The sequence below is a fragment of the Pseudoflavonifractor gallinarum genome (assembly GCF_014982855.1).
In the GTDB taxonomy this organism is placed as follows: domain Bacteria; phylum Bacillota; class Clostridia; order Oscillospirales; family Oscillospiraceae; genus Pseudoflavonifractor_A; species Pseudoflavonifractor_A gallinarum.
Map to the genome: position 1 here is coordinate 109,655 of NZ_JADCKF010000004.1, position 114,411 is coordinate 224,065.

Sequence of the window (114,411 nt, forward strand, 5' to 3'; positions counted from 1 at the left end):
TCACCCTCACCGGCGTGACCGGCCACTGCGGCTCTCCCCACAAGTGTGTGGACGTCATCGTGGCCGGGGCCGCCATCGTCAACGGCATCCAGACTATCGTCAGCCGCAACACCGACCCCCAGGAGCCCCTGGTGTGCGCGGTCTTCTCCATCAACGCGGGCACGCCGGAGAACTTCGTGCCTGAGACTCTGACCATGACCGGCGACGTGCGCGCCCACTCCGACGCCGTGATCGAGCAGACCCAGAACCGCCTCAAGGCCCTGGCCGAGGGGATCGCGGCCTCCTATCAGTGCAAGTGTGAGGTGCGCTTCATCCCCGAGGTCCCGGTGACCGACAACAAACCCGAGATGACCGCCCTGGCCCGCCGGGCCGCCTGCGCCATCCTGGGTGCGGAGAACATCGTCCAGCCCCGGGGCGATATGGGCTCGGAGGACTTCGCCGTCTTCGGACAGGATGTCCCCGCCTTCTTCTACTGGCTGGGCACCGGCTTCCCCGGACAGCACAATCCCTGCTGGCACAACGAGCATTTCCGGACGGATGACGATGCCCTCCCCCTGGGCGCGGCTCTGCTGGCCCAGTCCGCCCTGGAGGGGCTAAAGGGCTGACCGCACCGCCCCACTTCCCTGGGATTCTTACAAAAGAGTGACAAATTCTCTCAAAGTGCCGACACTTCTTGCTTTTTTCGTTCCGTTTCGCTATGATGGTATCCGTTATCATGACAGAGGAAAGGAGAAATGCATATGCCGGTACAGGATTCGACCGAGCGTCCCGTCCGCCGGAAGCTCCGGCTCAAGACCAAACTGGCCCTGATCGCGGCTCTGCTGGCCGCGCTGGCAGTGTCCTTCGTGCTGGGCGCCGTACTGACTCACCGGGATGCCGCCCCCGTCATCACCAGCGAGCTGCTGGGCCAGCAGCTCTCCAGCATCCGGGAGCTGTCCACGGTGGAGTACCACTATACCAATATGGGCAAGTTCGAAAACCAAGTGGATTTCTACGGCTGGAAGGTCCCCTTTACCACCAAGAGCTTTATCGTGGCCTATGACGGCCTCATCAAGGCGGGCGTGGACCTCTCCGACGTGGAGATCCAGGTCCAGGGAGAGAAGATCTCCATCTCCCTCCCCGCTCCGGCCATCCTCTCCCACGAGATCGACGAGGAGAGCATCGAGGTCTTTGACCAGACCCACAACATCTTCAACCCCATCGAGATCACCGATTACACCGGCTTCACCGCCGACCAGAAGTCGGCTCTCGAAAACAAGGCCATCGAAAACGGCCTGCTCACCGCCGCTGCCCAGCGGGCGGAGGAGGCTGTGGAGGGACTTCTCTCCGCGCTGCCCGGACTGGACGGATACACCGTCTCCGTGGAGGTCGCCCCCCAGGCCTAACCAAACGAAAAAAGCGTCCGCCATTCCCAGTGATCGGAACGGCGGACGCTTTGTTTGTCCGGCCCTTACAGCAGTTGAGAGAGCAGGAGGAAGAGCAGCCAGACGAGGAAAATACCCGTGGCGCTCCCCGCCGTCAGCAGCCAGAAGAGCTCGCCCCGGCTCAGCGTCCCCACGGCGGTCCGTTTCACCGCCGCCTGGCCGGTCCCGCCCGGCACAAGACGCAGGTGCAGCGCGGGCAGCTTGCGCCGGAGCTCCTCAAACTCCGCATGGCTGCACTCGGTGGCCAGCAGGGCGGGGAGGGTCTTCAGCTCCCGGCGGATCCCCTCCTCCTTCATTTGACTCTGTACCTTCCGGAGTTGGCTCACCGCCGCCGTCTCCTCCAGGACCCGTACCACCAGCACGTCGTAATCCACCGCCGCCGGCAGCCCGCATCCGGGACAGGCCGACGCCTGATCGGAAATTTCCCGCCCGCACTCCGGGCAATGCATCAACGCCATATCCTTCTCCTCCTATCCGAAAAAGAGCCCGCCGAGCAGCATCAGGATCAGCCAGAGCAGGAAGCCTCCCAGCATGACCGCCTTGACCGTCTCCCAGAAGGTGAGCGGGTGGGGCTTTTCCTCCTGCTTCCGGGTCCGGCGCAGCAGCGCGGTCTGGCAGAGCTGATCGGCCTCCTCCTCGGGGAGGATCTGCACCGTGCAGCCCGACAGGTCCAGCGCCGCCTCCTGGGCCTCCGCCCAGGTCATGCCCCGCCGGAGCACACAGGGTGCGCAGATCCACTGCTCCGCCTCCTCCCGGGTGCAGCCCTTCCACTCGGACACATAGGTCAGCAGCACGAACCAGTCCTCCCGGTCATCCAGCACCAGAAGGGCATAGTGGGGGATGGGCTCTCCGCAGCCCGGGCAGCTGACGGCGTACTCCGAAATCTCCTTCCCGCACAGGGGACACGGGACCAGCGCCATAGCGACTCCTCCTCCATTCTCGGTTTTTCCCAGTATAGCACAACTTGCCTTCCCTGTCTCCCCCTTGACACCCCGCCGGGGGCATGATAATATAATGAACCAAGAAGAGCGTGAAGAACGGGAAGAGTAGCATCCTGACCGGACGGACAGAGAGGACGCGTCATCGGCTGAAAGCGTGTCCACGGCGGAGGATGTGAAGTGCGCCCGGGAGCGCGGGGCGTAATGGCCCCCGGCAGGCCGCCGTTACCGGCCGGGCCGGTTGCTGGACCGGCTGTGAGCAAATGCAAGAGTGGAACCGCGACGGAGACGCCGCCTCTTGTGCCCATGTGGGCATAAGGGGCGTTTTTTCATTCTTACGGTCCTCTCATCATCTGACAGGAGGGATAACATGACACGTCTCGGCGAGACTTTGGCGGCCTATCAGGCCCGGGACCCGGCGGCCCGGAGCAAACTGGAGATCTTTTTGCTCTATCCCGGCGTCCACGCCATCCTATACCACCGGCTGGCCCACTTTCTGTACTGTCATGGTCTGAAATTTCTGGCCCGGCTGGTCTCCCAGTGGAGCCGCTTCTGGACCGGCATCGAGATCCACCCCGGCGCCAAGATCGGCCGCCGCTTCGTCATCGACCACGGCATGGGTATCGTCATCGGTGAGACCGCCGAGGTGGGCGACGACTGCCTGATCTACCACGGCGTCACTCTGGGCGGCACCGGAAAGGACCACGGCAAGCGCCACCCCACCCTGGGCAACAACGTGATGGTCTCCAGCGGGGCCAAGGTACTGGGCCCCTTTACCGTGGGCGACAATGCCCGCATCGCCTCCAACGCGGTGGTGCTCAAAGAGATCCCCCCCAACGCCACAGCCGTGGGCGTGCCCGCCCGGGTGGTGCGCATTGCCGGGGAAAAGGTGGACTACACCACCAGCGTGGACCAGATCCACATCACCGACCCGGTCCAGAAGGAGCTGCAGGCCCTCAGCTCCCGGCTGGAATTCATCGAAATGCTGCTGGATGAGCAGTCCCGGCAGGGCAATCTGTAAGATCTATTTACCGGAGAAAGGAATGTCAATATGAAGCTCTACAACTCTCTCACCCGTACCAAGGACGACTTCAAGACCCATACCCCCGGCAAGGTGGAGATGTACACCTGCGGCCCCACCGTATACCACTTCGCCCACATCGGCAACCTGCGCAGCTATATCATGGAGGACGTGCTGGAAAAGTACCTCCGCTATGCCGGCTATGACGTCAACCGGGTCATGAACATCACCGACGTGGGCCATCTGGCCTCCGACGCCGACACCGGCGAGGATAAGATGCTCAAGGGCGCCAAGCGGGAGCACAAGACCGTCATGGAGATCGCCCAGTTCTACACCGACGCCTTCTTCTCCGACTGTGAGAAGCTCCACATCAAGCGCCCCGACGTGGTCCAGCCCGCCACCGGCTGCATCGAGGAGTATATCCAGATCGTCTCCGGCCTCATCGAGAAGGGCTATGCCTACCTGGCCGGGGGCAACGTCTACTTCGACACCTCCAAGCTCCAGCAGTACTACGTCTTCAACGACCACGACGAGGAGGACCTGGCCGTGGGCGTCCGGGACAGCGTGGAGGAGGACCAGAACAAGCGCAACAAGGCCGACTTCGTCCTCTGGTTCACCAAGTCCAAGTTCGAGGACCAGGCCCTCAAGTGGGATTCTCCCTGGGGCGTGGGCTATCCCGGCTGGCACATTGAGTGCTCCGGCATCTCCATGAAGTATAACGGCGAGTATCTGGACCTCCACTGCGGCGGCATCGACAACGCCTTCCCCCACCACACCAATGAGATCGCCCAGTCCGAGGCCTATCTGGGCCATCCCTGGTGCCCCCAGTGGTTCCATGTCCACCACCTCAACACCACCAGCGGAAAGATGAGCAAGTCCAAGGGCGAGTTCCTCACGGTCTCCCTGCTGGAGGAGAAGGGGTACGACCCCATGGTCTACCGCTTCTTCTGCCTCCAGTCCCACTATCGGAAGGGCCTGGTCTTTTCCTGGGAAAACCTGGACAATGCCCGCACTGCCTATGACAAGCTCATCGCCCGTGTCGCCGCCCTGAAGGACGAGGGTGAACTGGACCAGGCCGCCATGGACGAGCTGCGCGCCTCCTTCCGCTCCGCCATGGACAACGACCTGAACACCTCCATGGGTGTGACCGTCCTCTACGACGTGCTGAAGGCCAAGATCAGCGACCGCGCCAAGCGGGTCCTGCTGGACGAGTTTGACCAGGTGCTGAGCCTGGGCCTCCTGGACCGGGCCGCCAAGGCCGCCGCCCCCCAGGCGGAGGAGAGCGCGGAGTCCGACCCCGAGATCGACGCTCTGGTGGCCGCCCGCACCCAGGCCAAGAAGGACAAGAACTGGGCCGAGGCCGACCGCATCCGGGATGAACTCAAGGCCCGGGGCATCGAGCTCATCGACACCAAGGAAGGCACCAAGTGGAAGCGGGTCTAAGCCCCTTCTCCCGACTTCGTTTGATAAAACACCCCGGAGTTCGATTGGAGCTCTGGGGTGTTTCATGTGTTTATCCAGTATTCTTTTGCAATCCTTGCCGCAAATGCCTCGAAGAGTTCCGCCGTCCGCAGACGGCGGAATAAAGTCCAATCGTGTTTTCCGGCGGCGTGTACGTCGGAAAACACTCCGCTCAGGCCGCAAGTGTGTGGCCCTTCGGGCCATGCGCGCAGAGGCCTGCATCCCCTCGAAAAAATGCTTGCATTTTTGAGAAGCGTGTCGAACTTTTCGACACGCAAAAATCCCGGAGTTCGATTTGAACTCCGGGATTTTTCGTTACATATGGCTCCAGTCGATGACGTCCTTGTTCTTCACAAAGTACTCCACGCCGGAGTAGACGGTGGTGATGACAATGACCGCCGTCACGATCACATCCACCATGTGAGGCACCGGCAGCAGCATCAGGCAGATACCCACCATGGTGGAGGCCGTCTTGACCTTGCCCGACCAGGCCGCCGCAATGACCCGGCCGTTGTCCACCGCGATGAGGCGCAGGCCGCTCACGGCAAACTCCCGCACCACTACGATGAGGAGGGCCCAGGCCGGCATCCGGCCCACCTCCACAAACCACAGCATGGCCGCCATGACCAGCATCTTGTCGGCCAGCGGGTCCATGAACTTGCCGAAATCGGTGATCAGCCCCCGGCTGCGGGCGATATGCCCGTCCACAAAGTCGGTGGCGCTGGCCACGATAAACACGGCAAGGGCCACATAGCGATTATAGGGGAAATCCAGGTACAGCACCACCAGAAAGACCGGGATCATCAGGATCCGCAGCATGGTCAGCTTGTTTGCGGTATTCATGGCCATCACTCCTCGATCTCGCCGGTGAGGTCTCCGTCCGAGACCCCGGTCAGGCGTACGTAGACAAATTCACCCGCGGGGATCACGCCGCCCGCGGTAAAGAGCACCCGGCCGTCGATCTCCGGAGAGTCGGCCCAGGTCCGGCCCACATAGCAGCCCTCCTGGGTGTCAAAGCCCTCGCAGAGGACCTCCACCGTCTCGCCCAGGCGGCTCTCGTTCCACTCGTCCATCACCCGGGACTGGAGGTCCACCACCAGTTCCACCCGGCGGCGGGCCACGTCATCGTCCACCTGGTCCTCCATCTTGGCGGCCAGGGTTCCCTCCTCCCGGGAGTACTGGAACACGCCCGCCCGCTGGAGCTTCTGCTCCCGCAGGAAGTCGCACAGCTCCTCAAAGGCCTCGTCGGTCTCCCCAGGCAGGCCGCAGATGAGGGAGGTGCGGATGACCACGTCGGGCATAGCCGCGCGGAGCTTGTCAAAGAGGGCGATGAGCTCGGCCTTGGTGGTGCGCCGCCGCATAGCCGAGAGAATGGCGTCGTTGCAGTGCTGGATGGGGATATCCAGATAGTGCAGGATCTTCCGCTCGCTGGCGATGGTCTCGATGAGCTCGTCGGTCACCGCCTCGGGGTAGAGGTAGTGGAGCCGGATCCAGCGGAAGGGCAGCTTGCACAGCTCCTTGAGCAGCTTGGAGAGGCTGTTCCCATCCCCCAGGTCCAGACCATAGCGGGTGATGTCCTGGGCAATGACGATGAGCTCCTTCACACCCCGCTCGGCCAGCTCCTCCGCCTCATGGAGCAGAGATTCCATGGTACGGCTGCGGTAGCGGCCCCGGAGCTTGGGGATGATGCAGAAGGCACAGCCGTTGCTGCACCCCTCGGCGATCTTCAAAAAGGCGGTATAGGGGGCGGTGGTGACGATGCGCTCCCCGTCCTCATAGGTACGGTGGATGTCGCCGAAGTGCTCGGGGTGCTCCCCTGCCATCAGCTCCTCCACAGCGGAGACCACGTCGGTGTAGCTGCCAGTGCCCAGCATACCGTCCACCTCGGGCAGCTCCTCCTTGATCTCCTCCCGGTAGCGCTGGGTGAGACACCCGGCCACCAGGAGTTTTTTCAGCTTCCCCTCGTCCTTGAGCCGGGCCAGCTCCAGGATGTTGTCGATGGCCTCGCTCTTGGCCGACTCGATAAAGCCGCAGGTGTTGAGCACCGCCACATCGGCCCCGGCGGGCTCGCCGGTGATCTCATACCCAGCCTCCCGGCACAGGGCCATCATCTGCTCGGTGTTCACCAGGTTCTTGGCACAGCCCAGGGACACAAAGGCCACTTTATATTGCTTCAATGAGATTCCTCCCCAATTCCATAACGTCATGGTTCTGGACCGGAGGAAAACAGGGATTCTCCAGCCGGTCCATACTAGGAAAGTTTACACGATATGCCGCAAAAGTCAACCACAAAATGGCCCCGGCGGATTTATTCGTCATCCTGTGCCGCACCGTAGCGCTCCAGTCCCTCCTTGATCTCCTCCCACCGGTAGCCCCGGCGGGCCAGGGCGTCGGAGGTGCGCTTGAGGGCTCTGGGGTCCCGGGGGTCCTCCCCCCGCATCTTCCGGCGGATGAACTGGTCGATCTCGTCTTCCGGGTCCTGGGCCTCGGCCAGGGCCTCCTCCCAACAGTCCCGGGGCACCCCCCGGCGGTAGAGCTCGTCCCGGAGCTTTCGCTCCCCATAACCCTTGGCGGAGTAGTGCCGCACCACGCTCTTGGCGTACTCGGCGTCGTTGAGATAGCCCAGCTCCTCCAGCCAGTCGGCCACCGCTTCGGCCGCCGCCGGGTCGGCCGCCGCTTTTTCCTTCCGCTCCTTCCCGTCCCGGGTGGGCCGGGGGCGGGCGGTGAGCTTCTGCACCAGCTCTCTCCGGGAGAGGGGACGCAGGGAGAGTGCGCGGATGGCCCGCTCCTTCAGCTCCCCCAGGGCGGCGGCGGCGCACAGCTCCTCCAGCCGCTCCCCGGAAAGCTCCATGCCCGCATAGAGGCCGAAGGAGACCACCTCATTCTCCCCCACGCGCAGCAGGGAGCCGTCCTCCAGATGGAGGAGCCACCGCCCCTGCACCCGCTGGGAGGGGGCCAGCTTCAGCAGTTTCATTCTGCGTCGGCCCCGTCCTCGCCGTCATCAAAGTCGTCGGCGCTCACGTCCACGGCCCGGCCCGCCGCCTTGGCCGCGGCGCGGCCCTGGCTGGGCATGAGCTTGTAGGCGTTCTTACGGATCTCGGCCTCGATGCGCTCGGCCTCCTCCGGATTGTCCTTCAGGTACTGCTTGACGGAATCCTTGCCCTGGCCCAGGCGCATCTCGCCCATGGAGAACCAGGAGCCGGACTTCTGGATGATGTCCAGCTTGACGCCCAGGTCCACCAGCTCGCCCACCTTGGAGATGCCCTCACCGTACATGATGTCGAACTCGGCCTCCCGGAAGGGCGGGGCCACCTTGTTCTTTACGATCTTGACCCGGGTGCGGTTGCCGATGATCTCGGAGCCGTTCTTGAGGGACTCCACCCGGCGCACGTCCATGCGCACCGAGGCGTAGAACTTCAGGGCACGGCCGCCGGTGGTGACCTCGGGGTTGCCGTAGACCACGCCCACCTTTTCCCGGAGCTGGTTGATGAAGATGACGATGCAGTTGGTCTTGGCGATGGAGCCGGCCAGCTTGCGTAGGGCCTGGCTCATGAGCCGGGCCAGCAGGCCCACGTGGGAGTCGCCCATGTCGCCCTCGATCTCGGCCCGGGGGGTCAGCGCGGCCACCGAGTCCACCACCACCACGTCGATGGCGCCGGAGCGGACCAGGGCCTCACAGATCTCCAGGCCCTGCTCACCGGTGTCGGGCTGGGAGATGAGCATGGAGTCGATGTCCACGCCCAGAGCCCGGGCATAGGTGGGGTCCAGGGCATGCTCGGCGTCGATGAAGGCCACCTCGCCGCCCCGCTTCTGGGCCTCGGCCACGATGTGCAGGGCCAGGGTGGTCTTACCGGAGGACTCGGGGCCGTACACCTCGATGATGCGCCCCTTGGGCACGCCGCCGATGCCCAGGGCCAGGTCCAGCGCCAGGGAGCCGGTGGGAATGGCCTCCACCACCACGTGGGAGTTCTCCCCCAGACGCATGACGGTGCCCTTTCCGTAGGTCTTCTCAATATTGGCCAGACAGGTCTCCAGGGCCTTCTTCTTATCGGAAGCCGGCGCGGCCGACTCGATGGGTTTCTTCTTATCTGCCATGGTTTTGTATCATCCTTTCCAGCCGGCGGGACACGCCGGCCTCCTTCACCAGATTTGCGGGGTTTCTCTCCCCCTGTTCTGGTTCCATTATCCCACAGTTTCAGTCCAATAAACCGGACTCATCCAACAGTGGGACCACGCCGCCCACCACACGCTGGATCCCCTGGGTATCCGGATAGGTGCAGATATCCTGATAGCCCTCCTGGGCCAGGATGGCGGCCACCTGGGTGTCCTGACCCATCCCCACCTCAAAGAGCAGGGTGCCGCCCAGGCGCAGGGCGCTCTTCCAGTTGCGGGCGATGAGGCGGTAGAAATCCAATCCATCCGCGCCTCCGTCCAGGGCCAGCCGGGGCTCGTAGTCCCGCACAGACGGGTCCAGGCCCTCGATCTCCCAGCTGGGGATGTAGGGCGGATTGCTGGCGATCACGTCAAAGTCCCAGAGGGCAGGGGGCGGAACCTCCCGGGCATCGGCCTGGATGCAGGTCACCCGGGCGTTGAGGTCGTTGCGGCGCACGTTCTGCTTGCAGATGCGCAGTGCCCCCTCGGACACATCCGCCAAAACCGCCCGGCATCCGGGCACGTTGGCGGCTACCGCCAGCCCCACACAGCCGCTTCCGGCGCACAGGTCCAGGACCCGCGCCCCCTCTCCGGCGGCCCGGGCACGCAGAATGGCCTGCTCGGCCAGCACCTCGGTGTCCATCCGGGGGATGAGCACCTCCTGAGAGACCTCCATAGGCAGGCCGTAGAACTCCCACTCCCCCACCAGATAGGCCACCGGCTCTCCCGCCAGGCGGCGGCGCAGCAGCTCGGCCGTTTTCTCCTCCACCTGGTCGGAGGCGTAGAGCATCAGGTCCCGGTAGAACTGGTCCCGGCTCTTTCCCGCCGCGGCACAGACGATCTCCCGGGCCTCCAGCTGGGCCGATTCCACGCCCGCGCTCTTCAACTGATGTCTGGCGTCCAGGTATAGATTATTATAGGTGGTCGCCATCAAATCACCCTCACACGATCAAATTTTACAACACACATTTTCTCGGGCACCCAGTGCCCGGACTTTGGCAGGACGCCTTACCAGGCGTTCCAGGCCATCGATAAGACATACTTCTGCGATGTTTGATGCAGCCTCGCAGAGTTCCGCCGTCCGCAGACGGCGGAAGAGAGTTAAATCGTGTTTTCCGGCGGCGTGTACGTCGGAAAACACTCTTCTCAGGCCGCAAGTGTGCGAGCGCCAGCGAGTGCGCGCAGCGGCCTGCATTCCCTCGAAAAAATGCTTGCATTTTTGAGAAGCATGTCGAAGTATTTCGACATGCTGAGACACCTTACCAGGCGTCCTTTCCCTTTTCGCTGGGCAGCACCAGCTCCAGCGAGCGGATGCCCACCTCGATCATACTGTCATCCGGCTCAAAGGTGGTGTAGTTCTGGAGCCACAGCCCGGGGGCGGTCATGACCCGGGTCAGGGCGTTGTCATACCGGCCCACCAGGCGGTTGATCTCATAGGTCAGACTCACCACCACCGGCAGCAGGAGCAGATGAATCCCCATCCGCGCAAAGACATTGGTCACCTCCACAAAGGAGAACACAAAGCTGGAGAGCAGAATGGCCACCACGATGACCACAAAGAGGAAGCTGGTCCCGCACCGGGGATGGTGGCGGGGCTGCTTGCGCACGTTCTCCACCGTCAGGGGGAGGCCGGCCTCATAGCAGAAGATGGTCTTGTGCTCGGCGCCGTGGTACTGGAACACCCGGTGGATGTCCTTGGTCTTGGAGCACAGCACCAGATAGCCCACAAAGATGATGACGCGCACCACGCCCTCCAGCACGTTGCGCACCCACATGGGCATGTCCTGGACCAGAAGGCCCAGCCCGCCCACCACCGCGGTGGGCAGCAGGATGAAGAGGCCCACTGAGAAGGCCATGCCCAGGATCACGGCCAACGTCACGATCATGGAGTACATGGCCTCACTGCCCAGCCGGCGCTCCAGCCACTGTTCGAATTTGGAGGGCTCTTCCTCCTCTTCCTCGTCCCCGTAGAATTCCGCTGAAAACATCAGGGCCTTGACCCCGTTGGCCATAGAGGAGCCAAAGTTAAAGACCCCCCGCAGCAGAGGAAGGCCCAGAATGGGATACTTATCCTTGATGAGCACCCGGTCGCTGACCTGTTCCTCCAGCGTTCCATCCGGCTTGCGCACCACGACGGCCTTTTTCTCCGGCCCCATCATCATGATCCCCTCGATCAGAGCCTGACCGCCGATCATGGTCTTGAACGTGCTCCCGCAGGAGCTGTGCTGTTTCTCTTCTGCCATGTGGTTCTCCTTTATTCTTCCCCCGGAGGAGGGTCGCCCCTCCCCCAGGGATTCCTCTGTTATCCTACCAAATCAGCCCGGCTTTTGCAAGACTCAATTCGAACTTACGTTCCAATTGGCAGTCGGACGGTCACCAGGCAGCCGCCGCCCTCCGCATTTCCGATCTCCAGGGTGCCCTGATGGCGCACCACGATCTCCTCACACACGGCCAGACCGATGCCGCTGCCCCGGGCCTTGGAGCTTCCCTTGTAGAACTTGGTCTTCACATGGGGCAGCTCCTCCTCCGGGATGCCCGGGCCGTAGTCCCGGATGGTGATGACGGCCTCGTCCTCCTCCCGCCGGATGGCGGTGTCGATGCGCTTCCCGCTCCCGCCGTGCTTGGCAGCGTTGTCCAGCAGGTTGCAAAGCACCTGCCGCAGCCGCTCCGAGTCCACGTTCATGAGAGGGAACTCCTCCTCACAGTCGGTATGGTGCAGCTCGATCCCGTCCCGGCGGAAAAACTCCTTGTAGGTGTAGACCGCGTCCTCCAGCTCCGCCTTGATGTCCACCGGTTCGATGGAGAGCGTAAAGCGTCCGTCCTGGATGCGGGAGAACTCCAGCAGCTCCTCCACCATGTTGGTCAGACGCCGGGCCTCACTGACGATGATGCCCATGCCCTTCTTCACGTCCTGGGCGTCCCGCACCTCGCCGTTCATGATGGTCTCAGCCCAGCCGTTGATGGCGGTGAGGGGGGTACGCAGCTCGTGGGAGACCGAGGAGATGAACTCGTTTTTCATCTTCTCCGACTGCTTGATTTTCAGGGACATGTCGTTGATGGCGTCGATGAGATCGCCCACCTCGTCATCAAACTGTTTTTCCATCTGCACGCCGTAGCTCCCGGCGGCAATGTGCTCCGCCGTCCGGGTGACCTGCACCACCGGCTCCACGATGGAGCGCACGAAAAACAGTCCCGAGAAATAGAGCAGCGCCAGCACCAGCAGGCCCACCGTGAGGGCCACGCCCACCACGATGAAGATCTGCCGGTCCACCAGGGCCAGGGACGTGACGATCCGGATGACCGAGACCACCTCTCCGTTGACCTTCAGGGGGCAGGAGACCGCCATGATGTGCTCCTCCGTGTTGGGGTCGGCCCCGGTCCAGACCCCCATGGGCTGGCCACTCAGGGCGTCATGGATGTCCGGCGTATCCGGCTTGTAGCCGGAGATCTGGATCAGGCTGGAGAAATGCACCACGCCCTCGCTGTCCAGGATCTGAAAGTTGAGCCGGTCGCTGTCCTCAAACTGCCCCGTCACGAAGGCGGAGGCGTTCTGGTAATAGTCGGCCTCGGTCTTATAGCCGCTGAACATATTGGCCGCCACGGTGATCTTGCTCTGAAGTCCCGTGCGCAGATTGGAATAATAGTAGCTGACCATGGCCACGGAAAAGGACGTGACCGCCAGCAATACCACCAGCAGGGCCGCGCTGATGCTGTTCATCATCCAGCGCTTTCGAATGCCCTTCATTCTCTTCATGGATGCACCACCCGGATAAAAGATAGCAGCCTCAGGCGCCCCACTTGTAGCCGTACCCCCACACCGTATTGATGTAGGTCGGATTCGTGGGATCGTCCTCGATCTTGATGCGCAGACGGCGGATATTCACGTCCACGATCTTCAGCTCACCGAAATAGTCCCGGCCCCACACCGTATCCAGGATCTCCTCCCGGGAGAGGGCCTTGCCGGGGTTGTCCATAAAGAGCTTGACAATGGAGTACTCCACCTGGGTCAGCTTGACCCGCTGGCCATTTTTCTCCAGGGTGCGGTTGCGGGTATTGAGCAGGAAGGGCGGCTGGTTGATCTCATCGGTGTTCTCCAGCACCACGCCGCCAGCCCGGCGGTAGAGGGCGTCCACCCGGGCGGTGAGCTCCGCCGGGGAGAAGGGTTTGGTCACATAGTCGTCCGCCCCGGTCATCAGCCCCGTCACCTTGTCCATCTCCTGGGTCCGGGCGGTCAGCATGATGATGCCGATCTGGCTGTTGCTGGCCCGGATGCGGCGGCAGACCTCAAAGCCGTCGATACCGGGGAGCATGATGTCCAGCAGGGCCACCTTGATGTCCGGATTCTGCTGGAGCAGCTCCAGGGCCTCTTCGCCGGTCCCCGCCTCGATGGTCTCATATCCAGCCCGTTTCAGGTTGATGACCACAAAGCTGCGGATATTGGCCTCATCCTCCAGGACCAGTACTTTTTTCATGTCTTGTTCCTCCTTACTTCCTTCCGCGCTTCCTCAGTCAAAGGAGTCCCAGTCGGTCTGGATGATCCGGAAGTGCTCCCGCACGCCGGCCTCGTCCAGGCCGCAATCCCAGCCGTCCATCAGCTCGGCGGCATAGATCACGGTGGGATTGTCCTCGCCGCTGTCTCCCAGCCGGAACCGGCCGGGCAGGCTGGCCCGGCTCACCCGGTTGCTGCCCGAAAGGCGGTAGATGGTCAGAAACGGGATGGGCTCCGCGCCGCTCTCCTTATCCCAGTAGGAGAAGATGACGGCCCGCTCTCCCCCGCCCGCCGCATCGCTGCGGGAGAGGGTGATCTTCCCCTCCCACTCGTCCGGCAGGATCAGGTACCATCCGTCCTGCTTGTTGTAATAAGTCGTGCACACATAATATGGAGTGCCGCTGATGTCATACTGGCTCCACCGGTTGAGCCAGAAATTCGGGGCGCTGCCGCTGGGGCGGTACTCCTCCACCGCGGCGGAGGTGGCCAGCTCCAGAATGCCGTCCTGATTGATGTCGGTGGGTTTGAGGGCCGCGTAGATATTGAGGGTCCCCTCGCTGGTATTGCTCTCCGGCTGGAGCGTGATATTGCGCAGCTGCTTGCGCGTATTCGGGTCCTTCTGTTCCCAGACCAGAATATCGGTGACCTGTCCGCTGCTGGTCTCGTTGATCCCGTTGGACAGCTCGCTGGTCACAAAAAGGGCTGGGACGGCATCCCGCAGATAGCCCTTGCGCATACCCTCATCCTGTACTGCACCGATATTTTTGGACAGCGGCGCGGCGGAATCCGGCTCCATCAGGCCATCCCGGAAATCATACAGCTCTACCTCGCTGCCTCCCTCCGGCTTGGTGTTGAGGATGAGGACCTCCTCATTGTCATCCCGGTCCATGTCGTAGAGCTTGAAAGCGGTGTAGTCGGTCCGCAGCAGCTCCACCACCTGTTCGCTGGACACCGAGTAGGCCGAGAGGAAATGGAGCTGATCGCTCAGCTGCCAGCTCACCACTACCTCTTTATCCGGCGAGTCATCCAGATTGACATAGTCGATGTAATTGATCCCGGTCCCCGGGCCCTCGATGACGGCCTCCAGCTCATAGGTCTCCCCCATCTGGCGGTAGATATAGATCTTGGGCTGGCTCTCCTCGCCCGTCATACGAAAAAAGGCAATGGCGGAATCCACCACGCCGTCTCCATCCATATCCTGAAGCTGGATATTCTGAATATTTTCCCCGCCCAGCGGTGCGCAGTACTCCGCCCCCTGACTGAGCACCTCGTTGATCTCGCTGGTCAGGTTCTTGAACTCCCGGGGAAGCTCCGGCAGACGGTACAGGTTATCGTCTGACTGCTGGGCGCACCCTGCCAGCAGCAGACACAGCGCCGCAGGCAGGAGGCACCGCCTCCTGATCTTGTGTTCTTTCATAGTGCGTGACCTCTCACGTAAAAATCCAAGCCACGGCCGGAGAAATCTGCATTTCCTCCTTTTTATATGCCGGACCAGTCATTCAGTACAGAATATTGTAGCATAGTTTCCGGTCGAATGGTATGCCTAATTGTAATTTTACTCCTCTTCCAACCGCCCTTCTTCTGCTCTGACGCAAATTTTCTCTTGTCAAACGATATGGTTTCCTGTATAATATAAAATCGATCCGCCGGTATGATGGAATTGGTAGACGTGACGGACTCAAAATCCGTTGGTGGCGACATCGTGTCGGTTCGAGTCCGACTACCGGCACCAGCTCGTCGCAAGCGACATATCGCTTGCGACGAGCTTTTTCATTTCATTGCAAAGCTCATCGCGCGCTCATTCTGCTGCTCTTCGCTTCCAAATCGAACCCGCTGCGCTGGGCTGCGATTTGGTTTCGGGTGCAAACCTGAACGCTGCGGCATCTATACTGTTGCAATATTTCAAAAATCGACAAGCCCCTAAAGGGGCTTGTCGATTTTCATTTATACACTCTTCTGTTTATCCGAAAAGCCATTGAATCTCTCGTGTAACCATTCCGCCACAAGGTATCGTCTTTTGAAGCGAATGATAACCGTTTTCCATTCTCCGCACTCCTCACAAAGATCAGGTTCTTCGGAGAAAAGGAAGCACTTGGGACTGTATTCAGAGTCTGTAAGCTTATTCCAACAATCCAGACAAAGTTCTGCCATTGACATCACCTCTGTTCCATCATATCAGAGTTGCATTGCAAATGCAATGCATACTTTCGAGAAATAGTGATATAGACTAATCGTAATACAAATGTATTGCGAGGAAACATCCATGGGCAGATTTCAGATACCATCCACGCCGCCTACGATCAACAAAACAATCCGCTTCCCAAGCGATGTGGTGGAAGGAGTGGAAAAGGCAATTCAGAATAAAAATTGCACGTTTTCTGCCTTTGTGATCGCTGCGGTCCGCGCGGCTTTGGAGGAGGTCCGCGAAATAGATACATCCAGTCCGGACCAGCATCCATAGTATTTTGATGGTTCAGCTCATCGTGCGCTCATTCTGCTGCGCTGAGCTTCGATTTGCTATTGGGCACGGTTGAATCCCTGCATCGATATTGTTGTGATGTTCCAGTCGGAGCAAGCTTTGTATCGCTTGCTCCGACTTTTTTATAACAAACACAGTCCGCTCCCAACACTGCTCCTCCTTTCCAAATGAATTTGGTCATGGTAAAATGAAAGAAAGAGTCGTGAAGTGTGCGTCCCAGGTGCGGGGAGGTATCTGAGATGAAAAATCCAGGTAAAAAGAAGCTTTCATTCGCACTCACCGGGATACTCGTCTTATTCCTGCTGGGCGCTTACGCCTGGTACACAAGACCCGTGACGCTCCCGGCACTTTATCCCATGTTAAAACCTGAGCAGTGCACACAGATCCAGGGGTATTATGAAATCGGAATGCAGCCGGAGCAATCCAATTTCACGATCACGAAGGACAGTGCAGAATTTGAACGGCTTTGGGATCTGTTCTATGACCAGAGCTATCGCCGCAGTCTCAAGGATCTTCTGCCCAGGGGTACGAGGATCCATCGGACCGAAGAGGATGATTTTCAATGGACGGTCGATGTTCTCTTTGAGGACATTGCATTTCCCGACGGAAGCACCGGCTCCGGCACAATACTGTCTTTTACCTATTGGTACGGTACTTTTGAACTATTTTTCGACGGAGAAACCCACATTTATCGGGTTCCTGAACCGGAGCGCTGGGCCGCTCAGGTCCTTGCGATCATACAGTGAACACCAAACTGCGGAGCGAAAAATAGGAGGGGTACCATGAAGGAGCCGAAGGAATTCTCCTATTGGAAACATCCATATCAAAAATGGCTGCTTTTCTTGGCCGGAGTAATCCAACTCCTGTGTCTGTTCCTGAATGTGCGGGAATTTCCGGAGTACAGGCACCTTTTGGAGATTGGATTCCTCAACGCTTCCCAATGGGAAAGCTATTTTGTCGGGCAGTGCATGCAGTGCGCGCTGAATATTCTGTTGATCGTGCTCTTTTTCGGGTGCCTGCTGATCGGCCGCTTTGCGCGGAGCGCCCCATCGGCCCGGCGGGCGGAGGGGATCCTCCTGCTGTGTAAGGCCGCGCTCTGGGGCGTAGCCGGTCTTCTGCTACGCTTTCCGGCCTTTGGAACCACCTGTTTTATCTGGGGGCTGATCCTGATCGCACTCCTCTGCTGCGGAGCTTTTTCTCTCTGGAAGAGCCGCAAAAAGCCCGCCAACCTCGATTGACGTCGCGCCGTTTTCCCCTCTGCCAGGGCTCGTTTTCAAAACAGAAAGAAAAAAATAAAAAAAGGTTGACAGACGGAATATCTCGTGGTAATATATTACCTGCGCTGAGCGGTGCACGGCGCAGATATGCACGAGTGGTGGAATTGGCAGACTCGCTAGATTCAGGTTCTAGTGTGCATTACGCACGTGCGGGTTCAAGTCCCGCCTCGTGCACCAAAATAAAAGGACATCCTTTCGGATGTCCTTTTATTTTTTCGATCCACACGCAAAGGAGCGGTTCCGCACAAAACGGAACCGCTCTTTTATCATCTGTATTTTCGTTCTTTACGGTATGCTCATACCTGGTAGCATCCCCCGCCGATGAACTCCCGCAGCAGCGAGGTCTTGGGCACATCGTCCGCGGGCAGGGGGAGGAAATAGCTCAAAAACTTCAGCAGCCGCTTGGCCTCCAGGTATTCCGGGCAGTCCTTGGGGACGCCGAACAGCAGAGGCTCAATATAGGGCTTGAGCAGGGCGATCTCATAGATCAGGGCCGAATTGAACACCACGTCCGCGCTGTCCTGGAAGGGGAAGATGTTGGCCTCCTCTCCCCGCCGGACCGAGGGCCACATCTGAATGGTCGCCCGTGCCCCATAGCCGCGGGTCCTGGCATCCCGCTCGATCCGCCGGAGCAGGCGGGCATCCGTGGTGGGGATGCGGTTGTGGTCATCGACATTCAGTGTGGTGAGACAGCTGATATAGATCTTGAATTTGCTCTCCTTGGGCAGGGAGTGAGAAAATACGTCATTCAGGCAGTGGATCCCCTCGATGACCAGAATGTCCTTTTCGCCCAGGGTCAGGGTATTTCCGTTGTACTCCCGGATACCTTTTTTGAAATTGAACTGGGGCATCTCCACCGTCTCGCCCTGCAAAAGCCGGGACATATCCGTGTTGAACTGCTCCACATCCATGGCGCCCAGGCTCTCAAAGTCATACTGGCCGTGCTCGTCCCGGGGGGTCTCCTCCCGGTTTTTGAAGTAGTTGTCCGTGGCAATGGCATGGGGCCGCAGTCCGCAGGCCATCAGCTGGGTGCACAGGCGGTGGGAGAAGGTGGTCTTTCCAGAGGAAGAGGGCCCCGCGATCATGACGAAGCGGACATCCTTGCGCCGTGCAATGGTCTCGGCGATGTCGCCGATCTTCTTCTCCATCATGGCCTCGCTGGTCAGGATGATCTGGGCCGCATCCCCCTGGCAGATGGCCTCGTTGAGATCGGCCACATTGGAGATGTGCAGGGCCTCGGCCTTGCGCTCACCGTCGTACATGGTCTGGAACACCTTGACCGAGGGCTCAAAGGGGGCCAGCTGATCCGGCTTCTGGACGTCCGGCAGGCGCAGGACAAAGCCGCAGTCAAACAGCTCCAGCCCAAAGCACCGCACATATCCGGTGTCCGGGACCATATAGCCATAGAAATAATCCGCAAACTCCCCTAGAGAATAGTAGTTGACCCGGGAACTGATCCGGCAGCTGAGCAGCTTGGCCTTGTCCTGGAGCTTCCGCGCCTCAAAGAGCGCGATAGCGTCGTCGGTGGGAATGGAGTGCTTTTGGATGGGGATGGCCTGCTCCGCCAGCTCGCGCATACGCTCCTCCACTCGATTCAGCAGAGCCTGGTCCAGCTGGAAGGCCCCTTTGGCCCGGATGAAGAGCGCATGGCTCAGGGAGTACTCCACGCAGATGCGCTCGATCTGATCCCGTCCCACAATATCATAGAAGGCCTTGAGCATCAGGAAAATGACGCTACGCTCATAGGTCTGCATCCCCGGCTTGTCCTGGATGGTCAGCATGCGCAGCGTGCAGTCCCGGTCCAGCTTCTTTTGCAGCTCACACAGCTTTCCATCCCGCTGCACCAGCAGAATGTCGCTGTGGTATCCCCCCTGTACCTCCCGGGCAATGGTCTGGTAGGAAGTCCCGGCGGGATACTGGCGTTGGACGCCGTCCACCGTTACCGAATACATATGGTCCATATGCGCTTCTCCTTTTCCAATTTGGTCTCCCGTAGTTTATGTTCGGAGTATAGCAAAAAACTCGTTTCTTTTCAGAAACGAGTTTTTTGTTCTTTCAAATTGGTGGAGATAAGCGGGATCGAACCGCTGACCTCTTGAATGCCATTCAAGCGCTCTCCCAGCTGAGCTATACCCCCATATTCACTTGCCGTGCCGCCGGACCGGCGACTCAACGTAGGATATTATACCCGCCTCTTCCACATTTGTCAAGCATTTTCTTTCTCTTTTTTTGGCCCCTGCTCCAGCACAGCAGGGGCCGTTCTCTTTTTCTCACGGTTCGGGCCTGGCGGGCGCTCTCCAGCCCTTCCCCCAGATCTCCTGAATACGGATCCGGAACAGGGCGGTCTGTAAAAAACAGCCCCGGTTCTGTGCCCGGAACTCCTCCTCCGGCTCGGGACGGAACTTCTGGCTGAACACCCGCAGTCCCTCCCAGCGCGCCGCTTCCTCCAGCACCTCTTCCGCCGTTCCAAAGACCACTGCGCTCTCATATTCGGTGGTGTACTGCTCGGGGATCACCCGGGCATGGCCCACCGCCGTGACGCAGACCTGGGGACAGGCGCGCAGACAGTCGATCTTCTTGCCCTCTCTCGCACAGTGAAAATAGAGCCACTCCCCTGCCCGGGTCATGTTGACCGGTACGGCATATGGCGTTCCATCCGGTTGTGTCATGGATAGGGTCATCCACTCCGTCTGATCCAAAATCCGGAGCGCCGCTTCCCGCTCCAATGCACGGTCTTTTCGCCGCATATCGTTTCCTCCCATCTTTTTCTTGTGTCTACTATATCTCATCCCGCTCACCCGCGCAAGATTTCCCCTTGACATTTCCCCAACACCGTATATAATTACATATGAACAATAGCTCATATATTTTGAGAAAGAAAGGAGTATGCACCATGTCCCTCCCCGATTCCCCGTCCCAAGCCCAGGATCTGGACCACTGCGACTATATGCATGTACACGAGGACATTGTCGCACAGGTCAACGAGACCATGCCCGATGAGGAGATCCTCTACGATCTGGCTGAGCTCTTTAAGATCTTTGGAGACTCCACCCGCATCAAGATCCTCTATGTCCTCTTTGAGGCCGAGATGTGCGTGTGCGACATCGCCACGCTGCTGGGCATGTCCCAATCCGCCATCTCCCACCAGCTCCGCTCCCTCAAGCAGAGCAAGCTGGTCAAGTATCGCCGGGAGGGGAAGACCGTCTTTTACTCCCTGGCCGATTCCCATGTGCGCACCATCCTGGACCAGGGCATGGAGCACGTAGCCGAGTAAGCCCCCATTCAGAAAGGAGATCTCACCATGAAAAAACGTTTTTCCTTTACCAATCTGGACTGTGCCAACTGCGCCGCCAAAATGGAGGCGGCCATCGCCAAGCTCGACGGCGTCCACAGCGTGTCGGTCAGCTTCTTCTCCCAGAAAATGACCCTGGATGCCGACGACGAGCGGTTCGACGCCATCCTTCAGGAGGCGGCCAAGATCTGCAAAAAGATTGAGCCCGACTGTGTGCTCCACATCTGAGCCGCGTTCTCGATCCAGTTTGCAAAGACGGGAATGATTTCCCGACAGGAGGTCAACCATGGATTCCAGACAAAAAAAGATGCTCTGGCGGATCCTCGCCGCCGGAGTGCTGTTTCTCATCGCCCTTTTGATCCCGGCCCAGGGATTGCCCCGCCTTCTGCTCTTTCTGATCCCCTACGGGGTCATCGGCTGGGACGTCCTCTGGCGGGCGGTGCGCAACCTGACCCGGGGTCAGATCTTTGACGAGCATTTTCTCATGTCCCTGGCCACAGTGGGCGCCCTGGCCATCGGAGAATACCCCGAGGCCGTGTTCGTCCTGCTCTTCTACCAGGTGGGAGAGCTCTTCCAGTCCTGCGCGGTGGGGCGGTCCCGCCGGTCCATCGCCGCGCTGATGGACATTCGCCCGGACGTGGCCCGGGTGGAGCGGAACGGCGCACTGGAGGAGGTGGACCCGGAAGAGGTCTCCTCCGGTGACATTCTTGTCATCAAGCCCGGGGAGCGCGTCCCCCTGGACGGGGTCATTCTGGAGGGCTCCTCCGCCCTGGATACCGCCGCCCTCACCGGCGAATCCCTCCCCCGGAGCGTCTCCCCGGGCGCCGACGTGATCAGCGGGTGCATCAACCTGACCGGACTGCTCCGGGTCCAGGTGACCAAGCCCTTTGAGGAGTCCACCGTGGCCCGCATCCTGGAGCTGGTGGAGAACGCCTCGGGACGCAAAGCCCGGGCTGAGGCCTTCATCACCAAGTTCGCCCGGTACTACACCCCTGCCGTGGTGGTGGCCGCCGTCCTGCTGGCCCTGATCCCTCCTCTCTTCTTCCAGGGCGGGTGGGGTGACTGGCTGGGCCGGGCCTGCTCCTTCCTGGTCATCTCCTGCCCCTGCGCCCTGGTCATCTCGGTCCCCCTGGCCTTTTTCGGCGGCATCGGCGGGGCCTCCCGGGCCGGTATCCTGATCAAGGGCGGCAACTATCTGGAGGCCCTGGCCAACACCGAGACCGTGGTCTTTGACAAGACCGGTACCCTCACCCGAGGCGTGTTCAACGTCACCGCCATCCACCCGGAGCAGGAGCGCGAGGCCGATCTGCTGGAGCTGGCCGCCCTGGCGGAATCCTGGTCCGACCACCCCATCGCCCACTCCATCCGGGAGGCCTACGGGGCCGAACTGGACACCAGCCGGGTCACCGGCGTGGAGGAGCGCTCCGGCCGGGGCGTCCAGGTCCAGGTGGACGGCCGGACCGTCTGCGTGGGCAATGACACCCTGATGGAGGAGATCGGCATCGCCTGGCATCCCTGCCACCAGGTGGGCACCACCGTCCACGTGGCGGTGGACGGCGTCTATATGGGCCATCTGGTCATCTCGGATCAGGTCAAGGAGGACGCCGCCGATGCTATCCAGGCCCTCCGCGCCTGCGGCGTGCGCAAGACCGTCATGCTCACGGGAGATGCCCAGGCCGTGGGGGAGGACGTGGCCCGCCGGCTGGGACTGGACGAGGTCCACGCCCAGCTTCTCCCGGCCGACAAGGTGGACCGGGTGGAGGACCTGCTCCGCCAGACCTCCCCCAGAGGGGCCCTGGCCTTCGTGGGGGACGGCATCAATGACGCCCCCGTCCTCTCCCGGGCCGACATCGGCATCGCCATGGGCGCACTGGGCTCAGACGCCGCCATCGAGGCCGCCGACGTGGTCCTCATGGACGACAAGCCCTCCAAGATCGCCCTGGCCATCCGGATCGCCCGCAAGACCCGCTCCATCGTCCGGCAGAATATCGTCTTTGCCCTTGGGGTAAAATTCCTGGTACTGGGCCTGGGGGCCTTTGGCCTTGCCAACATGTGGGAGGCCGTCTTTGCCGACGTGGGAGTCTCGGTCATCGCCATTCTCAACTCCATGCGTGCCCTTCACTCCCCCTCCGAGCCCTCCTGAGCGCAAAATCGCCCCTTTCTCCTTGCATCTGGCCTCAGCGGCTGGTATGATGAAAGTAGAAAGAGGAATGCCCGGTCCCGACCAGCTCAACCCAGGAACTTATGGTAAGGAGGGTGTCAAGATGAAACGATCTGCCGTTCCCATCGCGCTGTCCCTGCTCTTCTCCCTGGCCGCCTGTACTTCCCCCGGCGTGGAAGAGCCTACCCCCACCCCCTCTCTCCTCCCCAGTCCGTCCGCGTCCGCCCCGCTCATCCTCGACGACGGGAAGGGGGACCGCCCCACCATGCCGGAGGACCTGCCTCAGGACATGGCCTACCTCTATGACTTCTTCTTCTCCGAGCGGTATGACCGGCAGGTATCGGATGAATTCTCCCTCACCGGCCGGGAATTGCCCGGGCGGGGCATGTTCCTCCTCTATGAACCCTATGTGAACCAGCTGGAGGGCGCGGTGGAGACCACCGCCGACGGGGACGGCATGACCCCCTACCGCCTCCGGCAGTACCGCGCCACGCTGGAGAGCGGCACCCTTCTGGTGGGCACCCACTACTATGAGCCCGACCAGTTGGAGTATCTCTCCTACCTCTGGACCGACATCCCCGGGATGAAAACCGTCCGGGAGGTGGCGGTGGGCAGCAGCGAGGCCGACCTGCTCCGGGCCTATCCCGAGCAGCTCTACTATCTCACCGCCCAGGAGGCCAGCCCCGGCATCTGGTCTCTGGAGCCCGAATCCGACCTCTCCCCCTCCTTTGACTGCGCCTACACCTGGCAGCCCTATACCCAGGAGAACAACGACTGCCGGGACATCACCTTCTACCTCAAGGACGGCACGGTGACTGCCATCGAGATTTCCTCTCCCTATGAGCTGCGCTATGTCTACGGGTACGACCGGGACGCCGGTCTGGAAACGGCAAATGCAAACCGCGCCGCCCTGGACGGCTGAGCGCAGAACCCTCCCAAAAGCCCTTCGAGCGGGGCGCTTCCCCTTTTCGGAAGCGCCCCGCTCGTTCTCTTTTTTGGACCGGTATCCATTTTTTCTCCCAGGCCTCCCCCCAGTATGCTATAATAGGGTCTGTTGAACATTAACGGACAGAAGGTGACAAATTTGACGCAAGAAACCATGCTCTACGTGGTGCGCCACGGACAGACCATGTTCAATCTCCTGGACCGGGCCCAGGGATGGGCCGACTCCCCCCTCACCCCCGCCGGGGAGGAGGCTGCCGCCCAGCTGGGCCTTGGGCTCTCCCGCTCCGGCGTGGTCTTTTCCGCGGCCTGGTCCAGCGACAGCGGACGGGCCCGGGACACCGGACGCATCCTCCTGGACCATATGGGCCAGCAGGCCCTTCCCCTGCACACCGACCGCCGCCTGCGGGAGTGGTGCCTGGGCGATATGGAGGGCCTGCCCAACCGGCAGTTTCTCTCCTCCCTCCTGGGGCGGGACGGCCGCCCCATCTCCATTCGGGAGCTCAATGCCCGGCTCCCCGAGGCGGTGGAGAGCATCCACACCCACCTGGACTCCACCGGTATGAGCGAGTCCTATGATACCCTGCGCGCCCGCCTGTTGGAGGGCCTTTCCTCCATCGCCCGGGAGACCGCCGGGCAGGGGGGCGGGAATGTGCTGGTGGTCTCCCACGCCCTGTCCATCAAGCTCCTCATCCACCTGCTCTGCCCCGATCGTATGGAGGAGGCCGCCATGCTCCACAACGCAAGCGTGTGCCGCTTCCGCTTTGCGGATGACGGCTTTCAGGCCCTGGAGCTCAACGACACCCGCTATCTGGACGGCTCCGCCGTCCCCGCCCGGTGAGCGCCGTGGTGGCCCTCGTGACCGGCGGGAGCGGGAGCGGAAAATCCGCCTGGGCGGAGGGGCTCTCCTGCACCCTGTGTCCGGGTCCCAAGCGCTACCTCGCCACCATGCGCCCCTTCGGGGAGGAGGCCCAGCGCCGCATCGCCCGGCACCGCGCCATGCGCGCCCACAAGGGCTTTGACACGCTGGAGTGCCCCGACGGGCTGGGCGGCCTGCCCATCTCCCCCTCGGATACGGTCCTGCTGGAGGACCTGTCCAATCTGGTGGCCAACCGGCTCTTTTCTCCCCAGTGTCCGGAGCACTGCGGGGACGTGCTGTGGTCGGAGCTCTCCGCCCTGGCCGACCGCTGTACCCACCTGGTGGTGGTCAGCAATGAAATCACCTCCGACGGCATCGAATACGATCCCTCCACCCAGGCCTTTCTCGCCCTTCTGGGCGAGCTGGACCGGAAGCTGGCCCGGCGGGCCGACCTGGTGGTAGAGGTGGTCTGCGGACTGCCGCTGGTCCTGAAAGGAGAGATCCCATGTTCCACTCCCTCGTGATCGCCTTCTCCACCTACTCCCGCCTCCCCATGCCCCAGGTGGAGTGGAGCGAGAAGAATATGAAATACGCCATCTGCTTCTTCCCCCTCATCGGGGCCGTCATCGGCGCGCTCTTCCTGCTCTGGGTCTGGCTGTGCGCCCAGCTGGGGCTCAATTCCTTCCTGCGGGCGGCCGGCTGCGTGGTCCTCCCCCTGCTGGCCTCGGGGGGCATCCACATGGACGGCTTCTGCGACACGGTGGACGCCCTCTCCTCCCACCAGACCCGGGAGCGCAAGCTGGAGATCCTCAAGGACTCCCACACCGGGGCCTTTGCCGTCATCTTCTGCGGCGTGTGGCTGGTGCTGGATCTGGGCGCCCTGACCCAGCCGGAGGCACTGCGGAGCTTTGGCGTGCTGGCCCTGGGCTTTGTGCTCTCCCGGGCCATGAGCGGTCTGGCCCTGGCCAATCTGAAGGGGGCACGGCCCTCCGGGATGCTCCAGGCCTTTGCCGACGCCTCCCACAAGAGCGCGGTGACCGCGGTCATGCTGGTCTTTCTCGTCCTGTCCGTGGCCGGGATGGTCTGGCTCTCCCCGGTGTCCGGGGGCACCGCGGCCCTGGCGGCGGCCCTGTGCCTGCTCCACTACCGCCGCATGTCCTACCGCCAGTTCGGCGGCATTACGGGAGACCTGGCCGGGTATTTCGTGCAGCTGGCCGAGCTGTCCATGGCCCTGGCCGTCGCCCTCACCTGGAGGTTTGTATGAAGCTGTATGTCGGCGGCGCCCATCAGGGCAAGGCCGCCTATGTGAAGGAACAGACCGGCCTCTCTCCCCGGCTCTGTACCCCGGAAGAGGCCCTCTCCGCCCCGGCGGTGGACCAGTTCCACCGCATCTGCCGCACCCTGCTGGAGCGTGAGGAGGATCTGGGGCAATATGTGGACCGTCTGCTGGCCGAGAATCCGGACGCCGTCATCCTGTGCGACGAGATCGGCCTGGGCGTGGTCCCGCTGGACCCCTTTGAGCGCCGCTGGCGGGAGGAGACCGGCCGGGCCCTGTGCCGCCTGGCGGCCAGCGCCGAGCGGGTGGAGCGGGTGGTCTGCGGACTGGGATGGAGGCTGAAGTGATATGACGGAATTTCTCTTCCTGCGCCACGGCCGGACGGCCGGCAATCTGAGAAGCAATTATGTGGGCGGGCGGACCGACGAGCCCCTCTGTCCCGCCGGGATCGAGGCCCTGCGCGCTGCCCGGGAGGCTTGTCCGGAGCGCTTTACTGCCCAGCGCCTCTTCGTCAGCCCCATGCTCCGCTGCCGGGAGACCGCCGCTCTCTGCTTCCCCCACCTCACCCCCACCCCCGTGGAGGAATTCCGGGAGTGCGACTTCGGCGTCTTTGAGGGGAAGAACTTTCAGGACCTGGAACAGGATCCCCGCTACCGTGCCTGGGTGGAGGGGAACTGCGCCGGGCCCATCCCGGAGGGGGAACACCCGGACGCCTTTATGGCCCGGTGCCGCGCCGCCTTCGCCCCCCTGCTGCAACATCCCGCCCCGGGACGCACCGCTCTGGTGGTCCACGGCGGCACCATCATGGCCATCCTCTCCGCCTTCGCCCGACCGGAGCGGCCCTATTTCGACTACCATGTCTCCAACGGCGGAGGCTACCTCTGTACCGAGGAGAACGGCCTTCTCCGTATCGTCGAGCAGTTCTGAATTTCCACAGAGAAAAAGCGCCCCCCGGCGCAGCATGTGCTGCGCCGGGGGGCGCTCTATTTTTGCTTCTATGGAAACACCGGGATCAGGCCTTCTCCTCGCAGAGATGGGCGGCGATGCGGGTCAGGAGCTCCACCGAGCCCACATGGTACCCGCTCACACCGTAGACCGCCTGGCCCTTTCCGTTGCAGGCCACCGCCAGGGGCGGACGGTCCGGATCGCAGGTCAGGTGCCGGGCCACGGTCTCCAGATCGAAGGCCCAGTCATCTTCCAGCACCCGCAGGCCCGGCCACTTGGCCAGCACACCGGCCAGGGTGCGCTGCTTCAGGCTCTCCTCGCCCCGCAGAAGGAACACCACGTTCACCGGCAGGGCCTCCAGGGCCTCCTGTCCGGCGGAGAGCTCGTTAAGCACGTGCTCGGTGGGCTCGTTGCCCTCCTCCAGCCAGAAGAGGAGGGTGGGCCGTCCGTCCGCCGGGATGACCTCAGTGGTCACGGACTCCTCGGTGTACAGGGTGCGCCCGGTCATGAGGGGCAGGTCCTGGCAGCCCAGCAGATCCTCCAGCGCGAAGGGCCGCAGGCGCAGGTCGGAGCAGGTCTCCTCCCCCGCCCGGACCACCAGCTCCCGCCGGGCGGCAAACTGGTTGCCGTTGGGCAGGCGCACCGAAGTCATCAGCCGGTACTGTCCCGCGGGGAGCTTTAAGGCATATTCCCCATCGCTCCATCCCTCGTCGGAGAGGGTGAGGAGCTTCCACCCGCCCGATACCCGGCGGGAGAGGCTCCAGTTCTGACGGTAGAGGGGAGCAGGACCCTCGCTCTGGGTCAGCCGCAGGGTACCCAGGGCCTCCGCACGGACGGTGTGGAAGGCCCCGTCCTGCCAGAATTCCGGCATGCCATCTAGGGCACGCAGACGGGCGGGGACACCCAGGGCGCGCAGGATGGCCACATAGAGGATGCGCAGGCTCCGCCCGTCGCAGCGCATGGCCTGCCACGCCTCCATGGGCGTCCAGACCAGGCCGGTGATCTCTCCGGCGTAGACCTTCTCTACTGCCGGGTCCATCCGCTCCTCCAGCGCCGTCCAGAGGGCGGCCGGGCAGGCACGGAAGGCCGCCTTCTCCCCCTCGCTCAGGGCCTGGAGCAGCGCGCCCCGCCAGGGGGTGAGGCACTCGATCTGGATGCGGGGCGAGAGTACATAGGGCCCGTAGAGCTCCCCTGGCATCTCTCCCTGGGGCGGAGCGTTGCGGAGGTGGTCCTCCAGGATCTCATCGGTGACATCCCGCAGGTCCTTGGCGGTGATGCTGCGGAGCATGGTCTCCCGGCGGGGATCGCCGTCCCGCTCCAGGAAGGCCAGCAGCACCGGGGCGTTCCCCCGGGCGGCCTTGAGCAGGTCCTCCCACTCGGGTTTTCCCTGGCCGGGATGGTAGTGGGAGGCGATGCGCGCCTCCCGCAGCTCCGCGCCCCGGACCAGCTCGGCGGCCCGCGCGGCCTTCTGCTCGGCGGTCAGGAGGGCGGGATGGATGGGCTCGTCCTTGGGGGCGTGGACGTCAAACTCGGCCCAGTCGGTCTCCTCCATGGCGGGGTGGACCAGCTCCAGGACCACGGCACCGTCCACGCAGTCCCCCTCGGCACGCAGGCCGTCCAGGGTGCACAGCACATGGAGATCGCCAAGGCCCAGCTGGGCCCGGGCCTCTCCCCGCTCGTCCGCGGTCAGGGTGGCGATGGTGTGGAAGCTGGCCTCGTTGAGGACCTGGAGCTGGAATCGGGCCCCGGCGGCGGGCAGCCCGTCCCGCTCCGCCCGGAAGGTATAGGTCCGGGTGCGGGCATAGCGCTCGGTCTGGTTGTACCAGGTCACCGCCCCGTCGGTGCCTAGGGGCGCGCCGTGGAGGTGGGAGCTCCCCGCGCCGAAGAGCCGGGAGTGGACCAGAATGGCCCGGGAGGCGGCGGTGTTGAACCAGCCCCGGTCCAGAATGGGCTCGGGCTCGCAGGCGCCCAGGAAGCGCCACTCGCCGTCACACAGGGCTTCCACCCAGGCGTGGTTGTCGTCACAGTGGGCCCAGCGGGGGGAGTACACCTGCCGGGCGGGGATGCCCACGCTGCGCAGGGTGGAGACCAGGAAGGCAGACTCCTCTCCGCAGCGGCCGCTCCCGCTGCGGAACACGGTGAGGGGGGAGGCGGTGCGGTCATCCTGGAACTGGTAGGAGGCGTTCTCATGGCACCAGCGGTTGACCTCCAGCACCTTCTCCGCCACGGTGGGCAGGGGCTCGATCCGGGCGCGGAGGGCGTCGTGGAAGAGGGCGCGGTGGAAGGACAGGTCCTCGTCGTTCACCCGGGGGAAGAGGACATAGTGGTAGAAGATCTCCTCCTCCAGCGCCCCGCACCAGGCGGTATGGGCACGCAGGTGGAGGGCGTGGTCTACAAATTGCAGGAAGAGGTCAAAGGGATACTGGTCCAGATCGCTCTCGGGCAGGTGGGTCATCAAAAACTCCATGGCCCGGCGCTGCTCGTCCGTCAGGGCGCACAGCCGTTCATTCCATCGCTCCATCTCAGTCCTCCCGGGCATAGCCCTTGCACAGCTCATACAGGGTGGTCACGCCCGCGCCGGTGGCGCCGTTGGTCTGATAGGCCCAGCGGGGGGAATCCACCCAGGCGGTACCCGCGATGTCAATGTGGATCCAGGGGCGCTCCTCCACAAAGGCGCCGATGAAGAGACCGGCGGTGATGGTGCCGCAGCCGTCGGTGGAGACGTTGGACACATCGGCCACGGGGCTCTCGATCATCTTCCGGTACTCGGGGAAAGCGGGCAGGCGCCAGTACTGCTCGCCGCTGCGGCCATAGGCGCTCTGGAAGGCGGCGCAGAAGTCCTCGTCGTTGGAGAGGAAGCCGGCGGTGGTGAAGCCGAACATGCCCACCACGGCCCCGGTGAGGGTGGCGATGTCCACCACCTTGGCGGCCCCCTCCTTCTCCACGGCGTAGGTCACGGCGTCGGCCAGGATGAGGCGGCCCTCGGCGTCGGTGTTGCCCACCTCAATGGTCTTGCCCGACATGGAGCCGATCACATCGCCGGGGATAAAGCTCTCGGGGGAGATACGGTTCTCCACGGAGGGGATGACCACGGTGACGTTGACGGGCACCTGATTCGCCGCCAGCGCCAGCAGCGCGCCACACACAGCCGCGCCGCCCGCCATGTCGCCCTTGATGCCCTTCATGGAGCTGGAGGCCTTGAGGCAGTATCCGCCGGTGTCGCAGGTCACGCCCTTGCCCACCAGGGCGATGGGGGCCTCCCCCTCCTTGCCGCCCTTGTAGCGCAGGACGATGAGCCGGGGAGCGTGGGCGGCGCTGGTCCCCACGGTGAGGAAGGCCTCCATGCCCAGAGCACGGGCCTGGGCCTCATCCAGCACCTCGGTCTCGATGCCCAGGGCCTGGGCCTCCTTCACCATCCGGCGGGCCATGTCGTCGGGGGTGAGCTTGTTGGCCGGGCAGTTGACCAGATCCCGGGCAAAGCAGATGGCCCGGGTGAGGATGTCGGTCTCCCGGAGGGCCGCTTCACATCCGTCGGGGGCGTCCAGATAGAGGGCTACGGCGGGACCCTCTTCCTTCCAGGACTCGGTGCGGTAGAGGGCCAGCTCAGCACCCTGAACCATGGCGGCCACACCCGCCGCGCCCAGCACGGCGTGGACTCCGGCCCCGTCCAGCACGATGCCGGAGCCGCCCAGATCCCGGATGGCCTTGACCCCCTTGGCGGCGGCCACGCGGATCTGCTCGGCGGTCACCTTGCCGCTCTCGCCCAGCTCCGCGGTGAGCACGCAGCAGCCCTCGCCGGGCTGGACCTGCTGGCCCGCCTTTCCGCCGCAGGCCTGAAGGCGCAGCTTCCACGGTATGTTCTGTCCCTGATAGCGTTCGATCATGTTCAATTCCTCCTGATCTTAACATGGAAAACAAAACCGCCCCGCCCGCCGCAGGCGGACAGGGCGGTGCTGATTCTATTACTTCTGCACCTCGTGGCAGGCCACAAAGTGACCGGGGGCCACTTCCTGGAAGGCCGGGCTCTCCTGACGGCACCGGTCGGTGGCGTAGGGGCAGCGGCCGGCAAAGCGGCAGCCGGGGCCCAGGTTCACGGGGCTGGGGATGCTGCCGTGGAGCATGATGCGCTTGCGGCTGGTCTCCAGCTTGGGGTCGGCCAGAGGGATGGCCGAGAACATGGCCTGGGTATAGGGGTGGAGGGGATGCTCAAAGATCTCGTCGCTGGTGGTCAGCTCCACCATGCTGCCCAGATACATGACGCCCACACGGTCGGAGATGTGCTTGATCATGGAGAGGTCATGGGCGATGAAGAGATAGGTGAGTCCCCGTTCCTTCTGGAGGTCCTGGAACAGGTTGATGACCTGGGCCTGGATGGACACGTCCAGAGCGGAGATGGGCTCGTCGGCGATGATGAAGTCGGGATTCACAGCCAGGGCGCGGGCGATGCCCACACGCTGACGCTGGCCGCCGGAGAACTCGTGGGGGAAGCGGTTGGCGTGCTCCCGCTGGAGGCCGACGGTCTCCAGCAGGCGGATGACCATCTCCTCCCGCTCCTTGCGGTCCTTGGCCAGGCCGTGGTTGTCGATGCCCTCGGCCACGATGTCCATGACCTTCATGCGCTGATTCAGAGAGGCATAGGGGTCCTGGAAGACCATCTGCACCCGGCGGGTGAACTCCTTGTGTTCGGCAGCGCTCTGCTTGCCCACCACTTCCTTGCCGTCAAAGATGACCTTGCCGTCGGTGGGCTTGTAGAGCTGGATGACGGTGCGGCCCAGGGTGGACTTGCCGCAGCCCGACTCGCCCACGAGGCCCAGGGTCTCGCCCTTGTAGATGTCAAAGGTCACGTCGTCCACGGCCTTGAGGGTCTGCTTCTTCCCCACGGGGAAGTACTTCTTCAGGTGCTGGACGGAAACCAATACGTTCTTGTCATTCATCACTGATTCTCCCCCTCCGGTTGACATCTGGCGTCGTGGAGCCAGCAGGCGGAGGTGTGGCCCGCTTCAAACTCCGTAAAGACGGGACGGTACTCCTGGCACACCTTCATGGTGTGGGCGCACCGGGCCGCAAAGGGGCAGCCCTTGGGCGGATTCATCAGATCCGGGGGCGTGCCCAGGATGGTGTGGAGCTTGTCCGTCTTTTCATGGAGCTTGGGCACCGCGGCCAGCAGGCCCTTGGTGTAGGGATGCTGGGGACGGTAGAAGATGTCCTCCACGCTGCCCGTCTCCACCACGGTGCCGCCGTACATGACGCACACCCGCTGGGCGATGTTGGCCACCACACCCAGGTTGTGGGTGATGATGATGATGGAGGTGTCGATCTTGCTCTGAAGCTCCTTCATCAGGTCCAGGATCTGGGCCTGGATGGTCACGTCCAGGGCGGTGGTGGGCTCGTCGGCGATGAGGACCTTGGGGTCACAGGCCAGGGCGATGGCGATGACGATGCGCTGGCGCATACCGCCGGAGAGCTCATGGGGATACTGCTTGTAGCGCATCTCCGGGTTGGAGATGCCCACCAGCTCGATGAGCTCCAGGGCCCGGGCCTTCATCTGCTCCTTGCTCATGTCCTTGCGGTGAGCCTTGAGCATCTCCACGATCTGCTTGCCCACGGTCATGGTGGGGTTCAGGCTGGTCATGGGGTCCTGGAAGATCATGGCGATGTCGCTGCCCCGGATCTTGAGCATCTCCCGCTCGGTGAGCTGGGTGAGCTCCCGGCCCTCCAGCTTCACGCTGCCGCCGGAGATCCGGCCGTTGGAGGGGAGCAGGCGCATGGTGGCCTTCACGCTGATGGACTTGCCGCAGCCCGACTCGCCCACGATGGCCAGGGTCTCGCCCTTCTTCAGATAAAAGTCCACACCGCGCACGGCCTTGACCAGTCCGTGGTGGGTCTTGATCTCCACATGGAGATCTTCTACTCTCAAAATATCATCCATGTGTCTCACCTACTTACTCATTCTGGGATCCAGGGCGTCACGCAGGCCGTCGCCCAGGATGCTGAAACAGACCATGATCAGAATGATCACGATGGCGGGGCAGATCAGCAGATAGGGATAGCTCTGAAGCACGGAATAACCGTTGTTGATCAGAACGCCCAGGGAGGCCTGGGGCTCGGACAGGCCGATACCGATGAAGCTGAGGAAGGCCTCGGTGAAGATGGCGCTGGGGATGGTAAACATGGCGTTAATCACGATGATGCCCACGGTGTTGGGGATCAGGTGGCGCAGGATGATGTTCTTCTGGGAGGTACCCAGCACCTCGGCCGCCATGACGAACTCCTGGTTCTTGAGCTGGAGGATGCGGGCGCGCACCAGACGGGCCATGTTGACCCAGCCGGTGATGGCCAGCGCCACGATGATGGTGCCCACACCGGCGGGCAGCACCATCATCAGCAAGATCACGATGATGAGGTGGGGGATGCCGACCAGGATCTCAATGATGCGCTGCATGATGGCGTCCACCTTGCCGCCCAGCAGGGCGGAGACCGCACCGTAGGTCACGCCCACGAAGAGGTCCAGGCAGGCGGCCACAAAACCGATGAGCAGGGAGATGCGGGTGCCGTACCAGATACGGGTGAACTGGTCGCGGCCGTACATGTCCGTGCCGAAGAGATGGGCCAGGCTGGGGCCCTGGTAGGTGGCGCTGTAATCGGTCTGTGCAAAGTTATAGGGGCTGAACACAGGGCCCAGGATGGCCAGAGCCACGATGGCGATGATGACAAAGAGGCTCACCACGGCGGCCTTGTTCTGCTTCAGACGGATCCAGCCGTCCTGCCAGGCGGTGAGGCTGGGGCGGCCGATCCGCTCGCGCTCGCCCTGATCCACCTGCACCTTGGTAAAGAGCTCCCGGGGGATGTTCTGATAGTCCATGTTCTTTTCCTGGTTCATGCTCATCCCTCCTTACTGCCCTGGATGCGGATCCGGGGATCGATCACGGAATAGAGGATATCCACGACCATGATGACAAAGATGTAGAAGGCGCTGTAAAACACCGTAATGCCCATGATGGTGGAGTAGTCGTTGTTCTTGATGCAGTCCACGAACAGAGAGCCGATGCCGGGGACCGAGTAGATGCTCTCCACGGCCAGAGAGCCGGTGAGCAGGTTGACCACCACGGGGCCCAGGATGGTGACCACCGGGATGATGGAGTTGCGCACGGCATGGACCATGAGGACCTTGAACTGGCTCAGGCCCTTGGCCCGGGCAGTGGTGATGTAGTCCTGCTCCAGCACGTCCAGCATCTCGGTGCGGATGAACCGGGCAAACATGGCCGTGGCGCTGAAGGAGAGGGCGATGGAGGGCAGCACCGAACAGGCCCAGTTGGTCCAGAAGGCCACCGGCAGGATTCCCCACTGAAGGCCCACATAGTACTGCAGCAGGGCGGCCACAACGAAGTTGGGCACACTCACGCCCAGCACGGCGATGACCATGGTAAAGTAGTCGATGCCGCTGTTATGCTTCCAGGCGGCGATGATACCCAGGGTGAGTCCCACCGCCAGGCCCAGCAGCACCGCCTGGATGCCGATGAGCATGGACGGACCAAGACGGCTGAAGATGACGTCGGCCACCGGACGGCCGGTGTACAGGAAAGACGTGCCCAGGTCGCCCCGGATGAGGTTGCCCAGGTACTTGATGTACTGCACCGGCACCGGATCATTCAGACCGTATTTTTCCAGCATGATCTCCTGCTGCTCAGGCGCCAGCATGGAGAAGCGCTCGGTATCAAACGGCGTGCCGGGGAGCTTCTTCATCAGGAAGAAGGTGACTGTGATGATAATAAGGAGCGTAAGCACAAGATACACCAGGCGCTTGCCAATGTATTTTAACATTCTGCTTCCCCCGTTCCTTTCTGGAGTTTAAAGAATTGAGGCCCGCGCTGCGGACCGGGTATGGATCTGGAACCGTGGCAGAAGGTCGAACCCCTGCTCGGCCTCCCGCCACGGCTCAGATACGAGTCTGTGCCGTGGGTCTCCCCGGAGCCGGGATGATTCCCGGCCCCGGAGAGTGGAAGCGGAAGAGGCAGATTAGCCCTCCGCGCTGTCAGCAAAGTGCGCGAACTTGAACTCGACGGGGCTGCCCAGGGGGTGCATGATCAGGTCCTGGACCTCCGCGCTCTGCAGGTAGGCAAAGCCCTTGTAGTACAGGGGGGACACCACGGCGTCCTCCTCCACCAGCAGCTTCTCGGCGTCCAGCATGCTCTGCAGGCGGGTCTCGGCGTTGGCGTCAGCCTTGGCGGAGAGGATCAGCTCGCTGTAAGCGGGGTTGGCATAGTTGCCGCGGTAGGGAGTGCTCTTGCCGGTCTTGGCGTCGGCGATCCACAGATCCAGGAAGGTCATGGCGTCGTCGTAGTCAGCGCCCCAGGCGGTGATGGCGAACTGATAGTTGTTGTTGTCCATCAGCTCGTTGCGGGCCTTGCTGGTCTTGGAGTCGATGGCGACCTCAATGCCCAGGTTGTCGCGGAACTGGCTCTGAACGAAGGTAGCGATGTTCTTGGTCACGGAGTCGTCGGCGATGAGCAGGGAGAGCTTGGGCTCGGAACCCAGCTCGGCCACGCCCTTCTCCCAGTACTCCTTGGCCAGGTCGGGATCGAAGGAAGAGATGTTGCCGTTGAGCTCACGGAAGGTGCCCTCATCGCTGCCGGACACGCCGAAGGAGACCAGGCCCTCAGAGGCAGCGGAGCCGTCGGCCAGGATGGTGTCAGCCAGGATGGAGCGGTCAATGGCGTAGCCCAGAGCCTTACGGATGTTGGCGTTGCTCAGAGCGGGGTCCTCCATGTTGTACTGGAGGTAGGTGACGCGGAACTCGGTCACGGTGTGGAACTCGGGATCGTCCTTGTACTTGGCCACGTCGGAGGAGGACAGGTTGACCTTGTCCAGAGTACCGGCCTGATAGGCGTTCAGGGCAGCGGAGGCGTCCTTGATGATCTTGACTTCCACGTTGGGGATGGCCACGTTCTCAGCGTCCCAGTACTTGTCGTTCTTCTTCAGCGTGGTGCCCACGGCGGGGTCATAGCTGGTGATGACATAGGGACCGCAGTAGATCATGTTCTCGGCCTTGATGCCGTAGTTGTCGCCCTGCTCGGTGACAAAGGCCTCGTTCAGGGGGAAGTACATGCTCAGGGTGGTCAGGTACAGGAAGTAGGGGGTGGGATTCTTCAGGTGGACTTCCAGGGTGCGGTCGTCCACCGCCTTGACGCCCACTTCCTCGGCGGAGACCTTGTTCTCGCCGTACTCAGCGCCGTTGACGATGTAGTCGGTCATGATGAAGTTGTAGCCGTTGGTGGCATCCGCGCTCATCTGCTTGAGCCAGGCAAACACAAAGTCGTTGGCGGTCAGGGGAGTGCCGTTGGACCACTCCAGGCCCTCGCGCAGGGTAAAGGTATAGGTGAGGCCGTCCTCGGAGACGGTGTAATCCTCACACAGGGCCTTCTCGGGCTCGTGGTTGGCGTCCAGACGGAACAGGCCCTCAAAGGTGTTGTTCAGGATGGTGAAGGACTGAGTATCCGAAGCGGCCCACTGGACCAGGGTACGGATCTCATTGCTGTCATAGTAGACCAGAGTATCGCGGGTGGTGGTGGCGGTTCCGGGGTCACCGCTGGTGGTGGGAGTACCGCTTCCGGTATCGCCGCCGGTGAACCCGCAGCCCGCCAGCGTCGACACCAGAAGTGCCGAAGCTAGGACGGTAGAAACGAGCTTTTTCTTCATGTTTCATTCTCCTCTTGTCTTGGATTTGTTAAAATGCATGTGCATACTTAACCTGAAATCAGTTGCTCCGCCTGCTGGCAGACAGCCAGCGCCGGCAAAACCGTGCGGATATCCAGCCTTCCCGGACTGCGTCCCCCGCGGAGCTCCTCCAGCAAGGTGTCGATCTGCCGCCCATAGGGGTCCCAGGTGGGGAAGCACTCCTCCTCCATTCCCTGGGGCGTATACCGCCGCCAGCGGTCGGAGGCCAGGCGGCTGTCAAACCGGATGAGTTCATCGGTAAAGGCGGCCTCCACCCCCGCCTCCAGTCCGGAGGCAAAGCCGGATGGAAGACACCAGGAGGCGTAGAGCACCGCGCAGAAGGTGGGATAGCGGAGAAACAGGGTCACGCTCTCCCCTCCCGGTCCTTCGGAGGCCTCCACCCGCTCGGGCGGTCCAAACAGGGAGACCACATAGTCCACATCGTGGATGGCCAGATCAAAGAGGACCCCGCCCGAGCGCTTTGGATCGGCCAGCCAGCCCCCGTCGCTCCAGTCCGGCCGGGGCTGCCGCCGCCAGAGGGTCAAGGTGTGCAGCCGCTCCCGCCCCGCCGTGAGCCGGTGGGAGAGGGCCTCATAGGCATCCCACGAGCGCAGCACCTGGGCCACCGCGAGAGTGGTGCCGGTCTGTTCTGCCCGGTCCGCCATGGCGATGGCGTCCTCCAGAGAGAGGGCCGCCGGTTTTTCACACAGGATATGGGGCACGCGCCCCATCAGCGCCTCTGTCGCAGAGCGGTGCAGATCGCTGGGCAGACAGATCACCGCCAGATCCGGACGGCGGGGGAGGGTTTCCAGCTCCTCCGGGCCGGCCAGGATGCGGGTGCCTGATGCCCCGGGCAGGGGTTCTCCCCCGCCCCGCCGGCTGATCACCGCCGTGATGGTCACATCCGTCCGCCGGGCCAGCCGCGCGCTGTGGAGGCGGGCCATATTTCCGGTGCCCCAGATCAGGACTTCCATCCCGTGCCCTCCTCCTTATCTTATTGGCACATCTCGTCCAGCACATGGCGCAGGGCCAGGGCCCCGCCGCCGATGAGATGGCCGCTGACGCCGAAGCTCTCAAACCGGAGCTGAAAGGTATTCTGCATGTATTCATTGAGCTTGCTGCGGTAATTCCGCTCCACCAGCGTGGAGAAGATCGGGTTCTGACGCAGCATGCTGCCGCACAGGAGCACCACTTCCGGCGCGTAGGTATTGGCCAGCAGATTGATGGCAATGGAGGTATACTCTACGACCTGGGTGATGAGGGCCACCGCAAAGGGATCTCCCCGCTGAAAATAATCAAAGAGGCCCTTCATGTCGATGTTGGGATAGACGGTGCGGGCCTCGGCCAGAATGGTCCGCTGGGACAGATGGGTCTGGAGGCAGCCTACTTTGCCGCACTCACAGATCTTGCCCGCCGGATTGAGGATGATGTGGCCGATCTCCCCGGCCATATTCTCTCTTCCCCGATAGATCTCTCCATTGAGGATCACCGCCGCGCCGATACCATCTCCGATGCTCAGCACCACCATACTCCGGCTGCCGGCGCAGGCGCCGAAGTGGTGTTCCGCCAGAGCGATGGCCTTGGTGTCGTTCTCCAGGACAAATTCATATCCAGGCAGACGGCTGTGGAGATATTGGGTGACCGCCACATTCCGCCAGCGGAAGTTGGCCGAAAACTCCAGCTCTCCCCGGTCGATATCCACAATTCCGGGGACTACCACACCGATGGTGGAGCGCATCTCCCGGTTTCGGTGCTTCTCCAGGAAAACCTCCAGGCGTGCCGCCATCCAGGGCAGGATCTCCTCCGGAGTGAATTCCCCCTCGGGCACCGGCTCCATCTCGTGGGCCCAAAGGCTTCCCCCGGGGTCCACCAGGCCCAGGTGCAGATATTCCCGCTCCAGGCAGACGCTGGTGCAGAAGAGCCGCTCCCGCTCCAGAGAGAGCACCCGGGGAGGACGTCCCACCTGGTTGCCGTTCTCCTTTTCCTGCTCCCGCAGCACGCCGCGGGCCATCAGCTCGTCCACGATGCGTCCCACCGTCACGATGCTCATACCGGTGGCTTCCGCCGCCTGTGCCCGGGACATCTCCCCTGCGTTGCGGATGGCTGCGAGCACCAGTTTGGTGTTATTTCGGTGCATCAGTGTGCGATCCACCTTTTTTCCCGCAACCATATTCCGCCTTCCCTTCCATTTATAACATGATTTAATTAACTCGCTGTACAATTTCTCTCTTTCTGTTCTGTATTATACTCAATATCTCCGCAAATTGCAAGCTCTTATTGACAGATAACACAAATTTCATTATAATTAATGCACCAGGCAAAATTAAATTATTAAGGTGATGTTAAAAATGAGTAGCGTGATTTTGGAGGTCTGCTGCGGCAGCGCAGACGATGTCATCCAGGCCCACAAGGCGGGCGCCCACCGGGTTGAGCTCAACAGCAATCTCTTCCACGGCGGCCTCACTCCCACCATTGGCGAGCTGGTCGTCGCCAAGCGGGAGACCGGCATGAAGATCATGACCATGGTCCGTCCCCGTGAGGGCGGCTTCTGCTACACCGATGCGGAGTTTGCCACCGCCATCGAGGACGCCAAGCAGCTCCTGGCCAACGGCACCGACGGTCTGGTCTTCGGTTTCCTCCATCAGGACGGTACGCTGGACAAGGAGCGCACCCGCATCCTGGCCGAGCTGGCTCAGGAGGCCGGTAAGGAGACCGTGTTCCACCGGGCCATCGACGTGGTCCCCGACTGGAAGGAAGTGCTGGACGTGCTCATCGAGCTGGGCATCACCCGCGTCCTCACCAGCGGACAGGAGCCCGACGTGTCCCTGGGCACCGACACCGTGCGTGAGATGATCCAGTACGCCGCCGGCCGCATTCAGATCCTGCCCGGCGCCGGTATCACCGCCCGCAACATGGACCGCATCATCTCTGAGACCGGCTGTGACCAGATCCATCTGGCCGCCCACAAGACCCTCTCCGACACCTCCGTCAACAACAACCGCGCCATCTATTACGGCGGCGCCCTCTATCCCCCCGAGGATCGCTTCAGCGTCATCGACAGCGATTACATCGGCGGCATGGTGGGCCGTCTGCCCGGCTGATCCTGCGTATCCCTTCCCCCGCCCATCTGGGCGGGGGAATTTTTTTGTTCTGTACGGCATGTTTTCCGCCGTCTCATTTGATTTCAAAAATAAGGAAGGCATGGAGCACACGCCGTTCCGGCATACTACCCTTAGTGAATTTGGAAAGGCGGCGTGATGGTATGCGGCGTTGGCTTCTGTTTGTCCTGCCGGTCCTGGCATGGAGTCTGTGCGCGGCAGCTCTTCTGACCGCGCCGTCCGCCGTTCCGGCGGATGTCCCTCTGCCGGTGGAGGAGACACCTGCACCCTCCTCCACCCCATCGGGCGGACTCATTGCCCTCACCTTTGACGACGGCCCCCGTCGCTCCACCACCACCGCCCTGCTGGACGGCCTGGCCGCGCGCGGGGTGCAGGCGACCTTCTTTCTCATCGGAAAGCAGGTGGCCGAGTATAACCAGGATCTGCTCCAGCGGATGGACGCGGAGGGCCATCAGATCGGCATCCATACCTACGACCACGTGATGCTCTCCGGGCTCAATGCCGCTGATTTCTCCGCACAGGTGGACAAGACCCGGTCGCTCTTTCAATCGATTTTGGGCCACAACGGATTTCTGCTCCGTCCGCCCTACGGGAGCACCGATCCCGCGGTGCGCTCCATGGCGGGCTGTCCCATCATCCTGTGGTCCATCGATCCGGAAGACTGGGACGATCAGAACGCGGATCGGGTGGTGGAGCATGTGGTCTCCCGGGCCAAAGACGGGGACATCATCCTCCTCCACGACATCTTCCCCACTTCCGTGGAGGCCGCACTGCGTATCGTGGATCAGCTCCACGCCCGCGGCTTTTATTTTGTCACCGTGGAGGAACTCTTTGCGGCCCGGCATATCACGCTGGAGCCCGGCAAGGTCTACCGCTGCGCCTATCCATAAGAACGTACAAAAATGCGGCACGCTCTCTGGGAGCGTGCCGCATTTCTGATTGGATGAAGTTATACCTCCATGATAACGGGCAGGATCATGGGGTTGCGCTTGGTCTTTTTGTAGAGGAAATTGGAGAGATCGGTCTTGATCTCCGCCTTGATGGCGGACCAGTCGGTGCACCGCTCCCGCTCACACTGCTCCAGCGCGCCCACCGCCACCCGGCGCAGCTCTTCCATCAGTCCCTCGGACTCCTTGACGTAGACAAAGCCGCGGGTAATGATGTCGGGTCCGGAGACCACCGAGCCGTCTTCACTGGACATGGAGACCACCACGACGATCATGCCGTCCTCGGCCAGGTGCTTGCGGTCCCGCAGGACTACGCTGCCCACGTCGCCCACGCCATAGCCGTCCACAAAGACCTTGCCCGCAGGCACGGTCCCGTTGATCTTGGCGGAGTTGGGGGTGAGCTCGATGACCTTGCCGATGTCGCTGATGATGATGCGCCGGGGGTCCATACCCATGTCCTGGGCCAGCTTGGAGTGGGTCTTGAGCATCCGCTGCTCTCCATGGACGGGGATAAAGAACTTGGGCTTGACCAGGGCGTGGATGATCTTGAGCTCCTCCTGGCAGGCGTGGCCCGACACATGGAGGGGCCCGCTGCGCTCGTTGATGACCTCGGCGTCCTTGCGGTAGAGCTCGTTGATGACGCTGCCGATGGCGTTCTCATTGCCCGGGATGGCGGAGGCCGAGAGGATCACCCGGTCCCCGGCGCGGATCTCCACCTGCTTGTGGGTGTTGAAGGCCATGCGGGTGAGGGCGGACATGGTCTCGCCCTGGCTTCCGGTGGTGATGATGCACACCTTATTGTCGGGCAGGCTCTTGATGTGGTTGACGTCCACCAGGACGCCGTCCGGGATCTTCATATATCCCAGCTCCACCGACACCTTCATGGCGTTCTCCATGCTCCGTCCGGTCACGGCCACCTTGCGCCCATACTTGGCCGCCACTGAGATCACCTGCTGGAGCCGGTCCACATTGGAGGCAAAGGTGGTGACGATGATGCGGTTATCGCATCCCCGGAACAGCGCGTCAAAGGACTCGCCCACGCTCCGCTCACTCTTGGTAAAGCCGGGGCGCTCCACATTGGTGGAGTCGGCCAGCAGGGCCAGAACGCCCTTCTTCCCCAGCTCGCCCAGGCGGGCCAGATCGGTCATGCCGCCCTGGATGGGGGTGGTATCGATCTTGAAGTCGCCCGTGTGGACCACCGTGCCCACCGGCGTCTTGATGGCAAAGGCCACCGCGTCGGCAATGGAGTGGTTCACGTGGATGAACTCCACCGAGAACTTCCCGGCCTTGACCACCTCGCCCGCCTCGCAGGTGATGAGCTTGGTCTTGTCCACCAGGCGGTGCTCCTCCAGCTTGAGCCGCACCAGCCCCGCCGTCATGCGGGTAGCATAGATGGGCGCGTTGATGCTGCGCAGGAGATAGGGGATGGAACCGATGTGGTCCTCGTGCCCGTGGGTGAGGAAAATACCCCGGATCTTGTCCTGGTTCTTGATGAGATAGGTGAAGTCCGGGATGACCACGTCAATGCCGTACATATCGTCATCCGGGAAACCCATGCCCACATCTACTACAATAATATCCCCGCCGTATTCATATACGGTCAGATTCTTGCCGATCTCATTGAGACCGCCCAGGGAAATAATTTTCAGTTTTTCTGCCATATTGAGATTCAAACACTCCTTTTCGAAATAACACATAATCGAATATCATCTCGTCCGCCGCAGCTCGAAGACACGCGCCGGACGCAAGGACACTTTATTTTGGGCGCACGAAACCAAGGGCGGCCCGCCCCGCTCTTTCCGGCCCTGCCTCGCCGAAAAAAGGGGATCGTTTTCTCCGTCCCGGAATCGGATGTAAGCTGTGTCCTGCCTTATTTTCAGTGCGCTCGACGCACATAAAGCCATAAAAAAGGTACCCACATGGGATACGATGGTAGTTATAGTATACCATGCTTTCCCACAAAAGTATACTTCTATTTTCCGCACGTCCCGTCGGCACGGTCCCCTTCCCCGTTTTCCGCGGTCTTTCTCCTTTGCAATTGGGGGAAAATATGGTACAATCGACTGCATGAAATAACCGCATGTCTGCGCGGAGAAAGAGGATGTGTTCCCATGCAGGAGATCAAGCCGGGCCGTTACCGCCACTTCAAGGGGATGGAGTATCAGGTGCTCTATACCGCCCGCCACTCGGAGACCATGGAGCCCATGGTGGTCTACCAGGCACTCTATGGGGAGCGCGGCATCTGGGTCCGCCCGGCCGCCATGTGGAGCGAGTGGGTGGAGCGGGACGGCTATGCCGGTCCGCGTTTTCACCCCATCGAGGAGGAATAAACCGGTGAACATTCAGATTTTCGGCACCTCCAAGTGCTTTGACACCAAGAAGGCCCAGCGCTATTTTAAGGAGCGCCGGGTCAAATTCCAGTTCGTGGACCTGTCCAAATACGGCATCAGCAAGGGCGAGCTGACCAGCGTGAAAAACGCCGTGGGGCTGGAGGCCCTCATCAACGCCAAGCACCCGGACGCGGCCCTGCTCACCTATCTGGCCTACGACGCCGACAAGCTGGAGAAGCTGCTGGAGGATCCCCGGCTGCTGTGCACGCCCATTGTCCGCAACGGGAAGCAGGCCACGGTGGGCTACTGCCCGGACATTTGGAAAACCTGGGAATAACGCTTTGGGCCCTGCGCCCCTCCTTCGGAGGGCTGCGCAGGGCCTGTTTTTTTACCGATAGCGCTCCCCCACCTGCTCCAGCTGGCGCCGGTAGGCCTCCACCGCCCAGTCCGGTCCGGTGAGCTCCACCCCCGTGCCCAGGCCGAAGATCCAGCCCAGGAACTGCGGGCTCACCACCACCGGCACGGTGACGGTAAAATGGTCCTCCCCGTCGGGGATCAGGATGCTCTCCGCCCCGAAGCGGTCCAGCACCACACCCACCAGGCTCTTCTCGCACCGCAGGCGGACCTGCCCCTCTCGGCCGCCGAACATACCGAAGTGCTTTTGTCCATAGGCGGCCGCGTCAAAGGCCCGGCCGGTCCCCTCCCCCTCTCTGGGCTGGGAGAGAACGGTGAGGCCGTCCATCTTGTCCACCCGGTAGTGGCGTATCTCCCCCTTGTCGTGGTCAAATCCGGCCAGGTAGTAGTTCTCACTGTCCCAGATCAGCCCGTAGGGGGAGACCCGGTAGTGGGCGCCCGCCCGGCGGAAGACCTTCTCCTTGGCCACATTGTACTCAAAGTACCGGAAGGAGACCTGCCGCCCGGTGGAGAGGGCTGTATGGAGCTGGTCGATGGTATAGTAGACACTCTCGTTCATGGTCTTGGCCCGGCCCGTCACATAGACCTGCCGCTGGAGCTGGCGGGCCTGGTAGACACTGGAGAGCCCCTCCAGCTTGCGGATGAGGGCCCGGCTCTTGTCCGGCGTGATGAACTTACAGGACTGCACTGCGTCCACCAGCAGCTTGAGCTCGGGCAGCTGGAAAAGCCGCTCTCCCACAAACCAGCCTCCGCCCCGTCCCCGGCGCTGGTGGATGTCCAGTCCAAAGCGGGACAGGGTCTCCATATCGTCATAGAGGCTCTTCCGCTCGGCGGCGATCCCCCGTTCCGCCAGCGCAGCGCGCAGCTCCTCGGTGGTCAGGGGATGCTCTTCATCGGAGCGCTCCAGCAGCAGGGCCTGGAGGGTGAGCAGCTTCAGCTTCTGGTTGAAATGTCTGGCCACGGCGGGCACCTCATCCTTCTTTTGGGATTCTTTCATTTTAGTATACCTTCTTTTTCCGGTTTGGGAAAGGGCTCTCCGCGCCTTTACGCAGTGCCGCTTTCCCTCGATAAAGTGAGAAAATATACAGTTCTTTTCCCGCTTTCCCCCTTTTTCCCTCTCAGATGTCTCCATTTTCCGTTTTGAAATATTTTCATTTCGATATTGCAATCTGCCCAAATGTCTCTTCTGTCCCGCCCGCTTCTTTTCCCTTTTTTCACCGTTCCACTTTACAAATATCAGAATTTATGCTAGTATTTTAGTAATTATAAAATTCTCTGCCCGCAATTCAAAAATGCAACTTTACACAATTTTAATTTCATTTTATTCGATTATCTGATCGGGAATGGAGGCATTTCGCTATGATCATTCGGGATATCCAGGTGGGAGAGATCTCCCTCCCGCTGGCCCGTCCGTTTAAAACCGCCCTGCGCACGGTAGAGCATGTGGACGATATCGTGGTCCGCGTGGTGGCCGACACCGGCGAGGTGGGCTACGGTGAGGCTCCTCCCACCGCGGTCATCACCGGAGACACCAAGGGCTCGGTGGCCTGCGCCATCCGGGAGTTCATCCGCCCCAACCTCATCGGCATGGATGTGGAGGACCTGGACGGTATCATGAAGCGCCTTCACAGCTGCATCCTGAAAAACACCTCCGCAAAAGCGGCGGTGGATATGGCCATCTACGATCTGTGGGCCAAGCGCTGGGGCGCCCCCCTCTATAAGCTTCTGGGCGGGGCCAGGACCTCCTTCCGCACCGACATCACCATTTCGGTCAACCCCATTGATGAGATGGTGGCCGACGCGCTGGACGCCGTGTCCCGCGGCTATGACATTCTGAAGATCAAGGTAGGAAAGGACGGCACCGGCGATGTGGAGCGCATCGCCGCCATCCGGGAGGCGGTGGGTCCCGATGTACAGCTCCGGGTGGACGCCAACCAGGGCTGGACCCCCAAGCAGTCGGTGGCCATCATCTCCGCCATGGAGGACCGGAATCTGAACATCGAACTGGTGGAACAGCCGGTGAAGGCCCACGACATCGCCGGGATGCAGTTTGTCACCAGCCGGGTCTATACCCCCATTCTGGCCGATGAAAGTGTGTTCTCTCCCGCCGACGCCATCGATATCATACAGAAGGGGGCCGCCGACCTCATCAACATCAAGCTGATGAAAACCGGCGGCATCCACCAGGCCCTCAAGATCTGCGATGTGGCAGAGCTCTACGGCGTGGAGTGTATGATCGGCTGCATGCTGGAGTCCAAGCTCTCGGTCTCGGCCGCCGCTCATCTCTGCTGCGGCCGGAGCGTCATCACCAAGGCCGATCTGGACGGCCCCTCCCTGTGCTCGGTGGACCCCTTTACCGGCGGTCCCGTCTTTGAAGAGGCGCTGGTCACCATGTCGGAAGCGCCCGGCGTGGGACTCTCCGCCATCCCCTGCGAGCACTGGAGCTGACCGCGGACCTCCGGGTCCGCCCCAACCCCATATCTTCAAGGGTCCAAGGATTTCCTTCCCTTGTTGATATACGGTCCCTCTCCGGGACCGATCTTGAAAGGAAAGAAGGAGACGCGCGTGAAACGAGTGAAAAAACTGCTTGCTCTGACCCTGGCCCTGTCCATGACCGCTGGTCTCACAGCCTGCGGCGGCGGCGACGAGGGCGGCTCCACCGGCGGCGAGTCCGTCTACCGGGAGCTCTACTCCAGCGAGGTGGAGACCCTCAACTACCTCTATACCTCTTTTACCAACGACTACCGCATGTGTGCCAATATGGTGGACTGTCTGGTGGAATACGATCCCTACGGTGTGATGAAGCCCGCTCTGGCTGAGAGCTGGGAGCACAATGAGGACTATACCGAGTGGACCTTCAAGATCCGCCAGGGCGTCAAGTGGGTCAACGCCCAGGGCGAGGAGGTGGCCGACGTCACCGCCAACGACTGGGTCTCCGCGGCCAAGTGGGTCAACGACGCCGCCAACAACTCCTCCAACCAGTACATGTACAACGGCATCGTCAAGAACGCCCAGGAGTACTTCAACTACACCGCCTATCTGCTGGAGAGCGAGAACGGCACCAAGACCACCGACGCCGACGGCAATCCCATCGAGCCCGTGCCCGAGGTGAGCTTTGACGACGTGGGCGTCAAGGCGGTGGACGACTATACTCTGGTCTACACCATGGCCTCTCCCTGCACCTACTTCCCCTCCGTGCTGTCCTACACCACCTATATGCCGGTGTACGGCCCCTTCCTGGAGGAGCAGGGCGAGATGTTCGGCGTGGACAATCAGTCCGTGCTCTACAACGGCGCCTACATCATGTCCGAGTTTGAGCCCCAGAACCACCGCACCCTGGTGAAGAACCCCACCTACTGGGACAAGGACAATGTCTTCATCGACAAGCTGGAGTTCCGCTACAATGCCTCCGCCACCACCCTGGGCCCCGAGTCCTTCCTGCGCGGTGAGGTGGACTATGCCGAACTGGACGCCTCCCTGCTCTCGGCCTGGCAGAGCGATCCTGAGAAGCAGAATCAGCTCTCGGCCAGCCGTCCCAGCGTGGCCTTCTCCTATTTCTTCTGCTTCAACTTTGAGCCCCGCTTCGACGAGTCCCTGGACCCCGACAACTGGACGCTGGCAGTGAACAATGAGAACTTCCGTCAGTCCATCTTCCACGCGCTGGACCGGGTCAACGCCCTGGAAGTGGTGGAGCCCAATACCCCTGAAAACCTCCTCAACAACACCATCACCCCCGCCACTTTCACCGAGGCCGCCGGTCTGGATTACACCCAGTATCCCGCGCTGAAGGCCATCTCGGACGGCGACAGCTTTGACGAGGCCACCGCGCTGGACTACAAGGCCAAGGCGGTGGAGGAGCTCACCGCCGCCGGCGCCAGCTTCCCCATCCAGATGTACATGCGCTATAACCCCGCCACCACCAACTGGGATAAGGAGTGCCAGGTCATCGAGCAGCAGCTGGAAGGCCTGCTGGGCACCGATTACATCGACGTGGTGGTCGAGGCCGGTCCCTCCACCAACTTCCTCTCCATGGTCCGCCGCACCGGCGACTACGGCTTCATGAAGTGCAACTGGGGCGCCGACTACGCCGACCCCCAGACCTGGACCGATCCCTTCAAGTCTCAGGACAACTCCTACAACTTCATGGCCCAGGATCCCAATCTGGAGATCGGCCAGAAGCCCTGCACCAACAAGTCCCCCGAGACCCAGGCTCTGATGGAGGAGTACTACGCCCTCATCGACGCGGCCAAGGCCATCACCAACGATGACGAGGCCCGCTACACCGCCTTTGCCGAGGCCGAGGCCTTCCTCATCGAGCACGCCATCGTCGTTCCCTTCTCCATCTCCAGCTCCGGCTATGTGGCCACCCGCCTCAACGTGTTTGAGGCCCAGTATGCCCCCTACGGCATGGCCCTCCAGTGCTTCAAGTTCCAGAAGCTGCGGGAGGAGCCCATGGGCCTGGAGGAGTTCAACTCCCTCTATGACCAGTGGCTCAAGGACCGCACCGCTGCCATTGCCGCCGCGGACGCCGAGTAATCTCTCTGCGGGCGCCCCGGACCGTGAGTCCGGGGCGCCCCTTCTCCCGGTCTGCCACAGCCGCCCTATATGACGGCCCCAGGTCCTGTGTGGGACCGTGATATACCCCGGCCGTGTCTCCCCATTTTCCTCTCAAGGAGGTCTCGTCTCATGGCGAAATACATATTCAAACGCCTGCTGCGCTCCCTGCTGACCCTGTTTATCATCGTGACCATCGTCTTTTCTCTGCTTCGCCTGATGCCCATTGAGGGCTACTTCCAGAACTTTGAGAAGATGAGCGCCGTCCAGGTGGAACTGGGCCTCAAGGAGCTGGGTCTGGACAAGCCGCTCCCCGCTCAGCTGCTGGATTTTTACAGTGATCTGCTCCACGGCGATCTGGGCGTGTCCAACAAGTACCGCCGCAATGTGCCGGTCACCAAGATCATCGCCGAGAAGGTGCCGGTCTCCATGGCCATCGGCCTGACCTCCCTGGGCATCGCCCTGGCAGTGGGTCTGCCCATGGGCATCCTCATGGCCCGCTCCACCCGCACCAAGCACAAAATCGGCGACAAGCTGGGCACCGCCTTCATCGTTCTGATCCAGGCCGTTCCCGCCGCCGTCTACTACCTGGTCATCCAATTCTACGGCACAAAATATCTGGATCTGCCCATGCAGATCAGCAGCGGGCGGCCCGTCACCTACATCCTCCCCATCCTCTCCCTGGCCCTGGGCAACATCGCCTACTACGCCATGTGGCTGCGGCGGTATATGGTGGATGAGTCCAACAAGGACTATGTGAAGCTGGCCCGGGCCAAGGGCGTGCCCGCCTCGGCCATCTCCCGCAAGCACGTGTTCCGAAACGCCTTTGTGCCCCTGGTCCAGTTCATCCCCACCTCGGTGATCCTGACTCTGATGGGCTCCCTCTATGTGGAGAGCCTCTACTCCATCCCCGGCATGGGCGGCCTGCTGGTCAACGTCATCCAGCGGCAGGACAACACCGTGGTCCAGGGCCTGGTGCTCTTCTATGCCGCCATCAGCATCCTGGGCCTGCTGGTAGGCGATATCCTTATGGCGATCGTGGATCCCCGCATTACCTTTGGCAAGAAAGAAGGTGGCCGCTGATGCCCTCGTTCCGCTTCAAAGACCACAAGACCCAGCAGCTCAGCCAGAGCGTGGGAGAGGTCCTCTCCCGGAATTATTCCGAGAGCGAATTTTTTGAGTTTGCCCCCTATGATCCCACCGCCGGCGAGCGGGGCGGCTATTCCAACTACTCCTACTGGGGCTCCACCCTGCGCTCCTTCGCTCAGAACAAGGTGGCCATGTTCTTTCTCATCCTGATGGTGGGTATCCTGGCCTTTACCGTGGTAGAGCCCATGCTCCCCTATGCCCCCGAGGCCAACACCATCTACAAGGGCGCCACCAACCTGGCCCCCTGCAAGGAATACTGGTTCGGCACCAACTCCATCGGGCAGGACCTGTGGAGCCAGATCTGGTCCGGCGTGCGCACCTCCCTGCTCATCGGCCTGGCCGTGGCCTGTGTGGAGGCAGTTCTGGGCGTGATCATGGGGGTGCTGTGGGGCTATGTCCGCAAGCTGGACTTCCTCTTCACCGAGATCTACAACATCTTCGATAACGTCCCCCAGACCCTGGTGGTCATCATCATCTCCTACATCCTGCGCCCGGGCGTGAGCACCATGATCTTCGCCATGTGCCTCACCTCCTGGCTCCAGACCGCCCGGCTGGTGCGCAATCAGGTGCTCATCATCCGGGACCGGGACTACAACCTGGCCTCCCGCTGCCTGGGCACCGCCACCTGGCGCATCATGGTCAAGAACCTGCTGCCCTATCTGGTGTCCATCCTCACCCTGCGCATGGCCCTGGCCATCCCCGCCGCCATCGGCAACGAGGTCTTTATCACCTACATCGGCCTGGGCGTGCCCCTGGAGATCCCCACCCTGGGCAACCTCATCAAGGCCGGACAGACCGTGATGATGGAGTCCACCCTGAGCTACCAGCTCTTCTTCCCCGTCATCATCCTGTCCATCATCACCATCTCGTTCTACATCGTGGGCAACTCCTTCGCGGATGCCGCCGATCCCAAGAATCACGTCAAGTAAGGAGGACATATCATGGAAACCGAGACCATTCTGTCCGTCCGGGACCTGGACGTGAAATTCACCCTGCGGGGCCAGGTGCTCCACGCCATCCGGGGGATCTCTCTGGACGTCCACCGGGGTGAGAGCCTGGCCATCGTGGGCGAGTCGGGCTCCGGCAAGAGCGTATTTACCAAGACCTTTATGGGCCTTCTGGACTCCAACGGCTCGGTCACGGCCGGGGAGATCCGCTACAACGGCCAGGACCTGGCCGGGTACACCACCGACCAGCAGTGGCGCACCATCCGCGGCCGGGAGATCGCCATGGTCATGCAGGACCCCATGACCTCCCTCAACCCGCTCAAGACCATTGGCGACCAGATCGAGGAGGCCATCGTCCTCCACCAGGGCCTCAAGGGGGCCGAGGCACATGCCCAGGTCCTCAAGGTGCTGGAGGAGGTGGGCATCGACCAGCCCGAGCGCCGCTCCAAGCAGTATCCCCACGAGTTCTCCGGCGGCATGCGCCAGCGGGTGGTCATCGCCATCGCCGTGGCCTGCCGGCCCAAGATCCTCATCTGCGACGAGCCCACCACTGCTCTGGATGTGACCATCCAGGCCCAGATCCTCCAGCTCATCAAGGATCTCCAGAAGAAATACGACCTCACCACCATCTACATCACCCACGATCTGGGCGTGGTGGCCAATGTGGCCGACCGCATCGCCGTCATGTACGCCGGAGATATCGTGGAGATCGGCACCTGTGAGGAGGTCTTTTACGACCCCAAGCACCCCTACACCTGGGCGCTGCTCTCCTCCCTGCCCCAGCTGGGCGTGAAGGGCGAGGAGCTCTACTCCATCAAGGGCACGCCCCCCAACCTCTTCCTGGAGGTCAAGGGGGACGCCTTCGCCCCCCGCAATCCCCACGCCCTCAAGATCGACTTTGTGGAGCGTCCCCCCTACTTCGAGGTGAGCCCCACCCACAAGGCCCGCACCTGGCTCCTGGATCCCAGGGCCCCCAAGGTGGAGCCGCCGGAACACATCAAGCATCTTCGGGAACAGGGGGTGAACCGCCATGTCTGAGCAGCGCAAGAAACTGCTGGAGGTCCAGGATCTCCAGGTCACCTTCGGCACACACCTCCATCCCTTTCACGCGGTGAAGGGGGTCTCCTTTGACATCTATGAGGGCGAGACCTTCGGTCTGGTGGGCGAGTCCGGCTCGGGCAAGACCACCATCGGCCGGGCCATCATCCGCATCAATCCGGTCTCCGGGGGCCAGGTCCTCTACCGGGGAGAGCGCATCAGCGGCCGCATCAGCCGGGAGCTGGACCGGAAGGTCACCCGGCAGATCCAGATGATCTTCCAGGACCCCATGGCCTCCCTCAACGAGCGGGCCAAGGTGGACTACATCGTCTCCGAGGGCCTGTACGGCCGCCACATCGGCGAGGCCGAGCGGCAGGAGAAGGTGGCCAAGGCCCTGGCCGACGTGGGTCTGCTGCCGGAGTTCGCCAGCCGCTTCCCCCATGAGTTCTCCGGCGGCCAGCGCCAGCGCATCGGCATTGCCCGCTCCCTCATCATGGACCCCGACTTCATCATCGCGGACGAGCCCATCTCCGCCCTGGATGTGTCCATCCGGGCCCAGGTCCTCAACCTGATGAGCCAGCTCCAGAAGGAGCGCGGCCTCACCTATCTCTTCATCGCCCACGACCTGAGCGTGGTGCGCTTCATCTGCGACCGCATCGCCGTCATCCACAAGGGCCGTCTGGTGGAGCTGGCCGAGAGCGAGGAGCTCTTTGCCCATCCCCTCCACCCCTACACTCGGGCGCTTCTCTCGGCCATCCCTCTGCCCGACCCCATCGCCGAGAAGAAAAAGAAGCTGCTGGTCTACGACCCGTCCATCCATCACTACGACCAGGAGACTCCCCTCTGGCAGGAGATCTCCCCCGGCCACTTCCTCCTGGCCAGCGAGCGGGAGGCGGCGGAGTGGCAGCGCGAACCTTCCCGTTGACAAGTACATTCTGACTGCCGATAATAGAGAGGCGGGAGAGGACCATTCCCGGTGCTCTCCCGCCTTTTTGTCCACACATTTTTGTTTCTGGTGGTGTTACCATGATTACCCCAAAACCGCTCTTTCCCGGCGCCCGGGTGGCCCTGGTGGGGGCCTCCTCCGCCGTTCCGGCCCAGCGGCTCCCGCTGGCTGTGCAGGCCGTCCGGGACCTGGGTCTCTCCCCCGTCGTGTTCCCCTCCTGTCAGGAGGAAAACCGCCACGGCTATCTGGCTGCCAGCGACCGCCAGCGCTCTGCCGACCTGAACGCCGCCTTTGCAGATGACTCCATCCACGGCATCCTCTGCATCCGGGGCGGCTACGGCGCCCACCGGCTCCTTCCCCTGCTGGACTGGGAGACCATCCGCACCCACCCCAAGTATTTCTCCGGATACAGCGACGTCACCGCCCTCCACACTGCCCTCAATCAGGACTGCGGCCTGGTGACCTACCACACCATCATGCCCGCCACCGAGTACTATCAGCCGGTGGACGACTACTCCATGGACTATCTGCGCCGCGCCCTCTTCGGAGCCCTCGCCGGTCCCCTCCCCATCCACCCGGACCACCCGCTGGAGCCCCTCTCCGGCGGACGGGCCACGGGTGTGCTCTGCGGAGGCAACCTCTCCCTGCTGGCCGCTTCCCTGGGTACCCCCTGGGAGATCGACACCCGGAATAAAATTCTCTTCCTGGAGGACATCGGAGAGCATATCTACCGCATCGACGGCATGCTCACCCAGCTGCGCAACGCGGGAAAGTTCCGGGACTGCGCCGGGGTCCTCCTGGGGGACTGGACCGACTGCACCCCGGAGGATCCGGAGCGCACCCTCACCCTCCACCAGCTCTTTGAGGAGCTCATCCTCCCCGCCGGGGTGCCTGTCATCGCCAACCTGCCCTGCGGGCACTCCCTCCCCTCCATGGCCCTTCCGCTGGGGGCCGTCCTCTCCATGGACGCCGATTCCCCCGCGCTGGAACTCTGCTGAACTGAAAGGAGCGCTTTCTATGAAAAAGACCGAACTGGACGCCTGGCTCCGGGAACAGATCGACGCCTTTCCCGGCAAGGTCTCCCTCCTCATGACCGACCTCATCAACGGCAAGCACTACCACTCCTTTGACCCTGACACCCAGGTGGTGTCCGCTTCCACCATCAAGGTCCCCATCCTGCTCTACGCGCTGGAGCAGGTACGGCAGAAGCGCCTCTCCCTGGAGCAGGCCGTTCCTGTTCCGGCGGAGTCCATCCTCCCGGACACGGAGGTTTTTGAGCTGGGCCTGCCCGAGTATTCCCTGTGGGAGCTGCTCTACTGGATGATCGTGGAGAGCGACAACACCGCCACTAACCTGGTGCTGGACCTCCTGAACTGGGATGAAATGAATGCCTACTTCAAGGACACCCTGGGCCTCAAGCACACGGTCTGCCAGCGCAAGATGCTGGACTGGGACGCCGTGGCCGCCGGGAAAAACAACTACACCTCGGCCGCCGACCAGGAGCGTATCTATTGGGCCCTCTACCGGGGCACCATCCTCACCCACGACCTCCAGGAGAAGGCTCTGGACATGCTCCGCCGCCAGCGGTGCAACGACTCCTTCCTGCGCTACATCCCCCAGCCGGTGGTGGTGGCCCACAAGACCGGCGGTCTAGACCATGTGAACCACGACGCCGGCATCTTCGAGCTCTTCAGCCACCCCTTCTATCTGGGTATCTTCACCTGGGACGGTCCCGCTCTGGACGGCCAGCCCGATCAGAAGCGCTTCATCGGAAAACTGGCCAAGCAGATCTACGAGATCTACGGATAAACTTTTTGTTGCGTGTTTTAGATGCATATATAAAGGCAAAAGGGGCTTTTGATATGGCAATTAGAAAAGTAGACTTTTTTTGCGGTGCATTTTTATCCTATTTGATTACAAATCGAGTTGAACCAACTCTATTTGAAGCCGGAGAAAAAAGCAAAATGCTTCGCTTTACCATCGCGCAGCATGATTATAAAGTATTTTTAAAATACTCAGCCACTCCAAAGGAATCTATAAAATCAAAAAAAGAAAACACAAAATGGGATGTAATTTTTACAAGTAAAGAGATGGACCTTCTTAAAGATTATCCTGAAGAGGGCAGAAAAAATGTTGTAGTGCTTGTATGCACAGACCCCAAAATGAAAAATACTTCTTTTGTTGCATTAGATTATAATGATGCTAAAGCTTGCCTAGGCGACGACTCTATAAATAAGCAACGAAGAATTTCTATTTCGCATATAAAAAATAGTCCTAAAATTAGTGTCTACGGTACAGCAATTAGCGATAAAAAAGCCTTTCAATATGATTTTAATTGTGACAAATATTTTGGTTTTATAGAAAAAATATAATTTAAAACTGATTTCATTACCATCTGAAATGAGGTGTGCCTATGAAAGCACTTGTCAATTCCCCCATCTGTCCCCTGAAGTCCCGCCCCCATATGCAGAGCGAGCTGGCCGACGAGGTCCTCTACGGCTCCACCGTGGAGATTCTGGAGGACACCTGTGCGGGCTGGTACCGCATCCGCACCCCCTACCGCTATGAGGGCTATGCCCCCGCGGAGGGACTGCTCTTCGGCGAGCACAACGTGGCCCGGTGGGAGGCTCTGCCCAAGCAGATCGTCCGCAAGGGCGTCTGTGACGTACTCTCCGCCCCTATGGTGGAGGGCTGGTGTGTGGAGACCCTGACCCGGGGCGCCCTGGTGGCCGTCAAAGGGACCCCCGACGAGCGGGGCTGGCAGCGAGTCTCCCTGTGTGACGGCCGGGAGGGCTTCACCAAGACCAGCTTCCTGGCCCCCTATCACACCGCTCCCGCCTTCGCGGAGGAGGACGCCCTCCGCGCCGCCTTTGTGGAGACCGCGATGACCTATCTGGGCACCCACTACCGCTGGGGCGGAAAGACCCCTCTGGGCATCGACTGCTCGGGTCTGACCTCCATGAGCTATCTCCTCAACGGCGTGACCATCTACCGGGACGCCCACATCAAGGAGGGCTTCCCCCTCCATGAGATCCCCCGTTCGGACATCCGGCCCGGCGACCTGCTCTTCTTCCCCGGCCATGTGGCCCTCTATCTGGGCGAGGGCAAATACATCCACTCCACCGCCCGCAACGGCAGCGACGGCGTGGTCATCAACAGCCTCAACCCGGGCGACCCCGACTATCGGGAGGACCTGGACAAGGGCATGACGGCAGCTGGAAGTATTTTCTAATCAAATCCCATCGCCCTTCTCCCCGCGGGCCGTGATACCGATTGTATCGCGGTCCGCGGTTCTTGTTTGAATTTGGTACTTTCCCTTTGGGTCGTTTGCTCTTATAATGGTAGGTGCAAACCATCCCCCGGAAGAGCCCGCAGAGCAAGCTCTGTCTTCCGTCGGGATGCGAAGGAGGTTTATTATGAAGGTGCTCATCATCGGCGGTGTCGCCGCCGGAACCAAGGCCGCGGCCAAGCTCAAACGCATGGACCGCGGGATGCAGGTCACACTTATCACCAAGGATCAGGACATCTCCTATGCGGGATGCGGCCTGCCCTATTATGTCGGCGGTCTCATTGATACCCGGGAGGAGCTGATCGTCAACACCCCCGCCAAATTCGCCGGTCTCACCGGCGTGGAGGTCCTCACCGGCCGGGAGGCGATAAAGCTGGACAGCACCGCCAAGACGGTGACTGCCCGCAATCACGCCACCGGCGAAGAGGAGCACTACACCTATGACGCCTGTATCCTGGCCACCGGCGCCTCTCCCATCGTTCCTCCCCTGCCCGGCATGGACCTGGAGGGTGTGTTCAAGCTGCGCACCCCGGACGATGCCATCGGCCTGCGGGACTATGTGAAGTCCACCCAGGCCCGCCGGGCCGTGGTGGTGGGCGGCGGCTTCATCGGACTGGAGGCGGCGGAGAATCTCCAGGCCCAGGGCCTGACCGTCACGGTGGTGGATCTGGCCTCCCAGATCATGCCCAATATCTTTGATCCCGAGATGGCGGAGTACGTCAAGCGCCACCTCCAGAGCAAGGGCATCCGGGTCCTCACCGGCAATCCCCTGGAGGCCATTCTGGGCTCCGGCCGGGTGGACGCCGTCAAGACCGGCATGGGGACCCTCTCGGCCGATGTGGTGGTCCTCTCCATCGGCATCAAGCCCAACACTGCCTTCCTGGCGGACAGCGGCATCGAGCTCTTCAAGGGCACCGTGGTGGTGGACGAGCACCTGCGTACCAACCTCCCCGACGTCTATGCCGCCGGCGACTGCGCCCTGGTGAAAAACCGTCTGACCGGCGCCCCCCAGTGGTCCGCCATGGGCTCCTCGGCCAACTACGAGGGCCGCACCCTGGCCCAGCTGTTGGGCGGGGCGGAGGTCCGCTATCCCGGCGCGCTGGGCACCGGTGTGGTCAAGCTCCCCGGTCTCAACGCCGGACGCACCGGTCTCACCGAGGCAGCCGCCAAGGCGGCGGGCTACGACGTGGAGACCGCCCTGTGCGTGGTGGATGACAAGGCCCACTACTATCCCGGGGCCGGTTCCTTCATCGTCAAGCTCCTGGCCGACCGTCCCACCCACAAGCTCCTGGGTATCCAGGTCCTGGGCCCCGGCGCCGTGGACAAGATGGTGGACATCGCCGTCACCGGTCTCTCCATGGGGGCCAAGCTGGAGGACTTCTCCAATCTGGACTATGCCTATGCCCCGCCCTTCTCCACCGCCATCCATCCCTTTGTGCAGGCGGCGTATATCCTGCTCAACAAGCTCTCCGGCGCGTTGGAGAGCTTTACCCCCGCCCAGTACGCCGCGGGAGAGGCCAAGGACTACACCGTGCTGGACGTGGGCCTTCAGCCCAGCATCCAGGGCGCGGTGCGCATCGACCTGGCCAGCGTCAACGGCCCGCTGGAGGGCCTGGACAAGGACGCCAAGCTCCTCCTGGTCTGCGCCAAGGGCAAGCGCGGCTATTTCCTCCAGAACCGCCTGAAATACTTCGGCTATACCAACACCCGGGTACTGGAGGGCGGCACCACCTTCAATCAGGTCCGGGTCGCGGGCGTGGCCGCCTCGGTCACCCCCGAGCAGATCACCGCGGTGAAGGCGCTGGGCTTCCTCTTCGATAAGCGTACCCCCGACAAGTTCAACGGCCGCGTCATCACCCGCAACGGCAAGATCACCGCCGAGGAGCAGAAGGTCATCGCCGAGGCCGCCGAGCGCTTCGGCTCCGGCGAGGTCACCATGACCACCCGCCTCACCCTGGAGATCCAGGGCGTGCCCTTCGAGAATATCGAGCCCATGCGGGAGTTCCTGGCCCAGCACGGGCTGGAGACCGGCGGAACCGGCTCCCAGGTGCGCCCGGTGGTCTCCTGTAAGGGTACCACCTGCCAGTACGGCCTCATCGACACCTTCGATCTCTCCCAGGAGATCCACGAGAAGTTCTACGAGGGCTACCACGGCATCAAGCTCCCCCACAAGTTCAAGATCGCCGTGGGCGGCTGCCCCAACAACTGCGTCAAGCCCGACCTGAACGATCTGGGCGTGGTGGGCCAGCGGGTACCCCAGGTGGAGCTGGACAAGTGCCGCGGCTGTAAGGTTTGCCAGGTGGAGCAGGTCTGTCCCATCCATGTGGCCAAGGTCGTAGACGGCAAGGTGGTCATCGACCCGAACATCTGCAACCACTGCGGCCGCTGCGTGGGCAAGTGCCCCTTCCACGCGGTGGATCAGTCCACCAACGGCTACCGGATCTACATCGGCGGACGCTGGGGCAAGAAGGTGGCCCAGGGTCTCGCCCTGGAGAAGGTCTTTACCAGCCGGGAGGAGGTCCTCGCCACCATCGAGAAGGCCATCCTCCTCTTCCGCGAGCAGGGCATTACCGGCGAGCGCTTCGCCGACACCGTGGCCCGTCTGGGCTTTGAGAACGTGCAGGAGCAGCTGCTCCAGGACGACCTTCTCTCCCGCAAGGAGGAGAATCTGGCCGCCCAGAAGCATCTCAAGGGCGGCGCTACCTGCTGACCTTCCTCCCTTTTCCGTGTAAAAAGCAAAAAGCCGTCCCGGTCCAAATAGACCGGGACGGCTTTTCTTATGGTATGTTCTTACTTGTCAAAGATGGGGTTGACGCCCACCTTCTTGCGGTTCTCGTACTGGTAGAAGCCCATGCCGGACTTCTGGCCCAGGTAGCCCGCGGCCACCATCTTGCGCAGCAGGTGAGCGGGACGGTACTTGGTGTCGCCCAGGTCGTTGTAGAAGGTCTCCATAACCTCCAGCAGGATGTCCAGGCCCACCATGTCGGCCAGCTCCAGGGGACCCATGGGGTGGTTACAACCCATCTTCATGCCCTCGTCGGTGTCGGCCACGGTGCCGATGTCCTCATCCAGGATCTCAACGGCCTCGTTGAGCATGGGCAGCAGCATGCGGTTGACGATGAAGCCGGGCTTGTCCTTGGCCAGGATCATGGTCTTGCCCATCTTCTTGCCCACTTCCATGGCGGCGTCAATGGCCTCCTGGGAGGTGCGCAGGCCATGCACCACCTCCAGCAGACGCATCACAGGCACGGGGGAGAAGAAGTGCATGCCCACCACCTGCTCGGCACGGCTGGTGGCCGCAGCCAAGCTGGTCAGAGAGATGGAGGAAGTGTTGGAAGCGAAGATGGTATCCTTGGGGCAGATCTTGTCCAGCTCCTCAAAGATGGCGCGCTTGGCGTTGAGGTCCTCAAAAATGGCCTCGATGACCAGGTCGGCATTGGCAGCCGTGTGGATGCTGGAAGAGGTCGTGAGCAGAGCCAGCGCGGCCGCCTTCTGCTCTTCGGTCATACGGCCCTTGCTCACCAGGCGGTCCATGTTCTTGCCAATGTTGGTCTTGGCCCGCTCCAGAGCGCCCTCGCTCTGGTCATGGATGGTCACGTTGTATCCGCTCTGGATAGCGGTCTGGGCGATACCGCTGCCCATAAAGCCAGCGCCTACTACAAAGATATTCTTGATTTCCATAATGTCTCTCCATTCTCTGTTTATTTTCCGTTGTCCGGAATATAATTCCGTTTATTCCCTACAAAAAAAGAACAGATATTAACTGGTAGCAGTATTATACCACACCTCACTTCTGCCTGTCCAGCCTAAAAACCGTCAATTTTTGCACAAAAAACGGGCGCAGCCGTATTTCTCCTGAAAAAACAGCTGCGCCCGTCTTCTTTCTTCCCGATCTATTTCGGCTCCTTGTCCCGCACAAAAATATGCTTGACGTGGGGCAGATTGGTAGAGCGGACGTCGATTTCAAAGCGGTCCATGGCCTTGACCAGCTTGGTCAGCTTGGAAAAACCGAAGTTACGGGGGTCAAAATCGGGCTGCTTCTTGACCAGAAGATTACCCAGATCCCCCATAAAGGCGTATCCGTCCTCGTCGGCGATGTCCTCCACCGAGTCGGCCAGCAGGGCCTCCACTTCCGGCGGGATGCGGTTGGCCGGCTCGCTCCCCTCCGCCGAAGCGGGGACCGGCGCGGGTTTCGGCTCCGGCTCCACGGGCTTGGCGGGTTCCGCCTTCTTCTTGCCCCGTCTGGAGGCGCTCTTGCCGCTCTCGGTCCGGGCAGACTCGGAGGCCCTGGCCTGTTCGGCCTTCTCCCGCTCCTTCCTTTCCCGCTCCAGCCGGGCCTGCTCCGCCTTCTCCTCCTCGGCGGCCTGGCGGGCAGCCTCCTTCGCGGCGGCCCGGGCCCGGTCCCCCGCCGCCCGGATGACCTCGATGTAGACGAATTTATCGCAGGCCACGATGAAGGGACCCGGCGTCTTCCGCTCCCCCATGCCGTAGACCTTCATCCCGGCCTCCCGCAGACGGGTGGCCAGACGGGTAAAATCGCTGTCGCTGGACACCAGCACAAATCCATCCACCCGGCCGGAGTAGAGGATGTCCATGGCATCGATGATCATGGCCGAGTCGGTGGCGTTCTTTCCGGTGGTATAGGCGTACTGCTGGATGGGGGTGATGGCATTCTCCAGCAGCAGCGGCTTCCAGGTGGACATGTTGGGGGAGGTCCAGTCCCCGTAGATCCGTTTGATGGTGGGGGTCCCGTAGACCGCCACCTCGGCCATCACGTCCTTGATGGCCGTGCGAGGGGCATTATCCGCGTCGATGAGGACGGCCAGACGCAGTTCTCCCGCCCCCATCAGTCGCTCAGGACGAAGTGGAAGAAGCGGAGCATCTCATACCAGTCGTCCGAGGCAAAGGAGACGTTCTTCTCATCCTCCAGGGAGGCACCGGGATAGAAGTGCTTGGAATAGGCACGCTTGTGCTCTCGGAAGCGGATCTTGGCCTCAAAATGCTCCGGCATGGGCACGGGGCATTTTTTCGCGTTCTTGACCGCCTTTTTGACGCCCTCCCGGATGGCCCGGACCGCCGCGTCTGGATGCATGGACACCACTGCGCCGCCGATGCCCTCGTTGACCGCCACGGTGGTGATCTCCGGAATGAGCTCCTGGGCGAAGTCGCACAGGGCCTTGTCCCCGCAGAGGAAGGGCACGGGTACGCCGTAGTAGCCCGCCGTATAGGCGTTCATCAGAAACTCACTCATGCGCACGCCATTGAGGGTCACAAATTCGTTCTGGAGGTTCATGGTGTGGGAGAGGGGATTCCCGCCGCAGGCGGCCCAGGCGTGGTATCCCGTAAAGAGCACCGCGTCAAAGCTGCCCCGGTCCAGGCCGCTCATCATGCTCAGCAGATCCCCGCTCCAGCCCCGCATGATGCGCACCCGCTCAGGCAGCTGGGAGGGATCGATGTTGCGGGCCGAGTCGTGGGCGTCCCGCACAAAGATCTCGTCTGCGCCTCCGGCCACGGCTCCCTCGCAGGCCGCGCGGACCTCCATGGTCATCTGCTTGCGGAAATAGTTATAGTCATAGGGGGTGCTGCGCTCGGTCTCGCTCCAGTCCGTAATGCCGCAGGTACCCTCGATATCGGCGCTGATAAATACGTTCATGGGAATTCCTCCTTCGTTCCATTTCACGGCCGGCCTCTACGGGATCTCTTACCGGCCTATCAACCCATTTTACCGCCTTCTAAGTGGGCAGATACCCATCCTCTTGTAATATTTATACAAGGAGACGGGCCGGGCTTTTCTCTTATTCTACCGTACTTTTCATCACATTTCCAGCCTAAGTTCCAGGGCTTTTTTTCGGACTGGTCCGTCTTATAAAATTGACAAAAATCAACCGAATATTTCTATTTATTTCGTTTCTTGAAATAATATGCACAAAGATTATAATGGGAACCGCTTCCGGAGGCAGGGCCCGCACAGGGCAGCCCATCCGGATCTGCGGGGGGAGCGGAATGTGTGTGCTTCTCTCCTGCGGGAACTTTTGAAGGAGGGATTTTCATGATCTCATTCTTGGTCGCATTGGTCCTGCTGATCGTGGGCTTCTTCACGTACAGCAAGCTGATGGAGCATGTGTTCCACATCGACGACCGGCAGACCCCGGCCGTGGTCCATCCGGACGGCGTGGACTACATGCCTATGAAAACTTGGCGGATCTTCCTGATCCAGCTGCTCAACATCGCCGGTCTCGGCCCCATCTACGGCGCACTGGCCGGTGCCTGCTGGGGCCCCGTGGTCTACCTGTGGATCGTGTTCGGCACCATCCTGGGCGGCGGCGTCCACGACTTCCTCTCCGGTATGATGAGTGAGCGCGAGGACGGCGCCTCCATCTCCGAGGTAGTCGGAAAGTACATGGGCCGTGTCATCACCTTTATTATGCGCATCTTCTCTGTGGTCCTGCTGGTTCTGGTGGGCACCACCTTCTCCACCGGCCCGGCCGGCCTGCTGGCCAGCCTGACTCCCACCGTGCTCAACGCCAAATTCTGGCTGGTGGTCATCCTGCTCTACTACCTGTGCGCCACCTTCCTGCCCATCGATAAGATCATCGGCAAGCTCTATCCCATCTTCGGCATCTGCCTGATCATCATGGCTCTGGGCGTTGCCGGCGGCATCATCTTCGGCGGCTACCAGATGCCCGAGCTGTGGGATCACTTCGCCAACGAAGACCCCAATGGAAAGCCCATCTGGGCCATGATGTTCGTCAGCGTGGCCTGCGGCGCCATCTCCGGCTTCCACGCCACCCAGTCCCCCATGATGGCCCGGTGCATCACCTCCGAGAAGGAGGGCCGCACCGTGTTCTACGGCGCCATGGTGGCCGAGGGTATCATCGCCCTGATCTGGGCCGCTGCGGGTGTCTCCTTCTATAACGGCGCTGCCGGTCTCTCCGGCGCTCTGGCCGCGGTGAACAACAACCAGGGCGAGATCGTCTACCAGATCTGCCACGGTCTGCTGGGCCCTGTGGGCGCGGTCCTCGCCATGATCGGCGTCATCGCCTGCCCCATCACCTCCGGCGATACCGCGTTCCGTTCCGCCCGTCTTACCATCGCCGACTGGTTCAAGATTGACCAGTCCAAGATGACCACCCGTCTCTTCCTGGCCGTACCTCTGCTGGCCGTGGGCGCCATCCTGTCCCAGCTGGACTTCTCCATGATCTGGAGATACTTCTCCTGGTCCAACCAGACCCTGGCCATGATCGTTCTGTGGACTGGCGGCGTGTTCATCCACAAATACGGCTATCCTCCCATCGCCAGCCTGATGGCCGCCATCCCCGCGACCTTCATGTCCGCGGTCTCCATCACCTACTTCTTCCAGGCCCCCGAGTGCCTGCACCTGTCCACCTCCATTGCCTACCCCGTGGGCATCGTGGCCGCCATCCTCTTCTTCTGCATCTTCTGGTGGCGCACCTTTATCGTACACAAGGACGATATCAACCACGAGCTGGCTGCGCAGGCAAAATAACATACGCCTAAAATCAAAGGTCTGGCCGCATTGCGGCCAGACCTTTCTCTATGCGATCAGATAGAAGAGGCAGGACAGGACGGTCCAGACGCTGAAGGCCAGCATGCCGGGACTGCGCAGCAGTCTTCCCCACCCCGGGCTCCCCATGGTCCGGACCAGCTGCCCCAGTTCGCCCCGCCGGGCAATCAGCCGCCATACCCCGATGCCCACCAAAAGCCAGATCCCCGCATAGACCGGAGCCTCGATGCCCAGCCGCTCTGCCAGGGGAAATACGCCGCTGGAGAGCAGATTGATCCCCGCGTGGAGGAGGATACACTGCCACAGGCGCCCGGTGTGCACGGCCACCCAACCCAGTACGACCCCCACCGCACAGGCATAGGGCATTTGAAAGAGATTCCCATGCACCATGCCGAAGAGCAGCGCCGACGCGGCCACTGCAAAGCCGTCTCCGTACCGGCGCAGCCGCTCCAGGATCAGCCCCCGGAACATCAGCTCCTCAAAGATGGGCGCCAGAGCGCCGGTCAGCAGCAGGCTCAGGGGAAGCGGATAGGAGAGGATGCTCTCCACCGGGTCCGTCCCCCACCATCCAGTCACGGTGCCCAGCAGTCCCCGGAGGATCGCCCCCACCGCGCTCCCGCCATAGAGCACCGCCAGCGCGATGCAGTAGGTCTCCCCCAGCCTTCCGGGTGAGAGGACCTCCCCCTGCCGCTCCGGGTCATCCCCGCCCCGTCCCAGCACACAGACAAACACCGGGAAGGACACACCATAGGAGCTGCATACCGACAGCAGCCACTGAAAGAGCGGGTCCCGGGCCAGCCAGGGCAGCCACACTCTGGCCGCCAGCAGCACGCCGGCCTGGACCAGGATGCCGGTGAGCAGATAGGCCAGCAGCGCCCAGCCGATCCGGGAGAGGGCTCGATCCTCCCCCTGGGAAGGCGAATACACCCGATGTAAGGTTGGCTTATGCACAAAAACCCTCCTCCGACGGGTATCCTGGCCTGCGCAGATCGGCGCACGGTCCGCCCCATCCTGAGATTTGCCTCATTATAGCAGGCTTTCCGCCCGGAGACAAGCTTCCGTTCTCCGGGCGCTTCTTTCCAGGAAAAAACACTTGACCTTCTACCCGGTGTATGGTGTATCATACGCTCATCAGAGGAGGGATCGGACATGAAGATCAATGAAGTGGAGGAGCGGGTGGGCATCACCAAGCGCAACATCCGCTTCTATGAAAAGGAGGGACTGCTCACCCCCCAGCGCAACAGCGACAACGGCTACCGGGATTACGGCGAGGAGGAGGTGGAGGTCCTGCGCAAGATCAAGCTCCTGCGCAAGCTGGATGTTCCTCTGGAGGAGATCCGCCGGCTCCAGCACGGCTCTCTGACGCTGGACGACGTGCTCCGCCGCCATGTGATCCAGCTGCGGCGGGAGGAGCACAACCTCGCCACCATGGGTGCGCTCTGCCAGCGTCTGGCCGACGCCCAGGCCCAGCTTGCCACCCTGGACGCCGAGGCCTGGCTTGCCGAAATGGAGCAGATGGAACAGGAGGGGACCCGTTTTATGAACATCCGGAAAAACGACACCCGCATCCGCTACGTGGGTCCGGTGGCCGCCGCTCTGGTCTTTATCCTGCTGATGGCCGGGGTCATGGCGCTGATCGTCTGGGGCTTTACCATCAGCCCGGAGGAGGCCCCTCCCCTGTGGCTCATCGTGATCCTGGCCGCCATCCCCATGGTATTTATCATTGGCGTACTGCTGGCACTGTTCCAGCGCATCCAACAAATCAAAGGAGGAGAAGAAGATGCTGCTTCTCAATATTGATTACATCCCCGGCAAAAAGATTCAGGCCCTGGGCCTGGTCAAGGGCTCGGTCGTCCAGTCCAAAAACTTCGGCAAGGACTTTATGGCCGGGATGAAGACCCTGGTAGGCGGCGAGATCGAGAGCTACACCCAGCTGCTCAATGAGGCCCGCCAGATCGCCACCAAGCGCATGGTGGACGAGGCCGAGCGGATGGAGGCCGACGCCGTCATCAACATCCGCTATGCCAGCTCCTCCCTCATGCAGAGTGCCGCGGAGCTCACCTCCTACGGCACCGCCGTGCGCATCGTGGGCGAGGAGTGAGGGCGGTCCGTATCTTTTTCCCAAAAAATCTCCGTCTGGGCGGAACCTTTCCGGCGCTCCTTCCGTCTAAAGCACATCATCCCAAGTAAGGAAAGGAGCCATTTCTATGAAAACTCTCGTCTGTGCCGCGCTGAGCTGCGCGCTGCTGCTCACCCCCGCCCTGGCCGCCGAGCCGGAAAGCGGCGTTTCTTCCCAGGCCCCTACCGGGACCGCCTCCTATCAGCTGCCCGAGCAGCTGGGCTGGATCTACCGCTGGGGGACCGCCTCTGAGCTCTCCGGAGACTCTGTGCTCCTCCACGCCGGCGGCGAGACCGAGCAGGACATTCTCTATCACATCTCCGACCAGACGGTCATCCTCAATGCGGTCACCGGCGAGCCCATGACCGCCGATCAGCTCCGGGACGAGGAGTCTCTCTACATCTACTCCGCCCCGGTCATGACGCTGAGTGAGCCCGCCCAGGCGGGCGCCACCCTGATCCTGGCCTCCATCCCCGCCGACTACGGAGTGCCCATGGCCCGCCGCGTGACCTCGGTCACCCGGGACGGCGATTCGGTCTCCATCGGTACGGAGGATCTGGTCTACCACCTCTCGGACGAGACCAAGGTCTCCGGCCTCTCTCTGGACGAGCTGATCCCCGGCGACTATGTGGTGGGCTGGTACGACATGGTAGCCGAGTCCTACCCCGCCCAGACCACCCCCGAGACCCTGATTCTTCTAGACGGCGGCAATGCCGGCTGGATCCACGCCGATCTCCAGTCGGTCTCCCTCAACGGAGCGGAGCTGGAGCTCTCCGAGCAGGAACTGCCTCAGCTCCAGGAGGGCAAGCTCATGCTCCCCGTCCGCGCAGTGGCTGAAGAGCTGGGCTGCACCGTCTCCTGGGACGCCCAGTCCCCGGACCAGGTGACCGTCAGCCAGGACGGACAGACCCTCTACACCCTCGCCCTGGACGGCGAGGAGGCCTATGCCGCCTCCGGCGTCTCCTTTGCCCCGGTGGAGCAGATTCTGGGCGTGCACAACCTGTACTTTGTCCCCTGAGTTCCAAATATAGGTAAGCTGTAAAAAATGGGAATGAGGCATTGTCCTCATTCCCATTTTGTTGTAAAATAGCGTTAACATAATCAAGGAGGCCCTTTTTGATGAATCGACGCCGCTGCGCCCGTATCCTGTCGGGTATGTTTCTCGCTTCCCTGCTGGCGCTCCCCGCACAAGCTCTCACCCTGGAGCAGGCCCGCACCCTGCTCACAGACGCCTATATTGACCCCGTTCCCCAGGAGGTATTGGACCAGACCTCCATCTCCGCCATGCTGGAACAGCTGGGGGACCCCTATACCCAGTATTTTACGGCAGAAGAATACCAGGCCTTTCTCTCCTCCATGGAGGATGCCAGTCTGGTGGGGATCGGCGTGGTCTCCATCGCCGGCACCGACGGAATGACCATCACCTCCGTGCTGGAGGGCTCTCCCGCCCAGGCTGCCGGGCTGCGGGAGGGTGACCGGATCGTGGCGGTGGACGGCCGCTCCACCCTGGGCGTGGATGCCGCACAGGTGTCCTCCTGGATCCAGGGAGAGGCCGGCACTCAGGTCACGGTTACCTACCAGCGCGGAGAGGAGAAGCACACGGTCACCCTGACGCGGGCCGCCATCACGGTCCCCACCACCACCTCCCGCCTGGTGGAGGGACGTGTGGGCTATCTGGAGTGCACCACCTTCGGCACGGACACCTATCCCCACATCCAGGAGGGGATCTCCGCCTACCAGGATGAGGCCAGGGTCTGGGTCATGGACCTGCGGGGCAACGGAGGCGGATTGACCTCGGCGGCCTCCCAGGCGGTCAGCGCCTTTACCGACGCGCAGAATACGGGCTATCTGCGGGATGGCTCCGGCTCCTACGGCGCATTCTCTTCCTCCCTGTCCCCCCTCACCGACAAAGCGGTCATCGTCCTCTCCGACGGATATACCGCCAGTTCCTCTGAGCTCTTCTCGGCCTGCATCCGGGACCTGAATGCCGGGATCGTGGTGGGTGGCCGCACCTTTGGAAAGGGTGTGGCACAGACCCTCTTTGACCAGAGCGTCTATCCCGACTACTTCCCGGACGGGGACGCCATGAAGATCACCACCAACCGCTACTTCTCCCCTGCCGGAGCCACCACCGACACCGTCGGGATCATCCCCCACCTGCTGGTAGACCCCGACCTGGCCGACGAGGTGGCCATCCTCCTCTCCGCCGCCCCGCCCGACGGCGACACCGCCGGATATTACCGGCTGGATCTGGGCTGGCGCTGGTACATCGACGGGGAGCAGGCCTCCAGTCCGGCCTACCGGGACGCCTTTGCGCAGCTGCTCTCGGCCATCCCCCCCACGGTGGACCTGTGGCAGGGGACCGGCGGCTCCAACGGCTGGACCTGTGTCTCCCCGGAAGAGGCCGCTCAGACCTATGGCCTGACCTACCTGGACCGCTCCTTCTCCGACACGTCGGCCAGCCCCTATGCCGAGTCCATCGACCTGCTGGCCTCTTATCAGATCCTCTCCGGCACCGGGGACGGGACCTTCCATCCGGAGGACTCTCTGACCCGGGCAGAGCTTGCCGCCATGCTGGCCGCGGCCCTCAACTGCAATATGCCCTCCAGCCCCGCCGTCTTTTCCGACGTGTCCATGGACAGCTGGTATGGTCCCTCGGTCTATGCCCTGGAGCAGCTGGGCCTTCTCTCCGGCGACGGAAAGGGGAAGTTCCACCCCGATGACCCGGTGACCCATGAGCAGCTCTTCTCCATTCTCGCCCGCCTGGCCGAGGATCTCAGCCTCAATTTCTACGAGGCCTCCAAGGGCATACCGGAGGACACCATGGACAGCGCCGCCCTCCGCGCCTACGCCCCCTGGGCCCGGGAGAGCGTGTGGCTCCTGACCAACGGACATCAGAATCTCTTTGGACAGCCCCTCTCTCTCTTGTGGGACAGCCCCGAACAGATCGCTCCTCAGGACGCCGCCACCCGGGAGGAGACGGCCTCCCTGCTCTGCCAGGTACTCATCTATACCGGCGTGCTCCCGGTGTGATCCCCTCGGGCACGCAGAACCGATTTCTATGCAGAAAGCCCCGGAACCAGATGGTTCCGGGGCTTTGCAGTGTTTCAGGTTGGAATTACGCCTTCTCAAAGACGTCCTTGCCCAGACCGCAGACCGGGCAGACCCAGTCCTCGGGCAGAGCCTCAAAGGGGGTGCCGGGAGCGATACCGTTGTCGGGATCGCCCACCGCGGGGTCATACTCATAGCCGCAGGGGCCGCAGACATACTTATCCATGGTTTCTAATCTCCTTTTTTATGGTTTATTTCAACAGGGCCGCCACGGAGCGGGCATAGTCCTTCATCGCGTCCAGATCGGACTGTGTCGGCGTGAAGAGCACACGGAAGGCCTCCGCCGGGGTGGCAAACTTGAGCTGTCCCAGGCGGGTCTGAAGCATACCGGGTGCCTCGCCGCTCCAGCCGTAGGCGCCAAAAGCGCCGGCCGCGCGGCCCTTGGTGTTGATGGCGTCGATGGAGCCCAGCACATCCCATACCGCCTTGGGCACGTCCCGATTGATGGTGGCAGAACCCACCAGGACCACATCGGCCTCATTGGCGATGGCGGCGCAGGCGTCCAGACTCTCCATGGTGACATCGTGCTGTACGGTGCGGATGCCCATCTCCTCCAGCGCCTCGGCAGCGGCCTGGGCCAGCGCCCGGGTGCATCCATAGGCGGAAGCGTAGATGATGGCAGCCGTCTTCCCCTCCTTGGGGACCGGCGTGCTCCACTGGCGGTAGAGCGCCTTGCACTCCTCCAGCGTCTCGGTCAGCACGGGGCCGTGGCTGGTGCAGGCCATCTCCGCCTCGGCGGGCAGCTTGCTGAGACCAGCCTGGACATAGGAGGCAAAGGGCCCGAAGATGCACTGATAATAGAAGTGACGCTCCCCGGCATAGGCCGCCTTGTCGTGGATCTTGCTGTCCAGCATGGTGGGCTCACAGAAATGGGCGCCCAGAAAATCACAGGTAAATACCACCTTGTCCGCCGGGTCCCAGGTAAACATGGAATCGGCCCAGTGGAGCATGGGGGCCGGAATGAATTCCAGCGTCTTTCCGCCCAGATCCAGGGTGTCCCCCGCCTTGACCACCTGCACCGGGAAGGTGCGGTTGGTAATGTCCTCCAGATGCTTCTTTCCGGCCGCGGTGCAGAAGATCTTCAGGTCGGGGCAGCGCTCCAGCAGCTTGGACACGCTGCCAGAGTGATCCGGCTCGTTGTGATTCATAATGAGGTAGTCCACCCGCTCCAGCGGGATCACCTGTTCAATGTTCTCCACATATTCCTCAAAATAGTCGGTATGTACCGTTTCAATGAGGACATTTTTCTCTCCGGTCAGGAGATAGGCATTGTAAGAAGTCCCGTACTTGGACTCCATCACAATATCAAAGACACGCAGCGATGGATTCAGCACACCCACCGACCAGACGCCCTCTTTCAACGCAATGGCGCTCATTTTCATACCTTCTTTCTAGGTTATCGACTTCAGTATAGGACCCTTTTTATATACTGTCAAGTCTAATCCCTTGCTTGGGCCTGCCAGACTATTGATTCTTCTCCATTCCTTTCCCTGTCACAATATACAAAAGAGCCTCTCCGACCCCGGTTTTCATCTGCTAACCACTTCTCTTTTCTCTTAAGGAATCTGCAAAATGCTCCTTCCTTGACTTTCCGCACAGCGGGCGATACAATATTTTCATTCTGTGTCATGTGATTTTTTGCGATCCAACAAGGGGGAAATAAGGTTCTATGTTCGTCTATCTGGACCACGCCGCTACCACTCCCGTCTGCGCGGAGGCCACGCAGGCCGCTCTGGAGGAGATGACCGCCGCATTCGGCAATCCTTCCGCACGCCACGCCTTCGGCCAGCAGGCCGCCCAGCGGCTGGAGGAACGCCGGGCCGTTGTGGCTGAGGCCCTGGGCTGCACGCCGGAGGAGGTCTTTTTCACCTCCTGCGGCACCGAGGGGGACAACTGGGCCATCCAGGCCGCGGTGGAGCATGGGCGGCGGCGGGGCCGTCATATCATTACCACTGTCATTGAGCACTCCGCTGTGCTGGAGCCCATCAAGGCCCTGGAGGGCAAGGGCTGGTCGGTGACCCGTCTCAAGCCCAACCGGCAGGGCCGGATCTCGCCGGAGGACCTGCGCGCCGCCCTGCGGGAGGACACGGTGCTGGTCTCCATGATGCTGGTCAACAACGAGCTGGGCACCCTTCAGCCGGTGGCGGAATGTGCCCGCATCGTCAAGGCGTATGCGCCGGAGATCCTCTTCCACACCGACGCGGTGCAGGGTTTTCTGAAAGTTCCCTTTACCGTGAAGGAGCTGGGTGTGGACCTGCTCACCGTGAGCGGCCACAAGATCCGCGCTCCCAAGGGCATCGGCGTCCAATATATCCGGAGCGGGCTCAAGCTCTCTCCCCTGCTGCGGGGCGGCGGACAAGAGCGCGGACTGCGCCCCGGCACCGAGCCCACCGCCCAGATTGCGGCCCTTTCGGCCGCCTGCCGGCTCTGGATGGACCACGGGGCGGAATACCGTGCCCATATGGAGTCCCTCAAGGCCTATGCGCTGGAGCAGCTCCCGGCCCGTGTGGAGGGGCTGGAGATCGTCACACCCGGGGACGCCCCCCATATCTGTTCCGTCTCTCTGCCCGGCTATCCCAGTGAGATGCTGGTGCGGGCGCTGAGCGACCAGGGGATCTGTGTCTCCTCCGGGTCCGCCTGTCACAAGGGAAAGCCCAGCCATGTCTTTGCCGCCCTGGGCCTGCCCAAGCGCACCGCCATGGGGGTGCTGCGCATCTCCTTCGGTCCCACCAGCACCCGGGACGAGGTGGACGCCCTGGCCGACGCCCTCTCTGCCATCCGGTCCAGCCGTGTGGGCGCCTGATCGCGTGTCTGTTTCTCTTCCATATTTTACACTTCACCAGAAAGGCGCCGGCGGAGCGAGGTATCGCCGGCTTGGTCACATCATATGTTCTCTTATCTGAATCGGGGGCGGGCTTTCTACCAGAATCTGCTCTTTCTGGCCCTGCCCATCCTGTTCCAGAATCTCATCACCACATCCCTGGGCATGATCGACACCTTTATGGTGGGCAGCCTCGGCGAAGCTCCCCTGGCCGCCGTAGCCCAGGCCAATATCCTGGTCTTCATCATTCAGCTGATCATCTTCGGGCTGCAGAGCGGCTCCTCCGTGCTCATCAGCCAGTACTGGGGCAAGGGCGATACCGACGCCATCAACCGGGTCATGGGCGTGGGCTTCTATCTGGCCGGCGCCATCTCCGCGCTCTTCGCCGCCTCCCTCTTTTTCTTCCCCTATCAGATCATCGGCCTGCTCACCGACAACCAGGAGCTCATTCCCCTGGCCGTGGTCTATGCCCGCATCGTGGGCTTCTCCTATCTGTTCAACAGCATCACCGGCGTCTATACCGGCGCCCACCGCAGCATGGAGAATCCCAAGCTGGGCCTGTGCATCTACGCCGCCTCCATGTGCACCAACACCTTCCTGAACTGGGTGCTCATCTTCGGCAATCTGGGCGCGCCCCGGCTGGAGGTGGAGGGCGCCGCCATCGCCACCCTCACCTCCCGCATTGTGGAATTTATCATCATGGTGGTCTATGCCAAGTGCAACCGCCGCTTCCGCCTCAAGCCCGCCGTGCTCTTCCGCCCGGACCGGGCGCTGGTGCAGAAGTTTTTCCGCTATGCCACCCCCGTGGTGGTCAATGAGATGCTGTGGGGTCTGGGCACCTCCATGTATAAGGTCATCATGGGACATATGGAGGGGAGCACCCAGATCCTGGCCGCCCGGGCCATCTCGGGCAACATCGAGGATATCTGCATCGTGGCCGTGCTGGCCATTGCCAACACCACCGCCATCATCATCGGCCGGGAGATCGGCGCGGGCCGCCGCTCCACGGTCTATGAGCTGGCCGCCGCACTGGACACCATCTCCTTCCTCTGCGGCGCCGTGATCGGCACCCTCCTGGTGATCTCGGCCCACACCTGGCTGCCGGTGGTGGTCTATCCCCTCTTCCACCTCACCCCGGTCTCATCGGAGATCGCCACCATCATCCTCACCTTCATCGGCTGTCTGATGCCCCTGCGCTCTTTTGATACCACCAACACCGTGGGCGTCCTCCGGGGCGGCGGAGACATCCGGGTGGCCGCCATCATCGATGTGTCTGCCATGTGGCTGGTGGCCATTCCTCTGGCCGCCTTCTTCGCCCTGGTGCTCCGCTGGAACATTGTCTGGGTCTATGTGGCCGTGACGGTGGAGCAGCTGGTCAAGTCCACGCTGGGCATTCTCCGCTTCCGGTCCCACGCCTGGATCAACGACATCACCCGCGCCGGCGCCTGAGCGCCGCCCTCTTCCCCGGAAAGGAGCATCTGTATGCTGCGGCTCACTGTTCTCATTGAAAATTCCGCGCCCGACCACCTGATCGCCGAGCACGGCCTCTCCCTGCACCTGGACTACGAGGGCCACTCCTATCTTCTGGACAGCGGCACCTCCGGCCTGTTTGTGCGCAACGCGGACCGGCTGGGCATCGACCTGAGCCGGGTGGAGCGGGCTGCCCTCTCCCACGGCCACGACGATCACGCCGGCGGGTTCTCCGCCTTCTTCCGGCGCAACCAACAGGCCCCGGTACTGGCCCGCCCCGCCGCGGTCCAGGCCTATCAGGAGGACACCGCCGATCCTTCCTGCCGCCCGGCCGGTGTGGACCCGGACCTCTTTACCAAATGGGCCGGGCGCTTTGATCTGGCCGACGGCCCCCGGCTTCTGGCCCCCGGGCTCCACCTGATCCCCGACGCGGTCTCCCACGAGCAGTCCCTGGTGGCCGAGACCGCCCACGGGCTGGTGGTGATGAACTCCTGCTGCCACGCCGGAGCCGCCCACATCGTCCGCGAGGTGCGCGCCCTCTTTCCCACCCAGAAGGTCCACGCCATCGTGGGGGGATTCCACCTGGTGGGCAAGACCGGGATGGGCTCCCTGGGCGTAGAGCCTGAGCAGGTGCGCCTCCTCTCCCGCCGGCTGGCCGAGGAGCTGGAGGTGGAGCAGATCTGTACCGGTCACTGCACCGGCCATCCGGCCTTTGACCTGATGGCCCAACAGGAACCCGGATGCCTCATACCGCTCCATACCGGGACCTGTCTCTCCTTTTAAAAGAGCCCAGTTTTTTTAGCAGACTCTCCCGCCTTATGCAAGTCATAAGGCGGGATTTTCGTTCACATTTAATTTACATCCCCCCTATTGACAATTGCTGGTGAGGGTGGTACATTATCTTTAGCACTCAGGTACAAAGAGTGCTAAACCAATCCGCCGCAAAGGAAGTGATGCGCATGGATCTGAGCGAACGAAAAAAGCGGATTCTCCGTGCCATCATTGAAAGCTATATCTCCACCGCCGAGCCGGTGGGCTCCAAGGCCATTGCCGACTCCCTGGACCGTTCGGTCTCTTCGGCCACCATCCGCAATGAGATGGCTGATCTGGAGTCCATGGGCCTGCTGGAAAAGCCCCACACCTCGGCCGGACGGATCCCCTCTCCCCAGGGGTACCGGTTCTACGTCAATGAGCTGATGGAAGAGCACCAGCTCTCCGTGCAGGAGACCGAGCGCATCAACCGCGCCCTGCGTCTCAAAATGCAGGAGCTGGATCGCGTCATTTCCGAGGCCGGACGGGTGGTCTCCCGTCTCACCAATTATCCCGCTTTTGCCCTCTCATCCGGGTTTGAGCGGGTGACCATCCGGCGCTTTGACCTGTTGATAGTGGAGCGAAACGCCTTCATTATTGTGGTCATGACCGACAACAATCTGGTGCGCAACAAGCTGGTGCAGCTGCCCTCCGATCTGACCGAGGCGCAGCTCCAGATGCTCAACACCCTGCTCAACACCACCTTTACCAATCTGACGCTGGAGGAGATCACGCCCGAACTCATGCGGGTGGCACAGCATGCCGCCGGCGATGCCTATGGCCTGATCAGTCTGGTGGTCTCCTTTGCCATGGAGGTGCTGGAGGGTCTGGAGCACCGGCGGGTCCACACCGCGGGTCTGGCCCATCTGCTGGAGCTTCCGGAGTATCAGAATCTGGAACGGGCCCAGCCCCTGATGAGCTATCTCTCCGAGGACCAGGACGCCGCCCGCTTCCCCATTCCCAAGGATGGCCCCATGAAGATCCTCATTGGTCCGGAAAATGTGGCCGACGCGCTGAAGGATACCAGCGTGGTCATGGCCAGCTACGACATTGGGGACGGCATGCGGGGCATCATCGGAGTCGTTGGCCCCACACGGATGGATTACGCAAAGATCACCGCCCGCCTGTCCTATTTTGCGGAGGGTCTCACCCGGCTATTTGGCCAGGGAGAACTTCCCACCGGGGACGGACGCAACGATGAAACATAATAGGAGGGAACCTCTTTGAGTAAGAAAGAGAACGAGCAGGCCGTGGAACAGGCCGAGCAGATGGAGCCGGAGACCGTGACCGAAGAGGTCACGGAGGGCGCCGCCCCTGAGACGGACACCCCCGATCCTCTGCTCTCGGAGCTGGAGGCGCTCAAGGATACCCTGGCCCAGAAGGAGGATCAGTACCTCCGCCTGGCCGCCGAGTATGACAACTACCGCCGGCGCTCCCAGAAGGAAAAAACCGACGCCTACCAGAGCGCCAAGTCGGACGCCGTGCTGGCTTTTCTCCCGGTGTACGACAACCTGGAGCGGGCCCTCAAGCAGGAGACCGCCGACGAGGCCTATAAAAAGGGCGTGGAGATGACCATGAATGGTCTCAAGGAGGTCCTCTCCAAGCTGGGCGTCGAGGAGATCCCCGCGCTGGGCCAGACCTTTGACCCCAACCTTCATAACGCCGTGATGCATGTGGAGGACGAAAACGCCGGAGAAAATACCGTCGTGGAGGTCTTTCAGGCCGGCTTCCAGTCCGGTGACAAGGTCATCCGGTTTGCCATGGTAAAGGTGGCAAACTAAGACGCGCGGAGGGCCCGGAGCAGGCGCACAGCGGCGAGCAGTGTGCCGTCCGCGCAGGACCCGCAGCGTGACAACAAGCGCGGAGGGTTCACATCCCATTTTCACTTTGTTTAAAATAAATTTCGATATATTGGAGGAAACACATTATGTCCAAGATCATTGGTATTGACTTAGGTACGACGAACAGCTGCGTAGCGGTTATGGAGGGCGGCGAGGCCGTCGTCATCCCCAACGCGGAAGGTAACCGCACCACCCCCTCTGTGGTGGCCTTCTCCAAGGACGGCGAGCGCATGGTAGGCCAGGTGGCCAAGCGCCAGGCCATCACCAACCCCGACCGCACCGTCATCTCCATCAAGCGTGAGATGGGCAGCGATTATAAGGTGAACATCGACGGCAAGGCCTACACTCCCCAGGAGATCAGCGCCATGATCCTTCAGAAGCTGAAGGCGGACGCCGAGGCCTATCTGGGCCAGCCTGTTACCGAGGCCGTCATCACCGTCCCCGCCTACTTCACCGACGCTCAGCGCCAGGCCACCAAGGACGCCGGCAAGATCGCCGGTCTGGATGTCAAGCGCATCATCAACGAGCCCACCGCCGCCGCTGTGGCCTACGGTGTGGATAAGGAGCAGGCCCAGAAGGTCATGGTCTACGACCTGGGCGGCGGCACCTTCGATGTGTCCATCCTGGACATCGACGACGGCGTCATCGAGGTTCTGGCCACTGCCGGTAACAACCGCCTGGGCGGCGACGACTTCGATAAGTGCGTCATGGACTGGATGGCCGCCGAGTTCAAGAAGGACACCGGCATCGACCTGACCGGCGACAAGGTCGCCATGCAGCGCCTGAAGGAGGCCGCTGAGAAGGCCAAGATCGAGCTCTCCGGCGTCACCTCCACCAGCATCAACCTGCCCTATATCACCGCGGACGCCACCGGTCCTAAGCATCTGGACCTGACCCTGACCCGCGCCAAGTTCGACCAGCTCACCGCCCACCTGGTGGAGGCCACCATGGGCCCCGTGCGCCAGGCCATGAGCGACGCCGGTCTCTCCTCCAGCGATCTGCATAAGGTCCTGCTGGTGGGCGGCTCCAGCCGTATCCCCGCCGTGCAGGAGGCCGTGAAGAAGATCACCGGCAATGAGGGCTTCAAGGGCATCAACCCCGACGAGTGCGTGGCCATGGGCGCCGCGCTCCAGGGCGGCGTCTTCACCGGCGACGTCAAGGGCCTGCTGCTGCTGGACGTCACCCCCCTGTCCCTGGGCATTGAGACCATGGGCGGCGTGATGACCAAGCTCATCGAGCGCAACACCACTATCCCCGTGAAGAAGAGCCAGGTCTTCACCACCGCCGCCGACAACCAGACCTCCGTGGAGGTCCACGTGCTCCAGGGCGAGCGCGAGATGGCGCAGTACAACAAGACTCTGGGCCGCTTCAACCTGGACGGCATCGCTCCCGCCCGCCGCGGCGTGCCTCAGATCGAGGTCACTTTCGACATCGACGCCAACGGCATCGTCAATGTCTCCGCTAAGGACCTGGGCACCGGCAAGGAGCAGCACATCACCATCACCTCCTCCACCAACATGTCCAAGGAGGACATCGACAAGGCCGTCAAGGAGGCCGAGCAGTTCGCCGCTGAGGACGCCAAGCGCAAGGAAGAGGTGGACGTCCGCAACCAGGGCGACCAGGTGGTCTACCAGACCGAGAAGGCTCTGGACGAGATGAAGGACAAGATCGACGCTGCCGACAAGGCCAGTGTGGAGGCTGCCATCAACAAGCTGAAGGAGGCCCTGAAGGGCAGCGACGTGGAGGCCATCAAGGCCGCTACCGAGGAGGCCAACAAGGCGTTCTATCCTGTGGCTGAGAAGATGTATCAGCAGGCCAATCCCCAGGGCGGCCAGCCCGGAGCCGACGGCTGCAACTGCGGCAGCGGCGACTGCGGCGGCAGCTGCGGCACCGACCCCAACGTGGTGGACGCCGACTACACCGTCGTGGACGACGATAAGAAGTAAGAAACAGAAGCGCACCGGGGCCGAAGCAGGCGCACAGCAAACCGCCTCCGGCGATTCAAAGAAACATCAGCTCTGTGGTGGGACGGGTGAATTTCATCCGTCCCACTCGGGGCGTTTTGGCGGGCGTACCAGATACGTCCCTGCAACGGGAAATGCAGCGTAGGGGCGCGCTTTGCGCCCGCCGTTCCATACTCCCTCAATTTAAGAGGTGATCATATGCCTGAACAAAAACGAGATTTTTACGAGGTCCTGGGGGTCAGCAAGAGCGCCAGCGACGATGAGCTGAAAAAGGCCTACCGCAAGCTGGCCAAGCAGTACCACCCCGACCTCAACCCCGGCGATAAGGAGGCCGAGGCCAAGTTCAAGGAGGTCAACGAGGCCTACGAGGTCCTCTCCGACAAGGAGAAACGTGCCCGTTACGACCAGTTCGGCCACGCCGGTGTTGACCCCAACTATAACCCCGGCGGCGGTTTCGGCGGTTTCGGCGGCGCCGATTTCGGCGACATCGACCTGGGTGATATTTTCGGCTCCTTCTTCGGAGGCGGATTCGGCGGCGGCTTTGGCGGGGGCGGCGGTGCCCGGCGCAACGGCCCCATGAAGGGCGATACCCTCCGTGCTTCCGTCACCATCACCTTTGAAGAGGCCGCCTTTGGCTGCGAAAAGGAGATCAACCTGACTCGCAGCGAGCAGTGCGACGTGTGTAAGGGCACCGGCTGTGCCCCCGGCACGACGGCCGAGATCTGCCCCGACTGTCACGGTTCGGGTACCATCCGCATCCAGCGGGGCGGCGGCGCGTTCTCCTTTGCCACCACCACCAGCTGCCCCAAGTGCGGCGGCACCGGCAAGCTCATCCATACCCCCTGTAAGACCTGTAACGGCGCCGGCTCGGTTCGGAAGAACCGGAAGATCACCGTCAAGATCCCCGCCGGCATCGACAACGGTCAGGCCATCTCCCTGCGGGGACAGGGCGGCGCGGGCAAGAACGGCGGTCCGGCCGGCGATCTGATCATCAGCATCACCGTGCGTCCCCATCCCCAGTTCAAGCGGGACGGCATGAATGTCTACCTGGATCAGAAGGTCTCCTTCCTCCAGGCCACCCTGGGCGCGGAGCTGGAGATCCCCACCATCGACGGAAAGGTCAAGTGGAACCTGCCCGAGGGCACCCAGCCGGGCGCCACGTTCCGCCTCAAGGGCAAGGGCATCCCCTCCGTCAACGGACGGGGCCGGGGCGACCAGTACGTCACCGTCTCGGTGGATGTCCCCCGCGGGCTCACCCACGAGCAGAAGGAGGCCCTGCGCCACTTCGGCCGCGCCATGGGCGAGCTGCCCGACGCGGAGGAGGAAGAGGGGCTCAAAGGATTCTTTGACAAAATGAAGAAAAAGAAATAAAATAAGGGATGGACATTGTCCATCCCTTTTTTGTTATCTGACCTTATGTTATTTCTTGAATCCAACTTCCGGGAGGTCTTTCATGGATATCCTGCTCCAGGCCATCCGGCCTACGCTGATTTTTCCCATCCTTCTGCTCGCCGCCCTCTTTCTCCTGTTTGGCTCTTACTGGCGCTGGATCCTCTCTCCCCATAACCTGCATGACCGGATCCGCCGTCAGTCCGGAGAGGTCCTCCCCTCCCCCGCCAAACCCCGCTTTTCCTTTGCGGGACGCTGTCACCCACTGGAGCGGCGGGACGGCCTGCTCATCCTGCTCCTGACGCTGGTCTATGCCGCCACCGCCTTTTTTCAGCTGGGCTCCTTTACCAATCCCCAGTCTTTTCACAATTTTACCGAGACACAGACGGTGGAGGTGGAATTCTCCCAGCCCTTCCAGCTCACCCGGCTGATGTATTATCCGGGGCTCGGCACCGGAGACTACAATGTGGAGATCTCCGCCGATGGCTCCCACTGGTCCACCCTCTGGGCACGGGAGAACGAGGAGGGGACCGTCACCGGCTACTACTGGGCCGACGCGGAGGGCTACGAGCCCAGCTATGCCATGCCCCAGCACTACGCCGACCTCTTCAAGTGGCTTGAAATCACGCCCGAGAACACGCTGGAGGTCCGCTTCCTGCGCATCACCGCCAAATCCACCAAGAGCCCCATCGAACTGGGGGAGCTGGCTCTCTATGACACTTCGGGAAATCTGGTGTGCCCCGACCAGCCGGGGGAGGCCTCCGCCCTCTTTGACGAGGGAGACACCGTCCCGGAATCCCCCTCCTGGTATAACTCCACCTACTTTGACGAGATCTACCACGCCCGCACCGCCTATGAGCACATCCGTGGGATCTACCCCTATGAGATCTCCCATCCCCCGCTGGGCAAGCTCATCCTGGGCATCGGTATCCGCCTCTTCGGTATGACTCCCTTTGGCTGGCGCTTTATGGGCACGCTCTTCGGTGTGCTCATGCTTCCTCTGCTCTATGCCTTCCTCAAAAATCTCTTTGGGAAGACGCCGGTGGCCTTCTGCGGGACGGCCCTCTTTGCCTTTGATTTCATGCATCTCACCCAGACCCGCATCGCCACCATCGACACCTACGGGGTGTTCTTCATCCTGGCCATGTACTACTTCATGTACCGGTATCTCACCATCCCGGCGGGCACCCCGTTCCGGAAGGGCGCGCCCTGGCTGTTCCTCTCCGGCCTCTTCTGGGGGATCGGCGCGGCCAGCAAGTGGACCGTCATCTATGGCGGCGTGGGACTGGCTCTGCTCTATTTCCTGGGCCTGTGGTTCAAGCTGCGGGACTGGCCCAAAGTGGAGGCGGGGGAAACTCCCCCGGTATTCCGGAATCTCTGGCTGATCCAGACACTGGCCTTTTCTGTGCTGTGCTTCGTGGTGATCCCCGCCTGCATCTATACCCTCTCCTATTGGCCCTACGCCGCCGCCAAAGGGGATACCAGCCTGGGCAACCTCATCCATGAGATGTGGAAAAATCAGGAGTATATGCTCACCTACCACCAGGGCGTCCACGACACCCACCCCTACTCCTCCCGCTGGTATCAGTGGATCGTGGACGGACGGCCCATCCTCTACTATCTGGACTACACCTCCGTACCGGGGAGCAAGTCGGCCTTTGCCTCCTTCTCCAACCCGGTGGTCTGCTGGGACGGACTGCTGGCCGTTGTGAGCCTCATCGTCCACTGCATCCGGCGCCGCTGCGGGAAGGCCCTTTTCATCGTGGTGGCCTACTTCTCCCAGCTGGCCCCCTGGTTCTTCATTGGACGGACCACCTTCGAGTATCACTACTTCCCCTCCATCCTCTTCCTCTGCTTTGCCCTGGCCTATGTATACAACGACCTCTTCGAGATGGGTCTGCCCTGGATGCGCAAAAGTGTCTATGCCCTGACCGGGACCGCCGTGGCCCTGTATGCCGCTTTCTACCCGGTGCTCATCGGTCTGATGGTCCCCCGGTGGTATACCTCAAACCTTCTCCAGTGGCTTCCCTCCTGGCCAATCTGACAAATTGGAGCGTGCTGTATGTATCTCATCGACTATCACACCCACACCAGACTCTCCCCCGACGGGCATGTCCCTCTGGCTGAAATGGCCCGGGCCGCGGAGAAGGCCGGACTCTCCGAGCTGTGCGTCACCGACCACTATGACCGCATTCTGGAGCACGGCGGCTTCGCCCCCGATTATGACTGGTCCCCTGCCCTGGAGCAGTTCCGGACGACGGCGCCCGCCTTTGAGGGGAAACTCCAGCTCCGGTTCGGCATCGAATACGGCAGCGCCCCCTTTGATCCCGACTACGCCCGGCGTATGCTCGCCCTGCCCGAGCTGGACTTTGTGATCGGCTCGCTCCACAATCTCTCTCCCGAGCTGGGCGGAGAGGACTTCTTCTACTTCTCCTATGACTCGGAGGAGACCTGCCGCCGGGTACTGGACGACTATTTCGCCTCCATGCTCCGCCTGGTGGAGCTGCCGGAGACCTATGATATCCTGGGACACATCATCTATCCTCTGCGCTATATGCCCCAGGAAATCTCCCTGGACCCCTGGTGGGACAGCATTGACACCGTGCTGCGCCGGGTGGTAGAGACCGGACGCGGCATTGAGCTGAACACCTATTGCGGCAAGACCGTGGCGCCCTGGCGCCCCATTCTGGAGCGCTATCGCGCCCTGGGTGGTGAGCTCATCACCGTGGGCTCCGACGCCCACTTCCCCGAGCGGGTGGGGCTTGGCATCCCTACCGCCTACGACCTGCTGAAGGACACCGGATTCCGCTATGTGACCACCTACCACCGTCACAATCCCGTTCCTAAGCCGCTGTAAGGGCGGATCTGGATAGATGGACTGAATTGATTTGAGGAGGATATGAACATGAAAGTTTCTCTGGGCTGCGACCACGGCGGATTTGCCATGAAGGAGCATGTGAAGGGCTGGCTGGAGTCCCACGGCTACGAGGTGCAGGACTGCGGCTGCTACTCCACCGAGAGCGTGGATTACCCCGTCTACGGCCGGGCCGCCGCCGAGGCGGTGGCCTCCGGCGCCTGTGAGCGGGGCATCGTGGTGTGCACCACCGGCATCGGCATCTCCATTGCCGCCAACAAGGTCAAGGGCATCCGCTGCGCCCTGTGCTCCGAGCCCCTCTCCGCCGAGATGACCCGCCGCCACAACAACGCCAACATGCTGGCCATGGGCGGCGGTATGATCGGGGCCAACATGGCCGACCGCATCGTGGAGACCTTCCTGACCACCGAGTTCGAGGGCGGCCGCCATGAGCGCCGGGTCAATCTGATCTCCGACATCGAGGGCTGAGCGGGATCATCTCTCCCCTGAGGCAACAAAAAAGCAGACACGCACCGGTTTTGTGCGTGTCTGCTTTTTTCATTCCTGTTCTTCCGCCGCCTGGGCCGCCTGTTTGCGCTCCAGCGCCGCCGCGCGCATCGCCAGGGTCTCCTCCAGCGTGCGGGGCGGCCGGGCGTTGATCTGTTCCGCCCACGCGATGCCCCAGGCCCGCAGCTCTTCCAGCCCCTGGGCGGTCATGGGGAAATACCGCTTCTCCTCCACCGTGCTGAAGGCATAGCCCCAGGGGCCCTCCCACACCTCGGCGGCCAGATTCTCCTCCTCAGGCGTCACCTGATAGCGCATCCGGCCGGCACTGGCCGTCCAGAAATTCTCATTTTGAAAATGGGATAAAACCGGCAGAAAAAATGCTTCCATGTGTTGCGTTCTCCTCGTCTTGGCAAATCTCTCGGTGTTATTATAGCACACCGTGCCCACCCTGAACAGGTACGCTTCGGGAATCTGCACGCCGCAAGAAAACGCCCCCGGAAACCTTTGTTTCCGGGGGCTGTTCTTATGCCTTTTGTGCGTAGCGGGCCAGGAACTGCCGGGTCCGTTCCTGGGTGGGCTGTTCGATGACCTGTCGGGCCGGGCCCTGCTCCACGATGACGCCGCCGTCCATAAAGATGACCTGGTCGGCCACATCCCGGGCAAAAGCCATCTCATGGGTGACGATGACCATAGTGGTCTTTTTGTCGGCCAGGGAGCGGATCACCTTGAGCACCTCGCCGGTGAGCTCCGGGTCCAGCGCGGAGGTAGGCTCGTCAAAACAGAGGATGTCCGGATGCAGCGCCAGCGCCCGGGCGATGGCCACCCGCTGCTGCTGTCCGCCCGAGAGCTGATGGGGATAGTGCTCGGCCCGGTCGGCCAGCCCCATCTGATCCAGCAGGGCCAGGGCCTCCTTCCGGATCTCAGCCAGGATCTCCTTCCGGTTGGCCTTGTAGTCGCTCCGCTCCTGGGCCAGCAGCTCCTTGGCCAGCATCACGTTCTTCAGGGCCGTATACTGGGGAAAGAGGTTGAAGGACTGGAACACCAGACCGAAGTGGAGGCGCTTTTTGCGCACCTCCGCCTCCCGCTGGGTACTGGGATCGGCCGCATCGAAGAGCACCTCGTCCCGTACCCGGATGGTCCCTACGTCGGGGGTTTCCAGAAAATTGAGGCACCGCAGCAGTGTGGTCTTGCCGGAGCCGGAGGAGCCGATGATGGCCAGAGCCTGTCCCTCCTCCAGGGAGAAGCTGATCCCCTTCAGGACCGAGGTCTTTCCGAACTTCTTCTGGATGTTTTCTACCTGCAAAATCGCCATATCTTCTACTCCTTACACCCGAAAATAGTCCAGCTTTTTCTCGGTCCGGCTGAGCAGCAGCGTCACCACACCGTTGAATACCAGGAAGAAAAATCCCGCATAGAACAAGGGCCAGATCATGCCCTTGTTGCCAAAGTCCTTGGCCAGCTTGATGATCTCTCCCACCATAATGAAGTTGGACAGGGAGGTATCCTTGACCAGGGTGATGATCTCATTGCCCATGGGCGGGACGATGCGCTTGACCACCTGGAGCAGCGTCACCTGGAAAAAGATCTGCCGCCGGGTCATGCCCAAAACCTGTCCGGCCTCCTGCTGTCCCCGGGGCACGCCCTGGATACCGCCCCGGAAGATCTCGGAGAAATAGGCGGCATAGTTGAGCACGAAGGCCACCGACGCCGCCGTCATGCGCGGGAGAATATGTCCCGGACTGAGGATGCCCGGCAGATAGTACACCACCGCCAGCTGAAGCATCAGAGGGGTGGAGCGCATGATGTACACATAGAGCCGGACCAGCCAGCTCAGCGGCTTGAACTTGCTCATCGTGCCGAAGGATACCACCAGTCCCAGGGGCAGCGACAAGACCAGCGTAATGACAAAGAGCTGGATGTTGAGCATAAAGCCCTTCATCATGGTGATTGTAACCGTTTCAAATGACATATTCTCTCTCCTATGCCGGAAGCGGACAAGGGGCAGGGGCTGCCCCCTGCCTCTTCTGTCCTCCGCTTGATGACGTGATTATTTCTGATTGGCCAGCAGCAGCTCGCTCAGCTCATATTTCTCCGCCAGCGTGCCCAGGGTGCCGTCTTCCACCAGCTCCTGCATGGCCTGATTCACCTTCTCGGTGACATCGGATCCCTTCCGGAAGCCGATGCCGTACTCCTCCACCGACAGCTCCAGATCGGGGATGACCATCAGGTCGGAGTAATCACCCACACCGGCCAGGGCGTTGGCCAGAACAAAGTCCATGACCGCCGCGTCGGCCGCGCCGCTCTTGACCTCCAGCAGCGCGTCGGTCTGCTTGACCACCGAGGTGTAGGTGGCCTGGCTGAGGAACTCATCATTCTGCACCGTGCTCTCGCCTGCGGAGCCCGCCTCCGCGTCCACCTTGGCGCCGGCCAGAGACTCGGTGGAGGTGTACTTCTCCGCGTCGGCCGCACGGATCACCAGCACCTGGTAGTTCTTGATGTAGGGATCCGAGATGGAGATGGCCTCCTGCAGCTCGGGCGTGATGGTCATGCCGTTCCAGATACAGTCGATGTTCTTGGACTCCAGCTCCAGCAGCTTGGCGTCCCAGTTGATCTCTACAAATTCCGGCTCCACGCCCAGCTTCTCGCACACGGCGGTGGCAAACTCGGTCTCAAATCCGGTGAGCTCGCCGTCCTCTCCCATGTAGTTCATGGGCTCAAAGAGGGTGTAGCCGATCTTCAGCTTGCCGTTGCCCTCCACATAGGCCCAATCGCTGTCCGCGCTCTGGGCAGGGGTGCCCTCGGGGGTGCCGCTTCCGGCCGGAGCAGGGCTGGAGGCGGTGCCGCCGGAGCAGGCGGTCAGGGACAGGCCCAGGGCAGCGGCCAGAGCCAGCGCAGAGAGTTTCCGTTTCATATCTAAATTCCTCCCATTGTCGTTCTTTCGCGGACAGTGTCCGGGGTGTCGTCCTATTGCTTTAGTATATTACCACAATAAAGTGTTCTTGTGAAGGGGGTAACGCAAAAAATTTTTGCCGCCCCCTCTATATAGGACGATCCCCGGTTTCCCCGCCGCCGGAACGGACCTGCTCACGGCTCCAGCAGCGGACGGGCCCGCTCCCACTCCTCGGGGGAATTGGCGTTGAAGAGACTGCGCTCCAGATCAAAGGCCGCAAGCTCCTCTTCTCCGATCTGCTCCACCGCTACAAAGGGAAAGAGCCCCTGAACGAAGGAGCGCCGCCCCTCCTCCAGACTGCGGGTAATGACGGGCAGACAGCTTTTGCGGTAGAGGGCAAAGAGGGGCTCCGGCCGGCCGTCCCCTCTGCGGATGGTGCACACGTCCGCCTGTCCCATCCGCTCCGCCATCCAGCGGGCCAGGGCGGCGTCTCCAAAGGGCATATCCACCGCCGTGAGAAAGACCGCGTCGGTCTCCAGCTCCGCCAGTGCGGCCTCCAGGCCGGCCATGGGTCCCGCGCCCGGATGCCGGTCCAAGAGGGCCGGCACCTCCGCCGGAAGGGTGCGCCCTCCCTCTCCCACCGAGACGGCCACGGCGTCGAATACCCCCGTCCAGCGGTCGATCATCCGCTCCAGCAGGGTACTCTCCCCCACCGGGAGTTCCCCCTTGTCCCGTCCCATCCGGCGGGATTTTCCGCCGGTCAAAATCACCGTTGTAATATGCATATGGACCTTCCTCCCGTCCGGTGTAAACCGGTTTTCATTGTATCAGCTCTCTTTCCCACTGACAAGTTTTTCCGGCGGCATAGAACGGACAAATCTTCCATATCCTGTTCTTACAGAAACCTGCGCATGATCGCTTTGATACGGGAGGTACTGTCATGAAACAACTGGCCGCGGCCCTGCTGGCCGCTTCTCTGCTCCTCTGCCCCGCCGGGGCGGTCTCCAGCGCGCCGCAGGCGGAGGCAAGCGCCGCTGTCCTGATGGAGAAGGAGACCGGGACCCTTCTCTATGAACAAAACGCCCACGACAAGCTGGAACCGGCCAGCGTCACCAAGGTCATGACCCTGCTCCTGGTGGTGGAGGCCATTGACGACGGCCGCCTGGGCCTGGACGACCTGGTGACGGTGTCGGCCCATGCCGCCTCCATGGGCGGCTCCCAGGTCTATCTGAAGGAAAACGAGCAGATGACGGTACAGGACCTGCTCAAGGCGGTGACTGTGGTCTCGGGAAACGACGCGGCGGTGGCCCTGGCCGAACACCTCGCAGGCAGTGAGGAGGCCTTTGTGGCCGATATGAACGAGCGGGCCGCCGAGCTGGGCATGGCGGACACCACCTTTCTCAACTGCACCGGCCTGCCCGCCGCCGGGCATCTGACCAGCGCCTACGATATCGCCCTCATGTCCCGGGCCCTGATCGGACATCCTATGATCCGGGAGTATTCCACCATCTGGATGGACTCCATCCGCAACGGGGCCTTCCAGCTCTCCAACACCAACAAGCTCATCCGTTTCTACCCCGGGGCCACCGGCCTCAAAACCGGCTCCACCGACTCGGCGGGTTACTGTCTCTCGGCCACGGCGGAGCGGGATGGCATGGAGCTCATCGCCGTGATCCTGCATTCCCCCACCTCGGCCCAGCGCTTTGACAGCGCCAAGCGTCTGCTGGACTTCGGCTTTGCCAACTATACCCTGGCCGACATCCGCCCCAACCAGGCCCTTCCCCCGGTGCATGTAATCCTGGGCCGGAAGGAACAGGTCCAGCCGGAGCTCTCCGCCTCCAGCCGGCTTTTGGTGGAAAAGGACCAGATCAACCAGCTCTCCACCCAGCTGGAACTCTGCCAGGATGTGGAGGCCCCCGTGGAGAAGGGCCAGATCCTGGGCCACCTGGTGGTGACCGTGGGCGGGGAGGAGCGGGAGCGCATCCCCATCGTCGCCTGCGAGGCCGTGGAGCGCGTCACCGTGCCCGGCATTTTCCTGGATTTTCTCCAGCGCCTGTTCCTGGCTGCCTGACCTTTTTCAGGGAGAGAACCATTCTTTTGGTTCTCTCCCCCTTTTTCTGTATTTTTCTTCCATATCTTGCGTTATGATGTGTTTTACGAAATAGCGCGGCACAGAGCCTTGACGTATTCCATATTATGTTGTATAATTTCTACAAATAAGTATCCGCTTTTTCGGATCCTTATTATCATCTATGCCAAGAGAAGGTTCTTTTTTCCCTTTACTTTTGGGCGTTTTTCGTACGAAGGAGAGTATGCCTATGAATCAGGTCACCAGCTATGCACCCGCTCTGGATGCGTTTTCAAAAGGTCAGGCCGTCCGTGCGCAGGAGTATCTGGGATCTCACGCACAGGTACAGGACGGGCAGGAGGGGTATGTCTTCCGTGTGTGGGCCCCCAATGCCAAGGCAGTATGCGTCATGGGAGATTTCAACGACTGGGATGAGTCCGATCACCCCCTCGCTCCCATCGGCGGCGGCGTGTGGGAGGGATTTGTCCCCGGCCTTCAGCGCTACGACTCCTATAAATATGCCATTCACACACAGGACGGCCGTGTCCTGGCCAAGGCCGATCCCTATGCCTTCCACGCTGAGACCCGTCCCGGCACCGCCTCCAAGATCTATGAGCTGGGCGGCTATGTCTGGGGCGATCAGGCCTGGCTGGAGTGGCGGAAAGCCAATCCCATCTATCACAAGCCCCTCAACATCTATGAAATGCACCTGGGCTCCTGGCGGCGCACCGGGGAGGACACCTTCCTCAGCTACCGGGATATTGCCCGCTATCTGGTCCCCTACGTCAAAGAGATGGGCTTCACCCATGTGGAGCTCATGCCCGTGAGCGAATATCCGCTGGACGACTCCTGGGGGTATCAGTGCACCGGATACTTTGCCGCCACCAGCCGGTACGGCACGCCGGACGACTTCATGTATCTGGTGGATCAGCTCCACCAGGCCGGCATCGGCGTCATTCTGGACTGGGTGCCCGCCCATTTCCCCAAGGACGCCTTCGGCCTGTACGAATTTGACGGCGGCCCCTGCTACGAGTACGCCGACCCCCGCAAGGGCGAGCACGCCGACTGGGGCACCCGCGTCTTTGACTACGGGCGCAACGAGGTCCGCTCCTTCCTCTACTCCTCGGCCCTGTTCTGGCTGGAGCAGTTCCACATCGACGGCCTGCGGGTGGATGCGGTGGCCTCCATGCTCTACCTGGACTACGGCCGGCAGGATGGACAGTGGTGCCCCAACCTCTTCGGCGGGCACGAGAATCTGGAGGCCGTGGATTTCCTCCAGCAGCTCAACACCCACATCTTCCAGGCCCACCCGGACGTGCTCATGATCGCGGAGGAGTCCACCGCCTGGCCCCGGGTCTCCCACCCGGTGGAGCAGGGTGGACTGGAGGGCGGCCTGGGCTTCAACCTCAAGTGGAATATGGGCTGGATGAACGATCTGTGCCACTACATGAAGCTGGACCCCTACTTCCGGCAGTTCAATCACCGGGACATCACCTTCTCCCTGATGTACGCCTTCTCGGAGAACTTCGTGCTCCCCCTCTCCCACGACGAGGTGGTGCACATGAAGGGCTCCCTCATCAACAAGATGCCGGGCACCGATGAGGAGAAGTTCGCCGGTGTGCGGGCCTTCTACACCTATATGCTCACCCACCCGGGGAAAAAGCTTCTCTTCATGGGCGCGGAGTTCGGACAGTTCAACGAGTGGCATTTTGAGCACTCTCTGGACTGGCACCTTCTGGAGCAGGAGCGCCATCAGCAGCTCCAGGGCTTCTTCCAGTCCGCCAACCAGTTCTATCTGGCCCACCCCGAGCTGTGGGAGCTGGACTTCTCCTGGGAGGGATTCCAGTGGATCTGTGCCGATGATAACCAGGGCAACTGCGCCGCCTTCCTGCGGAAGGACAAGAAGGGACACTTCCTGCTCACCCTGTGCAACTTCTCCCCCGTCCACCGGGCGGGCTACCGTCTGGGCGTTCCCTGCCCGGGCCGGTACGAGGTAGCCTTCAACACCGACGATCCCGCCTTCGGCGGAAACGGACTGGGCGATCTGGAGCCCCTCAAGTCGGAGTACATCCCCTGTCACGGGCTGGAGCAGTCCATCTCGGTGGACCTGCCCCCCATGGGCGCAGTGATCCTGCGCTGCACCAAGAAATTCCCGCCCCGCCGCAAAAAGGCGGAGCTTTCGCCAGCCGCGAAGCCGGCGGCCAAGCGCACGAGCCGCAAAAAGGCCCCTGCCGCGGAGGAGTCCTCCGCCCAGGAGACCAAGCGTCCCGCCCGCAAGCCCCGCGCTTCCAAATCGGGCAGTTAAACCATCTACATACGCAGAGAGGAGCTGGGAATCCAACATTGCCTGTCATTGCGCTCCGGACTTCGTTCCGCTCCGGAGCCGATGTGGAGAGGGACATTTGAAAAGCAATCGCTAGAGGTGAACGTGTTATGAAAAAGGAATGTGTCGCCATGCTTTTGGCTGGCGGACAGGGAAGCCGTCTCCATGCCCTGACCAGCCACGTGGCCAAACCCGCCGTTCCGTTCGGCGGAAAATATCGCATCATCGACTTCCCGCTGTCCAACTGTATCAACTCCGGCATTGACACGGTGGGCGTGCTCACCCAATACCGTCCGCTGGAGCTCAACGCATATCTGGGCAACGGCCAGGCCTGGGACCTGGACCGCTCCGACGGGGGCGTCCACATCCTCCCCCCCTACATGCGCGAGGGGGAAAAGGGCACCTGGTACAAGGGCACCGCCAACGCCATCTATCAGAATATGGGCTTTATCGAGCTCTATGATCCGGAGTATGTGCTTATCCTCTCGGGTGACCACATCTACAAGATGGACTACTCCAAGATGCTGGCCCACCACAAGGCCAGCGGCGCGGCCTGCACCATCTCGGTGCTGGAGGTCACGCTGGAGGAGGCCACCCGCTTCGGCATCATGAATGTGGACGACTCCGACCAGATCTATGAATTTGAGGAGAAGCCCAAGCACCCCAAGAGCAATCTGGCCTCTATGGGCATCTACATCTTCACCTGGTCCAAGCTCAAGGAGTATCTGATGGCGGACGAGGCCGACGAGAAGAGCTCCAATGACTTCGGCAAGAACATCATTCCCTCCATGCTGGCCCACCAGGAAAAGCTGATGGCCTACCGCTTCCGTGGCTACTGGAAGGACGTGGGCACCATCGACTCCCTGTGGGACGCCAATATGGACATGCTCTCCCCGGAGAACGGCATCGATCCCTACGATACCGAGTGGCCCATCTACGCCCGCACCCCCACCAAGCCCCCCCTCTATACCGGTCCCAACGCCAAGGTGTCCCACTCCATGGTCACGGGCGGCTGTGAGGTCTACGGCACGGTGGAGAACTCGGTGCTCTTCCACTCGGTGCAGGTGGAAGAGGGCGCCCGGGTGGCCTACTCCATCCTCATGCCCGGCACGGTCGTGAAGGCCGGGGCCGTGGTGGAATACGCCATCATTGCGGAAAATACTGTCATCGGGGAGCAGGCCCATGTGGGTACGTCCCCGGACGACCAGAACGATTCGGAATGGGGCATCGCCGTCGTGGCGCAGAACCTCAAAGTTGGCCGGGGCGCCGTCGTACCCGCCAAGGCCATGATTACCCGCAATGTGAAAGGAGACGATAAGAAATGCTGAATAAACTCCACGGCATCATTTTTGCCTATCGCTCCAATCCCAGTCTGCGGGAATTGAGCCAGCATCGCAACACCTGTTCCATCCCCTACGGCGGCCGTTACCGGGTAGTGGACTTCATGCTCTCCAACTTCGTCAACGCCGGGGTCTCCGATGTGGGCCTCATCGCCCACGCCAACTACCAGTCCCTGCTGGACCATGTGAGCTCCGGTAAAGACTGGGACCTGGCCCGCAAGCACGGCGGTCTGCGCATCCTGCCCCCCTTCGGCTATGCCAATAAGCGGGGCGACGGGAATTACCACGGCCGGATGGACGCCCTGGCCGGCGTGTACTCCTACCTCCAGAAGATCCGGCAGGACTACGTGGTCCTGGCCGGCGGCGACGTGGCGGTCAACCTGCCCCTCGCCGAGATCTTCCAGTCCCATCTGGACAGCGGCGCCGACATGACGGCCGTGTGCACCTCCAAGCTCAACAGCGACCCCCGCGGCTGTGACTACTTCACCACCGACGAAAACGGCTTTGTCACCGACGTGGCCGTCAACCCCACCACGGCCGCTGGTCTGGAGTCCCTGGAGGTCTACATCCTCTCCAAGGAGCTGCTCCTCTCCCTGGTGGACCACTGCTCCACCCACAATATCTCCTCCTTCAGCGACGGCGTTCTGGTGTCGGCGGTGCATAATCTCAAGATCCACGCCTACCAGTTTGACGGCTATGCCGCCCGCCTTCAGTCGGTGGCCGGCTATTTTGCCCGCAGCATGGAGCTGCTGGACCCCGCAGTCCGCGCACAGCTCTTTGCCCCCGAACGTCCCATCAAGACCAAGGACCAGTCCAACCCCTCCACCTACTACGGCCCCGGCGCCAAGAGTATCAACTCTCTGGTGGCCGACGGCTGCATCATCGAGGGCGAGGTGGAAAACTGCATCCTCTTCCGCGGCGTGCATGTCCAGAAGGGTGCCCGGGTTTCCAACTGTGTGCTCATGCAGGGCACCGTCGTTCAGTCGGATGCCGTGCTCAAATATGTGATCACAGATAAGAATGTCCGGGTGAATCCGGGGCGGATGCTGATGGGTCATTCCAGCTATCCTTTAGCCATCGCCAAGAACGAAATCGTATGATCCTTTGACATTTTCCCCTGTGAGAGCCAAGAGACGAAGCTGTTTTTTCAACACTTCGTCTCTCGCTCTGACTGGAACTTTCTGCTATACTGGACATAACAGCAGTCTCCACCCATTGTGAAATTCCCATTGTTCCGAATGGGCAGTTGAACTGTGTGAAAGGAGTCTTTGCCCCATATGAACATTCTCTTTGCTTCCTCTGAGGTCGCCCCTTTTATTAAAACAGGCGGCCTGGCCGATGTGGCGGGCAGTCTTCCCAAGGCGCTGGCCGCGGCCGGCCATGATGTGCGCGTCATCCTCCCCCTCTACGAGGGGATCGGCCAGGAGTGGCGCGACCAGATGACCTATCTCTTCAATTTCCACGTGATCCTGGCCTGGCGCACGCCCTACTGCGGCATCTTTGAGCTCAAGCGGGACGGCGTGACCTATTATTTCGTGGATAACGAGTACTACTTCAAGCGCTCCGGCCTCTACGGCCACTATGACGACGCCGAGCGTTTCGCCTTCTTCTCCCGTGCCGTGGTGGAGACCCCCGCCCACCTGGACTGGCACCCCGATGTGATCCACGCCAATGACTGGCAGACCGCCCTGGCTCCCATCTATCTGCTGGAGGAGCGCACCCGTGTGCCCCAGCTCTATGGGACCAAGTCTGTCTTTACCATCCACAACATCGAGTACCAGGGCCGCTACGGAAAGGAGCTGCTGGAGGATCTGTTCGGTCTCAACTCCGGCTATTTCCACGAGCATATGCTGGCCTACCACGGAGATGTGAACCTGATGAAGGGGGCCATCTACGCCTCCGACTATGTCACCACCGTCTCCCCCTCCTATGCCGGCGAGCTCCAGTATCCCTTCTACGCCCACGGTCTGGAGGGCGTCATCGCCGACAACCGCCACAAGCTGCGCGGTATCCTGAACGGCATCGACACCGCGCTGTACGATCCCGCCCACGATCACGGCCTGGCCACCAACTTCTCGCCCGACGACCTCTCCGGCAAGGCCGCCTGTAAGGCCGCCCTCCAGCAGGCCGTCGGCCTGCGGCAGGACCCCAATATCCCCATCATCGCCTGCATCTCCCGCCTGGTCAAGCACAAGGGCTTTGAGCTGGTGGCCTCCGCCATCCACGACATCATGGCCATGGATGTGCAGATGGTGGTCCTGGGCACCGGCGACTGGAATTTTGAGGAGGCCTTCCGCCACGCGCAGGCCCAGTATCCCGGCCGCTTCTCGGCCAACATCCTCTACTCGGGCGCCCTCTCCACCGCCATCTATGGCGGCGCGGACCTCTTCCTCATGCCCAGCATCGCCGAGCCCTGCGGCCTGTCTCAGATGATCGCCATGCGCTACGGCACCCTGCCCGTGGTCCGGGAGACCGGCGGCCTGCGGGATTCCGTGCGTCCCAACGGCACCGAGCACGCCAACGGCTTTACCTTCGCCGACATCAACGCCCACGATATGACCTGGGTGCTGGGTGAGGCGGTCAACCTCTACTACAACGGCAAGGAGGCCTGGCAGGCCCTCCAGCGCAATGCCATGACCGCCGACTTCTCCTGGAACCAGTCCGCCCAGGACTACCTCCAGGTCTACTACTGGGTCACGGGCTTTACCAATCCCGCCGAGCAGGAGGAGCCGGTCCCTTTTGAGGAGGAGCCTGCGGCTGAACCCGCTCCCGTGGCTGAGGAGCCCGTGGCCGAGCCCGCTCCCGCCGCCGAGGAGCCTGTGGCTGAGCCCGCTCCCGTCGCCGAGGAGCCTGCTGCTGAGCCCGTTCCCGCCGCTGAGGAGCCCGTGGCCGAGCCCGCTCCCGCCAAAAAAACTCCGGCCCGCCGCAGCACGAAAAAGACCGGCGGCAGCAAGAAGAGCCGTGCCGCCCGGAAGGCCGCAAAATCCGAATAACGTCCCTTCGTATTCACTGATCCCCTTACCGCTCCGCCGGTATTCCAGCGGAACGGCTAAGGTCACAGACCCGTCGACCGGCATATGATACCCTGTAAGCCTGCGGGCCCGGATTCCCTGGCCCGCAGGCTTTTGCCGTCTTCCGGGAACGCTGAGATTTTGGAGGAAACATTCCATGCACACTTATACCAAAAAAGAGCTGATGGCTCTCATCACCGGCAAGCTCCGCCGCAACTTCGGCCGGGATGTGGATGAGGCCACCAGCCTGCACATGTTCAAGGCCTGCGCCCTGGTCCTGCGGGACATCATGTCCGAGCGTCAGATGCAGACACAGGATCGGACCACCCGCAGTCACGCCCGCCAGGTCCACTACCTCTCCCTGGAATTTCTGATGGGCCGTTCCCTGATGAAGAACGCCTATAACCTGGGCGTGCTGGAGCCTTTGAAGGAGGCCATCGAGGGCCTGGGCTTCTCCGCTCCGGAGCTCTTTGAGTCTGAGCCGGACGCCGGCCTGGGCAACGGCGGTTTGGGCCGTCTGGCCGCCTGCTATCTGGACTCCATGACCACCCTGGATATTCCCGCCACCGGCTATTCCATCTGCTATGAGCTGGGCATCTTCAAGCAGAAGATCGTGGACGGCCAGCAGGTGGAGCTGCCCGACAACTGGCTGGGTCTGGGCGACGCCTGGCTCATCCCCAAGATGGACGAGGTGGAAGAGGTTCGCTTTGGCGGCCGCGTGGAGGACGTGTGGGATGAGCACGGACACCACTCCATCCGCCACACCGGCTATGACTCGGTCCTGGCCGTGCCCAAGGACATGGAGATTGCAGGCTACGGCACGGAACACGGCAATGTGCTCCGCCTGTGGGACTCCAAGAGCCCCCAGCCGGTGGATATGTCCCTCTTCTCCCGGGGCGAGTACCTCAAGGCGGTGGAGCGTCAGGCCCTGGCCGAGTCCATCTCCAAGATTCTCTATCCCGAGGACAATCACTACGAGGGCAAATCTCTGCGTCTCAAGCAGCAGTATTTCTTTGTCTCTGCCACCATCCAGTCCATCGTGCGCAAGCACCGGGCCGAGTATGGCACCCTGCGCAACTTCCATCTGAAGCACGTCATTCAGATCAACGACACCCACCCCACCCTGGTCATTCCCGAGCTCATGCGCATCCTGCTGGACGAGGAGGGCTACGGCTGGGATGAGGCCTGGAATATCGTCACCCACACGGTGGCCTATACCAACCACACCGTTCTGGCCGAGGCGCTGGAGCGCTGGCCCCAGCAGCTGGTCATCGACCTGCTGCCCCGGATCTGGCAGATCATCGTGGAGATCAGCAACCGCTATCAGGCCGAGCTGACCACCTACTTCCACGGGGATATGTCCAAGGTGGAGCGCATGGCCATCATCTGGGGCGGCGACGTCCGCATGGCCAACCTGTGCATCTGCGCCTGCTTTGCCGTCAACGGCGTGTCCGCCCTCCACTCGGATATCCTCAAGCGGGAGGTCTTCCACGACGCCTATCTGCGCACCCCCGGCAAATTCAAGAATGTCACCAACGGCATCGACCACCGCCGCTGGCTCAGCGAGTGCAACCCCCAGCTGGACGCCCTCATCAAGGAGTGCTGCGGCGGGGACCGCTATCTTCTGGATCCCGACGCCCTCTCCGGCCTGGAGAAGTACAAGGACGACAGCGCCGTGCTGGAGCGCCTGGACGCCATCAAGCAGGCCAACAAGAAGGCCTTTGCCTCCTATGTGGCCCGGGAGAGCGGCATCATCCTCAACACCGACGCCGTCTTTGACGTACAGGTCAAGCGTCTGCACGAGTATAAGCGCCAGCTCCTCAACGTGCTGCACATCATCTATGAGTACCAGCACCTGAAGGAAGATCCCAATTTCATGATCGTCCCCAAGGTCTACCTCTTCGGCGCCAAGGCCGCCCCCGGCTACTATGTGGCCAAGCGGATCATCCACCTCATCAACTCCCTGGCCGCCACCATCAACGCCGATCCCATCTGCAAGGATAAGCTCCAGGTGGTCTTTTTGGAGAACTACCGGGTCTCTCTGGCCGAGAAGCTCATGCCCGCCAGCGAGCTGAGCGAGCAGATCTCCACCGCCGGCAAGGAGGCCAGCGGCACCGGCAACATGAAGTTCATGATGAACGGCGCCGTGACCATCGGTACCCTGGACGGCGCCAACGTGGAGATGCACCAGGTCCTGGGGGATGAGAATATCTTCCTCTTCGGTCTCAAGGCCCACGAGGTCAGCGAGCTCAAGGCCAAGGGCTACCACTCCTACGAGTACTATATGCACAACAATGACCTGCGCGCCGTGGTGGATGCTCTGGCCCAGGGCTTCCAGGATGGCGTGAGCTACAACGACCTGGCAAAGCGCCTGCTCTTCGGAGACGGCTGCCCGGCCGACGAGTATCTGCTCCTGGCCGACTTTGACAGCTACCGCAACGCCCAGAAGAAGGCGGCCGACACCTATCTGGACCGCAAGAAGTGGAACCAGATGTCCCTGATGAATGTGGCCCGCTCCGGCATCTTTGCCGCCGACCGCTCCATCCGGGATTACGCCCGGGACATCTGGGATGTCCCCGTGCGGGATCTGAGCAAGCTGTAAGCCTACAAAACTGACTCATAGAAAAAACAGCCCGGAATGCCTGTGCATTCCGGGCTGTCTTCCTGTTAAAGCGTCGTATTACCACTCTTTTTGGGCATAGATGCGCTGCGAGATGCGGCAGGAGATGAAGTAGGCCGCCACGGTCACCAGAATCAGGCCAACCGCCAAAGCGGCTGCGCTCTCCTGGAGGCGCTCCTCCGCGCCGATGGCCGGGAACAGGAAGCCCGCGCTCCCCACAATGGCCACAAAGGCCACCACAAAAACCAGCGTCATCAGGGTGCGCCCCCGCTCCACGCCGAACCGGTAGCACAGCGGAAGGGTGATGCTGGCCATCAGCAGACTCACCAACCCGGTTGTCACCGTGGCGGCCACCATCTCGAGCGGATCGTCGCTCAGCAGGCCAAACGCATGAATGAGCAGGCACAGCGCGCCGCAGATCAGCACGCTCCCGAGGGCGATGACCGCCGTATAGACATAGCGCCCCCGCACCGCGTTCCTGGCCCCGCCGGGCAGGGTGCAGGCATAGCTGTCCCACCGGGAGACCTGATCGAAGGCCATGGCCGAGAGGGGGCACATCAGGGTCACCAGCACCACAAAGCCCGAGAGGATGTAGGACTCCCACACACCGGCGGCGCTGATGGCCCCATAGACCAGAAGAATCACGCCGTAGGTCCGCATCTGCTTGCGCATCAGGAGAAAATCTTTCCGCACATAACCCATCATGCTCTGTCACCTCGCACCGTAAATACCATCAAATCCTCCAGGCTCACCGGGTCCACCGCCAGCTCCGGGTAGCGGCGGCGGAACTCCCGTTTGTCCCGCACCAGCGCCTCGCACTGGAAGGCGCTCTCCCGCCGGCCCACCAGGAAGGCGGGGTCCACCCGGTCCATCTCTCCCCGGGTACAGGCCAGACGGCCATACTCGTCCAGAAGCTCATCCTTGGCCCCCTGGAGCACCAGCTTTCCCCGGTGCAGGTAGGCCACATAGTCCGCCGCCTTCTCCAGATCGCTGGTGATGTGGCTGGAGAGCAGCACGGCATGGGTCTCATCGGAGACGAAATCCAGAAAGAGCTCCAGGATCCTGTCCCGCACCACCGGGTCCAGCCCGCTGGTGGCCTCGTCCAGCAGAAGCACGCGCGGATTGCGGGCCAGCGCCGCGGCAATGGAGAGCTTCATCTTCATGCCCCGGGAAAATTCCTTCACCAGCTTTTTCTCGGGCAGCTCAAACTCCCCCAGCAGGCTGTGGAACCGCTTGCTGTCCCAGCCGGGGCAGGCGCCGGAGAGGATGGTCTCCACCATGTGGGGCGTGAGGAGCTCATGGAACGGACACTCGTCCAGTACCACCGCCACCTGCTCCTTGACTGCCCGCTCCTCCTTCCGGTTGTCCATCCCAAAGATCCGGATCTCCCCGGCGTCCCGCCGGACCAGATTCAGGATGCACTTGATGGTAGTGGACTTTCCCGCGCCGTTCTCCCCGATGAGGCCCAGGATGGTCCCTCCCGGCACCGCCAGGGTCACATCGTCCAGCCGGAAGCTGCCGTAATCCTTGGTCAGATGTTCGATCTCAATGGCATTCTCGTAGTTCATCAGGCTTCCTCCCCTTCGTACAGGATGGTCAGTGTCTGCATCAGCTCTTCCAGCGTGATGCCCCCGGTCCGCGCCACTTCCACCGCCGCGCCCAGGTGTTCTTCCGCCCGGCGCAGGGCGTCCTCCCGCACCAGCTCCAGATTGCGGGGGGCCACAAAGCAGCCCTTTCCGGGAACCGTGGTGAGAAATCCCTCCCGCTCCAGCTCCTCATAGGCCCGCTTGGTGGTGATGACCGAGATCCGCAGCTCCCGGGCCAGCAGACGCATGGAGGGCAGCGCCTCCCCCTCCCGGAGCTCTCCCTTCAGGATCAGGCTCTTGATCTGGCGGGTGATCTGGTCGTAGATCGGGACCTCTCCCGTATTGCGAATGATGATATCCATGGTGCACCTCTGTCATACTGTATATACTTGACATATACAGTATATATGCCATATACACACTTGTCAAGTCCCATCCGCAAAAAAAGCGCGCAGCCCCGAACGGGACTGCGCACTCAAACGATCGATAAAGTGTATTTCTGCGATTCTTGCTGCAAGAGCCTCGCAGAGTTCCGCCGTCCGCAGATGGCGGAAGAGAATCAAATCGTGTTTTCCGGCGGCGTGTACGTCGGAAAACACTCTTCTCAGGCTGCAAGTGTGTGGCCCTTCGGGCCATGCGCGCAGCGGCCTGCATCCTCTCGAAAAAATGCTTGCATTTTTGAGAAGCGTGTCGAATGTATTCGACACGCTGAGCGCGCAGTCCCGGACGGGACTGCGCGCTGCTATGTATTCTATTCGATGGCTTCCACCGGCTCCAGCTGCATGACGGAGATCTCGTAGGCGATGCGCTGGGTGGTCTCCCCCTGCTCCACTTTCGTATAGGTCCGGCTCTGGAAGCGCCCCTCCAGCCGGATGGCATCCCCCACGGACAGCTCCGCGCAGCGGCGGGCCAGCGCTCCCCAGGCGATACAGGGCAGATAGTCCGCCCGGCCGTAGCGCCGGTTGACGGCCAGCAGCAGATCGCAGATCTCCCGCCCCATGGGGGTGCGCCGAAAGACCGGCGGCTTGCAGATGGCCCCGGCCAGGACCAGATCGTTGCAGTGCTCTCCCACGCCCTCCCGCAGCTGCCGGGCGTACAGGGTAATGACCAGCCGGCTTCCCTTCCCGCTCTTGTTATTGAAGGAGCGGACCTCCCCCTCGATCTCCACCTCCTGCCCGGCCTGGACAGGATGCTGTTGGAGCAGTGCCCGGGAGACGATGACGTTGACCCGGTCCTCCGCCCCGGAGAGCCTGCGTACCATCAGGGGAAAGGCCTCATACTCCATGCCGTGGTTGGTATGGGAATAGACGGGAGCCTCGGCTGCGGTCCCCCGCAGCAGGGCCTGATTTTCATTCCAGTTGATTTGCATGTCTGCCACACTCCTGCGTATAAATTCCAGGTTTTTACTCTGTGGCATCTATATGCGGCGGAGGCCCTCTCTATGACAGACGGTCCCTCCGAAAGGGCCTCCGCCGACTCGGTCAGCCGCGGTCCCGGCCCTTTTTTTCACTCCGGTGTGCCTGCTGCCCGGCAGGCAGATGGACTCCGCCCACGGTTCCGGCGCACTGGCCGTTGGCCGCCTGTACGCCGGTGACCATCTCATCCTCTTCCATTCCGTCCGGACGACGGGCCATCAGGGCATTGGTCCGGTGCTGCACCTGCTGGAGCAGGGCCTCCTGCGGGTTGATCAGGACCCCATCGGCATTGACTTCGCTCATGAAAAACCACCTCCTTGTGGAGGTAGTATACCGCTCACCTCTTCGAATTATCCCTTAAAATAGAAAGACCCGCCGCAGAGCATTTCTCTGCGGCGGGTCAATTTTATTCTGTTTGATCAGGAGAGCAGGGCGCGGTCACTGGAAAACTCCTCGCCGCTGGCCTTGGTGAACTGTTCCAGCAGGTCCTCCACCGTCAGGCGCTTCTTCTCCTCCCCGGCGATGTCCAGCACGATATGGCCGTCATACATCATCACCAGGCGGTTGCCGTGGGCGATGGCGTCCTTCATGTTGTGGGTGATCATCAGGGTGGTGAGGTTGTCCCGGTGGACGATCTTCTCGGTGGTATCCAGCACTTTGGCCGCTGTCTTGGGGTCCAGTGCAGCCGTGTGCTCATCCAGGAGCAGGAGCTTGGGGCGGACCAGACTGGCCATCAGCAGGGTCAGGGCCTGCCGCTGGCCGCCCGAGAGCAGGCCCACCTTGGAGGTCAAGCGGTCCTCCAGGCCCAGGTCCAAAATCTTGAGGAGCTCCCGGTACTCGGCGCGCTCCTTTCCGGTGATGCCGACCCGCAGGCCCCGGCGCTTGCCCCGCCGGGCCGCCAGAGCCAGGTTCTCCTCGATCTGCATGGTGGCCGCCGTTCCCATCATGGGGTCCTGGAACACCCGGCCGATGTAGGATGCCCGCTTGTGCTCGGGCAGGCGGGTCACATCCACCCCGTCAATGGTGATGGTGCCCTCATCCACCGGGAATACCCCGGCCACCGCGTTGAGCATGGTGGACTTACCGGCGCCGTTTCCGCCGATGACCGTGACGAAATCCCCGTCGTTCAGGGTGAGGGTGAGGTGATTGAGGGCCCGCTTCTCGTTGACGGTGCCCGCGTTAAAGGTCTTACAGACCCCTTTGATCTCAAGCATGGCTGGCCGCTCCTTTCTTGGCGGATTTGGAGAAGTACTTCCCCTTCCAGTACGGGATGCTCAGGAAGAGGGCCACGATCAGGGCGGTGATGAGCTTCATGTCGTCCGTGTTCAGGCCCAGCCAGATGACCACATTGTACACCACATAGTAGAGCACCGAGCCGATGACCACGCTGAGCAGCAGCAGGGCGAAGTTGTGGAAGATCTTCGAGAAGAGCACCTCGCCGATGATGACGGCGGCCAGACCGATGACGATGGCGCCCCGGCCCATGTTCACGTCGGCGAAGCCCTGGTACTGGGCCAGCAGCGCCGAGGAGAGGGCCACCAGACCGTTGGAGAGCATCAGACCCAGCACCTTGGCCACATTGGTGTTGATGCCCTGGGCCCGGGCCATGTTGGCGTTGGCACCCGTGGCCCGGAGAGAGCAGCCCAGCTCGGTGCCGAAGAACCAGTAGAGCAGGGCGATGATGACCGCCGCAAAGATCACCCCGATGAGGATGGGGTTTTCCAGGCTGAGGGATTTCACATTGCGGGAGGACACCAGCAGATCATAGTTCCGGAAGCTGATGGGCTGGTTGGCCTGTCCCATGATGCGCAGGTTGACCGAGTAGAGGGCCAGCTGGGTGAGGATGCCGGCCAGGATGGCGGGAATGCCGCACACGGTGTGGAAAAATCCCGTGGCCAGTCCGGCCAGCATACCGGCCAGGAAGGACCCCAGCAGGGCCAGGGGCATGGGGACCCCCGCCATGGTGAGCATGATAAAGACGGCGCCGCCGGTGCACATGGTGCCGTCCACCGTCAGGTCGGCTACGTCCAGGATTTTATAGGTCAGATAGACGCCGATGGCCATGATGCCCCAGATGAGTCCCTGAGCGGCCGCTCCCGGCATCATATTGAATAAGGCTGTGATGTCCACAGATGATCTCCTCCTTAAATCGCGGAAATGCGCCCAAAAGCAGCGGAAACGGACGTTCCGCTGCTTTTGGATTTTATGCGGGGGACAGATTACTCGATAGCCTCATATCCCTCGGGCGGGGTGAGGCCCAGCTCTTCGCAGATGGCCGGGTTATACTTGGGGGTGAACTGGGGCGCGTACTCAATGGCCATTTCGGCGGGATCCTTGCCGTTGACCAGGATCTCATAGGCCATCTCGCCGGTGGCGTAGCCGATGTCATAGTAGCTGATGGTCAGGGTGGCCACGCCGCAGCCACGGCAGATGCCCTCCTCACCGGCAATGATGGGGGTCTTGGCCGCCAGGGCGATGTTGCCGATCAGCTCGGCGTTCTGGGCGGCGGTGTTGTCGGTGGGGATGTAGAGGACATCCTCGGCGGCACAGGCCGACTCGGCCACAGCCGCCAGATCATTGGAGTCGGAGAAGGTGTAGCTGGTGCAGGTATAGCCCCTCTCCTCCAGGTAGCCCTGCACCGCGCTGACCTGATAGGCGGAGTTGGGCTCGGCGGAGCAGGAGAGCAGGCCCACCTTTTCCGCGTCGGGGAACCAGGTCTGGAGCATGGCGGCCTGTTCATCCAGCGGGGCCAGATCGGAGGTACCCGAGACGTTGAAGCCGGTGACCCCGTCAAAGTCGTTCAGGCCCAGGGCCACGCCGTACTCGGTGATGGAGGTGCCCAGAATGGGAATATCCTCGGTGGCAGAGGCCGCCGCCTGGAGGGCGGTGGTGCCGTTGGCCATGATGAGATCCACGCCGTTGGAGACAAAGCTGCCCACGATGGTATTGCAGTTATTGGAGTCGCCCGAGGCGTTCTCCACCTTGATCTCCACCTGGTCGCCCAGCTTTTCCTTCAGGGCGTCCTGGAAGCCCTGCGTGGCCGCATCCAGCGCCTCGTGCTGCATCTGCTGGCACACGCCGATGGTGTAGCTGTCCTGCCCACCCTGGGTACCGGTGTCTCCCCCCGCGCTCTGGGCGGGAGAGGCGGACGGATCGGAACTGGAACAGGCGGCCAGGGAGGCCGCCATCGCCACGGAGAGCGCCATGGCAGTCAATTTCGGCAGATATTTCATTGCAAGCTCCTCCATCATCTCATGGTTCGCTTTAGCACACTTATGCTTTTATGTGCTAAAGTAAAGAGGTTTAAAAAAATACCTCTCGGTCCAAGGTTGTATTCATTATAATGACCTTCCTATCCCTTGTCAAGCCCTGTTTTCCCGCTGGTGCGCCGGTCTTAATGGTTTTTTCATAGACTTCTCCCGGCGGTTGTGTTACAATGGGGAGCACAAAATGATCCTTATCGGAGGTCTTTTATTTTGAAAACTGACATACTGGGTGTGGGCTTCGACACCCTCTCCCCCGAGGAGATGGTCCATACCGCCGCTTCCCTCATCGAGGCCGGCGGGTTCCACTATGCCGTCACACCCAACCCCGAATTCCTGCTGGCCGCTCAGAAAAACGAGGCCTTCCGCACCGTGCTCAATCAGGCCGACCTCTCCATGCCCGACGGCATCGGCGTGGTCTATGCCTCCAAGATCCTGGGGCGTCCGCTGAACGGACGGGTCCCGGGTATCGATTTTGCCGACGGGCTCATGGCCTGGATGGCACAGCACGGCAAGCGGCTATTCCTGCTGGGCTCCAAGCCCGGCATCGCCGAGATGGCTTCCGTCAACCTGCGCCAGCGGCACCCCGGCCTGACCGTGTGCGGCACCCATGACGGCTATTTCAAGGAGGATGCGCCCGTCATCCAGGCCGTGCGGGAGGCTGAGCCCGACGTGGTCCTGGTCTGCCTGGGCGCGCCCAAGCAGGAGCTCTGGATGGCGCAGAACGGCCCCGCCACCGGCGCCAAGTTTATGGTGGGCCTGGGCGGCGCGCTGGACGTGTTCGCCGGACAGACAGAGCGCGCCCCCGAGGCCTGGCAGAAGGCCGGAATGGAGTGGCTCTACCGTCTCATCAAAGATCCCAAGCGCATCAACCGCATGGCCAAGCTCCCCCTGGTCCTCTTCCAGGCGGCGGGGGCGCGCCTGCGCGGCAAGTAAATGGGAGGAATCCTCATTGTCTGGTAAACTAATTGTATTCGAAGGGACCGACGGCTCGGGCAAGTCCACCCAGTTTGCCCGTCTGTGTCAGCGGATGGAGCAGGAGGGCCGTCCCTTCCAGCGTCTGGTCTTTCCGCAGTACAGCGAGCCCTCCTCCGCCCTCATCCGGATGTATCTGGGCGGGGAGTTCGGCACCCACCCCTCCGACGTGAACGCCTATGCCGCCTCCGCCTTTTTCGCGGTGGACCGCTACGCCTCCTGGAAAAAGGTGTGGGGGAGTTATTATGAGGGAGGCGGACTGGTCCTCTCCGACCGGTACAGCACCTCCAACGCCGTCCACCAGGCCTGCAAGCTGCCTCCCCACCAGTGGGAGGAGTTTTTCCGCTGGCTGGATGACTTTGAGCACACCAAGCTGGGGCTCCCCCGGGCCGATCTGGTGCTCTATCTGGACATGCCCACCCAGCAGGCCCTGACCCTCCTGCGCAGCCGGGAGGCCAGCACCCACACCTCCGGCGACATCCACGAGGTGGACCCGGAGTATCTGGCCCTGTGCCGCCGCACGGCCCTGGCCGCCGCCCCGGTGCTGGGGTGGAAGGTCATCCCCTGTACGCAGGCCGACGGCTCCCTTCGCACCATTGAGTCGCTCCACCATCAGCTCTGGGAGATCCTCTCCCCCATGGTATCCGATCCAACCTGAATCGAAACGAGGAGGTTTTCCTATGGTTTACATTCTGCTTGGCACCGGCTTTGAAGAGGCCGAGGCACTTGTCCCCGCCGATCTGCTCCGCCGCGCCGGCATTGAGACCGCCCTGGTGGGCGTGGACGGCATGACCGTCACCGGCGGCCACGGCATCCAGGTCGCCGCCGACCTGTCCCTGGCCGATGTGGATCTGGAGCGGGCCAAGATGCTCCTTCTCCCCGGCGGACTGGGCGGTGTGGAGGTCATCCAGAACAGCATCCCCGCCCTCGGCCTCATCCAGGGGGCCTATGACCGGGGCATCTGGCTCTCCGCCATCTGTGCTGCGCCCACCATCCTGGCCGGTATGGGCCTGCTGGACCGCCGGAAGGCGGTCTGCTACCCCGGCATGGAGGATGAAATGGGCTCCTCCGTGGTGGAGCGGGGCGCCCGCGTGGTGGTGGACGGCCATATCGTCACCGCCCAGGCCGCTGGTTCCGCCTTCCCCTTCGGTCTCAAGCTGATCGAGGTCCTGGCCGGCGCGCCCGCCGCCCAGGCCGTAGCCCAGGCGGTGCACTACCATGGATGAGCAAAAGGCCGCCCTGCGCCGGACCATCCGCGCGCAGATGAAGGCCCTCACGCCGGAGGAGCGGCATGAGAGCGATGAAGCCCTCTTTGCCCGCTTCCTCTCCCTTCCCGCCGTGGAGCGGGCGGACACCCTGCTGCTCTACTGCGGTATGGGGGCCGAGCTGGATACCCTCCGCCTGCTGCCCCAGCTGATTGCCCGGGGCAAGCGGCTCCTCCTCCCCCGCTGTGCCGACGCGCCCGGAATCATGGACGCACGGGTCTACGACCCGTCCCTCCCCCTGGTGCGCCACCGCTACGGCATGCTGGAGCCGGGGCCCGACCGCCCCGTGGTCTCCCCCGGGGAGATCGATCTGGTCCTGGTCCCGGGCCTGGCCTTTGACCGCCGGGGCTACCGGCTGGGCCAGGGGGGCGGCTACTATGACCGCTATCTCCCCCAGACGAAGGCCGTTACCGTGGCCCTGTGCCGGTCCTGCTTCCTGCTGGATGCAGTCCCCCGGGAGGAACACGATGCGCCGGTGGACCTGGTCCTCACCGAGGAGGAGACCTTCGGTCCCGCCGCCCTTTGATGCAAAAAGAAACAAGCGGGGAAATTCCCCGCTTGTTTCAGGCTGCTCTCCGCTCAGCAGCAGCTCTCGCCGCAGCAGCTCTCGCCGCAGCAGCCGTTATGCATCCGGTTTCCGCCGCAGCAGCAGCCGCTGTTGCCGCTCCATCCCATCCCGCTGCCGCCACCGCAGCAGCAGCACAGTACCAGAATCACGATCACGATCCACATGCAGTTTCCGCCGCCAAATCCATTGTTGTTTCCACACATAAGTAGATACACCTCACCTTTTCTGGGCGTCGGTGGTTTGCCTTCGCCCGAACTGACCCATACTATGTGGTAAGGCTGCCACAGGTGCATGCCGATCGTGGTCTCGTTTCACCGTTTTCTCCGCCCCTCCGGCGGAGGTCCGGCCGCCGTGCCCCGCCGGCGCGGCGGTACAGTTAGGAGTTGAATCCATGTCACAGGAATATGAACGCTCGCCGGGACGGCGGGTCCAGGGACGCAGATATACCCCCTCCCACTTGCAGAGCGGGGGGGAGACCCGCCGCCGGACCTCGTCTGCTTCCGGCTCCCGCAGCACCGCATCCTCCCGCACCACACCGCCCTCCCGGGATTCCGGCCCCTCCCGGCCCAACCGCCCCAGAGGGAAGCGCAAGGGGCGCTTTGGTCCCTATGGAGCCATGCTCTATGTGATCTTCGTCATCGGCATCTCGGCGCTGCTGGCGGCGTTGGGCTGGGTGGCTGCCTGCGATGTGCTGGCCCTCAATAAGCCCGAGCACGCCGCCACCGTCACCATTGAGGAAAATACCTCCCTGGACCAGGTGGCCGACACCCTGAAGGACAACGGCCTGATCGAGTACAAATTTCTCTTCAAGCTCTTTGCCTCTTTTACCGGCGCGGAGAAGGACAATAAGATCACCGCCGGCACCTATGAGCTGGATACCGATATGGACTATCACGCCCTCATCAGCAACATGGGCAAGGGCTCTTCCAGCCGGAAAGAGGTCACAGTCACCATCACCGAGGGCATGACTCTGGACCAGATCTTCGCCCTGCTGGAGAAGGAAGGGGTCTCCACGGCGGCCAAGCTCCAGGAGGAGGCGGCCAACCACCAGTTCAAATACTCCTTCCTCAAGGATCTGCCCACCGGCGATTACCACCGGCTGGAGGGCTATCTCTTCCCCGATACCTATACTTTCTATATGGGCGGTGACCCCCTGCAGATCCTGAACAAGATGATCCTGCGCTTTGACGAGATGTTTACCGACGAGATGCGGCAGGACGCCGCTGACCGCGGCTACACGGTGGGAGAGATCGTCACCATCGCCTCCATGATCGAGAAGGAGACCGACGGTACCGACCAGACCAAGATCGCCTCGGTCATCTATAACCGTCTTGAAAATCCCACCAGCGAGACCGCCGGTTACCTCAACATCGACGCCACGATCCTCTACGCCACCGGCGGGACCGTGGTGGACACCAACGCAGACACGCCCTACAACACCTCTACCCACAAGGGCCTGCCTCCCACGGCGATCTCCTGTCCCGGCATTGATGCCCTGCGCGCTGCCCTCTACCCCGCGGATACCAACTATTACTACTACGCCCTGGGCGATGACGGCACCCACTCCTTCTTCAAGACCTACAAGGAGCATCAGCGCTTTATCGCCAGCCAGGAGCGCTATCAGACCTCCCAGTAACACGCACCACTGCGCTCAAGCGGCGGACACGGCCAGCCGTGTCCGCCGCTGTGTGTCGAAATGCTTCGACACGTTTCTCAAAAATGCAGGCATTTTTGAGAGGGGATGCAGCCCCCTGCGTCGCACGCGCAAAGCGCGCACGCTTGTGGGCTGAGACGTGTTTTTTCCAAGGCACATGTCCTCGGAAAAAACGGATCTGAACTTTCTTCCGCCGTCTGCGGACGTCGGAACTCTGCGAGGCATTTACAGCTAAAATCGCAGCAGTATCCTTTGTCGACAGTCTACGGCGGACACGGCCAGCCGTGTCCGCCGTTCTTCCTGCACCACAAGAAACAGAGAGGATGGTACTATGTCAATCGAACTGCTCTCCCCCGCCGGAGATATGGAGCGCCTGCGCATGGCCGTGACCTACGGCGCCGACGCGGTCTATCTGGCCGGAAGTGACTTCGGTATGCGGGCCTTCGCCGGCAACTTTACCCCCGACCAGCTCCGGGAGGCGGTGGCCTTCTGCCACGCCCGGGGCGTCAAGGTCCATGTGACCTGCAACACCATGCCCCGCAACGATGAGGTAAGCCGGCTCCCCGCCTGGCTGGAGCTCATCGCGGACGCCGGGGTGGACGCCGTCATCATGGCCGATCTGGGCGTGTTCGCCCTGGCTGGAAAGCACGCCCCCGGCCTCAAGCGCCACGTCTCCACCCAGGCAGGGGTCACCAATTACGAAGTGGCCCGGGCCTGGCACGATCTGGGGGCCGACCGGGTCATCCTGGCTCGGGAGCTCTCCCTGGAGGAGGTGGCCGAGCTGCGCGCCAAGACGCCCAGGGAGCTGGAGATCGAGGCCTTTGTCCACGGCGCCATGTGCGTGAGCTACTCGGGCCGGTGCCTGCTCTCCAACTACATGACGGGCCGGGACGCTCAGCGGGGCGCCTGTGCCCAGCCCTGCCGCTATAAATACGCCCTGATGGAGGAAAAGCGCCCCGGCGAGTACTTCCCCGTCTACGAGGAGAACGGCGAGACCTTTATCATGAACAGCCGGGACATGTGCATGATCGACCACATCCCGGAGCTGATGGAGGCGGGGGTGGACTCCCTCAAGATCGAGGGCCGGGCCAAGTCGGCCTACTACGCCGCCGTCATCACCAGCGCCTACCGCCACGCGGTGGACGCGGCCCAGGCCGGTGTGCCCCTCTCCCCCGTGTGGCGGGATGAAGTGGAAAAGGTGAGCCACCGCCACTACTCCACCGGCTTCTGGTTCGGCCAGCCGGGTCAGTTCACCGAGGACGCCCGCTACATCCGGGATTACCAGGTCTGCGCCGTGGTGGAGTCCTGCGCCCCCGACGGCCGGGCAGTGTGCTCTCTGCGCAACAAGTTCCGCACCGGGGACACCCTGGAGCTCATTGGCCCCGGTCTGGAGCCGGTCTCCTTCCAGGTCCCGGTCATGGCGGACGCCGACGGCTTCCCCCTGGAGGAGCCCCGCACCCCGCAGATGAAGTTCACCCTCCAGCTCCCCCACCCCGCTCCCGCGCTCTCTCTTCTGAGAAGGCAGGTGAGTGAACCGTGACCGTCAAGCGCCGCTTTGACTATGATCTGATGCGGGTGCTCTCCATGTTCGGCGTGGTCTATCTCCACACGGCGGCGGGGGCCCTGCGCCATCCGGAAAACGCGGCGGTGTGGCACTTCTCCAACCTCATCACCGCCCTGGCCACCACTGCCGTTCCCCTCTTCTTCATGCTCTCGGGGGCCCTGCTCCTGTCCCGGCCCGAGACCGCCGATCCCGGCGTGGTGCTGAAAAAGCGCCTGCCCAAGATCCTCCTCCCCCTGCTGGCCTGGTCAGGGCTCATCATCCTGCTCACCGCCCGGGGCGACCCGGCGGGAGCCGCCTCCCTGCTGGGCAATCTCCTGCACAATCCGGTGGTGGTCCCCTACTGGTTCCTCTACGCGCTGGTGCCCATGTACCTGCTGGCTCCCCTTCTGAAAAAGATGGCCGACGGGCTCACCCCGGTTCTGTGGCGGTATCTGCTGGGGCTCTGGTTCGTGCTGGTGCTGGGTCTGCACACCCTGCGGGCCTTCCTCCCCGAGGGGTTCTGGCGTACTGCCCTGACCGAGCACGGGAGCTTCAACCTGATCTTTCTGGGCGGCTATCTGGGCTATTTTCTCCTGGGGGCCGCGCTGGAGCGCATGGAGCATCTCCCCTCCCGCCGGGCGCTCTGGGCCGCGGCAGGGGTCCTCTATATCCTCATCGCCGCCGGGACCGCCTGGCGCACCGATTCTTCCGGCGTCTATGACGAGACCTTCAAGAGCTATCTCAATCTCTTTGCCGCCCTGCTCTCGGTGGTTCTCTTCCTGCTGGCCCGCTCCTACCTCTCCCAGCGGGAGAGCGGACGGGTGCTGACCTATTTTTCCGGCATCTCCTTCGGGGTCTACCTGGCCCATCCCAAGGCCATCAACCTGATGCAGCATCTCTGGTATGTCCTCCTCCACGACACGGTGGATACCATCCCCGACCAGGTGCTCCTCTATCTGGCCGTTCTGGCCGGGTGCGTGTTGGGAGTGAGTATCGCCGCCTCCATTCCGGTGGTCTGCTACCTCCTCACCGGGCAGCGCTTCTCCGCCGCCCGCCGGGAGAGCAGCCTGCTGGCGCTCTTTCGCCCCGCCCAAAATCGGAATAATTGACCCCTTACAAAAAATCAGATATAATTAAAAGACAAAATCGATCCATTCAAACCGTGGCGGAGCTCCTGTGCGGAACCATTTTTAGGGGAGGGAATCGTATGAAAAAATCCCGGCGTCCTCTCATCCTCGTTCTGATCCTCCTGGCGGTCCTGGCACTGGTTCTCCTTCTGCGTCCCAGGCGGCTGTCCGATGTGCTGCCGGACGGAGGACAGGAGATCACCTTCTGTAAGGTCCTCCTCCTGTCCGGCTCCGCCGAGATCGGGGAGCTGGCCTGTTCTCCCGAGCAGATTCAGGCTCTGGAGGAAGAACTTCCCCAGACCTGGGTCCGCTGGGTCTCTCTCTGGGACGGCGGCTTCCGCGCCTATGATGAGCGCGCGTACCATCTGGTCCTCGCCACGGAGAACACCTCTTACAGCATGATTCTCTCTGACCGGGGCGAGCTGGTCTGCGGCCGGACGGTCTACCGCACCTGCTTTGACGACGATCTCTTCCGCCTGATCCAGAGCTGGACCGCACTTCAGGCGTAAATCGGTCGCTTTGATGGTTGACATTGTGGAAAAGTGTGATAAAATTACTCCGTAATCAAGTTGTAAGGCTTTGACGGAGCCAAGCGGAATTCCGGCGTCTGGAAGCGAGAGGGGAGAGTGCAAGCCCTCGGCGGACCGGTTTTCGCACGCCACTCCTGAGCCGTCCGCGACGAGCGGAACGTCCCGCCCCCGTTACCGGGCGAATGAGAGGTCCCCGATCGGGGGATCATCAGGGTGGTACCGTGGAACTTTTCCGCCCCTGGCCAGCGCCAGGGGCGGTTTTTTCATCCCACCCATATCTTTTCTTTGGAGGTCCTTCCCATGAAGCAGTATGGAGTCAACGAACTCCGCGAGATGTTCCTCAAGTTCTTTGAGACCAAGGGCCATCTCCGTCTCCCCAGCTTTTCCCTCATCCCCCAGAATGACGCCAGCCTTCTCCTCATCAACTCCGGCATGGCGCCCATGAAGCCCTTCTTCACCGGCGAGCAGGAGCCCCCCCGTCACCGTGTGACCACCTGCCAGAAGTGCATCCGCACCGGCGACATCGAGAACATCGGCCACACCGCCCGCCACGGCACCTACTTCGAGATGCTGGGCAACTTCTCCTTCGGCGATTACTTCAAGAAGGAGGCCATCCACTGGGCCTGGGAGTTCCTGACCTCCCCCGAGTGGGTGGGCCTGGACCCCAACCGTCTCTATCCCTCCGTCTTTGCCGGAAATGAGACCACCCCCGCCGACGACGAGGCCTTCCGCATCTGGAATGAGGAGATCGGCATCCCCGCCGAGCGCATCTTCAAGTTCGGCAAGGAGGACAACTTCTGGGAGCACGGCTCCGGCCCCTGCGGCCCCTGCTCTGAGATCTACTACGACCGCGGCGAGAAGTACGGCTGCGGCAAGCCCGGCTGCACGGTGGGCTGTGACTGCGACCGCTATATGGAGGTCTGGAACGTGGTGTTCTCCCAGTTCGACAACGACGGCGAGAACCACTACACCGAGCTCAAGCAGAAGAACATCGACACCGGCATGGGTCTGGAGCGCCTGGCCGTGGTGTGCCAGGACGTGGACTCCCTCTTCGACGTGGACACCGTCATGAACATCACCAACAAGGTCACCGAGATCACCGGCGCCAGCTATGGCCAGAGCCGGGAGAAGGACGTGTCCCTCCGGGTCATCACCGACCACATCCGCTCCGCCACCTTCATGATCTGCGACGGTGTGCTCCCCTCCAACGAGGGCCGGGGCTACGTGCTGCGCCGCCTGCTCCGCCGGGCTGCCCGCCACGGCAAGCTCCTGGGCGTGAACGATCCCTTCCTCTACACGGTCTGCGACACCGTCATCCAGGAGAACGAGGGCCACTACCCCGAACTGCGGGAGCGTCAGGCCTATATCACCAAGATCATCCGGGTGGAGGAGGAGAACTTCGCCAAGACCATCGACGGCGGCATGCGCATCTTTGACGATATGCTCGCCGGTCACAAGGAGAAGGGGGAGAGCGTCTTCTCCGGCGCCGACGCCTTCAAGCTGTACGATACCTACGGCTTCCCCATCGACCTGACCATCGAGATGGTGGAAGAGGCCGGCATGACCGTGGACCAGGCCGGCTTCAAGGCCCTCATGGAGGAGCAGCGTGTCCGCGCCCGCAAGGCCCGTGAGGCGCTGGGCGACCTGGGCTGGGCCGGCATCGAGTTCGGCAAGGACATGCCCGCCACCCAGTTTGTGGGCTATACCCAGACCGAGGCCCAGGGCCAGATCCTGGCTCTGGTGGCCGAGGAAGAGCTGCGGGACGAGGTGGGCACCGGCGCCGAGGCCATCGTGGTGCTGGATCAGACCCCCTTCTACGCGGAGATGGGCGGCCAGATCGCCGACCACGGCGTCATCAAGACCGATTCCGCCCTCTTCGAGGTCCACGATGTCCAGAAGAACAAGGGCGGCAAGTATATGCACACCGGCGTGGTCAAGGCCGGCGCCCTGAAGGTGGGAGACACCGTGACCGCCTCCATCGATGTGGAGCGCCGTCAGGCCCTGGCCCGTGCCCACTCGGCCACCCACCTGCTCCAGCGGGCGCTGGAGATCGTCCTGGGCGACCACGTCAACCAGGCCGGCTCTCTGGTGGAGCCCGACTTCCTCCGCTTTGACTTCACCCACTTCTCCGCCATGACCCCCGAGGAGCTGGGCAAGGTCTCCGAGCTGGTCAACCAGTCGGTCCTCCACGGCTATCCCGTGGTCACCAACGAGATGAGCCTGGACGAGGCCAAAAAGACCGGCGCCAAGGCCCTCTTCGGTGAGAAGTACGGCGACACCGTGCGCGTGGTGGACATGGGCGGCTACTCCGTGGAGTTCTGCGGCGGCACCCACCTGGACAACACCGCCAAGGTGGGCGTGTTCCACATCAACAGCGAGTTCTCCGTGGCCTCCGGCGTGCGGCGTATCGAGGCCACCACGGGCCTGAAGTCCCTGGAGGTCATGAACCGCAACCAGGAGCGGCTCTTTGAGGCCGCTGCCATCCTCAAGACCAAGCCCGGCGAGCTGCGGGAAAAGGCGGAGCAGACCATGGAGGAGCTGCGCCAGATGCGCCACCTGGTGGAGAAGTACAAGGCCAAGGAGGCCGCCGGTGAGACCGAGCGCTTCCTGCTGGGCGGCCACAGTGTGGGCGAGCTGAAGGTCCTCACCGCCACCCTGCCCGACGCCGACGCCAACAAGCTGCGCCAGATGGGCGACCTCCTCCGGGACAAGCAGCCCAACGTGGTGGCCGTGCTCTCCTCCGTCAACGGCGAAAAGATCACCTTCCTGGCCGTCTGCGGCAAGGAGGCCGTCCAGAAGGGCGTCAAGGCCGGCGACATCATCAAGCACGTCACCGCCATCTGCGGCGGCAAGGGCGGCGGCAAGCCCGACTCCGCCATGGGCGGCGGCTCCAACGTGCTCAAGCTGGATGACGCCCTGGCTGCGGTGGACGACTTCGTCGCCGGTAAGCTGGGACTGTAAGACACACGCTTCCTACTCTGCCGCAGGGGCGTCATCCAGCCCCGCCGCCCCTGCGGCGTTCCAAGCGTTTTGCACCAACCGGTGCAAAACCTTAATACCAGCAAGCTGGGACGGTAAGCGTCCTTTCCCCCATCCATCTTCTGTTCAAAGGAGGGTTATTCTATGAGCGATTGTCTGTTCTGCAAGATCGCGGCGGGCGAGATCCCGTCCAACAAGGTCTATGAAGACGAACAGGTCTATGCCTTCTACGACATCGACCCCCAGGCTCCCACCCACTTCCTGGTCATTCCCAAGGCCCACATCGGCTCCTGTGGGGAGATCAACGGGGAGAACGCCCCGGTGGTGGCCCATATCTTCGAGGTCATCTCCAAGGTGACCCATGACCTGGGGATCACCGACTTCCGTGTGGTCTCCAACTGCGGCGAGCAGGCCGGCCAGTCCGTCCACCACCTGCACTTCCATGTGCTGGCGGGACGGGATATGACCTGGCCTCCCGGCTAATCGGCAGGAGTTTGCACGCCATCGACGAAAGGAGCGCTCTATGAACAAGCAGGAACTGGTACGCCTGGCCCTGGAGGCCAGGGCACACAGCTATGTCCCTTACTCCCACTTCCGTGTGGGGGCTGCTCTTCTGACTTCCTCCGGGAAGGTCTATCAGGGCTGCAACGTGGAAAACGCCTCCTACGGCGGCACCATCTGCGCCGAGCGCACCGCTGCGCTCCGGGCGGTCTATGAGGGCGAGCAGCGCTTTTCCGCCATCGCCGTGGCCGGTTTCCCCGAGGACGCCCCTCCGGAGGAGCGGGGCTATGCCTATCCCTGCGGCATCTGCCGGCAATTCCTGCGGGAATTTGCCCTGCCCGGGATGAAGGTCTATATCGCCCGCAGTGAGGAGGAGGTCATCGAGACCACGCTGGAAGAGCTTCTCCCCATGTCCTTCGGCCCGGAACACCTGCAATAAGACACAAAACGGCCCCTCAGCAGAGCAACTTGCTTCTGCTGAGGGGCCATTCTTTTTCTATGTTTCGATCAGAGCAGGTTCTCCCGCCGGAGTCTTATGGTGCACAGGCCCACCACGCCCACGGTGATGAACTCGGCCGCCGGGACGGCTATCCAAACGCCGTCCATCTGAAAGAAATATCCCAGCACTACGATGGCCAGCACCTCAAAAAAGAGGGTCCTGGAAAAGGAGATGAGAGCAGAGGTCTTGCCGTCTCCGATGGCGGTAAAGAGGGCCGAGGCAAAAATATTGATCCCCGCGCCCAAAAATCCTGTCACAAAGATGCGGAAGCCCCGCACCGCCATGGCAAAAACCGCCGTACCCGGCCGGAAAAAGGCGCTGACGATCCCGGTGACCCCCAGAAGAGAGATGACCCACACTGCTGCCGAGGAGAGGAGCACAAAGCTGCCGCACCGCCGCACCGTGCGCCGCAGATAATCCCGGTTCTCCGCCCCGTAGTGGTAGGAGATCACCGGACTCACGCCCATGGAAAAGCCCATGAACATGGAGGTCATCAGGAACTGGCAGTAAAAGACCGCCGTGATGGCCGCCACCCCGTCGGTCCCGGCAAAGCGCAAGGTGTAGAAGTTCAGCAGCAAGGTGGTCACCGAGCTGGAGAGGTTGGTCACCATCTCCGAGGAGCCGTTGGCGCAGGTTTGGAGCAGGAGACGGCCGTCCCATTTGGGCCGCCGGAAGCACAG

107 protein-coding genes, 3 tRNA genes and 1 pseudogene (2 of these 111 only partly in view) are annotated in these 114,411 nt (G+C 62.0%); 65 read left to right on the plus strand and 46 right to left on the minus strand.

Going from position 1 to position 114,411, the window contains the following annotated elements; translation table 11 throughout:
* A protein-coding gene (locus INF37_RS05810; protein ID WP_193537049.1) for a M20 family metallopeptidase crosses the window boundary here: on the plus strand, positions 1-605 show its 3' portion. Its footprint begins 574 nt before the window's first position; only the last 605 of its 1,179 coding nucleotides appear in the window; the start codon falls outside the window, past its left edge; the stop codon is at positions 603-605.
* A 135-nt stretch (positions 606-740) separates the two neighbouring features.
* Positions 741-1,385 (plus strand): DUF4230 domain-containing protein, encoded by a 645-nt coding sequence (locus tag INF37_RS05815; RefSeq protein ID WP_180956692.1) that lies wholly within the window; start codon positions 741-743, stop codon positions 1,383-1,385.
* 65 nt (positions 1,386-1,450) lie between these two features.
* On the opposite strand, the gene INF37_RS05820 is transcribed toward INF37_RS05815, so the two are convergent.
* Positions 1,451-1,882: a zinc ribbon domain-containing protein gene (locus INF37_RS05820; RefSeq protein ID WP_193537051.1), complete on the minus strand. Its 432-nt coding sequence runs from the start codon at positions 1,880-1,882 to the stop codon at positions 1,451-1,453.
* Between the two features lie 12 nt (positions 1,883-1,894).
* Positions 1,895-2,344, minus strand: a complete 450-nt coding sequence (locus tag INF37_RS05825) for a zinc-ribbon domain-containing protein (RefSeq protein ID WP_101691239.1) — start codon at positions 2,342-2,344, stop codon at positions 1,895-1,897.
* Between the two features lie 388 nt (positions 2,345-2,732).
* Here INF37_RS05825 and cysE point away from each other — a divergent pair, with 388 nt between their 5' ends.
* A complete protein-coding gene (gene cysE, locus INF37_RS05830; protein WP_101691238.1) occupies positions 2,733-3,383 on the plus strand; it encodes a serine O-acetyltransferase in 651 nt (216 codons plus the stop codon).
* A gap of 30 nt (positions 3,384-3,413) precedes the next feature.
* Positions 3,414-4,826 carry a cysteine--tRNA ligase gene (gene cysS, locus INF37_RS05835; RefSeq protein WP_101691237.1) on the plus strand — a complete coding sequence of 471 codons (1,413 nt, stop codon included), beginning with the start codon at positions 3,414-3,416 and terminating at the stop codon, positions 4,824-4,826.
* 333 nt (positions 4,827-5,159) lie between these two features.
* Here the strand turns inward: cysS and pgsA are convergent, their stop codons facing one another.
* The 9 genes from pgsA to INF37_RS05880 all read right to left on the minus strand — a co-directional run bounded on the left by pgsA (position 5,160) and on the right by INF37_RS05880 (position 14,902).
* Positions 5,160-5,687 carry a CDP-diacylglycerol--glycerol-3-phosphate 3-phosphatidyltransferase gene (gene pgsA, locus INF37_RS05840; RefSeq protein WP_101691236.1) on the minus strand — a complete coding sequence of 176 codons (528 nt, stop codon included), beginning with the start codon at positions 5,685-5,687 and terminating at the stop codon, positions 5,160-5,162.
* A 5-nt stretch (positions 5,688-5,692) separates the two neighbouring features.
* Entirely contained in the window at positions 5,693-7,051 is a 1,359-nt protein-coding gene (rimO, locus tag INF37_RS05845) for a 30S ribosomal protein S12 methylthiotransferase RimO (RefSeq protein ID WP_193537053.1), read from the minus strand.
* 101 nt (positions 7,052-7,152) lie between these two features.
* Positions 7,153-7,818 (minus strand): regulatory protein RecX, encoded by a 666-nt coding sequence (locus tag INF37_RS05850; RefSeq protein WP_193537055.1) that lies wholly within the window; start codon positions 7,816-7,818, stop codon positions 7,153-7,155.
* Positions 7,815-8,939 (minus strand): recombinase RecA, encoded by a 1,125-nt coding sequence (gene recA, locus INF37_RS05855; RefSeq protein ID WP_101691233.1) that lies wholly within the window; start codon positions 8,937-8,939, stop codon positions 7,815-7,817. Before recA ends, INF37_RS05850 begins: the two co-directional genes overlap by 4 nt.
* Positions 8,940-9,039: 100 nt before the next feature.
* On the minus strand, positions 9,040-9,927 hold the full coding sequence (gene prmC, locus INF37_RS05860) for a peptide chain release factor N(5)-glutamine methyltransferase (RefSeq protein ID WP_193537057.1): 888 nt from the start codon (positions 9,925-9,927) through the stop codon (positions 9,040-9,042).
* A 328-nt stretch (positions 9,928-10,255) separates the two neighbouring features.
* Positions 10,256-11,239, minus strand: coding sequence for a DUF1385 domain-containing protein (locus tag INF37_RS05865; RefSeq protein ID WP_180956691.1), 984 nt, complete (start codon positions 11,237-11,239; stop codon positions 10,256-10,258).
* Between the two features lie 104 nt (positions 11,240-11,343).
* Complete coding sequence (locus INF37_RS05870; RefSeq protein ID WP_101691231.1) at positions 11,344-12,750, minus strand: sensor histidine kinase; 1,407 nt, start codon at positions 12,748-12,750, stop codon at positions 11,344-11,346.
* Between the two features lie 31 nt (positions 12,751-12,781).
* Complete coding sequence (locus INF37_RS05875) at positions 12,782-13,468, minus strand: response regulator transcription factor (protein ID WP_101691230.1); 687 nt, start codon at positions 13,466-13,468, stop codon at positions 12,782-12,784.
* 33 nt (positions 13,469-13,501) lie between these two features.
* A complete protein-coding gene (locus INF37_RS05880; protein WP_193537059.1) occupies positions 13,502-14,902 on the minus strand; it encodes a hypothetical protein in 1,401 nt (466 codons plus the stop codon).
* A 228-nt stretch (positions 14,903-15,130) separates the two neighbouring features.
* Between INF37_RS05880 and INF37_RS05885 the strand changes: the two genes are divergently transcribed.
* The 5 genes from INF37_RS05885 (at position 15,131) to INF37_RS05900 (ending at position 17,418) form a co-directional block, all read left to right on the plus strand.
* Positions 15,131-15,217: transfer RNA gene (locus tag INF37_RS05885), tRNA-Leu, on the plus strand.
* Positions 15,218-15,748: 531 nt separating this feature from the next.
* The gene (locus tag INF37_RS15925) at positions 15,749-15,946 is read left to right on the plus strand and encodes a YlcI/YnfO family protein (protein ID WP_286167290.1); all 198 of its coding nucleotides are present in this window, start codon (positions 15,749-15,751) and stop codon (positions 15,944-15,946) included.
* 257 nt (positions 15,947-16,203) lie between these two features.
* Positions 16,204-16,710, plus strand: coding sequence for a hypothetical protein (locus INF37_RS05890; protein ID WP_193537061.1), 507 nt, complete (start codon positions 16,204-16,206; stop codon positions 16,708-16,710).
* Between the two features lie 165 nt (positions 16,711-16,875).
* Positions 16,876-17,202, plus strand: coding sequence for a hypothetical protein (locus INF37_RS05895; RefSeq protein ID WP_193537063.1), 327 nt, complete (start codon positions 16,876-16,878; stop codon positions 17,200-17,202).
* 128 nt (positions 17,203-17,330) lie between these two features.
* A tRNA-Leu gene (locus INF37_RS05900) sits at positions 17,331-17,418 on the plus strand.
* A gap of 119 nt (positions 17,419-17,537) precedes the next feature.
* Here INF37_RS05900 and INF37_RS05905 read toward each other — a convergent pair.
* The 3 genes from INF37_RS05905 to INF37_RS05915 all read right to left on the minus strand — a co-directional run bounded on the left by INF37_RS05905 (position 17,538) and on the right by INF37_RS05915 (position 19,988).
* The gene (locus INF37_RS05905; RefSeq protein ID WP_353654809.1) at positions 17,538-19,202 is read right to left on the minus strand and encodes a nucleoside kinase; all 1,665 of its coding nucleotides are present in this window, start codon (positions 19,200-19,202) and stop codon (positions 17,538-17,540) included.
* A 100-nt stretch (positions 19,203-19,302) separates the two neighbouring features.
* Positions 19,303-19,378, minus strand: a tRNA-Ala gene (locus tag INF37_RS05910).
* A 133-nt stretch (positions 19,379-19,511) separates the two neighbouring features.
* Entirely contained in the window at positions 19,512-19,988 is a 477-nt protein-coding gene (locus INF37_RS05915; protein WP_193537065.1) for a pyridoxamine 5'-phosphate oxidase family protein, read from the minus strand.
* A gap of 146 nt (positions 19,989-20,134) precedes the next feature.
* Here INF37_RS05915 and INF37_RS05920 point away from each other — a divergent pair, with 146 nt between their 5' ends.
* The 9 genes from INF37_RS05920 (at position 20,135) to INF37_RS05960 (ending at position 26,698) form a co-directional block, all read left to right on the plus strand.
* Positions 20,135-20,515: an ArsR/SmtB family transcription factor gene (locus INF37_RS05920; protein WP_193537067.1), complete on the plus strand. Its 381-nt coding sequence runs from the start codon at positions 20,135-20,137 to the stop codon at positions 20,513-20,515.
* A 27-nt stretch (positions 20,516-20,542) separates the two neighbouring features.
* Positions 20,543-20,761, plus strand: coding sequence for a heavy-metal-associated domain-containing protein (locus tag INF37_RS05925; RefSeq protein ID WP_101691224.1), 219 nt, complete (start codon positions 20,543-20,545; stop codon positions 20,759-20,761).
* 58 nt (positions 20,762-20,819) lie between these two features.
* Positions 20,820-22,676 carry a heavy metal translocating P-type ATPase gene (locus INF37_RS05930; RefSeq protein ID WP_193537069.1) on the plus strand — a complete coding sequence of 619 codons (1,857 nt, stop codon included), beginning with the start codon at positions 20,820-20,822 and terminating at the stop codon, positions 22,674-22,676.
* Between the two features lie 121 nt (positions 22,677-22,797).
* Positions 22,798-23,616, plus strand: coding sequence for a hypothetical protein (locus INF37_RS05935; protein WP_193537071.1), 819 nt, complete (start codon positions 22,798-22,800; stop codon positions 23,614-23,616).
* Positions 23,617-23,778: 162 nt separating this feature from the next.
* A complete protein-coding gene (locus INF37_RS05940) occupies positions 23,779-24,477 on the plus strand; it encodes a histidine phosphatase family protein (RefSeq protein WP_193537073.1) in 699 nt (232 codons plus the stop codon).
* An 8-nt stretch (positions 24,478-24,485) separates the two neighbouring features.
* Entirely contained in the window at positions 24,486-25,019 is a 534-nt protein-coding gene (locus INF37_RS05945; protein WP_193537075.1) for a bifunctional adenosylcobinamide kinase/adenosylcobinamide-phosphate guanylyltransferase, read from the plus strand.
* Positions 25,001-25,759: an adenosylcobinamide-GDP ribazoletransferase gene (locus INF37_RS05950; protein WP_193537076.1), complete on the plus strand. Its 759-nt coding sequence runs from the start codon at positions 25,001-25,003 to the stop codon at positions 25,757-25,759. The genes INF37_RS05945 and INF37_RS05950 overlap by 19 nt, the downstream gene beginning before the upstream one ends.
* Entirely contained in the window at positions 25,756-26,118 is a 363-nt protein-coding gene (locus INF37_RS05955; RefSeq protein WP_193537078.1) for a bifunctional adenosylcobinamide kinase/adenosylcobinamide-phosphate guanylyltransferase, read from the plus strand. Before INF37_RS05950 ends, INF37_RS05955 begins: the two co-directional genes overlap by 4 nt.
* A 1-nt stretch (position 26,119) precedes the next feature.
* Complete coding sequence (locus INF37_RS05960) at positions 26,120-26,698, plus strand: histidine phosphatase family protein (protein WP_193537079.1); 579 nt, start codon at positions 26,120-26,122, stop codon at positions 26,696-26,698.
* An 85-nt stretch (positions 26,699-26,783) separates the two neighbouring features.
* Here INF37_RS05960 and INF37_RS05965 read toward each other — a convergent pair whose 3' ends face one another.
* From INF37_RS05965 to INF37_RS06005, 9 genes are all read right to left on the minus strand, one after another.
* The gene (locus INF37_RS05965) at positions 26,784-29,237 is read right to left on the minus strand and encodes a transglutaminase-like domain-containing protein (RefSeq protein WP_193537081.1); all 2,454 of its coding nucleotides are present in this window, start codon (positions 29,235-29,237) and stop codon (positions 26,784-26,786) included.
* Position 29,238: 1 nt separating this feature from the next.
* Positions 29,239-30,600 carry a leucyl aminopeptidase family protein gene (locus INF37_RS05970; protein WP_235964233.1) on the minus strand — a complete coding sequence of 454 codons (1,362 nt, stop codon included), beginning with the start codon at positions 30,598-30,600 and terminating at the stop codon, positions 29,239-29,241.
* Positions 30,601-30,678: 78 nt separating this feature from the next.
* Positions 30,679-31,650 carry an ABC transporter ATP-binding protein gene (locus INF37_RS05975; protein ID WP_101691215.1) on the minus strand — a complete coding sequence of 324 codons (972 nt, stop codon included), beginning with the start codon at positions 31,648-31,650 and terminating at the stop codon, positions 30,679-30,681.
* Complete coding sequence (locus INF37_RS05980; protein WP_101691214.1) at positions 31,650-32,645, minus strand: ABC transporter ATP-binding protein; 996 nt, start codon at positions 32,643-32,645, stop codon at positions 31,650-31,652. The genes INF37_RS05975 and INF37_RS05980 overlap by 1 nt, the downstream gene beginning before the upstream one ends.
* Before the next feature lie 9 nt (positions 32,646-32,654).
* Positions 32,655-33,596, minus strand: a complete 942-nt coding sequence (locus tag INF37_RS05985) for an ABC transporter permease (protein WP_101691213.1) — start codon at positions 33,594-33,596, stop codon at positions 32,655-32,657.
* A gap of 2 nt (positions 33,597-33,598) precedes the next feature.
* Complete coding sequence (locus INF37_RS05990) at positions 33,599-34,537, minus strand: ABC transporter permease (RefSeq protein WP_193537083.1); 939 nt, start codon at positions 34,535-34,537, stop codon at positions 33,599-33,601.
* A gap of 195 nt (positions 34,538-34,732) precedes the next feature.
* On the minus strand, positions 34,733-36,412 hold the full coding sequence (locus INF37_RS05995) for a peptide ABC transporter substrate-binding protein (protein WP_193537085.1): 1,680 nt from the start codon (positions 36,410-36,412) through the stop codon (positions 34,733-34,735).
* Between the two features lie 47 nt (positions 36,413-36,459).
* On the minus strand, positions 36,460-37,404 hold the full coding sequence (locus INF37_RS06000) for a Gfo/Idh/MocA family oxidoreductase (RefSeq protein ID WP_193537086.1): 945 nt from the start codon (positions 37,402-37,404) through the stop codon (positions 36,460-36,462).
* 20 nt (positions 37,405-37,424) lie between these two features.
* The gene (locus INF37_RS06005) at positions 37,425-38,600 is read right to left on the minus strand and encodes an ROK family transcriptional regulator (RefSeq protein WP_193537088.1); all 1,176 of its coding nucleotides are present in this window, start codon (positions 38,598-38,600) and stop codon (positions 37,425-37,427) included.
* A gap of 178 nt (positions 38,601-38,778) precedes the next feature.
* On the opposite strand from INF37_RS06005, the gene INF37_RS06010 reads away from it, so the two are divergent.
* Both INF37_RS06010 and INF37_RS06015 read left to right on the plus strand, forming a co-directional pair.
* On the plus strand, positions 38,779-39,531 hold the full coding sequence (locus tag INF37_RS06010) for a copper homeostasis protein CutC (protein WP_193537090.1): 753 nt from the start codon (positions 38,779-38,781) through the stop codon (positions 39,529-39,531).
* 161 nt (positions 39,532-39,692) lie between these two features.
* Positions 39,693-40,439, plus strand: coding sequence for a polysaccharide deacetylase family protein (locus INF37_RS06015; RefSeq protein WP_186963295.1), 747 nt, complete (start codon positions 39,693-39,695; stop codon positions 40,437-40,439).
* 59 nt (positions 40,440-40,498) lie between these two features.
* On the opposite strand, the gene INF37_RS06020 is transcribed toward INF37_RS06015, so the two are convergent.
* Complete coding sequence (locus tag INF37_RS06020; protein ID WP_101691206.1) at positions 40,499-42,157, minus strand: ribonuclease J; 1,659 nt, start codon at positions 42,155-42,157, stop codon at positions 40,499-40,501.
* A gap of 450 nt (positions 42,158-42,607) precedes the next feature.
* Between INF37_RS06020 and INF37_RS06025 the strand changes: the two genes are divergently transcribed.
* Complete coding sequence (locus INF37_RS06025) at positions 42,608-42,826, plus strand: DUF1653 domain-containing protein (protein WP_101691205.1); 219 nt, start codon at positions 42,608-42,610, stop codon at positions 42,824-42,826.
* 4 nt (positions 42,827-42,830) lie between these two features.
* Positions 42,831-43,163, plus strand: a complete 333-nt coding sequence (locus INF37_RS06030; protein WP_101691204.1) for an arsenate reductase family protein — start codon at positions 42,831-42,833, stop codon at positions 43,161-43,163.
* A gap of 51 nt (positions 43,164-43,214) precedes the next feature.
* On the opposite strand, the gene INF37_RS06035 is transcribed toward INF37_RS06030, so the two are convergent.
* Positions 43,215-44,237: a helix-turn-helix transcriptional regulator gene (locus INF37_RS06035; RefSeq protein ID WP_207730449.1), complete on the minus strand. Its 1,023-nt coding sequence runs from the start codon at positions 44,235-44,237 to the stop codon at positions 43,215-43,217.
* Between the two features lie 362 nt (positions 44,238-44,599).
* Between INF37_RS06035 and INF37_RS06040 the strand changes: the two genes are divergently transcribed.
* From INF37_RS06040 to INF37_RS06090, 11 genes are all read left to right on the plus strand, one after another.
* Positions 44,600-45,688, plus strand: a complete 1,089-nt coding sequence (locus INF37_RS06040; protein ID WP_101691202.1) for a dipeptide epimerase — start codon at positions 44,600-44,602, stop codon at positions 45,686-45,688.
* Positions 45,689-45,805: 117 nt separating this feature from the next.
* Positions 45,806-47,776, plus strand: a complete 1,971-nt coding sequence (locus INF37_RS06045; RefSeq protein ID WP_328821040.1) for a peptide ABC transporter substrate-binding protein — start codon at positions 45,806-45,808, stop codon at positions 47,774-47,776.
* 150 nt (positions 47,777-47,926) lie between these two features.
* Positions 47,927-48,877 carry an ABC transporter permease gene (locus INF37_RS06050; RefSeq protein ID WP_101691200.1) on the plus strand — a complete coding sequence of 317 codons (951 nt, stop codon included), beginning with the start codon at positions 47,927-47,929 and terminating at the stop codon, positions 48,875-48,877.
* Entirely contained in the window at positions 48,877-49,872 is a 996-nt protein-coding gene (locus tag INF37_RS06055; protein WP_101691199.1) for an ABC transporter permease, read from the plus strand. The genes INF37_RS06050 and INF37_RS06055 overlap by 1 nt, the downstream gene beginning before the upstream one ends.
* A 12-nt stretch (positions 49,873-49,884) precedes the next feature.
* Positions 49,885-50,928, plus strand: a complete 1,044-nt coding sequence (locus tag INF37_RS06060) for an ABC transporter ATP-binding protein (protein ID WP_180956688.1) — start codon at positions 49,885-49,887, stop codon at positions 50,926-50,928.
* Positions 50,921-51,853, plus strand: a complete 933-nt coding sequence (locus INF37_RS06065; RefSeq protein ID WP_193537091.1) for an ATP-binding cassette domain-containing protein — start codon at positions 50,921-50,923, stop codon at positions 51,851-51,853. The genes INF37_RS06060 and INF37_RS06065 overlap by 8 nt, the downstream gene beginning before the upstream one ends.
* A 101-nt stretch (positions 51,854-51,954) precedes the next feature.
* Positions 51,955-52,872 carry a S66 peptidase family protein gene (locus tag INF37_RS06070; protein WP_193537093.1) on the plus strand — a complete coding sequence of 306 codons (918 nt, stop codon included), beginning with the start codon at positions 51,955-51,957 and terminating at the stop codon, positions 52,870-52,872.
* A 19-nt stretch (positions 52,873-52,891) separates the two neighbouring features.
* Positions 52,892-53,683 carry a serine hydrolase gene (locus tag INF37_RS06075; protein WP_186963297.1) on the plus strand — a complete coding sequence of 264 codons (792 nt, stop codon included), beginning with the start codon at positions 52,892-52,894 and terminating at the stop codon, positions 53,681-53,683.
* Positions 53,684-53,736: 53 nt separating this feature from the next.
* The gene (locus INF37_RS06080; protein WP_193537095.1) at positions 53,737-54,246 is read left to right on the plus strand and encodes a hypothetical protein; all 510 of its coding nucleotides are present in this window, start codon (positions 53,737-53,739) and stop codon (positions 54,244-54,246) included.
* 41 nt (positions 54,247-54,287) lie between these two features.
* Positions 54,288-55,106 carry a C40 family peptidase gene (locus INF37_RS06085; RefSeq protein WP_101691194.1) on the plus strand — a complete coding sequence of 273 codons (819 nt, stop codon included), beginning with the start codon at positions 54,288-54,290 and terminating at the stop codon, positions 55,104-55,106.
* A 184-nt stretch (positions 55,107-55,290) separates the two neighbouring features.
* Complete coding sequence (locus INF37_RS06090) at positions 55,291-57,873, plus strand: FAD-dependent oxidoreductase (protein ID WP_193537096.1); 2,583 nt, start codon at positions 55,291-55,293, stop codon at positions 57,871-57,873.
* A gap of 80 nt (positions 57,874-57,953) precedes the next feature.
* Here INF37_RS06090 and INF37_RS06095 read toward each other — a convergent pair whose 3' ends face one another.
* The 3 genes from INF37_RS06095 to INF37_RS06105 all read right to left on the minus strand — a co-directional run bounded on the left by INF37_RS06095 (position 57,954) and on the right by INF37_RS06105 (position 60,816).
* Entirely contained in the window at positions 57,954-58,844 is an 891-nt protein-coding gene (locus tag INF37_RS06095; RefSeq protein ID WP_193537098.1) for a 3-hydroxyacyl-CoA dehydrogenase family protein, read from the minus strand.
* Positions 58,845-59,056: 212 nt separating this feature from the next.
* Positions 59,057-60,010 (minus strand): NYN domain-containing protein, encoded by a 954-nt coding sequence (locus INF37_RS06100; RefSeq protein ID WP_193537100.1) that lies wholly within the window; start codon positions 60,008-60,010, stop codon positions 59,057-59,059.
* The gene (locus tag INF37_RS06105) at positions 60,010-60,816 is read right to left on the minus strand and encodes a M55 family metallopeptidase (protein WP_101691190.1); all 807 of its coding nucleotides are present in this window, start codon (positions 60,814-60,816) and stop codon (positions 60,010-60,012) included. Before INF37_RS06105 ends, INF37_RS06100 begins: the two co-directional genes overlap by 1 nt.
* Positions 60,817-61,212: 396 nt before the next feature.
* Here INF37_RS06105 and INF37_RS06110 point away from each other — a divergent pair, with 396 nt between their 5' ends.
* Complete coding sequence (locus INF37_RS06110) at positions 61,213-62,670, plus strand: carbon starvation CstA family protein (RefSeq protein WP_101691189.1); 1,458 nt, start codon at positions 61,213-61,215, stop codon at positions 62,668-62,670.
* A gap of 48 nt (positions 62,671-62,718) precedes the next feature.
* Here INF37_RS06110 and INF37_RS15930 read toward each other — a convergent pair whose 3' ends face one another.
* Positions 62,719-63,639: a CPBP family intramembrane glutamic endopeptidase gene (locus INF37_RS15930; protein ID WP_193537102.1), complete on the minus strand. Its 921-nt coding sequence runs from the start codon at positions 63,637-63,639 to the stop codon at positions 62,719-62,721.
* 198 nt (positions 63,640-63,837) lie between these two features.
* Here INF37_RS15930 and INF37_RS06120 point away from each other — a divergent pair, with 198 nt between their 5' ends.
* From INF37_RS06120 to INF37_RS06135, 4 genes are all read left to right on the plus strand, one after another.
* A complete protein-coding gene (locus INF37_RS06120; protein WP_101691187.1) occupies positions 63,838-64,488 on the plus strand; it encodes a MerR family transcriptional regulator in 651 nt (216 codons plus the stop codon).
* Positions 64,469-64,789 carry a YbjQ family protein gene (locus tag INF37_RS06125; protein WP_101691186.1) on the plus strand — a complete coding sequence of 107 codons (321 nt, stop codon included), beginning with the start codon at positions 64,469-64,471 and terminating at the stop codon, positions 64,787-64,789. Before INF37_RS06120 ends, INF37_RS06125 begins: the two co-directional genes overlap by 20 nt.
* Positions 64,790-64,895: 106 nt before the next feature.
* Positions 64,896-65,825 carry a stalk domain-containing protein gene (locus tag INF37_RS06130; protein ID WP_193537103.1) on the plus strand — a complete coding sequence of 310 codons (930 nt, stop codon included), beginning with the start codon at positions 64,896-64,898 and terminating at the stop codon, positions 65,823-65,825.
* Positions 65,826-65,926: 101 nt separating this feature from the next.
* Positions 65,927-67,840 carry a S41 family peptidase gene (locus INF37_RS06135; RefSeq protein ID WP_193537105.1) on the plus strand — a complete coding sequence of 638 codons (1,914 nt, stop codon included), beginning with the start codon at positions 65,927-65,929 and terminating at the stop codon, positions 67,838-67,840.
* A gap of 85 nt (positions 67,841-67,925) precedes the next feature.
* Here the strand turns inward: INF37_RS06135 and rd are convergent, their stop codons facing one another.
* Positions 67,926-68,084, minus strand: coding sequence for a rubredoxin (gene rd / locus INF37_RS06140; RefSeq protein WP_101691183.1), 159 nt, complete (start codon positions 68,082-68,084; stop codon positions 67,926-67,928).
* 25 nt (positions 68,085-68,109) lie between these two features.
* The gene (locus INF37_RS06145) at positions 68,110-69,294 is read right to left on the minus strand and encodes an FprA family A-type flavoprotein (protein ID WP_193537107.1); all 1,185 of its coding nucleotides are present in this window, start codon (positions 69,292-69,294) and stop codon (positions 68,110-68,112) included.
* A 293-nt stretch (positions 69,295-69,587) separates the two neighbouring features.
* On the opposite strand from INF37_RS06145, the gene INF37_RS06150 reads away from it, so the two are divergent.
* The 10 genes from INF37_RS06150 to rpiB all read left to right on the plus strand — a co-directional run bounded on the left by INF37_RS06150 (position 69,588) and on the right by rpiB (position 81,556).
* The gene (locus INF37_RS06150) at positions 69,588-70,721 is read left to right on the plus strand and encodes a cysteine desulfurase family protein (protein ID WP_193537109.1); all 1,134 of its coding nucleotides are present in this window, start codon (positions 69,588-69,590) and stop codon (positions 70,719-70,721) included.
* A gap of 84 nt (positions 70,722-70,805) precedes the next feature.
* Positions 70,806-72,188 (plus strand): MATE family efflux transporter, encoded by a 1,383-nt coding sequence (locus tag INF37_RS06155; RefSeq protein WP_193537112.1) that lies wholly within the window; start codon positions 70,806-70,808, stop codon positions 72,186-72,188.
* A 33-nt stretch (positions 72,189-72,221) separates the two neighbouring features.
* Entirely contained in the window at positions 72,222-72,992 is a 771-nt protein-coding gene (locus tag INF37_RS06160) for an MBL fold metallo-hydrolase (RefSeq protein WP_193537114.1), read from the plus strand.
* A 176-nt stretch (positions 72,993-73,168) separates the two neighbouring features.
* Entirely contained in the window at positions 73,169-74,227 is a 1,059-nt protein-coding gene (gene hrcA / locus INF37_RS06165; RefSeq protein ID WP_193537116.1) for a heat-inducible transcriptional repressor HrcA, read from the plus strand.
* Positions 74,228-74,242: 15 nt separating this feature from the next.
* Positions 74,243-74,800 carry a nucleotide exchange factor GrpE gene (gene grpE / locus INF37_RS06170; protein WP_101691177.1) on the plus strand — a complete coding sequence of 186 codons (558 nt, stop codon included), beginning with the start codon at positions 74,243-74,245 and terminating at the stop codon, positions 74,798-74,800.
* Between the two features lie 146 nt (positions 74,801-74,946).
* Entirely contained in the window at positions 74,947-76,806 is a 1,860-nt protein-coding gene (gene dnaK / locus INF37_RS06175; protein WP_101691176.1) for a molecular chaperone DnaK, read from the plus strand.
* A 216-nt stretch (positions 76,807-77,022) separates the two neighbouring features.
* Entirely contained in the window at positions 77,023-78,195 is a 1,173-nt protein-coding gene (gene dnaJ / locus INF37_RS06180; RefSeq protein WP_193537118.1) for a molecular chaperone DnaJ, read from the plus strand.
* Positions 78,196-78,277: 82 nt separating this feature from the next.
* Positions 78,278-80,257, plus strand: coding sequence for a phospholipid carrier-dependent glycosyltransferase (locus tag INF37_RS06185; protein ID WP_193537121.1), 1,980 nt, complete (start codon positions 78,278-78,280; stop codon positions 80,255-80,257).
* A gap of 18 nt (positions 80,258-80,275) precedes the next feature.
* Positions 80,276-81,070, plus strand: coding sequence for a histidinol-phosphatase HisJ family protein (locus INF37_RS06190; protein WP_193537124.1), 795 nt, complete (start codon positions 80,276-80,278; stop codon positions 81,068-81,070).
* Between the two features lie 48 nt (positions 81,071-81,118).
* A complete protein-coding gene (gene rpiB / locus INF37_RS06195; protein WP_193537126.1) occupies positions 81,119-81,556 on the plus strand; it encodes a ribose 5-phosphate isomerase B in 438 nt (145 codons plus the stop codon).
* A 69-nt stretch (positions 81,557-81,625) separates the two neighbouring features.
* On the opposite strand, the gene INF37_RS06200 is transcribed toward rpiB, so the two are convergent.
* The 5 genes from INF37_RS06200 to mobA form a co-directional block, all read right to left on the minus strand.
* Positions 81,626-81,961: a hypothetical protein gene (locus INF37_RS06200; protein ID WP_101691171.1), complete on the minus strand. Its 336-nt coding sequence runs from the start codon at positions 81,959-81,961 to the stop codon at positions 81,626-81,628.
* Between the two features lie 136 nt (positions 81,962-82,097).
* Positions 82,098-82,886, minus strand: a complete 789-nt coding sequence (locus tag INF37_RS06205) for an amino acid ABC transporter ATP-binding protein (protein WP_101691170.1) — start codon at positions 82,884-82,886, stop codon at positions 82,098-82,100.
* Between the two features lie 12 nt (positions 82,887-82,898).
* On the minus strand, positions 82,899-83,543 hold the full coding sequence (locus INF37_RS06210) for an amino acid ABC transporter permease (protein ID WP_186963310.1): 645 nt from the start codon (positions 83,541-83,543) through the stop codon (positions 82,899-82,901).
* Positions 83,544-83,621: 78 nt separating this feature from the next.
* The gene (locus INF37_RS06215) at positions 83,622-84,485 is read right to left on the minus strand and encodes a transporter substrate-binding domain-containing protein (protein WP_193537128.1); all 864 of its coding nucleotides are present in this window, start codon (positions 84,483-84,485) and stop codon (positions 83,622-83,624) included.
* A 173-nt stretch (positions 84,486-84,658) separates the two neighbouring features.
* Entirely contained in the window at positions 84,659-85,249 is a 591-nt protein-coding gene (mobA, locus tag INF37_RS06220; protein WP_193537130.1) for a molybdenum cofactor guanylyltransferase, read from the minus strand.
* 155 nt (positions 85,250-85,404) lie between these two features.
* Here mobA and INF37_RS06225 point away from each other — a divergent pair, with 155 nt between their 5' ends.
* The 6 genes from INF37_RS06225 to INF37_RS06250 all read left to right on the plus strand — a co-directional run bounded on the left by INF37_RS06225 (position 85,405) and on the right by INF37_RS06250 (position 95,808).
* Positions 85,405-86,535 carry a D-alanyl-D-alanine carboxypeptidase family protein gene (locus INF37_RS06225; RefSeq protein ID WP_193537132.1) on the plus strand — a complete coding sequence of 377 codons (1,131 nt, stop codon included), beginning with the start codon at positions 85,405-85,407 and terminating at the stop codon, positions 86,533-86,535.
* A gap of 247 nt (positions 86,536-86,782) precedes the next feature.
* On the plus strand, positions 86,783-88,837 hold the full coding sequence (gene glgB / locus INF37_RS06230) for a 1,4-alpha-glucan branching protein GlgB (RefSeq protein ID WP_328821041.1): 2,055 nt from the start codon (positions 86,783-86,785) through the stop codon (positions 88,835-88,837).
* A gap of 128 nt (positions 88,838-88,965) precedes the next feature.
* On the plus strand, positions 88,966-90,183 hold the full coding sequence (locus INF37_RS06235) for a glucose-1-phosphate adenylyltransferase (protein ID WP_101691164.1): 1,218 nt from the start codon (positions 88,966-88,968) through the stop codon (positions 90,181-90,183).
* Positions 90,177-91,295, plus strand: coding sequence for a glucose-1-phosphate adenylyltransferase subunit GlgD (gene glgD, locus INF37_RS06240; RefSeq protein ID WP_193537134.1), 1,119 nt, complete (start codon positions 90,177-90,179; stop codon positions 91,293-91,295). The genes INF37_RS06235 and glgD overlap by 7 nt, the downstream gene beginning before the upstream one ends.
* Positions 91,296-91,472: 177 nt before the next feature.
* Entirely contained in the window at positions 91,473-93,188 is a 1,716-nt protein-coding gene (gene glgA / locus INF37_RS06245; RefSeq protein ID WP_193537136.1) for a glycogen synthase GlgA, read from the plus strand.
* Positions 93,189-93,363: 175 nt separating this feature from the next.
* Positions 93,364-95,808, plus strand: a complete 2,445-nt coding sequence (locus tag INF37_RS06250; protein ID WP_101691161.1) for a glycogen/starch/alpha-glucan phosphorylase — start codon at positions 93,364-93,366, stop codon at positions 95,806-95,808.
* Between the two features lie 78 nt (positions 95,809-95,886).
* Here the strand turns inward: INF37_RS06250 and INF37_RS06255 are convergent, their stop codons facing one another.
* From INF37_RS06255 to INF37_RS06290, 8 genes are all read right to left on the minus strand, one after another.
* The gene (locus INF37_RS06255; protein ID WP_101691160.1) at positions 95,887-96,531 is read right to left on the minus strand and encodes an ABC-2 transporter permease; all 645 of its coding nucleotides are present in this window, start codon (positions 96,529-96,531) and stop codon (positions 95,887-95,889) included.
* Entirely contained in the window at positions 96,528-97,394 is an 867-nt protein-coding gene (locus INF37_RS06260; RefSeq protein WP_193537137.1) for an ABC transporter ATP-binding protein, read from the minus strand. The genes INF37_RS06255 and INF37_RS06260 overlap by 4 nt, the downstream gene beginning before the upstream one ends.
* Positions 97,394-97,774, minus strand: a complete 381-nt coding sequence (locus INF37_RS06265) for a GntR family transcriptional regulator (RefSeq protein ID WP_193537139.1) — start codon at positions 97,772-97,774, stop codon at positions 97,394-97,396. The genes INF37_RS06260 and INF37_RS06265 overlap by 1 nt, the downstream gene beginning before the upstream one ends.
* Positions 97,775-98,163: 389 nt before the next feature.
* Positions 98,164-98,781 carry a single-stranded DNA-binding protein gene (locus INF37_RS06270; RefSeq protein WP_235964234.1) on the minus strand — a complete coding sequence of 206 codons (618 nt, stop codon included), beginning with the start codon at positions 98,779-98,781 and terminating at the stop codon, positions 98,164-98,166.
* A gap of 112 nt (positions 98,782-98,893) precedes the next feature.
* The gene (locus INF37_RS06275) at positions 98,894-99,130 is read right to left on the minus strand and encodes a hypothetical protein (RefSeq protein ID WP_193537143.1); all 237 of its coding nucleotides are present in this window, start codon (positions 99,128-99,130) and stop codon (positions 98,894-98,896) included.
* A 116-nt stretch (positions 99,131-99,246) separates the two neighbouring features.
* Complete coding sequence (locus INF37_RS06280; RefSeq protein ID WP_193537145.1) at positions 99,247-100,041, minus strand: ABC transporter ATP-binding protein; 795 nt, start codon at positions 100,039-100,041, stop codon at positions 99,247-99,249.
* Positions 100,034-100,933 (minus strand): ABC transporter permease, encoded by a 900-nt coding sequence (locus INF37_RS06285; protein ID WP_101691296.1) that lies wholly within the window; start codon positions 100,931-100,933, stop codon positions 100,034-100,036. The genes INF37_RS06280 and INF37_RS06285 overlap by 8 nt, the downstream gene beginning before the upstream one ends.
* 113 nt (positions 100,934-101,046) lie before the next feature.
* Positions 101,047-102,060: an ABC transporter substrate-binding protein gene (locus INF37_RS06290; protein ID WP_193537147.1), complete on the minus strand. Its 1,014-nt coding sequence runs from the start codon at positions 102,058-102,060 to the stop codon at positions 101,047-101,049.
* Positions 102,061-102,303: 243 nt separating this feature from the next.
* On the opposite strand from INF37_RS06290, the gene INF37_RS06295 reads away from it, so the two are divergent.
* The 4 genes from INF37_RS06295 to INF37_RS06310 are packed head-to-tail and all read left to right on the plus strand — an operon-like array spanning position 102,304 to position 104,856.
* On the plus strand, positions 102,304-103,026 hold the full coding sequence (locus tag INF37_RS06295) for a WecB/TagA/CpsF family glycosyltransferase (protein WP_101691153.1): 723 nt from the start codon (positions 102,304-102,306) through the stop codon (positions 103,024-103,026).
* Between the two features lie 16 nt (positions 103,027-103,042).
* Positions 103,043-103,723 carry a dTMP kinase gene (locus tag INF37_RS06300; protein WP_193537149.1) on the plus strand — a complete coding sequence of 227 codons (681 nt, stop codon included), beginning with the start codon at positions 103,043-103,045 and terminating at the stop codon, positions 103,721-103,723.
* A gap of 22 nt (positions 103,724-103,745) precedes the next feature.
* On the plus strand, positions 103,746-104,291 hold the full coding sequence (locus INF37_RS06305) for a DJ-1 family glyoxalase III (protein ID WP_186963317.1): 546 nt from the start codon (positions 103,746-103,748) through the stop codon (positions 104,289-104,291).
* Positions 104,284-104,856, plus strand: coding sequence for a 5-formyltetrahydrofolate cyclo-ligase (locus tag INF37_RS06310; RefSeq protein WP_193537151.1), 573 nt, complete (start codon positions 104,284-104,286; stop codon positions 104,854-104,856). Before INF37_RS06305 ends, INF37_RS06310 begins: the two co-directional genes overlap by 8 nt.
* A 53-nt stretch (positions 104,857-104,909) precedes the next feature.
* Here INF37_RS06310 and INF37_RS06315 read toward each other — a convergent pair whose 3' ends face one another.
* Positions 104,910-105,101 carry a hypothetical protein gene (locus tag INF37_RS06315; protein WP_193537153.1) on the minus strand — a complete coding sequence of 64 codons (192 nt, stop codon included), beginning with the start codon at positions 105,099-105,101 and terminating at the stop codon, positions 104,910-104,912.
* A gap of 188 nt (positions 105,102-105,289) precedes the next feature.
* Between INF37_RS06315 and mltG the strand changes: the two genes are divergently transcribed.
* The 7 genes and pseudogenes from mltG to INF37_RS06350 form a co-directional block, all read left to right on the plus strand.
* A complete protein-coding gene (mltG, locus tag INF37_RS06320) occupies positions 105,290-106,534 on the plus strand; it encodes an endolytic transglycosylase MltG (protein WP_101691148.1) in 1,245 nt (414 codons plus the stop codon).
* Between the two features lie 349 nt (positions 106,535-106,883).
* Complete coding sequence (locus INF37_RS06325) at positions 106,884-108,092, plus strand: peptidase U32 family protein (RefSeq protein WP_193537155.1); 1,209 nt, start codon at positions 106,884-106,886, stop codon at positions 108,090-108,092.
* Positions 108,089-109,204 (plus strand): acyltransferase, encoded by a 1,116-nt coding sequence (locus INF37_RS06330; protein WP_328821043.1) that lies wholly within the window; start codon positions 108,089-108,091, stop codon positions 109,202-109,204. The genes INF37_RS06325 and INF37_RS06330 overlap by 4 nt, the downstream gene beginning before the upstream one ends.
* Before the next feature lie 98 nt (positions 109,205-109,302).
* Positions 109,303-109,731: a hypothetical protein gene (locus INF37_RS06335; protein ID WP_193537157.1), complete on the plus strand. Its 429-nt coding sequence runs from the start codon at positions 109,303-109,305 to the stop codon at positions 109,729-109,731.
* Positions 109,732-110,052: 321 nt separating this feature from the next.
* On the plus strand, positions 110,053-112,713 hold the full coding sequence (gene alaS / locus INF37_RS06340) for an alanine--tRNA ligase (RefSeq protein WP_101691146.1): 2,661 nt from the start codon (positions 110,053-110,055) through the stop codon (positions 112,711-112,713).
* Between the two features lie 162 nt (positions 112,714-112,875).
* Positions 112,876-113,214 carry a histidine triad nucleotide-binding protein gene (locus tag INF37_RS06345; RefSeq protein WP_101691145.1) on the plus strand — a complete coding sequence of 113 codons (339 nt, stop codon included), beginning with the start codon at positions 112,876-112,878 and terminating at the stop codon, positions 113,212-113,214.
* A 22-nt stretch (positions 113,215-113,236) separates the two neighbouring features.
* Positions 113,237-113,671 (plus strand): annotated as a pseudogene (locus tag INF37_RS06350) (cytidine deaminase); the annotation flags it as partial.
* Positions 113,672-113,739: 68 nt separating this feature from the next.
* Here INF37_RS06350 and INF37_RS06355 read toward each other — a convergent pair.
* Positions 113,740-114,411, minus strand: the 3' portion of a protein-coding gene (locus INF37_RS06355; RefSeq protein WP_193537162.1) for an MATE family efflux transporter. The gene runs 654 nt beyond the window's last position; only the last 672 of its 1,326 coding nucleotides appear in the window; its start codon lies off the right edge, out of view; it ends in the stop codon at positions 113,740-113,742.

Coding starts and splice junctions, on each gene's coding strand:
- rimO (WP_193537053.1), bottom strand. CDS start 7,051: ATGACGTTATGGAATTGGGGAGGAATCTCATTGAAGCAATATAAAGTG.
- glgB (WP_328821041.1), top strand. CDS start 86,783: ATGAATCAGGTCACCAGCTATGCACCCGCTCTGGATGCGTTTTCAAAA.
- INF37_RS05890 (WP_193537061.1), top strand. CDS start 16,204: ATGAAAAATCCAGGTAAAAAGAAGCTTTCATTCGCACTCACCGGGATA.
- mobA (WP_193537130.1), bottom strand. CDS start 85,249: ATGCATATTACAACGGTGATTTTGACCGGCGGAAAATCCCGCCGGATG.
- INF37_RS06285 (WP_101691296.1), bottom strand. CDS start 100,933: ATGATGCCGGGAGCGGCCGCTCAGGGACTCATCTGGGGCATCATGGCC.
- INF37_RS05975 (WP_101691215.1), bottom strand. CDS start 31,650: ATGAATGACAAGAACGTATTGGTTTCCGTCCAGCACCTGAAGAAGTAC.
- INF37_RS05820 (WP_193537051.1), bottom strand. CDS start 1,882: ATGGCGTTGATGCATTGCCCGGAGTGCGGGCGGGAAATTTCCGATCAG.
- INF37_RS06135 (WP_193537105.1), top strand. CDS start 65,927: ATGAATCGACGCCGCTGCGCCCGTATCCTGTCGGGTATGTTTCTCGCT.
- cysS (WP_101691237.1), top strand. CDS start 3,414: ATGAAGCTCTACAACTCTCTCACCCGTACCAAGGACGACTTCAAGACC.
- INF37_RS06260 (WP_193537137.1), bottom strand. CDS start 97,394: ATGAACTACGAGAATGCCATTGAGATCGAACATCTGACCAAGGATTAC.
- INF37_RS06065 (WP_193537091.1), top strand. CDS start 50,921: ATGTCTGAGCAGCGCAAGAAACTGCTGGAGGTCCAGGATCTCCAGGTC.
- INF37_RS06015 (WP_186963295.1), top strand. CDS start 39,693: ATGCGGCGTTGGCTTCTGTTTGTCCTGCCGGTCCTGGCATGGAGTCTG.
- INF37_RS06310 (WP_193537151.1), top strand. CDS start 104,284: ATGGATGAGCAAAAGGCCGCCCTGCGCCGGACCATCCGCGCGCAGATG.
- INF37_RS05950 (WP_193537076.1), top strand. CDS start 25,001: ATGTTCCACTCCCTCGTGATCGCCTTCTCCACCTACTCCCGCCTCCCC.
- INF37_RS06085 (WP_101691194.1), top strand. CDS start 54,288: ATGAAAGCACTTGTCAATTCCCCCATCTGTCCCCTGAAGTCCCGCCCC.
- INF37_RS06035 (WP_207730449.1), bottom strand. CDS start 44,237: ATGAAAGAATCCCAAAAGAAGGATGAGGTGCCCGCCGTGGCCAGACAT.
- INF37_RS05915 (WP_193537065.1), bottom strand. CDS start 19,988: ATGCGGCGAAAAGACCGTGCATTGGAGCGGGAAGCGGCGCTCCGGATT.
- hrcA (WP_193537116.1), top strand. CDS start 73,169: ATGGATCTGAGCGAACGAAAAAAGCGGATTCTCCGTGCCATCATTGAA.
- INF37_RS06280 (WP_193537145.1), bottom strand. CDS start 100,041: ATGCTTGAGATCAAAGGGGTCTGTAAGACCTTTAACGCGGGCACCGTC.
- INF37_RS06155 (WP_193537112.1), top strand. CDS start 70,806: ATGTTCTCTTATCTGAATCGGGGGCGGGCTTTCTACCAGAATCTGCTC.
- INF37_RS06275 (WP_193537143.1), bottom strand. CDS start 99,130: ATGAGCGAAGTCAATGCCGATGGGGTCCTGATCAACCCGCAGGAGGCC.
- INF37_RS06010 (WP_193537090.1), top strand. CDS start 38,779: ATGAGTAGCGTGATTTTGGAGGTCTGCTGCGGCAGCGCAGACGATGTC.
- INF37_RS06095 (WP_193537098.1), bottom strand. CDS start 58,844: ATGGAAATCAAGAATATCTTTGTAGTAGGCGCTGGCTTTATGGGCAGC.
- INF37_RS05970 (WP_235964233.1), bottom strand. CDS start 30,600: ATGATCGAACGCTATCAGGGACAGAACATACCGTGGAAGCTGCGCCTT.
- INF37_RS05880 (WP_193537059.1), bottom strand. CDS start 14,902: ATGAAAGAACACAAGATCAGGAGGCGGTGCCTCCTGCCTGCGGCGCTG.
- INF37_RS06235 (WP_101691164.1), top strand. CDS start 88,966: ATGAAAAAGGAATGTGTCGCCATGCTTTTGGCTGGCGGACAGGGAAGC.
- INF37_RS06225 (WP_193537132.1), top strand. CDS start 85,405: ATGAAACAACTGGCCGCGGCCCTGCTGGCCGCTTCTCTGCTCCTCTGC.
- INF37_RS05850 (WP_193537055.1), bottom strand. CDS start 7,818: ATGAAACTGCTGAAGCTGGCCCCCTCCCAGCGGGTGCAGGGGCGGTGG.
- INF37_RS06000 (WP_193537086.1), bottom strand. CDS start 37,404: ATGGAAGTCCTGATCTGGGGCACCGGAAATATGGCCCGCCTCCACAGC.
- dnaJ (WP_193537118.1), top strand. CDS start 77,023: ATGCCTGAACAAAAACGAGATTTTTACGAGGTCCTGGGGGTCAGCAAG.
- alaS (WP_101691146.1), top strand. CDS start 110,053: ATGAAGCAGTATGGAGTCAACGAACTCCGCGAGATGTTCCTCAAGTTC.
- INF37_RS06130 (WP_193537103.1), top strand. CDS start 64,896: ATGAAAACTCTCGTCTGTGCCGCGCTGAGCTGCGCGCTGCTGCTCACC.
- INF37_RS06090 (WP_193537096.1), top strand. CDS start 55,291: ATGAAGGTGCTCATCATCGGCGGTGTCGCCGCCGGAACCAAGGCCGCG.
- prmC (WP_193537057.1), bottom strand. CDS start 9,927: ATGGCGACCACCTATAATAATCTATACCTGGACGCCAGACATCAGTTG.
- INF37_RS06025 (WP_101691205.1), top strand. CDS start 42,608: ATGCAGGAGATCAAGCCGGGCCGTTACCGCCACTTCAAGGGGATGGAG.
- INF37_RS06160 (WP_193537114.1), top strand. CDS start 72,222: ATGCTGCGGCTCACTGTTCTCATTGAAAATTCCGCGCCCGACCACCTG.
- INF37_RS05870 (WP_101691231.1), bottom strand. CDS start 12,750: ATGAAGAGAATGAAGGGCATTCGAAAGCGCTGGATGATGAACAGCATC.
- INF37_RS06290 (WP_193537147.1), bottom strand. CDS start 102,060: ATGAAATATCTGCCGAAATTGACTGCCATGGCGCTCTCCGTGGCGATG.
- INF37_RS05995 (WP_193537085.1), bottom strand. CDS start 36,412: ATGAAGAAAAAGCTCGTTTCTACCGTCCTAGCTTCGGCACTTCTGGTG.
- INF37_RS05825 (WP_101691239.1), bottom strand. CDS start 2,344: ATGGCGCTGGTCCCGTGTCCCCTGTGCGGGAAGGAGATTTCGGAGTAC.
- INF37_RS06005 (WP_193537088.1), bottom strand. CDS start 38,600: ATGGTTGCGGGAAAAAAGGTGGATCGCACACTGATGCACCGAAATAAC.
- INF37_RS06335 (WP_193537157.1), top strand. CDS start 109,303: ATGAAAAAATCCCGGCGTCCTCTCATCCTCGTTCTGATCCTCCTGGCG.
- rpiB (WP_193537126.1), top strand. CDS start 81,119: ATGAAAGTTTCTCTGGGCTGCGACCACGGCGGATTTGCCATGAAGGAG.
- INF37_RS06080 (WP_193537095.1), top strand. CDS start 53,737: ATGGCAATTAGAAAAGTAGACTTTTTTTGCGGTGCATTTTTATCCTAT.
- recA (WP_101691233.1), bottom strand. CDS start 8,939: ATGGCAGATAAGAAGAAACCCATCGAGTCGGCCGCGCCGGCTTCCGAT.
- dnaK (WP_101691176.1), top strand. CDS start 74,947: ATGTCCAAGATCATTGGTATTGACTTAGGTACGACGAACAGCTGCGTA.
- INF37_RS06305 (WP_186963317.1), top strand. CDS start 103,746: ATGGTTTACATTCTGCTTGGCACCGGCTTTGAAGAGGCCGAGGCACTT.
- INF37_RS06125 (WP_101691186.1), top strand. CDS start 64,469: ATGCTGCTTCTCAATATTGATTACATCCCCGGCAAAAAGATTCAGGCC.
- INF37_RS06075 (WP_186963297.1), top strand. CDS start 52,892: ATGAAAAAGACCGAACTGGACGCCTGGCTCCGGGAACAGATCGACGCC.
- INF37_RS05930 (WP_193537069.1), top strand. CDS start 20,820: ATGGATTCCAGACAAAAAAAGATGCTCTGGCGGATCCTCGCCGCCGGA.
- INF37_RS15925 (WP_286167290.1), top strand. CDS start 15,749: ATGGGCAGATTTCAGATACCATCCACGCCGCCTACGATCAACAAAACA.
- INF37_RS06100 (WP_193537100.1), bottom strand. CDS start 60,010: ATGGGGGCGGGAGAACTGCGTCTGGCCGTCCTCATCGACGCGGATAAT.
- cysE (WP_101691238.1), top strand. CDS start 2,733: ATGACACGTCTCGGCGAGACTTTGGCGGCCTATCAGGCCCGGGACCCG.
- INF37_RS06205 (WP_101691170.1), bottom strand. CDS start 82,886: ATGGCGATTTTGCAGGTAGAAAACATCCAGAAGAAGTTCGGAAAGACC.
- INF37_RS06120 (WP_101691187.1), top strand. CDS start 63,838: ATGAAGATCAATGAAGTGGAGGAGCGGGTGGGCATCACCAAGCGCAAC.
- INF37_RS06325 (WP_193537155.1), top strand. CDS start 106,884: ATGTCAATCGAACTGCTCTCCCCCGCCGGAGATATGGAGCGCCTGCGC.
- INF37_RS06040 (WP_101691202.1), top strand. CDS start 44,600: ATGATCATTCGGGATATCCAGGTGGGAGAGATCTCCCTCCCGCTGGCC.
- INF37_RS06200 (WP_101691171.1), bottom strand. CDS start 81,961: ATGGAAGCATTTTTTCTGCCGGTTTTATCCCATTTTCAAAATGAGAAT.
- INF37_RS06265 (WP_193537139.1), bottom strand. CDS start 97,774: ATGGATATCATCATTCGCAATACGGGAGAGGTCCCGATCTACGACCAG.
- INF37_RS06270 (WP_235964234.1), bottom strand. CDS start 98,781: ATGCAAATCAACTGGAATGAAAATCAGGCCCTGCTGCGGGGGACCGCA.
- INF37_RS06315 (WP_193537153.1), bottom strand. CDS start 105,101: ATGTGTGGAAACAACAATGGATTTGGCGGCGGAAACTGCATGTGGATC.
- INF37_RS05905 (WP_353654809.1), bottom strand. CDS start 19,202: ATGGACCATATGTATTCGGTAACGGTGGACGGCGTCCAACGCCAGTAT.
- INF37_RS05990 (WP_193537083.1), bottom strand. CDS start 34,537: ATGTTAAAATACATTGGCAAGCGCCTGGTGTATCTTGTGCTTACGCTC.
- INF37_RS06105 (WP_101691190.1), bottom strand. CDS start 60,816: ATGAACGTATTTATCAGCGCCGATATCGAGGGTACCTGCGGCATTACG.
- glgD (WP_193537134.1), top strand. CDS start 90,177: ATGCTGAATAAACTCCACGGCATCATTTTTGCCTATCGCTCCAATCCC.
- INF37_RS05965 (WP_193537081.1), bottom strand. CDS start 29,237: ATGGAGCGATGGAATGAACGGCTGTGCGCCCTGACGGACGAGCAGCGC.
- INF37_RS06255 (WP_101691160.1), bottom strand. CDS start 96,531: ATGATGGGTTATGTGCGGAAAGATTTTCTCCTGATGCGCAAGCAGATG.
- INF37_RS05980 (WP_101691214.1), bottom strand. CDS start 32,645: ATGGATGATATTTTGAGAGTAGAAGATCTCCATGTGGAGATCAAGACC.
- INF37_RS05875 (WP_101691230.1), bottom strand. CDS start 13,468: ATGAAAAAAGTACTGGTCCTGGAGGATGAGGCCAATATCCGCAGCTTT.
- INF37_RS06070 (WP_193537093.1), top strand. CDS start 51,955: ATGATTACCCCAAAACCGCTCTTTCCCGGCGCCCGGGTGGCCCTGGTG.
- mltG (WP_101691148.1), top strand. CDS start 105,290: ATGTCACAGGAATATGAACGCTCGCCGGGACGGCGGGTCCAGGGACGC.
- INF37_RS06210 (WP_186963310.1), bottom strand. CDS start 83,543: ATGTCATTTGAAACGGTTACAATCACCATGATGAAGGGCTTTATGCTC.
- INF37_RS06055 (WP_101691199.1), top strand. CDS start 48,877: ATGCCCTCGTTCCGCTTCAAAGACCACAAGACCCAGCAGCTCAGCCAG.
- INF37_RS06215 (WP_193537128.1), bottom strand. CDS start 84,485: ATGAAACGGAAACTCTCTGCGCTGGCTCTGGCCGCTGCCCTGGGCCTG.
- INF37_RS06060 (WP_180956688.1), top strand. CDS start 49,885: ATGGAAACCGAGACCATTCTGTCCGTCCGGGACCTGGACGTGAAATTC.
- INF37_RS05815 (WP_180956692.1), top strand. CDS start 741: ATGCCGGTACAGGATTCGACCGAGCGTCCCGTCCGCCGGAAGCTCCGG.
- INF37_RS06150 (WP_193537109.1), top strand. CDS start 69,588: ATGTTCGTCTATCTGGACCACGCCGCTACCACTCCCGTCTGCGCGGAG.
- INF37_RS06250 (WP_101691161.1), top strand. CDS start 93,364: ATGCACACTTATACCAAAAAAGAGCTGATGGCTCTCATCACCGGCAAG.
- INF37_RS05955 (WP_193537078.1), top strand. CDS start 25,756: ATGAAGCTGTATGTCGGCGGCGCCCATCAGGGCAAGGCCGCCTATGTG.
- INF37_RS06020 (WP_101691206.1), bottom strand. CDS start 42,157: ATGGCAGAAAAACTGAAAATTATTTCCCTGGGCGGTCTCAATGAGATC.
- INF37_RS05865 (WP_180956691.1), bottom strand. CDS start 11,239: ATGGCAGAAGAGAAACAGCACAGCTCCTGCGGGAGCACGTTCAAGACC.
- INF37_RS05960 (WP_193537079.1), top strand. CDS start 26,120: ATGACGGAATTTCTCTTCCTGCGCCACGGCCGGACGGCCGGCAATCTG.
- INF37_RS05920 (WP_193537067.1), top strand. CDS start 20,135: ATGTCCCTCCCCGATTCCCCGTCCCAAGCCCAGGATCTGGACCACTGC.
- glgA (WP_193537136.1), top strand. CDS start 91,473: ATGAACATTCTCTTTGCTTCCTCTGAGGTCGCCCCTTTTATTAAAACA.
- INF37_RS06190 (WP_193537124.1), top strand. CDS start 80,276: ATGTATCTCATCGACTATCACACCCACACCAGACTCTCCCCCGACGGG.
- INF37_RS06050 (WP_101691200.1), top strand. CDS start 47,927: ATGGCGAAATACATATTCAAACGCCTGCTGCGCTCCCTGCTGACCCTG.
- INF37_RS06185 (WP_193537121.1), top strand. CDS start 78,278: ATGGATATCCTGCTCCAGGCCATCCGGCCTACGCTGATTTTTCCCATC.
- INF37_RS06345 (WP_101691145.1), top strand. CDS start 112,876: ATGAGCGATTGTCTGTTCTGCAAGATCGCGGCGGGCGAGATCCCGTCC.
- INF37_RS06145 (WP_193537107.1), bottom strand. CDS start 69,294: ATGAGCGCCATTGCGTTGAAAGAGGGCGTCTGGTCGGTGGGTGTGCTG.
- INF37_RS05935 (WP_193537071.1), top strand. CDS start 22,798: ATGAAACGATCTGCCGTTCCCATCGCGCTGTCCCTGCTCTTCTCCCTG.
- INF37_RS05925 (WP_101691224.1), top strand. CDS start 20,543: ATGAAAAAACGTTTTTCCTTTACCAATCTGGACTGTGCCAACTGCGCC.
- INF37_RS06110 (WP_101691189.1), top strand. CDS start 61,213: ATGATCTCATTCTTGGTCGCATTGGTCCTGCTGATCGTGGGCTTCTTC.
- rd (WP_101691183.1), bottom strand. CDS start 68,084: ATGGATAAGTATGTCTGCGGCCCCTGCGGCTATGAGTATGACCCCGCG.
- pgsA (WP_101691236.1), bottom strand. CDS start 5,687: ATGAATACCGCAAACAAGCTGACCATGCTGCGGATCCTGATGATCCCG.
- INF37_RS05985 (WP_101691213.1), bottom strand. CDS start 33,596: ATGAACCAGGAAAAGAACATGGACTATCAGAACATCCCCCGGGAGCTC.